Source organism: Vibrio penaeicida (assembly GCF_030689305.1).
In the GTDB taxonomy this organism is placed as follows: Bacteria; Pseudomonadota; Gammaproteobacteria; order Enterobacterales; family Vibrionaceae; genus Vibrio; species Vibrio penaeicida_B.
Genome location: NZ_JAUYVM010000019.1, coordinates 1 through 104,562 on the forward strand (window position 1 = coordinate 1; position 104,562 = coordinate 104,562).

91 protein-coding genes are annotated in these 104,562 nt (G+C 42.6%); 48 read left to right on the forward strand and 43 right to left on the reverse strand.

What is annotated here, in order from left to right; genetic code table 11:
- Positions 1 to 19 precede the first annotated feature (19 nt).
- On the forward strand, positions 20 to 2,566 hold the full coding sequence (locus tag Q8W40_RS22920; protein ID WP_305400502.1) for a tetratricopeptide repeat protein: 2,547 nt from the start codon (positions 20 to 22) through the stop codon (positions 2,564 to 2,566).
- On the opposite strand, the gene Q8W40_RS22925 is transcribed toward Q8W40_RS22920, so the two are convergent.
- Complete coding sequence (locus tag Q8W40_RS22925; protein WP_305400504.1) at positions 2,549 to 3,415, reverse strand: hypothetical protein; 867 nt, start codon at positions 3,413 to 3,415, stop codon at positions 2,549 to 2,551. The two genes, Q8W40_RS22920 and Q8W40_RS22925, sit on opposite strands and share 18 nt — an antisense overlap.
- A gap of 15 nt (positions 3,416 to 3,430) precedes the next feature.
- A complete protein-coding gene (locus Q8W40_RS22930; protein WP_305400505.1) occupies positions 3,431 to 4,393 on the reverse strand; it encodes a tyrosine-type recombinase/integrase in 963 nt (320 codons plus the stop codon).
- 520 nt (positions 4,394 to 4,913) lie between these two features.
- On the opposite strand from Q8W40_RS22930, the gene Q8W40_RS22935 reads away from it, so the two are divergent.
- The 3 genes from Q8W40_RS22935 to Q8W40_RS22945 all read left to right on the forward strand — a co-directional run bounded on the left by Q8W40_RS22935 (position 4,914) and on the right by Q8W40_RS22945 (position 8,482).
- On the forward strand, positions 4,914 to 6,605 hold the full coding sequence (locus Q8W40_RS22935) for an L-lactate permease (protein WP_305400507.1): 1,692 nt from the start codon (positions 4,914 to 4,916) through the stop codon (positions 6,603 to 6,605).
- A 141-nt stretch (positions 6,606 to 6,746) separates the two neighbouring features.
- Complete coding sequence (gene lldD / locus Q8W40_RS22940) at positions 6,747 to 7,898, forward strand: FMN-dependent L-lactate dehydrogenase LldD (RefSeq protein ID WP_305400509.1); 1,152 nt, start codon at positions 6,747 to 6,749, stop codon at positions 7,896 to 7,898.
- 107 nt (positions 7,899 to 8,005) lie between these two features.
- Positions 8,006 to 8,482, forward strand: a complete 477-nt coding sequence (locus Q8W40_RS22945; RefSeq protein ID WP_305400511.1) for an outer membrane beta-barrel protein — start codon at positions 8,006 to 8,008, stop codon at positions 8,480 to 8,482.
- Between the two features lie 118 nt (positions 8,483 to 8,600).
- Here Q8W40_RS22945 and Q8W40_RS22950 read toward each other — a convergent pair whose 3' ends face one another.
- The 5 genes from Q8W40_RS22950 to Q8W40_RS22970 form a co-directional block, all read right to left on the reverse strand.
- The gene (locus Q8W40_RS22950) at positions 8,601 to 8,957 is read right to left on the reverse strand and encodes a hypothetical protein (RefSeq protein ID WP_305400513.1); all 357 of its coding nucleotides are present in this window, start codon (positions 8,955 to 8,957) and stop codon (positions 8,601 to 8,603) included.
- 3 nt (positions 8,958 to 8,960) lie between these two features.
- Entirely contained in the window at positions 8,961 to 9,455 is a 495-nt protein-coding gene (locus Q8W40_RS22955) for a DUF805 domain-containing protein (protein WP_305400515.1), read from the reverse strand.
- 624 nt (positions 9,456 to 10,079) lie between these two features.
- The gene (locus Q8W40_RS22960) at positions 10,080 to 10,379 is read right to left on the reverse strand and encodes a DUF1330 domain-containing protein (RefSeq protein ID WP_305400517.1); all 300 of its coding nucleotides are present in this window, start codon (positions 10,377 to 10,379) and stop codon (positions 10,080 to 10,082) included.
- Between the two features lie 46 nt (positions 10,380 to 10,425).
- Positions 10,426 to 10,842, reverse strand: coding sequence for an NUDIX hydrolase (locus Q8W40_RS22965; protein WP_305400669.1), 417 nt, complete (start codon positions 10,840 to 10,842; stop codon positions 10,426 to 10,428).
- A gap of 32 nt (positions 10,843 to 10,874) precedes the next feature.
- A complete protein-coding gene (locus tag Q8W40_RS22970; RefSeq protein ID WP_305400519.1) occupies positions 10,875 to 11,369 on the reverse strand; it encodes a GNAT family N-acetyltransferase in 495 nt (164 codons plus the stop codon).
- A 225-nt stretch (positions 11,370 to 11,594) separates the two neighbouring features.
- Between Q8W40_RS22970 and Q8W40_RS22975 the strand changes: the two genes are divergently transcribed.
- The gene (locus Q8W40_RS22975) at positions 11,595 to 12,038 is read left to right on the forward strand and encodes a DoxX family protein (protein ID WP_305400520.1); all 444 of its coding nucleotides are present in this window, start codon (positions 11,595 to 11,597) and stop codon (positions 12,036 to 12,038) included.
- 46 nt (positions 12,039 to 12,084) lie between these two features.
- Here the strand turns inward: Q8W40_RS22975 and Q8W40_RS22980 are convergent, their stop codons facing one another.
- The 3 genes from Q8W40_RS22980 to Q8W40_RS22990 form a co-directional block, all read right to left on the reverse strand.
- Entirely contained in the window at positions 12,085 to 12,693 is a 609-nt protein-coding gene (locus Q8W40_RS22980) for a LysE family translocator (protein WP_305400522.1), read from the reverse strand.
- A 76-nt stretch (positions 12,694 to 12,769) separates the two neighbouring features.
- Positions 12,770 to 13,570, reverse strand: coding sequence for an AraC family transcriptional regulator (locus tag Q8W40_RS22985; RefSeq protein ID WP_305400524.1), 801 nt, complete (start codon positions 13,568 to 13,570; stop codon positions 12,770 to 12,772).
- A gap of 20 nt (positions 13,571 to 13,590) precedes the next feature.
- The gene (locus Q8W40_RS22990; RefSeq protein WP_305400525.1) at positions 13,591 to 14,076 is read right to left on the reverse strand and encodes an NUDIX domain-containing protein; all 486 of its coding nucleotides are present in this window, start codon (positions 14,074 to 14,076) and stop codon (positions 13,591 to 13,593) included.
- A 62-nt stretch (positions 14,077 to 14,138) separates the two neighbouring features.
- Here Q8W40_RS22990 and Q8W40_RS22995 point away from each other — a divergent pair, with 62 nt between their 5' ends.
- Complete coding sequence (locus tag Q8W40_RS22995) at positions 14,139 to 14,624, forward strand: GNAT family N-acetyltransferase (RefSeq protein ID WP_305400527.1); 486 nt, start codon at positions 14,139 to 14,141, stop codon at positions 14,622 to 14,624.
- Here Q8W40_RS22995 and Q8W40_RS23000 read toward each other — a convergent pair.
- The 7 genes from Q8W40_RS23000 to Q8W40_RS23030 all read right to left on the reverse strand — a co-directional run bounded on the left by Q8W40_RS23000 (position 14,611) and on the right by Q8W40_RS23030 (position 18,654).
- A complete protein-coding gene (locus Q8W40_RS23000) occupies positions 14,611 to 15,264 on the reverse strand; it encodes a glutathione S-transferase family protein (protein WP_305400529.1) in 654 nt (217 codons plus the stop codon). The two genes, Q8W40_RS22995 and Q8W40_RS23000, sit on opposite strands and share 14 nt — an antisense overlap.
- Positions 15,265 to 15,284: 20 nt before the next feature.
- Positions 15,285 to 15,656, reverse strand: coding sequence for a chromosome partitioning protein ParB (locus Q8W40_RS23005; protein WP_101111026.1), 372 nt, complete (start codon positions 15,654 to 15,656; stop codon positions 15,285 to 15,287).
- A gap of 255 nt (positions 15,657 to 15,911) precedes the next feature.
- On the reverse strand, positions 15,912 to 16,304 hold the full coding sequence (locus tag Q8W40_RS23010) for a hypothetical protein (protein ID WP_305400531.1): 393 nt from the start codon (positions 16,302 to 16,304) through the stop codon (positions 15,912 to 15,914).
- A 163-nt stretch (positions 16,305 to 16,467) separates the two neighbouring features.
- On the reverse strand, positions 16,468 to 17,082 hold the full coding sequence (locus Q8W40_RS23015; protein ID WP_101111023.1) for a DNA-3-methyladenine glycosylase I: 615 nt from the start codon (positions 17,080 to 17,082) through the stop codon (positions 16,468 to 16,470).
- Between the two features lies 1 nt (position 17,083).
- The gene (locus Q8W40_RS23020) at positions 17,084 to 17,374 is read right to left on the reverse strand and encodes a YciI family protein (protein WP_305400534.1); all 291 of its coding nucleotides are present in this window, start codon (positions 17,372 to 17,374) and stop codon (positions 17,084 to 17,086) included.
- A gap of 32 nt (positions 17,375 to 17,406) precedes the next feature.
- Positions 17,407 to 17,979 (reverse strand): TetR/AcrR family transcriptional regulator, encoded by a 573-nt coding sequence (locus tag Q8W40_RS23025; RefSeq protein WP_305400536.1) that lies wholly within the window; start codon positions 17,977 to 17,979, stop codon positions 17,407 to 17,409.
- Positions 17,980 to 18,093: 114 nt separating this feature from the next.
- On the reverse strand, positions 18,094 to 18,654 hold the full coding sequence (locus Q8W40_RS23030) for a hypothetical protein (RefSeq protein WP_305400538.1): 561 nt from the start codon (positions 18,652 to 18,654) through the stop codon (positions 18,094 to 18,096).
- Positions 18,655 to 18,864: 210 nt separating this feature from the next.
- Between Q8W40_RS23030 and Q8W40_RS23035 the strand changes: the two genes are divergently transcribed.
- On the forward strand, positions 18,865 to 20,028 hold the full coding sequence (locus tag Q8W40_RS23035; protein ID WP_305400539.1) for a DUF3541 domain-containing protein: 1,164 nt from the start codon (positions 18,865 to 18,867) through the stop codon (positions 20,026 to 20,028).
- A 23-nt stretch (positions 20,029 to 20,051) separates the two neighbouring features.
- On the opposite strand, the gene Q8W40_RS23040 is transcribed toward Q8W40_RS23035, so the two are convergent.
- Complete coding sequence (locus Q8W40_RS23040; protein WP_305400541.1) at positions 20,052 to 20,477, reverse strand: GNAT family acetyltransferase; 426 nt, start codon at positions 20,475 to 20,477, stop codon at positions 20,052 to 20,054.
- Positions 20,478 to 20,678: 201 nt separating this feature from the next.
- On the reverse strand, positions 20,679 to 21,887 hold the full coding sequence (locus Q8W40_RS23045; protein ID WP_305400543.1) for a NupC/NupG family nucleoside CNT transporter: 1,209 nt from the start codon (positions 21,885 to 21,887) through the stop codon (positions 20,679 to 20,681).
- 567 nt (positions 21,888 to 22,454) lie between these two features.
- On the opposite strand from Q8W40_RS23045, the gene Q8W40_RS23050 reads away from it, so the two are divergent.
- From Q8W40_RS23050 to Q8W40_RS23075, 6 genes are all read left to right on the forward strand, one after another.
- Positions 22,455 to 22,964, forward strand: a complete 510-nt coding sequence (locus Q8W40_RS23050; RefSeq protein WP_305400545.1) for an SRPBCC family protein — start codon at positions 22,455 to 22,457, stop codon at positions 22,962 to 22,964.
- Between the two features lie 46 nt (positions 22,965 to 23,010).
- Positions 23,011 to 23,364: a YciI family protein gene (locus Q8W40_RS23055; protein ID WP_104402637.1), complete on the forward strand. Its 354-nt coding sequence runs from the start codon at positions 23,011 to 23,013 to the stop codon at positions 23,362 to 23,364.
- A gap of 28 nt (positions 23,365 to 23,392) precedes the next feature.
- Positions 23,393 to 24,586 (forward strand): RNA polymerase sigma factor, encoded by a 1,194-nt coding sequence (locus Q8W40_RS23060; RefSeq protein WP_305400549.1) that lies wholly within the window; start codon positions 23,393 to 23,395, stop codon positions 24,584 to 24,586.
- Positions 24,587 to 24,729: 143 nt separating this feature from the next.
- Positions 24,730 to 25,437: a response regulator transcription factor gene (locus tag Q8W40_RS23065; protein WP_305400550.1), complete on the forward strand. Its 708-nt coding sequence runs from the start codon at positions 24,730 to 24,732 to the stop codon at positions 25,435 to 25,437.
- Positions 25,427 to 26,863 carry an ATP-binding protein gene (locus tag Q8W40_RS23070; RefSeq protein ID WP_305400555.1) on the forward strand — a complete coding sequence of 479 codons (1,437 nt, stop codon included), beginning with the start codon at positions 25,427 to 25,429 and terminating at the stop codon, positions 26,861 to 26,863. The genes Q8W40_RS23065 and Q8W40_RS23070 overlap by 11 nt, the downstream gene beginning before the upstream one ends.
- 4 nt (positions 26,864 to 26,867) lie before the next feature.
- Positions 26,868 to 28,112, forward strand: a complete 1,245-nt coding sequence (locus Q8W40_RS23075; RefSeq protein WP_305400557.1) for an ABC transporter substrate-binding protein — start codon at positions 26,868 to 26,870, stop codon at positions 28,110 to 28,112.
- 115 nt (positions 28,113 to 28,227) lie between these two features.
- Here the strand turns inward: Q8W40_RS23075 and Q8W40_RS23080 are convergent, their stop codons facing one another.
- The 9 genes from Q8W40_RS23080 to Q8W40_RS23120 form a co-directional block, all read right to left on the reverse strand.
- Positions 28,228 to 31,380 carry an efflux RND transporter permease subunit gene (locus Q8W40_RS23080; RefSeq protein ID WP_305400559.1) on the reverse strand — a complete coding sequence of 1,051 codons (3,153 nt, stop codon included), beginning with the start codon at positions 31,378 to 31,380 and terminating at the stop codon, positions 28,228 to 28,230.
- A gap of 2 nt (positions 31,381 to 31,382) precedes the next feature.
- Positions 31,383 to 32,516, reverse strand: coding sequence for an efflux RND transporter periplasmic adaptor subunit (locus Q8W40_RS23085; RefSeq protein ID WP_305400560.1), 1,134 nt, complete (start codon positions 32,514 to 32,516; stop codon positions 31,383 to 31,385).
- A 470-nt stretch (positions 32,517 to 32,986) separates the two neighbouring features.
- Positions 32,987 to 33,769: a LytR/AlgR family response regulator transcription factor gene (locus Q8W40_RS23090; RefSeq protein WP_305400561.1), complete on the reverse strand. Its 783-nt coding sequence runs from the start codon at positions 33,767 to 33,769 to the stop codon at positions 32,987 to 32,989.
- Between the two features lie 15 nt (positions 33,770 to 33,784).
- Complete coding sequence (locus tag Q8W40_RS23095) at positions 33,785 to 34,837, reverse strand: sensor histidine kinase (protein WP_305400562.1); 1,053 nt, start codon at positions 34,835 to 34,837, stop codon at positions 33,785 to 33,787.
- The gene (locus Q8W40_RS23100) at positions 34,837 to 36,108 is read right to left on the reverse strand and encodes a hypothetical protein (protein ID WP_305400564.1); all 1,272 of its coding nucleotides are present in this window, start codon (positions 36,106 to 36,108) and stop codon (positions 34,837 to 34,839) included. The genes Q8W40_RS23095 and Q8W40_RS23100 overlap by 1 nt, the downstream gene beginning before the upstream one ends.
- A gap of 1 nt (position 36,109) precedes the next feature.
- Complete coding sequence (locus Q8W40_RS23105; protein ID WP_305400566.1) at positions 36,110 to 36,904, reverse strand: outer membrane lipoprotein-sorting protein; 795 nt, start codon at positions 36,902 to 36,904, stop codon at positions 36,110 to 36,112.
- The gene (locus Q8W40_RS23110; protein ID WP_305400569.1) at positions 36,897 to 38,180 is read right to left on the reverse strand and encodes an ABC transporter permease; all 1,284 of its coding nucleotides are present in this window, start codon (positions 38,178 to 38,180) and stop codon (positions 36,897 to 36,899) included. The genes Q8W40_RS23105 and Q8W40_RS23110 overlap by 8 nt, the downstream gene beginning before the upstream one ends.
- Positions 38,168 to 38,851 carry an ABC transporter ATP-binding protein gene (locus Q8W40_RS23115; protein WP_305400572.1) on the reverse strand — a complete coding sequence of 228 codons (684 nt, stop codon included), beginning with the start codon at positions 38,849 to 38,851 and terminating at the stop codon, positions 38,168 to 38,170. The genes Q8W40_RS23110 and Q8W40_RS23115 overlap by 13 nt, the downstream gene beginning before the upstream one ends.
- 9 nt (positions 38,852 to 38,860) lie before the next feature.
- Complete coding sequence (locus Q8W40_RS23120; RefSeq protein ID WP_305400574.1) at positions 38,861 to 39,505, reverse strand: hypothetical protein; 645 nt, start codon at positions 39,503 to 39,505, stop codon at positions 38,861 to 38,863.
- Between the two features lie 252 nt (positions 39,506 to 39,757).
- Here Q8W40_RS23120 and Q8W40_RS23125 point away from each other — a divergent pair, with 252 nt between their 5' ends.
- The 8 genes from Q8W40_RS23125 (at position 39,758) to Q8W40_RS23160 (ending at position 47,408) form a co-directional block, all read left to right on the forward strand.
- Complete coding sequence (locus Q8W40_RS23125; protein ID WP_305400577.1) at positions 39,758 to 40,483, forward strand: MipA/OmpV family protein; 726 nt, start codon at positions 39,758 to 39,760, stop codon at positions 40,481 to 40,483.
- Between the two features lie 146 nt (positions 40,484 to 40,629).
- On the forward strand, positions 40,630 to 41,358 hold the full coding sequence (locus Q8W40_RS23130; protein ID WP_305400579.1) for a GIN domain-containing protein: 729 nt from the start codon (positions 40,630 to 40,632) through the stop codon (positions 41,356 to 41,358).
- Between the two features lie 498 nt (positions 41,359 to 41,856).
- Positions 41,857 to 43,014 carry a porin gene (locus Q8W40_RS23135; RefSeq protein ID WP_305400582.1) on the forward strand — a complete coding sequence of 386 codons (1,158 nt, stop codon included), beginning with the start codon at positions 41,857 to 41,859 and terminating at the stop codon, positions 43,012 to 43,014.
- A 78-nt stretch (positions 43,015 to 43,092) separates the two neighbouring features.
- Complete coding sequence (locus tag Q8W40_RS23140; protein WP_305400585.1) at positions 43,093 to 43,719, forward strand: YccT family protein; 627 nt, start codon at positions 43,093 to 43,095, stop codon at positions 43,717 to 43,719.
- A 265-nt stretch (positions 43,720 to 43,984) separates the two neighbouring features.
- The gene (locus Q8W40_RS23145; protein WP_305400588.1) at positions 43,985 to 45,379 is read left to right on the forward strand and encodes an O-antigen ligase family protein; all 1,395 of its coding nucleotides are present in this window, start codon (positions 43,985 to 43,987) and stop codon (positions 45,377 to 45,379) included.
- Positions 45,369 to 46,433 (forward strand): acyltransferase family protein, encoded by a 1,065-nt coding sequence (locus tag Q8W40_RS23150; RefSeq protein WP_305400590.1) that lies wholly within the window; start codon positions 45,369 to 45,371, stop codon positions 46,431 to 46,433. The genes Q8W40_RS23145 and Q8W40_RS23150 overlap by 11 nt, the downstream gene beginning before the upstream one ends.
- Positions 46,434 to 46,555: 122 nt before the next feature.
- Positions 46,556 to 46,927 carry a VOC family protein gene (locus Q8W40_RS23155; RefSeq protein WP_305400593.1) on the forward strand — a complete coding sequence of 124 codons (372 nt, stop codon included), beginning with the start codon at positions 46,556 to 46,558 and terminating at the stop codon, positions 46,925 to 46,927.
- 85 nt (positions 46,928 to 47,012) lie between these two features.
- Entirely contained in the window at positions 47,013 to 47,408 is a 396-nt protein-coding gene (locus tag Q8W40_RS23160; protein ID WP_305400595.1) for a hypothetical protein, read from the forward strand.
- A 20-nt stretch (positions 47,409 to 47,428) separates the two neighbouring features.
- Here Q8W40_RS23160 and Q8W40_RS23165 read toward each other — a convergent pair whose 3' ends face one another.
- Positions 47,429 to 48,316 carry a LysR family transcriptional regulator gene (locus Q8W40_RS23165; protein ID WP_305400597.1) on the reverse strand — a complete coding sequence of 296 codons (888 nt, stop codon included), beginning with the start codon at positions 48,314 to 48,316 and terminating at the stop codon, positions 47,429 to 47,431.
- A gap of 144 nt (positions 48,317 to 48,460) precedes the next feature.
- Between Q8W40_RS23165 and Q8W40_RS23170 the strand changes: the two genes are divergently transcribed.
- From Q8W40_RS23170 to Q8W40_RS23200, 7 genes are all read left to right on the forward strand, one after another.
- Positions 48,461 to 49,804, forward strand: coding sequence for an MATE family efflux transporter (locus Q8W40_RS23170; protein WP_305400599.1), 1,344 nt, complete (start codon positions 48,461 to 48,463; stop codon positions 49,802 to 49,804).
- A gap of 12 nt (positions 49,805 to 49,816) precedes the next feature.
- Positions 49,817 to 50,038 carry a hypothetical protein gene (locus Q8W40_RS23175; RefSeq protein ID WP_305400601.1) on the forward strand — a complete coding sequence of 74 codons (222 nt, stop codon included), beginning with the start codon at positions 49,817 to 49,819 and terminating at the stop codon, positions 50,036 to 50,038.
- Positions 50,039 to 50,355: 317 nt separating this feature from the next.
- Positions 50,356 to 50,577, forward strand: coding sequence for a hypothetical protein (locus Q8W40_RS23180; RefSeq protein ID WP_101110997.1), 222 nt, complete (start codon positions 50,356 to 50,358; stop codon positions 50,575 to 50,577).
- A gap of 585 nt (positions 50,578 to 51,162) precedes the next feature.
- Positions 51,163 to 52,650 (forward strand): NAD(P)H-hydrate dehydratase, encoded by a 1,488-nt coding sequence (locus tag Q8W40_RS23185; protein ID WP_305400603.1) that lies wholly within the window; start codon positions 51,163 to 51,165, stop codon positions 52,648 to 52,650.
- A 131-nt stretch (positions 52,651 to 52,781) separates the two neighbouring features.
- On the forward strand, positions 52,782 to 53,264 hold the full coding sequence (locus Q8W40_RS23190; RefSeq protein WP_305400604.1) for a L,D-transpeptidase family protein: 483 nt from the start codon (positions 52,782 to 52,784) through the stop codon (positions 53,262 to 53,264).
- Between the two features lie 281 nt (positions 53,265 to 53,545).
- Positions 53,546 to 54,754 carry a multidrug efflux MFS transporter EmrD gene (emrD, locus tag Q8W40_RS23195; RefSeq protein ID WP_305400606.1) on the forward strand — a complete coding sequence of 403 codons (1,209 nt, stop codon included), beginning with the start codon at positions 53,546 to 53,548 and terminating at the stop codon, positions 54,752 to 54,754.
- 186 nt (positions 54,755 to 54,940) lie between these two features.
- Complete coding sequence (locus Q8W40_RS23200; RefSeq protein ID WP_305400609.1) at positions 54,941 to 57,307, forward strand: putative bifunctional diguanylate cyclase/phosphodiesterase; 2,367 nt, start codon at positions 54,941 to 54,943, stop codon at positions 57,305 to 57,307.
- A 46-nt stretch (positions 57,308 to 57,353) separates the two neighbouring features.
- Here the strand turns inward: Q8W40_RS23200 and Q8W40_RS23205 are convergent, their stop codons facing one another.
- On the reverse strand, positions 57,354 to 58,328 hold the full coding sequence (locus Q8W40_RS23205) for a Gfo/Idh/MocA family protein (RefSeq protein WP_305400611.1): 975 nt from the start codon (positions 58,326 to 58,328) through the stop codon (positions 57,354 to 57,356).
- Positions 58,329 to 58,550: 222 nt separating this feature from the next.
- Here Q8W40_RS23205 and Q8W40_RS23210 point away from each other — a divergent pair, with 222 nt between their 5' ends.
- The 4 genes from Q8W40_RS23210 to Q8W40_RS23225 all read left to right on the forward strand — a co-directional run bounded on the left by Q8W40_RS23210 (position 58,551) and on the right by Q8W40_RS23225 (position 64,119).
- Positions 58,551 to 60,518, forward strand: a complete 1,968-nt coding sequence (locus tag Q8W40_RS23210) for an acetoacetate--CoA ligase (RefSeq protein WP_305400614.1) — start codon at positions 58,551 to 58,553, stop codon at positions 60,516 to 60,518.
- Between the two features lie 185 nt (positions 60,519 to 60,703).
- On the forward strand, positions 60,704 to 61,582 hold the full coding sequence (locus Q8W40_RS23215) for a LysR family transcriptional regulator (RefSeq protein WP_101110989.1): 879 nt from the start codon (positions 60,704 to 60,706) through the stop codon (positions 61,580 to 61,582).
- A gap of 170 nt (positions 61,583 to 61,752) precedes the next feature.
- Entirely contained in the window at positions 61,753 to 62,643 is an 891-nt protein-coding gene (locus Q8W40_RS23220; protein ID WP_305400618.1) for a cation diffusion facilitator family transporter, read from the forward strand.
- A gap of 291 nt (positions 62,644 to 62,934) precedes the next feature.
- Positions 62,935 to 64,119 carry an NnrS family protein gene (locus Q8W40_RS23225; protein ID WP_305400620.1) on the forward strand — a complete coding sequence of 395 codons (1,185 nt, stop codon included), beginning with the start codon at positions 62,935 to 62,937 and terminating at the stop codon, positions 64,117 to 64,119.
- Positions 64,120 to 64,178: 59 nt separating this feature from the next.
- Here the strand turns inward: Q8W40_RS23225 and elbB are convergent, their stop codons facing one another.
- A complete protein-coding gene (gene elbB, locus Q8W40_RS23230; RefSeq protein WP_305400623.1) occupies positions 64,179 to 64,829 on the reverse strand; it encodes an isoprenoid biosynthesis glyoxalase ElbB in 651 nt (216 codons plus the stop codon).
- A 209-nt stretch (positions 64,830 to 65,038) separates the two neighbouring features.
- Positions 65,039 to 66,667, reverse strand: coding sequence for a methyl-accepting chemotaxis protein (locus Q8W40_RS23235; RefSeq protein ID WP_305400626.1), 1,629 nt, complete (start codon positions 66,665 to 66,667; stop codon positions 65,039 to 65,041).
- A gap of 1,193 nt (positions 66,668 to 67,860) precedes the next feature.
- Here Q8W40_RS23235 and Q8W40_RS23240 point away from each other — a divergent pair.
- The 6 genes from Q8W40_RS23240 to Q8W40_RS23265 all read left to right on the forward strand — a co-directional run bounded on the left by Q8W40_RS23240 (position 67,861) and on the right by Q8W40_RS23265 (position 78,170).
- Positions 67,861 to 69,015 carry an efflux RND transporter periplasmic adaptor subunit gene (locus Q8W40_RS23240; RefSeq protein ID WP_305400628.1) on the forward strand — a complete coding sequence of 385 codons (1,155 nt, stop codon included), beginning with the start codon at positions 67,861 to 67,863 and terminating at the stop codon, positions 69,013 to 69,015.
- Positions 69,016 to 69,031: 16 nt separating this feature from the next.
- Positions 69,032 to 72,184 (forward strand): efflux RND transporter permease subunit, encoded by a 3,153-nt coding sequence (locus Q8W40_RS23245; protein ID WP_305400672.1) that lies wholly within the window; start codon positions 69,032 to 69,034, stop codon positions 72,182 to 72,184.
- Between the two features lie 347 nt (positions 72,185 to 72,531).
- Complete coding sequence (locus tag Q8W40_RS23250) at positions 72,532 to 74,346, forward strand: extracellular solute-binding protein (protein WP_305400630.1); 1,815 nt, start codon at positions 72,532 to 72,534, stop codon at positions 74,344 to 74,346.
- Positions 74,347 to 74,467: 121 nt separating this feature from the next.
- Complete coding sequence (locus Q8W40_RS23255) at positions 74,468 to 75,556, forward strand: microcin C ABC transporter permease YejB (protein ID WP_305400632.1); 1,089 nt, start codon at positions 74,468 to 74,470, stop codon at positions 75,554 to 75,556.
- 2 nt (positions 75,557 to 75,558) lie between these two features.
- Complete coding sequence (locus Q8W40_RS23260; RefSeq protein WP_126608632.1) at positions 75,559 to 76,575, forward strand: ABC transporter permease; 1,017 nt, start codon at positions 75,559 to 75,561, stop codon at positions 76,573 to 76,575.
- A 2-nt stretch (positions 76,576 to 76,577) separates the two neighbouring features.
- The gene (locus Q8W40_RS23265; protein WP_305400635.1) at positions 76,578 to 78,170 is read left to right on the forward strand and encodes an ABC transporter ATP-binding protein; all 1,593 of its coding nucleotides are present in this window, start codon (positions 76,578 to 76,580) and stop codon (positions 78,168 to 78,170) included.
- A 19-nt stretch (positions 78,171 to 78,189) separates the two neighbouring features.
- On the opposite strand, the gene Q8W40_RS23270 is transcribed toward Q8W40_RS23265, so the two are convergent.
- The gene (locus Q8W40_RS23270; protein WP_305400637.1) at positions 78,190 to 79,083 is read right to left on the reverse strand and encodes a LysR family transcriptional regulator; all 894 of its coding nucleotides are present in this window, start codon (positions 79,081 to 79,083) and stop codon (positions 78,190 to 78,192) included.
- 95 nt (positions 79,084 to 79,178) lie between these two features.
- Here Q8W40_RS23270 and Q8W40_RS23275 point away from each other — a divergent pair, with 95 nt between their 5' ends.
- Positions 79,179 to 80,156, forward strand: coding sequence for an NAD-dependent epimerase/dehydratase family protein (locus Q8W40_RS23275; protein WP_305400639.1), 978 nt, complete (start codon positions 79,179 to 79,181; stop codon positions 80,154 to 80,156).
- A 50-nt stretch (positions 80,157 to 80,206) separates the two neighbouring features.
- Here Q8W40_RS23275 and Q8W40_RS23280 read toward each other — a convergent pair whose 3' ends face one another.
- Entirely contained in the window at positions 80,207 to 80,587 is a 381-nt protein-coding gene (locus Q8W40_RS23280) for a PilZ domain-containing protein (protein ID WP_305400641.1), read from the reverse strand.
- A gap of 83 nt (positions 80,588 to 80,670) precedes the next feature.
- Entirely contained in the window at positions 80,671 to 81,252 is a 582-nt protein-coding gene (locus Q8W40_RS23285; protein ID WP_126608627.1) for a class I SAM-dependent DNA methyltransferase, read from the reverse strand.
- A 718-nt stretch (positions 81,253 to 81,970) separates the two neighbouring features.
- Between Q8W40_RS23285 and nhaD the strand changes: the two genes are divergently transcribed.
- The 8 genes from nhaD to Q8W40_RS23325 all read left to right on the forward strand — a co-directional run bounded on the left by nhaD (position 81,971) and on the right by Q8W40_RS23325 (position 93,042).
- Positions 81,971 to 83,398: a sodium:proton antiporter NhaD gene (nhaD, locus tag Q8W40_RS23290; protein WP_101110974.1), complete on the forward strand. Its 1,428-nt coding sequence runs from the start codon at positions 81,971 to 81,973 to the stop codon at positions 83,396 to 83,398.
- Positions 83,399 to 83,654: 256 nt separating this feature from the next.
- Entirely contained in the window at positions 83,655 to 84,659 is a 1,005-nt protein-coding gene (locus tag Q8W40_RS23295) for a substrate-binding domain-containing protein (protein ID WP_305400644.1), read from the forward strand.
- Between the two features lie 282 nt (positions 84,660 to 84,941).
- A complete protein-coding gene (locus tag Q8W40_RS23300) occupies positions 84,942 to 85,376 on the forward strand; it encodes a hypothetical protein (protein ID WP_305400645.1) in 435 nt (144 codons plus the stop codon).
- Complete coding sequence (locus tag Q8W40_RS23305; RefSeq protein WP_305400647.1) at positions 85,377 to 87,341, forward strand: OmpA family protein; 1,965 nt, start codon at positions 85,377 to 85,379, stop codon at positions 87,339 to 87,341.
- A 16-nt stretch (positions 87,342 to 87,357) separates the two neighbouring features.
- On the forward strand, positions 87,358 to 87,858 hold the full coding sequence (locus Q8W40_RS23310; protein WP_305400649.1) for a Rab family GTPase: 501 nt from the start codon (positions 87,358 to 87,360) through the stop codon (positions 87,856 to 87,858).
- A gap of 15 nt (positions 87,859 to 87,873) precedes the next feature.
- On the forward strand, positions 87,874 to 90,045 hold the full coding sequence (locus tag Q8W40_RS23315; protein ID WP_305400651.1) for a putative bifunctional diguanylate cyclase/phosphodiesterase: 2,172 nt from the start codon (positions 87,874 to 87,876) through the stop codon (positions 90,043 to 90,045).
- Positions 90,046 to 90,510: 465 nt separating this feature from the next.
- Positions 90,511 to 91,368 (forward strand): alpha/beta hydrolase, encoded by an 858-nt coding sequence (locus tag Q8W40_RS23320; protein ID WP_305400653.1) that lies wholly within the window; start codon positions 90,511 to 90,513, stop codon positions 91,366 to 91,368.
- A 288-nt stretch (positions 91,369 to 91,656) separates the two neighbouring features.
- Positions 91,657 to 93,042, forward strand: a complete 1,386-nt coding sequence (locus tag Q8W40_RS23325; RefSeq protein ID WP_305400655.1) for a serine hydrolase domain-containing protein — start codon at positions 91,657 to 91,659, stop codon at positions 93,040 to 93,042.
- A gap of 94 nt (positions 93,043 to 93,136) precedes the next feature.
- Here the strand turns inward: Q8W40_RS23325 and Q8W40_RS23330 are convergent, their stop codons facing one another.
- The 8 genes from Q8W40_RS23330 to Q8W40_RS23365 form a co-directional block, all read right to left on the reverse strand.
- On the reverse strand, positions 93,137 to 93,472 hold the full coding sequence (locus Q8W40_RS23330) for a hypothetical protein (RefSeq protein ID WP_224055490.1): 336 nt from the start codon (positions 93,470 to 93,472) through the stop codon (positions 93,137 to 93,139).
- Positions 93,473 to 93,498: 26 nt separating this feature from the next.
- Positions 93,499 to 93,813 (reverse strand): hypothetical protein, encoded by a 315-nt coding sequence (locus Q8W40_RS23335; RefSeq protein WP_305400658.1) that lies wholly within the window; start codon positions 93,811 to 93,813, stop codon positions 93,499 to 93,501.
- Positions 93,814 to 94,104: 291 nt separating this feature from the next.
- A complete protein-coding gene (locus Q8W40_RS23340; RefSeq protein WP_101110963.1) occupies positions 94,105 to 94,446 on the reverse strand; it encodes a hypothetical protein in 342 nt (113 codons plus the stop codon).
- Between the two features lie 14 nt (positions 94,447 to 94,460).
- Positions 94,461 to 94,796: a hypothetical protein gene (locus Q8W40_RS23345; protein WP_305400659.1), complete on the reverse strand. Its 336-nt coding sequence runs from the start codon at positions 94,794 to 94,796 to the stop codon at positions 94,461 to 94,463.
- Positions 94,797 to 94,866: 70 nt separating this feature from the next.
- Positions 94,867 to 95,208 carry a hypothetical protein gene (locus Q8W40_RS23350; protein WP_305400661.1) on the reverse strand — a complete coding sequence of 114 codons (342 nt, stop codon included), beginning with the start codon at positions 95,206 to 95,208 and terminating at the stop codon, positions 94,867 to 94,869.
- Between the two features lie 83 nt (positions 95,209 to 95,291).
- Positions 95,292 to 96,329, reverse strand: a complete 1,038-nt coding sequence (locus Q8W40_RS23355) for an Imm49 family immunity protein (protein ID WP_305400663.1) — start codon at positions 96,327 to 96,329, stop codon at positions 95,292 to 95,294.
- Positions 96,322 to 100,614 (reverse strand): DUF637 domain-containing protein, encoded by a 4,293-nt coding sequence (locus tag Q8W40_RS23360; RefSeq protein ID WP_305400664.1) that lies wholly within the window; start codon positions 100,612 to 100,614, stop codon positions 96,322 to 96,324. The genes Q8W40_RS23355 and Q8W40_RS23360 overlap by 8 nt, the downstream gene beginning before the upstream one ends.
- Positions 100,615 to 100,632: 18 nt before the next feature.
- The gene (locus tag Q8W40_RS23365; protein WP_305400665.1) at positions 100,633 to 103,386 is read right to left on the reverse strand and encodes a two-partner secretion domain-containing protein; all 2,754 of its coding nucleotides are present in this window, start codon (positions 103,384 to 103,386) and stop codon (positions 100,633 to 100,635) included.
- Between the two features lie 451 nt (positions 103,387 to 103,837).
- Here Q8W40_RS23365 and Q8W40_RS23370 point away from each other — a divergent pair, with 451 nt between their 5' ends.
- On the forward strand, positions 103,838 to 104,410 hold the full coding sequence (locus Q8W40_RS23370) for a hypothetical protein (protein ID WP_305400667.1): 573 nt from the start codon (positions 103,838 to 103,840) through the stop codon (positions 104,408 to 104,410).
- Positions 104,411 to 104,562: the final 152 nt, after the last annotated feature.

Below are 104,562 nucleotides of genomic sequence, written 5' to 3' on the forward strand. Positions count from 1 at the left end.
GTAAGGATAACTAACAATTATGAAAGGAATGTTAGATAGAAAAGTCGAGCGCGGTCATATTCATTCTTTTCTTAATAGTTCTCCCTCAAATAGCCAGCTATTTTGGATTAATGGTCCTATAGGTTCAGGAAAAACGACCCTACTGAGGTACATTGCAGAGCGTTACGCTAGTAATGTTCTATGCCTTAATGGAGAAAACAGGTTATTAAGATGCAATCAAAATGAACAAAATAAAGAATTTCATACTTTATCAACTTTGGTGACCCATATTTCACTAAGTAATCCAATGAAGTTCCAAAAGGCATTATCTATTTCAAATGATATACCTGCTCTACCGCCGCTATGGAAAATAGTTTTCAAAGTAACTAGCCTGATACCAGGGATGCAACAAGTTAATGGGCTATTTGATGGAGCAACACGGCAAGGAGAAGAACTAGAAACGAAACTTAGAAATATTGTAACTCCAAACCTTGTGAAGGAAGCAGTTTATGAACTTATCTTGGATTTCTTTACCGAAAAAGTAAAGCAGTCTAGCTTTACTGTTATTATCATTGACGACATTCAGTGGATAGACCAAAGATCATTAGAAATACTGCTACCAATTATTAACGAATTATTTAACAAGAATCATGGTATCTATGTTTTTATGTCTAGTCATGATCAATGCCCTTCTATTGTAAGAGATAAGTATATAAAGGATTTGGTTAGTGATTATTTCTATAATAGTACTCAAATGATTAGCCTAGATAACTTAACTAAAAGTAAAATGTCTGAGATTTTCGGTGAAGCAAACAAAGAGCTCCCAGTTGATTTAATAGATAAGATATATAGAGAAACAGAAGGTAATTTTGAGAAGTTAGGGAAGATTTTAAGAAAAAGTAAGGAAGAAATTCAAGAGATTTACGAAGAATTGGAAACCAAAAAATCAAAAGGAAGCTATTATGATAACTCTTTTCAAAATATCACTGCACAAAAACCTTATCTAATATATATTTTCTTTATTTTATCATCATTCAAAAACAAGTGCACTTCAACGACTTTAAATATCTTGTTAGATTCTTTATCTCTTAGGTTAAATTTTGATTATAATTCAAACCAATTGAAGCTAGATTTAAGTTATTTAGAATCATTATCTGAGTTAAAAATATCAAACGATTTAATCGAATGCCATACAGAAAGAAGCGAGCTAGCAATTAGAATGTTAAAAGTTCGAGGTAAGTATGAGAAATCTATAATAATTTTATCCCAAACCATTATAGAATACGCTATAGAAAATGATAGTGGATTATTAACAGTTGCATTTTCCAGCCTAAAGAAAGTAAATCCAAATCTAGTTATTTCTGAATTTGGAAAGTTGTTATTGAATAAATATGATTACCTATTTCAGCGAGAAATAGTCGTACCAATTGGTATGTCGGCACTTGAACTTAGCAACGACAAAGTGATAGAGAATTTTTCTCTTTTAACTAAACTAACGACATCCTTGGCAAGGAAAAATGAATTCCTATTAGCTTATAAATTAGGTCGGAAATTAATAAGAATAAATACAAATAAAAATTTATCGTATAGCTTTTTGTATGACTATATGAAGTCAATGAGAGAGTCTGGACAAATTAAAAACCACAATGAAGTAAAATCCATTTATCAAGTGATGGTAAAAATGTCTACAAATTTATCAGAAAACTTGAAAGCAAAAACCCTTTACTGTTCCATTCTTGAGCACTTAGGTAAATATGATTATATTAGAAAAATATATAAGGATATCGATAATAAAACGAAAAACCTAGATTTTAATAACAAAAATGACATTATAATCAATGCAATAGCAGTACGAAATAAAGGGTTATCTGAGTTTCATGGTGATATTATCAACACATATCATGACGCATACTCAATGCTAGAAAGTATTTCATCAAAGGATAGAGAAATTACACTGCTAAAAGCAGCATTAGCTAATCATTGTGGGCTTGCCAACTATTATCGAGGAAGTCAGAAAACAGCTATAGATTTTTTTGCCCAATCTCATAATCATCTAAAAAGTTTGTCTTTGTATCTGGAAACCCCTATAAACAACATCGCTTGTGCTCTTATATTGAGTAAAGATTACAATAAAGCTTTGGACTTTATTGAAAGGGCTGAAAAATACATCTGCAAGCCTATTTATCAAACGCACTCAATTGCAATTAACAAATCAATTATTTATTGGGAACTTAATGAGAGAAATCTTGCAATTAATCAAATAGAAAAAGTTATCAATAGTAATAACATTCCTGACCCAATGATTCTTGCTACTGCTAATGTAAACTATGGATACTTTCTATTTAAAGAAAACAAGTTTCATGAGGCGGCATTGAAATTTAAAGAGTCAAGAAAATTTAAATATAGATTTCTTAATAATGAGTATAATTTTGTTGAGTCAAAACTAGAGAAACTATGTTTGATCAAAGATGGTTTTCTTAGCTCAGAAGACTTAGGTGACGTATCTTTGATCGACTTTAAGGATGTGTTATCAATACCACACAGAAAAATATATAGACCCGACACTAATTCATTGTATGTTGACTAATCTTTTATATAACAATGATTTTAATATACTGCTATTTCGTGATTGCTTTTGTAAATCAGTTTTTAAAGTATTCTTAAGCGAGTGTTCAAATAAATTTATAACTGGTTTAGCATGTATTATATGAATGGATGATTTGATGTTGTTATACATATCTAAACTAAGTTTGAAGTATGGAGAGCTTCTTTCATAATCGACGATATCTTCGTCAAAAAATATAACATCAAATTTTTTCAATTCATTGCAGCTAAATAATTCATAATTATCGATGTAGAATGGTGACCTTACTTCAACTTTATTGCCTTTCCACTTTTTTAAACCTTCAACAAGTGAATTGACACACCTTTTGGGTTCAACTGCTACGACTAGTACATTTAAGTCATTTAGCTTTTTTGTATTTTTATATATACTAGACAAATAATTAATAGCTGTTGTTGGATGAGATTTTTGTCCATGTCCGGCAGATATCACTGGAACACTAGAACCTTGAATAAGGTCATCAAAGTAAGATTTAGAATCGCAACGTATAGCTATTAGGTCAACATATTGGCTAATATAACCAGTTATATCAGACAGTGGCTCATTGGACATATTTTTTTCTATTAACTTTTCATACATATCAAAACTCAAATGAGACCCTCCCAATCTTAAAAATGAGGAAACAAACCCAGCTCTAGTTCTTAAGCTGTCAGACACAAATAAAGTTGCTAGAATTTTAGAACGTAGTGAATACGCATTTTCATGATAATAATCTTTAATTGTTGCTTCATTTTTACAAATATCCAATAATTCAAAAACTGTAGATTCTATCAGATCTTTAGATATGTCTTTTATACTAACGAAATGATCCATAATTGTTAGTTATCCTTACTTTTTCATTATGGCACTCCTGAGGTTTGATTTTTGTAGTTTCTGTTGGAGTAAAGTGTCGGATACGTGAGTATAGATTTCGGTTGTTGAAATACTGCTGTGCCCCAACAGTTTTTGTACGTATCTCATGTCTACACCGGCTGCTAGAAACTCACACGCAGCACTATGACGAAACATATGAGGAGTGGCTTTAAGATTGGAATTGGTTTGATTGGAAACGTTTCGAACTAACTTTCTTATAAATTGTGTTGAAGCTGGTTTTCCACGGCTATTGACCAAGAAATTGTCGTGCTGAGGTTCAACTATGTGTCTTAGTTCAATGTAACGCCTAATTAAGGTGCACAACTCATTATCTAAAATATAAACAAAGCGTTCTCTTGAGCCCTTACCCATAATCTTAATCTTCTTCTCAGGCAAGCTGACATCGTCTAGTTGTATTCCTACTAGCTCTCCTACTCTGACCCCTGTCGTAACAAGTAACTCGACTACAACAAGCGCGGTGAAGTGATTTAAACCTTTCCCATTTTGAATATGTTTATCTATAAATGGCTGTTTTCTATCTTCACCCGTATTTGTCGAAGATCTTGCTTGGTTCAGAATAGATTTCAAATCGGACTTTGCAATGTTTCTGGGTAGATGCTTTGGTAGCTTTAAATTGAGTACAAACTTGTGGAAAGGGCTTGTATCGATGTGTTCTTCAATTTCTAGCCAAGAAAACATCGCCTTAGCGCATGCTAACTTTCTCTTTATCGAAGTAGGTTTAAGTTGATTTTGGGTCAGGTAATCAAGAAACTTTGAAATGGAATGCTTATCGATATCCTTCAGCAAAGCATTTATACCAAGGCATTCCATCAATTGACGCAAGTCGATGCGATACGCTTTAATCGTATACGACGATAGCCCTCTGATATCCTTGCAGTGCGACAAATATCTTTCGGTTGCTTCAATCAAAGTGTACATGGGCTCTCCAGTTTTATGTTCGTGCTGGTATCGAAAACGCCCTTTTAACAAATCTATCATTACAAATGCAATGATATGTACTCACTTCTACATTAAACAGATTACTTATTATCGAAATCGGAATCGACCAACTTCACACTATGAAAGATAGGTAACGGGTTGTTATCAGCTTGCTACACCTAGAATTTCAGCATACAAAGCAACAATCAAATCGATAAGTTTTTGTTCATTTTACGCATCAATCATCATTTTATATCATTGTTATATATGAAATTATTACAATATAACAATACGCCATTCTTAGTTTTCTGTCACATGTGGCTACTACTTCTTCTCGCGTAAATCGGAAGTATTATGTCACTTTTGGAATTAATTATTTTCATTTATTCCCTATATCAATAAAAACGAAAGCGCTACATTCACGCCGATTTAACATAAATAACACAAGTATAAAAATTACTTAGCTTTAGCTTTTTCCGCTAAACATCGGATGGCTTAAAGCCTTTTAGAGGTCCTACATATGAGTGAAACACTATTAGCCTTAATCGCATTCTCGCCCATTGTGGTGGCTGCGATTTTGCTGGTTGGTCTAAATTGGCCAGCAAAGAAAGCCATGCCCGTTGCCTTTGGGTTAACCGTCGTTATTGCCCTTTTGTTCTGGGATATGTCTACCAACCGAGTGCTTGCTTCGATATTCCAGGGGTTAGGGATTACCGTTTCTGTTCTGTGGATAGTGTTTGGTGCCATCTTCTTACTTAATACCTTAAAACATACCGGCGCTATTTCCGTTATTCGCAATGGGTTTACCAACATTTCCCCCGACCGACGTGTACAAGCGATCATCATTGCTTGGTGTTTTGGATCGTTTATCGAGGGCGCATCAGGGTTTGGTACACCTGCTGCCATTGCCGCCCCTCTTATGGTTGCCATTGGCTTTCCAGCGTTAGCCGCTGTCTTGATGGGGATGATGATCCAATCAACTCCTGTTTCATTTGGCGCTGTCGGTACACCTATTATCGTTGGCGTGAACAAAGGGTTGGATACACATAATATCAGCGAAGCGCTGGTTGCGAATGGTTCAACATGGGATGCGTACCTACAACAGATTACCTCCAGTGTCTCCTTAATTCATGCAGTTGTCGGCACATTAATGCCTGTATTAATGGCAATGATGTTAACTCGATTCTTCGGAAAAAATCGTAGCTGGACTGAAGGGTTGGATATTCTTCCTTTTGCGCTATTTGCTGGTCTCTCTTTTACCATTCCTTACGCATTAACAGGCGTGTTTCTAGGCGCTGAATTCCCGTCACTTATCGGTGGCTTGGTCGGCTTGTCTATCGTTGTACTCGCAGCAAAAAATGGCTTCCTCATTCCAAAGTCCAAGTGGGATTTTGAAAAAGAAGATAAATGGCAAGCTGAATGGCTTGGTACGTTAAAAATTGATCTAGAAGATAGCAAGAGTAAGCCAATGAGCCTTGCAATTGCGTGGCTTCCGTATGTGTTGCTTGCCGTTATTCTCGTTGCAAGCCGTGTAAGTGTTGATTTGAAAGATATGCTCAAGAGCGTCAGCCTATCATTCGGCAATATTCTGGGCGAAACAGGCATAAGCGCTGCTATTCAGCCTCTTTACCTGCCTGGCGGGATCTTGGTGTTTGTTGCACTACTTGCCACGCTCATTCAGGCTCGCAGCGCCACGCCTCTTGTGAAAGCGTTTGGCGAATCCAGTAAAACGTTGATTGGCGCAGGTTTTGTCTTGGTGTTTACCATTCCAATGGTTCGCATCTTTATCAATTCAGGTATTAATGGTGCCGACCTTGCGAGTATGCCAGTCACCACCGCAAACTTTGCTGCTGGGCTGGTTGGTGATGCTTTCCCAGCATTAAGCGCTACAGTTGGAGCGTTGGGTGCGTTCATTGCAGGGTCCAACACAGTTTCGAACATGATGTTCAGCCAATTCCAATATGAAGTGGCGCAAACACTTTCTATTTCTAGTGCGGTTGTAGTCGCGCTTCAAGCTGTGGGTGCCGCTGCCGGTAATATGATCGCCATCCACAACGTTGTCGCTGCTTCCGCTACGGTAGGCTTGCTCGGTCGTGAAGGTGCGACACTTCGCAAAACAGTTATCCCAACTTTCTACTACCTTGTTGTTACCGGAGTGATAGGCATGGTGGTGATTTACGGCCTCCAAGTTACGGATGCCCTAATGAAATAGTGAAATAAAATCGTTCTAAAAGTTAGATTAATGGGCGCAAAGACGCCCAATATTCGGCGCTAATGCCATTTGTTTTTTAACTCTTAACTTGCTCAACGCCCACGAACCTAAGAGTTAGATATAGAAATCAGGATAGAAATTATGATTATCTCCGCATCGACTGATTATCGCGCTGCAGCAAAAGCAAAACTGCCACCCTTTTTGTTTCATTACATTGATGGCGGCTCTTACAATGAGCATACCTTAAGACATAATACTGATGACCTTTCCGACGTCGCATTACGTCAACGCGTTCTAAGGGATATGTCCGATCTCAGTCTAGACACTGAATTGTTTGGCGAGAAAATGTCACTTCCTATCGGGCTTGCTCCTGTCGGTTTAACAGGCATGTATGCGCGCCGTGGTGAGGTTCAAGCCGCGAAAGCCGCTGATAAGAAAGGCATCCCTTTCACCATGTCTACCGTGTCGGTTTGCCCGATTGAAGAAGTCGCTCCAGCCATAGAGCGACCAATGTGGTTCCAGCTATATGTCTTGAAAGATCGTGGCTTTATGCAAAATGTACTTGAACGAGCCAAAGCGGCGGGCGTAACGACATTGGTCTTTACTGTGGACATGCCCGTTCCTGGCGCTCGATACCGCGACATGCATTCTGGAATGAGTGGTCCTAATGCTTCGATGCGCAGAGTATTCCAATCAATGCTTCACCCGAGTTGGGCGCTTGACGTGGGTGTTCTAGGAAAACCACACGATTTGGGTAACATTTCGACCTATCGTGGTGAGCCAACCAAGCTTGAAGATTACATTGGATGGTTAGGCGCTAACTTCGACCCATCAATCAGCTGGAAGGACTTAGAGTGGATCCGAGATTTCTGGGATGGTCCAATGGTTATCAAAGGCATTCTGGATGAAGATGATGCCAAAGATGCCGTTCGATTTGGTGCGGATGGCATAGTCGTCTCTAACCACGGCGGTCGACAATTGGACGGTGTTTTATCAACGGTTCGCGCCCTTCCTAATATTGCAGATGCAGTAAAAGGAGACTTAAAGATCATGGTCGATTCTGGCATCCGAACGGGCTTAGACGTTGTTCGCATGCTGGCACTCGGTGCTGATTTTACATTACTCGGTCGTTCTTTTGTGTATGCGTTGGCGGCACAAGGCGGTGCGGGCGTAGAAAACTTGCTCGATTTGTATGAAAAAGAAATGCGTGTTGCTATGACATTAACAGGCGCAAAAAGCATCTCCGATATTTCCTCTGACTTATTGGTCGACCTGAATAAGCAGGCATTTTAGATAGCCACTTAAAATAAAAAGTGCGAGGGATTTAACAAAATTGCTCGCCTTTTTGTTCATTCATCGCCAAAATACGCCCCTCCTGACCATCTAGATTATCAATACTCATGAAAAAATCCCTATTACCATTGGCTCTGCTGGCTATTTCTTGTGCCTCTCAAGCAGAAGAAGGTTACTACTTCGGCCTGGGCTACAACATTTCAACTTCAGATCAAAACGACAGTAAATCAGGGTTAAGTGCAAGCTTCGGTCATACATTTCCGCTTGGAAGCACCTTCATGATGTCTTCAGAATGGCTCTATACCGATTTAGGCAAACACAATGACTACGAACTTTCGAGTATTGCATGGAACTTAAAACCGTCATTACCGCTTAGCGAAACAATGCACATCGCAGGTGTTTTTGGCACTAACTACTATTTCCAAGAAAGCAGTACTGATAAAGACAACAAATTTGGTATTTCTTACGGAGCTGAAATTGGATTGCGACTCACGCAAAATATTGCCGTGAATACGGGTTACAAGATCTTTGATGCGAAATCAGAACTTTCATCAATGTACGCTGAGTTCCAACTAAGATTCTAAATACCTATAATTCTTGCTATGAACTGGGTATAGATTGCATTAAAAATGCCGACTTAGATCGGCATTTTTTCCTTCAACATCAATTTAACTGACGTTTATATTTCTAGAATCTGAGCCGCTAATACTTACCTTCTACAATAACGGTACGCTCTGTAAATTTTTCCGCATAGCGCCTTTTCATTAAACGAACATCTTTAAAAAATGGTGCGTAAAAGATTGGAAATAAGCAAACCATCACTATCACGTAGCTGATTTTTAATCGCCATGACATCTCTTGCTTCACGCCGTCGTCAAATACGGTGACGCCTGTACCAATGAAAAATCCCAACACATAAAGCGTAACTAGAGAACCCAACATTGCGTAGAGCTGCATAATTTGGCGAGTGATTTCACTGACTGCTTGTTGAACGCAAGGTTTCATGTCGTTCATAAATTCGCAATACTGCATGTACTCTTCACCAATGATCCATTCCATTAGTTACTCCTTCTTTGCACTTGGGTCGGTAAGTTTGCTCTCTGCCTTTGCTTCGTATTGCTGATACGTTTGCGTGAATTCTGGTAACGCGGACATAAGAGAAACAAACATGAGTAAGGCATAAACAATAGGTAGAAGCACAGACATCACTTTAATTACGGAGCTTGATGGAAATGGCGTGTCACCAAAGCGATTATCGACTGTGTCACCGGGTGCAAGACAGAGAGGGAAATTGAGCACCGGTATCCACGCGATCAATACCAACCAAGGGGAAAAGCCGATATCCCTTAACCTTTTTACAATGAAAAGAACATAGAAAAAGAAGGTGATGGGCATAGCAAGAAACCCAAACTCTCCCAACAAATTGGGTAATAGCAAACAAGCGGTAGCCCAGCAGGCAAACTCTGTTCGATTTAACCGACCTTTAAGCTGATAGAACTGAGGTTTGGTTTCTTTTAGGGGTATATCTGGGGAACGAAGTAACTCTGATTCCGTCATTTTTTATCCTGATTTTAGTTTTTATCTAGCCAACTTTTCTTGTACAGGTATGGGAAATTCGGTTTGAAATATAGAGAAAAAAGTAAATAGCGTTTTAACCAATATACTAAAGCCTTTAGCAGTTAAGACTCTCCTAATTTGAGCCGTGAATACGCATAACTATTCAACCTATAAACAAAGCAGCACCCAATAAAGAGTGTTAAAACACCCTGACCGACAAGGCTTCTTTTTATATACCCAAGTGACCTCAAGATGCAGGGTTCAGAGCCTCATATTCTGTTTCAATTCAAGGAAAAGAACGCAGTGGAATGACGAATCCTTTCCAAGTTCTTTGACGAGGAAGTGAGGCAGAATATGGGCTCCCAAGGGCGAGTTTAACTGGCTTTCATACTTCGTTATCGATTCTTGATTTAGAACCACTAGATCTTCAAATCGATGCCTTGCCTGAAAGCCAGTTCCCTATTCTTTGGTTGGGAAGCCGCTGAAACAAGCATTTTGAGGTTACTTGGGTATCGTGAACAACAATATAACGGCAATTCAAACATAGTCAGGGAAAATTGCATAAACACGCGATACTCTTAACAGTTTTTAAACCTTCTAGTTCGCGCTGCTAGTTAACCTGTATCAAGACGTAAATTCGGATATGCGCGTAACAGACGAGACGGAAGGTTTAAAATGGCGCTCTTTTACTTTGGCGTACTCAGCATCGGTGAAAAACGCCTCCTTTGTCTCCTCATCAGGAAAAATCAAAGTAAACACTCGGTTTATTGATTCTGGTGTTGGAGATTTTAGTACATCAGATACTACAAAGTCATAGCCAAATTTGCCCCCGTAGCTTTTTAAGATGGGCATCATCGCTTCCCTATATTGACGGTAACCTTGTTCGTCAGAGACCTCTATCCCTATTAACATTTCAAAAGCCATAGTGCGTTCCTTCTATTAAAATTAAGATATCGTATCAAGGGTTTATTTATGCGGTGTTAATTGGCAATAGACGTTTGATTTTTTCCATCGCCCTCAAAAAAACCGGATGACAATCTGCTAACGTTTTTCTTTCCAAATCCTGCCAGAAAAATTGAAAATCGTGTCCGCCGTCGTCTAAGGTGTGGAATGTCCATCGTTCTGGTTGCGGGTTAACCTCGCAATATACAAAGTGCCAAATATGGTCTCTGTAGCCAGATTCCCATCGCCCCAAATATTGAGTACCCAGAACATGGCGTAAACCAGATTCTTCCGACAGTTCTCGTATAGCCGCTTGTTCATAGGAGGTATCTTGGAGCTCAACGGTACCTTTAACAATCTGTATCCCAGCAAGGGGATGCTTGAACATTAGCAGCTCCCTTTTCCCTGCTTTTTGCCTAACCACCACTGGGCAAACTTTCAGAATGCGACTTTCCAGTTCGGCTTGTTCATCTAAAATCAATCTGTTAACTCCAGTTGCCAATAGCTCACATCGATCAGTTCACCAAATTTCAATCCAACCTTCTTAAACTCCCCCACTTTTTGAAATCCTAGAGATTGATGCAATGTGATGCTCGCGTCATTCGGCAAACTCACCACACCTAACACGTTACGGATACGGCGCTTTGCGAGAATAGAGATTAAGTGAGAATAGAGCGCTTTCCCGATGCCTTTTCCTAAAGCATTAGGAGAGACATAAACCGAAGCCTCAGTTGTATACCGGTAAGCACTTCGGTTGTTCCATGGCCCTGCATAGGCATACCCGAGCACCTTTTCACCCTCCACCATCACAATCCAAGGCAAAGAATAACTTTGGATTTTACCCACTCTTTGGTTCATTTCTTCAGTTGAAACTGGCTTTTCTTCAAACGTTGCGGTGCTGTTTACAACAAAGTCATTGTAGATGTTTGTTATTGCCTCAATATCTTGTGAATTTACATATCTGATTTCCATATCCACTCCTTCCTCCCTTTATACCCAAGTAGCCACAAGATACTTGAGTGTATAAATACCGATCCTTTATGCAGTAATGTGGATTTAACATATATTCAAATTTTTCGAACAAAATAGTCAATAAAGACGTATTTTTCATTCATCTGTTTCCCAATATGATCGCTTTCAACAGCTAATAAAAGAAGTTAGCCACTAAATAACTTATTCAAATATATTGAGGTAACCATGAAAATTATCCTAAAGAAGATCACCGCTAGCAACGCAGGTTTCGCAACTTTGGCATTACGTATCCCTATTGGAATCATTCTTATCGCTCATGGTGCGCAAAAACTGTTTGGATGGTTTGGCGGTTATGGATTAGAAGGAACTGGACAATGGATGGCTTCAATAGGCTTGGCACCCGGCGTTTTAATGGCATTTCTTGCTGGTAGTGCGGAGTTCTTCGGAGGGTTATTTTTAGTATTGGGTTTGCTTACACGCCCCGCCGCATTGGTTACCACGTTTACAATGGTGATAGCGATATTCTCGGTGCATTTTGAAAACGGCTTGTTCTTATCAAACAATGGTTATGAGTTTGGTTTAGCACTACTTGCTGCCTCTGTTTCTTTGACCATATCAGGATCAGGAAAACTAGCGCTAGACCAATCACTTAATAAAAAGATGGCTTAACGGTGGCTCACAAGAGGAAAAGCGCAGACTAATCTGCGCTTTTCTCTCACCAAATCGGGTTATCTACTATCAGCCATAACGAGACAAATAGTAAGCAAAGTGCATAGAACCAATTTAACCCTTTTGCATACCCACTGCTGCTGGATACCTTTGACAACCAATAGCCCATTTTCACCCATACCAAATGCATTGAAACATTCAGAACCGCTAACCAAATGACCAATACCCATATACCTTGGTCACCAAAAGCGGTCTGGGCTTGCTCACCAAACAGAGAAAACATGAGGAACACCATCAACCAGCCTTTACTGTTTAATAGCTGAACCAATAACCCATCCACGAAACCCAAAACTTTTTGCCCTTCTGTACTGGTGCTCCCGACATTCTTAATGAATGAGATCGCCAAGTAGATGAGATAGAACGCACCCAGCAATTGCACGACATTCATCACTGTGGGGTAGCTTTGAACTGCCTGCCCGAGCCCGAAACCAATCAGTATGGATTTAACAAAAAAGACCAAATCCACACCAATAAGAAGTGGCATCGACCGTTTAACGCCAACTTGAGCACCGGATGCAGCAAATATAATGTTCGCGGGACCAGGGCTAAACACCAATGGGAACATCACGCCTAACCAAATAATAAATAAACTCATTAAGATACCTCTGCTTTTCTTATCTTAATGAGGAGCATAATCAAGCTGTGAGGGCTTCTCTTGTACAAAATTGCAGTTAGCGGAAAAGGTAGTTTTTAGGCGAGATACCAAAGGCCCGCTTGAAATTACGATTAAAATGGCTTTGATCGTAAAACCCGCAAGCGAGGGATGTTTCTACGCAGCTGTTTCCTTCAAAAAGCAGCTTTTTCGCTTTATGTGCTTTAACCAACAATAAAAATTGATGAGGGGTAATACCGTAGGCTGCTTTAAAAGCGCGAATAAGTTGAAACTTCGAATTGCCCGTCGCTTCTTCTAACTCCTCTAGAGCAACATTCTGGAACCAATTATCCAGAAGGTACTCCCTAACTTTAAAGGCGACATTGTTATCATGACGCTTCCCTTCCGAAGCAGTGAAAGACCCATAGCGTTTGAACAGTTTTTCTAAGGTCGTCACCAACAGCGACTCACGCGTGAGCGCGAAACTGGTATGTTCAAGGGCAAGGTGTAACTGCCTAAGCTCTTGGAAAAGATCTGGATCATCAATCACGGGAAAATCGACTACTGGGTCGATAGGGAGTCCAGACTGTTCAAATTGTTGCTGAATGAGCGGGATATCGAAGTAAAACATTCGATATTGCCAACCTTGAGCACAACTCGCGTAGCCCGTATGAATTTCAGATGGGTTGATCGCAACAATATGGTTTTTGGGCACAACGATATTTTGCCCCCGATAAAGCAAGCCCTCTGCCCCATCTTCAATGAGCCCAATAGCCAATTCATCATGCCAATGCTTCGCAAACTCAAATGTACTGTAGTTAGCGGATAACAATTCAATTCCCGAAATGTCATCACTCTTCCAGATTTTAGCCGTTTCCAATCAAAGTCCTTTTAACCAGTTTACAACCAACATTCAGAAGCTGATTCAATATAAGGTTCGTCTAGTTCATCAAACAAGCAATCTTTAGGGTAAGGTAACGCCAAGTCGGGCATTTTGTCTTTACTAAAATATTGCAGTGCTTTTGTTTCTTCGTCCAACTCTTTGCTGGGTAACCCAGTTACATGACATCGAAACAGTATAACGGTGTAATCGACTCGGTCTCCATTAGGGTAGGTAAAAGAGAACCCTTCGCCACCGAATGCACCTAAGATTTTCATTGCCGAGACCGTATACCCTGTCTCTTCCAATACTTCACGCTTTATCGCTGCGCTTGGCGACTCTCCTAGCTCTATCATCCCTGCTGGCAAGCTCCAAGACCCATCTTGTTTCTGTTGAAGCAGTAGGCGTTTGTGCTCATCTAAAATGACAGCTGCGACACTAGGAATCAACAGCGGCTTGTTCCCTATAAGAGATCGAATTTCTTTAATATAATGACTCGCACTCATTGCTTTCCCTTAAAACTTACCCAATATAAGTAACTGAAATTTTATAGAATAACGGAACATTCATGCCCAACATCAGACCCGCAAAATCAGAAGACATAAAGAAAATCGCTGAAATCGAATCCCTTTGCTTTCCAGAAAGTGAAGCCGCTTCTCTCAAGAGCTTTACCGAACGATTCCAGGTTTTTCCTGAATGCTTTTTTGTATTAGAAGTTAATGGAGAAATCGTTGGGCACATCAATGGATGTCGTTACCACAAAGCCGAATTGCCCGACGAACTTTTTGAAAACGCCAATCTTCACAATCCAAATGGTATGTACCAAACCGTTTTTGGCTTGGCAGTCGCTCCTTCCCACCAGCGTAAGGGCTACGCGTCCAAACTCACAAAGCATTTAATAGAGGTTTGTAAACAGCGCAACCTCACTGGCATGGTTCTGACTTGTAAGGAGCACCTTATTCCTTTTTACCAAAGCCATGGATTAACTTCTCAAGGTCAGTCTGATTCCTCGCATGGTGGCGCACTGTGGTACGACATGACTATTGAGTTTTAACTAGATGGAAAGGCGTTAGGTCTATCTCTTCAATCTCACACACCGCTTTAATCGTAGCGTGGTGGCTTAATGCTTGAAGGTACGCTGCGAGATGAGGAAATGTCATCGGATTTTTCTCAACTGGCAGCGACCACTCAGCCAGCATAAACAAGAAGTAATCACAAACCGATATGTTCTCGCCAATCAGGTATTCGTGCTTCGATAATTGATCATTAATCACCGACAATGCATTCGCTATTTGAACTTCTTGCGCAGCACGTACATGTTTGATTGTGCTTTCATCATTTGTGTGGCGATGCGGGTAATAGTAAACCATGAGCTCTGCTTGCAACGTGTTGTTCAAGTAAGCAAGCCATTGAAGAAAAACAGGGCGGGATTTATCTCCGACCGGCGGAATTAACTGATGTTCTGGGTGACTCTCGGCTATATGCATGCAAATAGCTGGGCTTTCAAAAATCGGTTGTCCATCGTCAATTAGGGTTGGAATTCGCCCAGCAGGGTTTAGCTTTAAATAGTCCGCTGACTTTTGAGAATTGGATTTTTTATCAACCAAAACCAGCTCATAAGGCAATTGCATGTGATGCAGTAAAAAGTGCGGCGCTAAACTGGCATTGTTCGGGTAATAGTAAAGTGTGTACATCGTCATTCCTTTTGAAGGCGCTAAACAGCCGTCTTAACACCATTCACTTCGTCTGGTTCAGGGTTACTCAGAAAACGTCTGACCTTAATCGTATCCTTCCCTTCCATAATGCACTTGGCTATTCGATGCATCCCATCAAATACGCGAAAATCCTCAGTTAGAATCACAGGATAAGACAAATCTGCATTCAGGATTCTTTTGCAGTGTTCCGCCACATTTCGACAAGTTGGTAAGGGACCTTCTAGGCTAAACCATGTGACCTCATCAGGGCCACATATGTCGCTGATGGCGATTTCTTCTACCGGAAGAGACTCAGCCAAAGCCCAAATCCGATCAACATACCAAACTGAACTCACTCCATCATTAATTTCACCGTAGCGCTGTTTGCTCATTCTGAATCCTTTCTCTTATTAGCAAAGCTAGAAGGTAATAAGCAAGGAGCTAATCGTCAAACAATCAATAAGAATATGCCCGTACAATCAAATAATTAAATGAAATATTTGGCGAGTTTACAGGGTGCAATAGCGATAAGGTCAGCGGCAATTTAGTTCCATGTAAACCGAAGTTGGGTCATGTTTGTAGTCGCCGTACACTTCTCGGCTTTTAAAACCAAAAGTTTCATACAACTTTGTAGCCGCCTGACTTGGCTAAGGAATGGAAATACACTCGAAAGAGTCTGGTTTGATTTCACCAGTTATAGAAGTGTCGTATTTTAGAAAAGTCTGATCGCATTCGCTGCTTTCCCATGGTAAGCAGCTAGATAATGAAATAGTACAAGTTTGTTCAAAGCAGCCCGCATCTAAACGGTTTATATGATTTTGCATGTTGTTACCGACTAAACTGGCAATCACGTCTCCAACCGTATTGCTATCCAAATAACAACTGCGTTGATCTTGTCTTAATGGCACTTGAGCGAATTGGAGTACTTGCGATATTTGAGGGGTTGTGTTGGCGACATTTCTCACTGCGAGTTGGGAATACACATCGTTGCCATACCACCCTATTACTAACGTTAAAACCAATGCCACCAGTACTTTCATTCCATTGAATCCCTCTGCAATTTGAGGGACTCACTATACCTATAATGGTAACCCGTTATAGGCTCATAATTGAGAAACGCGTCGCGGCTCCGCTTAATTATGCACTGGTTTGATTAAGGCAAATCAATGCCTGAACCATCACCGCTCAACAGCGCTCTTTCTTTTATTTGCTTTGTGGAACTTGAAAGCTCGCTCGCGCTTTGTCGACTTCTAGACGTTTCGAACATTCTAAAGCGTGATCATTAATTAACCCCATCGCCTGCATAAAAGCGTAGGCAGTTGTTGGTCCTACAAACTTCCACCCTCGCTTTTTTAGTTCTTTCGATAGAGCGATCGACTCCGAAGACGTAGATGCTGTTTGCGGTTTAAAATCAGCGGACAGTTTTGCTTCATATCGCCACAAAAATGCTGCAAGTGATCCCTCTTCTGCAACCAACTCTTTTGCTCGTTTCGCGTTATTGATCACCGCTTCAATTTTTCCACGATGCCTTATAATGCCTGCATCTTGTAATAAGCGCTCAACGTCTTTTTCATCAAACTCTGCGACTTTGTAAAAATCGAATTGCGCAAAGGCTGCTCTCAAATTCTCTCTTTTAGATAATATGGTGCGCCAGCTTAAACCCGATTGAAAACTCTCTAAGCAAAGCTTTTCAAACAACCTTTTGTCGTCAGAAACCGGAAAGCCCCATTCTTTATCGTGATACTCAAAAAAATCCGGCGCTGCACTGCACCAACCGCAGCGAGGTAATCCATCTGGTCCCGTTACCGTATCTGCCATACTATTTCCCTTCCCAAAATTGCAAATTTTTGTCTGCGGTATGAATAACTGTTTCAGTAACTTCAACAGTCACAATTCCCTCAGAAACAAAGGGATCGGTTGCAATTCTTGCGTCCAGTGCTTCTCTATCAACGTCTACAGCGAAGAGACACCCACCTGGACCGGGCTTTAAATTACCAACTAAAACAAATACACCATCGTCAACGCCTTGCTTCACCCACGCATTATGACCTGCCATATGCGCCTTAGCTTTATCCATTTGCCCAGTCATTGTCATTGAAACAACAAACATGCCACTCTCCTTATTGGATTCTTTTTATCTGATTACTGTAGTTTTTCTATTTGATCTTCTAGCCAATCCTGCATTTGACTTATCTCATTCTGCAGAAAGTCATCGTCTTTAAACGCATTTAATAGCGTCGCTACGCCTTGACTGCGACCCAAAATGTGCATTGCCATTGGCTCGGACTGTTCTTCAAAACCTAGCGCTACAAACTGCTGCATCAACCAAGTTTTAAACAAAGAGAATAGACGGGTCGCGTCCTCTAAAGCAGGGTGTCGTAACTTACTTAACTCTGTCGTGAGCGTTCCTACAGGGCATCCATAGCGCTCAATTTTAGACTTGTTGCTTATGAGGATGTGAATAAAACTCATGATCCTCTCTTTAGGATTTTGGCTTTTGATATCCCAACCATTAAGCATGTCTTCCGTCATCACTAAACGGCGGTTTATAACGGCAGTTAGAATGTCGTCCTTCGTTTTAAAGTGATAATAAAAATTCCCTCTCGAAATACTTACTGAAGAAGCGATATCTGCAAAAGAGGTGAACTCGTACCCCTTTTGATAAAACAGTAAATCCGCGGCTTCTACTATTTTTTCTCGTTTACTGCGGTTCATATTTCACCTTAACTCGCTCTACCTTCCTCAAAATAGGACAGTTGACCTAATCACAAAGAAATAAAATAGGACAAACGTCCTATTTTTTCTCAGATCGTTGTCACAGAGTTAAGATCAAGCGCTCTGATTCAATCTCGCGTAATGGTTCACACCAAAGCTATACACCACTTTTAACATAAACAAAGCACTGACAATCTCCATCCAATTTGGTAGTTGAAGAAGTGGAAGTAACAATAGCCCCACACACATAACAGTGGCACCAATAAATGTTTGATATGAGCTTCCAGCATAGCGATTCACGACCGTGGCGAAACCGATAGTAAATGCCCAGACGATGCCTGCTTCTATAAGGGGACCTTCCAACAACCAAGCAATTAGTAGGATGTGAACGTGGCTAATAATAAAAACTATCCGCGCTTTGGGTTTACTCGCGTAGTAATTGTTTGTTCCTCGGCTAAAATTGGCAATACAGCCAGCTAGAACATCAGCAACGATGATGAAGCCAACAATAGTCGCAATGAGCCCCCTACCCTCGACAATATTCGGAAAATAGTACGACGTGTAAATTAGCCAAGTCCCCAACGTGGCAAACAAAGCGATACAAACCACTTCAAAGTAAGTTTGCTCCTCTCCCAATACTTCATGTAAAGACGGATGAACCTGAAAACTTGTCATAGAAAACTCCTTCCTAATCTCTCTGCTTTCAGGCTATCAAACCTTGCAATAGCACCAAGTTAATACCGCAATATCTTTTATGCCCAAAAGAGTAATTTCCAAGCCGCATAGAAATGAAATCTAATAGATAAAACTAACATTCACCGGACTTATATCAATCACAGCAGCGGTATATTCGCTCCAATATAAATAACACTATAAAAATGCGACATGAAATTACTTGCTCCCACCCTCTTGATAACATCGTTCATTTTCGCAACTCAGACTCACTCAGCAGATGCATTAGATTTGCTTAATCACACTGAAGCTAAAAGCGATATCGCAGAGCAAAGCGCTCTCGACGACCTAAGCTATTACGCATCAGCTGAATTAATTAAAACAACCTACCAGAAACAACTCTATACCTTGTCGCCATTCAAAGAAGGGCATTTTGGGTTACGAATGTACCGCCAAACATTGGACCCACAATACAAATATGCCATTTGGAGCGACCTCGCGCGCGTAGCAAGTAAACTCAATCGGTTTAGTGAAGAAGTACATACACCAGAGCAAATTCACAAGTACTCTATTCAGAGACTTTCTCGTTACCTCGACGATCGCGATGAACGCAGTTTACGTAGGTTTAACGCCACCAAGATGATGCCTGAATATATGTACCTTGGTGTGGGTCTTCTAGGTTCGATGGCACGGGCAAATGAATATGGGCTGCAACACAAAGCAGACGCCAAGCTTAGATCCGTTATTCGCCGTTTTGATTTTAAAAAATACGCGACCAATTCGACCATGATCGAAGCGTGGGCAGCACAACTTGCGAATCAAGTGTATTGGCTTCGCCAGTTGGGTGAACAGGACGTTGTCACAGAATTCATTGAGAGCTTCCGTGCCACCTATCCAGATGAAAAGGATGCCGAACTCACTCGGCAGCAATTTGGCAACAAGCTTTATGGAATGACCCATATTATCCTTGCAGACTCAGGCTATTACCAATATTCAGTTTCAGAAAAAGAACATCAGTGGATCTACGATTACTTTAGAAGCAATATCTCGCTTATCCTTGAAAGAGCAAAAGAGGATGTGATTGCCGAAGTGGGGATTTCATTCTTACTCGCAGGTTTGGATAATGATCCCGTTGTTGAAAAGACAAGGAAAGCCATCAAAGCTTCCATCAATTTGGAAGCCGGGTTAGTTCCATCGGTTTCAGGTAGCGTTTCACTTTCTGGTGGTGAACATCGAAATGTACTAGCCATTATGTTGCTAGACTGGAAAGGCACTAACGCTGCCCCCAAATATCAGCAACACAGTTCGGTTTTCTCTTCACTTCCCTATGGGCTTGAACCGAAAAGCCTTGCTAACACACCGCCTTCACCTCATTAACCTGAATTTAGGGTCTTCAGACCCTAATCTTTTAAAACGCCATCCAATCTTTTACCCATGCTCACTGACTCATCCACTGCATAACCCAAATGTTTGTAAAAGGCGATCACCTTCTCATTGGTGCTTCTGATTTGGAGGTTAATTTTAGGACAACCTTTCGCTAACAGCTTTTCTTCTAGCGCATCCATTAGCGCTTTTCCTGCCCCACTGCCCTGGAAATTTGGGTCCACCGCTAAGTAATTAGCCCAACCTCGATGCCCTTCATACCCGCCCATCACACTTGCGGTGATTTGGCCATCTTGCTCTAACACCAAAAACAACTCGCGGTCATGAGCAACTTTTATGTCTATGTCTTTACTGGGATCGTTCCAAGGTACAACCAATCCACAGGCGTTCCATAATTCGATGACTCGCGATTTATCTGAGTCCTTAAATGTCCGTATTTTCATATTCGTCCTTTATTCTGCTAACAATGCTATTCATGTACCCAAGTGACCTTAAGATGCAGGGTTCAAAGCCGCTGATCCAAGCATCTTAAGGTTACTTGGGTATAACTTCCAAAGGTACAAAAATAAAAGGGCTGAGAAAACCCCAGCCCTTTAAAAATCAACAAATTGAGTACTTAAGTACCCTTTATCCCTCTGGTTCTACTAAAGCAATATAAAGAGACCCGCTAAACACGCACTCATTAGGTTTGCCAACGTACCAGCCAATACCGCTTTAAAGCCCAAATTCGCCACTTCGGAACGTCTCTCTGGCGCAATAACACCAATAGAACCCAGCTGAATGGCAATTGAACCAATATTCGCAAAACCACACAAAGCAAAAGTGACAATCACTTGTGTATGTTCTGAAAGTGCATCTTTGTTTGCCACAAAGTCGATAAAGGCGACAAATTCATTCATGACCACCTTTTGACCAATGTATGAACCAGCGGCAAGCACTTCGCTTCCCGGAACACCTATTACCCATGCTAATGGCGCAAAGATATACCCAAAGATAGCTTGGAGTGTAATGCCTCCAAATCCGGCGAAATCCCCTAGCGATTCCAAACCTGTGTTCACCATAGCAATCACACTAACAAAAGCGATAAGCATGGTTCCAACCGCAACAGCGACTTTCATTCCGTTCATAGCGCCACTCGCCAATGCATCAATCACATTACTTTGCTCAGCTTTGTCCATTTCTACATCATGGTTCTGCGCAGGTGTTTCTTGTTCTGGCACCAAGATCTTTGCCATCAGTAAGCTGCCCGGTGCCGCCATGAAACTCGCCGCGATCAGGTATTTCAATTCCACACCCAAGCCTGCATAGCCACCTAAAACACTGCCCGCAACAGAAGCCATACCACCCGCCATTACGGCGAACAATTCTGATCGAGTCATCTTTGAAAGAAACGGACGGACTAGGAGTGGAGATTCCCCTTGAGACAAAAAGATATTACCAGTCGCAACGAGGGATTCTGCTTTGCTCGTTCCAAGAAACTTTTGGATCCCGCCACCTATAAATTCGATGACTTTTTGCATAATGTCAAGGTAATACAGCGCCGAGATTAACGCACTGAAGAAAATGATGATCGGCAGAACTCGAACCGCAAATATAAAACCCGTGTTGGCAAGATCACCGAACAGAAAGGCAATCCCCTCATCGGCAAAACCGAGCAAACTCGACACTCCACTACTCAAAGTTGTTAAGGCAGCTTGCCCCCATGGGAAATAAAGCACTAATGCAGCAAACCCAACTTGAAGCATCAAAGCACGCGACACGGTTTTCCAGTTTATGGCTTTACGATTTTCAGAAAAAAGAAACGCACAAAGTAACAGGGTAAAGACACCCAAAAGGCTAAATAGAATCGTCATCAGATTTCCTGTTATCGGCAGTAAAAAGTGGAAGCATTAAATTGCAGAGCGGAATACAGAAAACAAGTTTGACTGGGCATGGTATGAAACCAACCCACGGGAGAATAGGACATAAAAGTCATTGAATGTTCACCTTTACAAGCAGTTAAAAATAGCTGGTCCGGTCCTTGGGGTCATTCACCTGCCCTATCGAGCACTCCTTGTGACGGCTTGTATTGGTTATTTATGATTCATCGCTTTGAACGAAAAGCGATGAATTTATCAGCCTCGGCTTATAACCGAGTGAGAAGTATAGAGAATAAATTGAGATATTCATCACATTTTTATACGCAAACGTTCGCGCGAACAATACTTAAGCATTTTTAGGATTCACTATTAAATACAAACGTTTGCTTCAAATGATCCGCGCTTTAACGCGCGGAGGTTTCCATCATCGAGAAAAAATAAACGGCATGTTGAACATTTTTTATTTTGAAAATGTCCATTGAAGAAAAACTGGTTCGTCATGTGAGTGAAAGCAATATTGCTTTACCTAACGCACAGTTTGTTAATTAAAGGAGAAACAACATGACGTTTACTACTATTTTTATGTCGATTGTAGGCATTTTAATTTTGTTGTCTGTCGGCGCGCTTTTACTGCCAAGGCACATTAAAGTTGAAAGAAACACGCTTCTTCCTTCTGGTGCAAAAAAAGTACTGGAATTGGCGTCTTCCAATCGTGGCTATCAACAATTCAACCCTTATAAGTCAGAAGATCCCAATCTGAAAATCACGCATTTTGGACCTGAAACCGGTGTTGGTTCTGGTTTTCACTTTAACGGTAAAGACGGTAAGGGAAGCCAAACCGTGGCATCGATATCGGATACCTCTGTTCAGTACAACATTGACTTAGGAGCCATGGGACAACCTACACAAATGATTAAAGCAGAGCCAAACAAAAACGGCGTTTTGGTTACATGGCAAATGAACATGGATTTAGGGATGAACCCCATTTCACGAGTGTTCGGGTTATTTATGGACAAAATGGTAGGCAAAACCTTTGAAAAAGGGCTGACCAATTTAGCTCGGGTCGTTTAACTCAAAACCAGAATATATTCATTACAAAACATCTAAGGAGAACATTATGCGCTATACATTTTTACTCTACACCGATCCCGCTGATATTGCTCACATGACACCTGAAGACTGGGCGGCCGAAAAAGAGGTTTACGGTGCCTACATAGAATCGCTTCAAAAAGCAGGTGTATTTGTTGATACAGATTGGCTCCAACCTGTAGAGACAGCCACAACCTTGAGCGTGAAAGGTGGGAAGAAACATGTGCAAGATGGTCCATTTGCAGAAACAAAAGAGACATTAGGTGGATTTTTCGTTGTTGACGTGGCGGACCTAGATGCTGCGTTAGCTTGGGCAGAAAAATGCCCAGCCGCCAAAGTGGGTAAAGTCGAAATCCGTGCTTCTGCTATGGGCACCTATTAACGCTGTATTTTAAGAAGAATGAGGTGTTATGAATAACGAATACCGTGCCGTCGAAATGGCGGCACGTGAATCATACGGTAAGCTTTTGGCTTTTCTTTCCGCTAGAACGCAAGATATTGCCTTAGCAGAAAATGCATTGGCAGGCGCGCTTGAGAAAGCGCTCACTTATTGGGTGGAGAATGGCATTCCCAAAAGCCCTGAAGCGTGGCTAATGACCGTGGCAAAAAATCGCATTACCGATAGGCAACGTCAACTTGCTAAATTCCCTGAGGAATCGGAAATACAGGAGGAATGCGAAATGGATCAACATGAAAACACGTTACCCGACAAACGATTAGAGTTAATGATGGTGTGCGCGCATCCTGCGATCTCATCAGAGCTGCACACACCATTGATGCTGCAAACGGTACTTGGGATTGAGGCGAAGGTTATTGCCCGACTGTTTATGTATTCACCGGCTGCGTTAACCAAAAAGCTCGTACGCGCAAAAGCTAAAATCCGACATTCAGGCATACCTTTTGCGATCCCAGATCCCTCCCATTTGGAAGAGCGTCAAAACGCCATATTTGAAGCCATTTATGCACTTCACACCTATGATTGGCTGGATCCTAACGACAACTTTGGAGAAGAGGCTCTTTACCTCGCCTATATGTTAACTGGGCTAATGCCAGAGAACCCTGAAGCAAAGGGGTTAGCGGCGCTCATCGCATTAAGTCAATCGCGTTGCAAAGCCAGAATTGTAAACAACGTTCTCGTCCCTGTTGATCAGCAAGATATGGCGTTATGGGATGATACACTATCTCAATACGCCCATCGAAAGCTGAAAGATGCCTACCATCTGAATGAAGTTGGACGCTTCCAGATTGAAGCCGCTATTCAGTCCATTCATCAGGCAAGAAAACAGACCAATAAAACCGATTGGAAGGCATTAAGCCAGCTCTACCCTGCGTTACTGAAATACGCTCCATCAGCGGGTGCCATTGTTGCAAACATTGTGGTGCTAGCTCATGTATTAGGATTTAAAGAAGCCCTCGAACAACTGGACAAAGTTGAAGTACACATTGGGTCTGGCTTTCAACCATTATGGGCAGCCCGTGCAGAATTCCATGCTCAAACAGGTAATAAAGAAAAAGCCCTCGTGAGTTACGAAAAAGCGATGTCACTTGCAACCGATACACCCACTATTCGGTTCTTAGAATCCAAACGAAATGCACTGACTTAGCGGTGACGTTGCCCTCTAACCAAATAGCACTGGCGCATTGTAAGAGAACACTTACAAATACATGATATAAATGTGATTTCTACGAATTGTTTTGGCTCCGTTATCCATGCATCATATTCAACATGGAATGGAAGGAGCACAGCATGGATAGCAAACAAATTTTGGTCGTTGATGATAATTTGGAGCTCCGAGAGGCATTAACAGACTATTTAGGACGCTCTGGATTTACCGTTGTCAGTGCCGAGAATGGCACCCAGATGTGGCAATTCTTAGCTGATCACACACCAGACTTAATCATCCTAGATATCATGATGCCCGGCGAAGATGGGTTCACGCTGTGTCAAAAGCTAAGAAGAACCTCAGATATCCCCATCATTATGCTCACTGCAGTCGCAGAAGAAGCCGACAGAGTCGCTGGTTTGGAGATGGGCGCGGATGACTACATTACAAAATCATTTAGCCCGCGGGAATTGCTTGCAAGGATAAAAACCATTCTCCGTAGAAGCCAAATCTCCTCCGACAATGCGATTCCTAAATGCATACGCTTTGCTCAGTGGGAGCTCAACACGGTAACAAGGCAATTGATCCATTTATCGACTCAAGCCACTAAACAGATGTCTGGTGCGGATCTTTCTCTTCTCTCATTATTTATTAGAAACCCCGAATCTATCTTGACCAGAGACGACATTGCCCGGGAGATTTGGGGGAGAGATGCCGACCCACTAGAAAGAGGTATTGATGTTCAAATCAGCCGACTTCGCCACCATTTGGACGATAAAGATCGTTCACTTATTCTGACCGTCCGCAGCAAAGGTTATATGCTCACGTCAGGCGTAAATTATGAACATTAACCTCATTCCACGCTCCCTTGCTTCGCGGACTTCTCTGTTTCTTCTTATCGTTATTGTGCTCGCCCAATTGCTATCTGGTGCGATTTGGTATCAGCAATCTGCGAACAAGGACAAACAAGGGTTACTCAATACAATAAGAAGCTTAACGCTTAGTGCATCATCGACGGTGTCTTTCTTTCAAACACTTCCTTCGGAATATCGCCATCTCGTTCTCAACCAACTGCGTAATATGGGCGGCACACGCTTTTTTGTTTCACTCAATAATCATCAAATCCCGCTTACGCCGATTGCAGAAAGTGAAAGAAAATCTCTGGTTATTGATGAAGTCAAAACAGTACTCGGAAGCGAGCTGGATAACATTCGAAGTATGAGCATTGATTTCACTTTGCGAGAACACCTAAAAGTCTTTAACAACGAATTGCCTATTGATGAGCTTCCCTTATTGTGGGCACATTACACTCTGTCTTACGGAGACATTAATCCGCCTATATTAGTGATGCAAATTGAAGTAGCGCCGAGTGAATGGTTCTACCTCGCTGCTGTCTTACCTGCACCTTATGTCAATTTGGAAACGAGTTTTTTCGACATCAGAGAATGGCTCACCATGTTTTTATCGGCATTTTTATTGCTCGGTTGTACTTGGCTGGTTGTTCGAAAAGAATTACGTCCAATCCGAGCGCTGGCAAAGGCTGCTACCTTGATGTCTAGCAAGCTAAAGGTTCCAAATGTCAACGAAGAAGGCAGCTCTGAGTTTCGCGCCGCCATCCATGCCTTCAATAAGATGAACCGTAGAATTGATAGCCACATAAACGATCGTGAAATGCTATTCAGCGCTATTTCTCATGATTTAAAAACCCCTATTGCGTGTTTGAAGCTACGCTCAGAAATGCTCGACAACGCTGAAGACAGAGAGCGTTTTTCCAGAATCGCCAATGATCTGGACTTGATGGTAAAAGGCGCGCTGCAATGTATAAAAGCCACGGACATTCATGAAGAGATCGAACTCATCAATATCCCTGCTCTGCTAGAACACATCATTAGCACCACGCAAAACGGCACTTCAACGATCTTAGTTCACACTCACAATGCACAGCCCTACGCGGGCAAGCCTTTAGCCATGAAACGTTGCTTGCAAAATCTAATTGATAACGGCATTAAATACGGTCAGAAAGTTGAAATCGATATCAACGACTCAGAAGAATCACTGGTTATCAATATATGGGACCACGGAAAAGGAGTAGAACCCGCGCTCATTGACAAGATCTGTGAACCTTACTTTCGTATCGAAAATACCTCCGATAAAGAAGGAAATGGTCTTGGTCTCACTATCACGCAAAGCATCGTTAAAGCGCACGGCGGTCATCTTTCTTTTAAACCCGCAACAACCGGTGGCTTATGCGCAATACTGACATTCCCAAGAGGTTAACAAGATGATTCGTATGGTTTTAGCGGCAACGCTATCCTCATTTTCAGTCTCAGCCACGACCACAACCGCTACGGAAATGGAGTTCCTACATTGGTGGACATCACAAGGCGAAACAAAAGCACTCAATGTGCTCAATGAACAGCTGCATTCACATAATATTGAACTGCATAGTGCTTCCGTTGTTGGCGGCGGTGGAGACAGCGCGATGACGGTTCTGCAAGCAAGAGCATTAGCAGGAAACACACCTCACTTTGCGCAAATAGAAGGGCTTGCTATCCGTTCATGGGATGCCATTGGGATTTTGCATAACTTAAATACCACTGCCAAAGCTCAAGGGTGGGATCAACACTTGTACCCGCTGGCACAGTCTATTAACCACACCGATAACGGGTATGTCGCACTTCCTATTACATTACATAGAATGAACTGGCTTTGGGTTAATCATAAAAACCTTCGCGCATTAAACCTTGAAGTGCCCTCAAATTGGGATGAGGTATTCAATGCGATGGACAAAGCAAACCGTCAGGGCATTACCCCACTTGCTATTGGCATGCAGCCTTGGCAAGTCGTTCAGCTCTTTGAAAATTTGCTTTTGGCAAAAGGAGGCGTCGATTTTTACTACCAAACGCTCGTGCAGCTTGATTCCACCAATTTAAAGTCCGACACAATGCAAGCTATCTTGCGTGATTTTCGTAAGCTCAGTCAGTTTGTTCAAAAAACACAGCCCGATTCAAAATGGGATACCGCAACGCAATCTCTTGCCGAGAATCGCGCGCTCTTTCAATTAGGGGGAGACTGGATACTGGGTGATCTCATGGCACGTGGTGTAAACGTTCCAGAAGACATCGGGTGTTATGCCGCACCGCAGACCCAATCGGTGTTTTTGTACAATATGGATAGCTTCATTTTTATGTCGCGGAAATCTTTTGATCAGCAGCAAGCCAACAAACTCGCTAACGTAATGGCAAACAAAGACTTTCAGTCTTCCTTCAATCGGTTAAAGGGCTCGATTCCAGTTCGAAAAGACATTTCACTCAGCAATTTTAATCCTTGTCAGCAACAATCTCGGCACGATTTCATTCGCGCGACCGTCAATAACCTCGCAGTTCCCAGCATGACGGATTCCATGGCGGTCAATCCAATAGAGCAGCACGCCATCAATAGTGAACTATTCCGCTTCTTCAAAGACCCCAGTATCTCGGTAGACACTGTCATTACACGCATCGTTTCCATCGCCAGCAGCAATTAACCCATAACGAAACATCTCTACGTTAGTTGGGGATAGAGCTGGCAAAACAATGGGTAAAAAAATACCCCAGAGTACGTCTGGGGTATTAGATTTTATGAATCAGTAATTTTTCGTGCTACTCGTCTTTTAGCTCCACCAGCTTAGTGCTGCCACCGTGGAACTTCTCGCGTTTTCTCTGCACCATTGCGTAGAAGCTTGGGATCAAGAACGTACCCGCAAGAAGCACACAAAGTAGACCGCCCACCAAAGAGACACCCAGTGAGTTTTGACTGATGTAGCCCGCTCCGGATGCAAAAATCAGTGGTGTGATACCCAGTATGAACGACCAAGACGTCATGTTAACCGCGCGGAAACGCAGCTCACCGCCTTTAACGGCTGCTTTTTCAATCGCGACTTCTTTATTTTCCCGCTCTAATTTCGCGAACTCCACAATCAAAATGGCGTTCTTGGCGGCGAGCGCAATAAGCAGAACTAAACCTATCTGTGCGTATAAGTTAAGCGGTATACCCGTTAGATTCAGTGCAATGAAAGAACCTAAGGTTGCAACCGGAACCACTAAAATAATCGCCAGTGGGATCGTCCAACTTTCGTACTGAGCAACCATAAACAGGTAGATAAAAATCAGCGCAAGGGCGAAAGCATAAATCGCCTGATTACCCGCTAACTTTTCTTGATACGCCAAACCTGTCCATTCGTATTGGTAACCATGAGGCAACACCTCAGCCGCAACACGCTCCATTGCCGCAATCGCGTCACCGCTTGAATACCCTGGTGCCGCTTCCCCTTGGATAACCGCAGAACGGTACATGTTGTAACGCCATGCTACATCTGGCTCAAACACTTGCTCATAGGTGACTAAAGTGCTCAGTGGAATCATTTCGCCTTTTTGGCTGCGAACATGAAAACGACCGAGATCTTCCATGTCAGTACGGTGCTCCGCGTCGGCTTGCATGGTGACGCGGAAGTTTTTACCAAACATGGTGAAATCATTGACGTAGATCGAACCCAAGTTCCCTTGCAATGTTTGGAAAATCTCGCCTAAAGGGATTCCGAGTTGCTTCGCTTTTTGACGATCGATATCGAGATAGTAGTGCGGAACGTTTGCACGGAATGTACTGTAGGTATAAAGAATTTCAGGCTGCGCGTTGGCTTTTGCCATCACCTCACCCATAACCTGAGCCAAGTCACTGCGATCTCGACCTAGCGCATCTTCCAACACAAATTCGAAACCCGATCCTGCTCCCATACCCGGTACGGCAGGCGCACCCATAGCAAAGACGACAGCTTCAGGGATTTCTTGTGCGGCACGAGCATTAATACGCGCAGTCACAGCAAAGGAAGAATGATCACCTTCCATACTGTTTCTTTGGTTCCAATCTTTTAATTTAACGAACAACGATGCGCCGTTTGAAGCAGCAGCTCCCGTCAGGAATGCATAGCCATTTGCTACTGTTACCCCTTCAATACTTGGTTCTTGATTGATTAGGTCCATCAGTTTTTCTGTTGCCGCTTCGGTTCGCGATAATGAAGCAGAATCTGGGAGCTGAACGTTAACCAACATAATGCCTTTGTCTTCTTGGGGAACAAACGCAGTCGACGTTGTTTTCGCGAGGTAAGAAACCGCCCCCACCGCTACACCAAAGAACACCAACGCTAGAATCGCTTTTTTAACTAAAAAGCCCGCTGCTTTTCCGTATTGCTGGGTAATCTTGTCTAAGCCGCGGTTAAATGCTTCAAACCATTTTGCCGTATTACCGCCTCCCTGTTTCAATACCAGCGAACACACTGCTGGTGACAGCGTCAGTGCGTTAATAGACGAAATTACAACTGAAATACAGATCGTTAGAGCGAATTGACGATACATGATACCAGTGATACCAGGAAGCATCGCTACGGGGATAAATACAGCTAAAAGAACCAATGTTGATGTAACGATTGGACCTGTTACCTCTTTCATTGCTCTTAAGGTTGCTTGTTTCGGCGATAAGCTTGGATCGCGCTTCATGATTGTATCGACATTTTCGATAACCAAAATGGCGTCATCTACCACGATACCGATAGCCAAAATCAAACCGAATAACGTCACGGTATTAATCGTGAAGCCTGTCGCCAACATAATGGCAAATGTACCGATAAGTGATACTGGAATCGCAATAACCGGAATTAACGTCGCGCGTGCACTGCCAAGGAACAGATAGGTGACGGCAATAACCAGTAGAATGGCTTCGATTAAGGTTTTAACGACCCCTTTTATCGACTCTTCAACAAACAGCGTTGTGTCATAGCTGGTTTCATAAGCCATACCTTCTGGGAAGGTTCCTGATAACTCCCCTAAACGATCCATGACCAAACCGCCGCTTTCCAAGGCATTAGCGCCCGATTGCAAGCTTAGGACAACGATTGATGCATCGTGCCCGCGGAATAACCCCGTTCCATTGTAGAAGTTTTTGCCAAGTTCCACTCTTGCAACATCTTTCAAGTACACCGCGGAACCATCAGGATTCGCGCGAAGCATGACACTTTCAAACTCTTCTACCGTTTCCAACCGCCCTTTAGTAACCAAGTTAAACTGAACGTCTTGAGGGTTGGCGTATGGCGCAGCACCAATATTACCAGCAGCAACTTGTACGTTCTGTTCAGCTAAAGCGGCATGCACATCCGAAGTCGTCATACCTAAGCTTGCGAGTTTTTCTGGGTCGAGCCATACGCGCATCGCGTATTCACCGCCGCCAATTACGCTCACATTACTGATGCCTTTTACTCGAGCAAGCTGGTCTTTCACATTCAGGTTGATGTAGTTAATCAAAAATTGGTCGTCGTACTTATCGTCAGGAGAAAAGAAATTCAGCACCATGAGAAGATCAGGCGAATTTTTCTTCACCGTTACCCCAACCATTCGTACTTCTGGGGGTAATTTTGACTCGATTTGGGTCACTCGGTTTTGCACATTCACCTGTGCCATATCGGGGTCAGTACCAATATCGAAAGTCACGTTTAAAGAATACGAACCGTCGTTCGCACTTTTGGAAGACATGTAAATCATATCTTCCACACCATTGACCGACGTTTCTATTGGATCGGCGATAGCCTGCTCCACTACTTCAGCACTGGCACCTGTGTAATAAGCCGTGACATTCACAGATGGTGGGCTAATTTCAGGGTATTCCGAAACAGGCAGCACCAGAAGAGACATCGCCCCTGCCAGTGTCAGAATAATGGAAATAACCAGTGCAAACTTCGGGCGCTGGATAAAAAAGCGACTAAGCATAGTTAGGCTCCAGTGTTAGCGGTATCTGAGTTTGTTACATTGACAGGCATTCCATTTCTGACACGTTGTAAGCCTTGTGTTATCACACGCTCATCTTTCGATAAGCCTTTGGTAACAATGACTCCTTCAGCCGTCTGACGACCCATTTCAATATTTCGGCGTTCGGCAATGTTTCCTTCTGTGATAATCATAATGAAGTTACCTTCTAGATCCGTTTGCACAGATTTTCTCGGGATAACGATAACTTCTTCAGCACTTTGTTCTTGAATCGCAACCCGAACGTGTTGACCTGGTAACAAGGCGTGCTCTGGGTTATCGACACTCGCTCGGAGAGAAATAGTTCCCGTATTTAGGTTGATGCGGTTACCGATAAAATCGAGCTTCCCTTTGTGTTCGTAAACATCACCGTTCTCAAGTTCAATCACAACATCTAATGCATTGGCTGCGCCCGCCCCATCGCCGCTCACTTTATCCATTCCAAAATCTAAACGTTCGCGTTCACTGACGTTAAAGCTGGTATGAATAGGATCAAGGCTAACAATTGTGGTAAGGGGACCAGAAGATGGAGACACGAGGTCACCGATGCTAACGTTGCTGCTGCTGATTCTTCCCGAGAATGGCGCGACAATTTGGGAGTGAGATAAGTTCACGTTAGCCAATTTTAATTGTGCTTCTGCCGCCTCAACTTGCGCCTGAGCGCCAAGTTTTGAAGAGGTCAATGAATCGAATTCTGACTGTGAAATATTCCCTTTAGGGAGAAGGTTCTTGCCTCGCTTGAAGTCCAATTCTGCTTTTTTAAGCGCTGCGTTTGCCTGAGATAAAGAGGCTTTTGCTGTCGCAACCTGAGCTTCGAACGACAAAGGGTCAATTTGGTACAGCACGTCCCCTTTTTCGACAAACTGCCCTTCAATAAACAAACGTTCTTTTAGATAACCGGAGACTTGAGCGCTGATGCTCGCATCTTCTACTGCTTCAACTCTCCCTACATACGTCTTACTTTGCTGGTGCATTATTGTGGTTGATTCCACTGCGACGACATTTGGCGCAGCGGCTTGTTGATTTCCATTTTCTGCTTCACCACATCCAACCAAGATTAATGAGCTGACTATTGCCAAGCTAAGTAATTTCTTTTTCATGTATTTACCAATTTTTGAAATGCAGATTATTAGGGTCTGTTGACCTTTCAAGATGATTTTTAAAACGATACCCAAGTAAACTCAAGATGCTTGGGTATAAACAATTTGGCTCTATGATTCTCACTGCCCACCTTCAGGCACAAAAACACGTATTCTCACCCTATGATGACACCTTATTTTGTTAGATTGCTTCAAATATTTCACGTAATAGTGTGTCAAATTATTGCAAATTAAAAACACCACAAGCCAATGATTATTAATACAACAATGAAAATTGTATTACAAAAAACCATTTACGATATCTATGTATAACGAAGGAATGTTTACGCAGGGAATAACACGCAGGTTAAAGTGTTACTCCACTAATGCATTTGGAAAGAGATCGGATAGAGGGAACATTGCCGTGTTGACGCAATTTCTGTTTGCCTTAAAGTCTGCTACTACAGGCTCGGCTGTATATGGAGAAAAGTTTACATTCCCTTAAACAAGTGCTGAGATGCGCGACTTACAGGAAGTTCACAACAACCGATTTTGGCAAACATTCGCCCCGCCAGATCTTTCTTCACTTTATCTATCGCTGAGACTGAAATGATTGTGGAACGGTGTATTTGCCAAAACCGATTAGGATCCAGTTGATCGAGTAACTCCTTGAGCGACATCCGAATGACATATTCATCAAACGCATCATCTTCCTTCCTACAATATACAGAAACGTATTTATCTTCCGACTTAAAGTAAGCAACATCATCAATAGATACGAGGTGGATCTCATCTCCTAATGATGCTTTTATCCAATGAAGATAATTTTGTGTGGTATTGGTTTGCCCTTTTAGTTGTTCGAACAAGGATTGTAAATCAGGTTGTGAAGGCTGGCTTTCCTCAAGTTTTGCTTGCACTTTTTGGCAGGCTTTGAGCAATCGCTCTTCATTTAAGGGTTTTAACAAATAATCGGAAGCGCTTAAATCAAACGCCTTAACGGCATATTCATCGTACGCTGTGGTGAATACTATAAGAGGAGGTCGTTGCAGTTTATTCAGCTTGCTTGCTAGCGATATCCCATCAAGCTCGGGCATTCTAATATCCAAAAAGACGACATCTGGATCGTGTTTCAATATAGCGTCAAGTGCGCTTTTGCCATCCTGAACTTTCGCGATGACATCGAGCTCTAACCACACTTCGGACAACATTTTTTGCAGGTGATGAAGTAAAAGAGGTTCATCATCTGCAATTAGAGCTTTCACTTGTTTTACCATTCTATGTCCACCAAACTACGATTTAAGGAGCACTTCTAGTGCTAGTTTATTGATAGTGATTCGAGAAGTTACGCCGTGATTGTCGTTCTGTATGACGGCGAGTTTTGCATCATCACTAAACAACGTTTTCAAACGAGCCCGAATGTTTTGCAATCCAATCCCATGCCCGCCAGATGCGTTATTACTCACCAACCCCACTCCGTTATCACTGACTTCAAGAATAATATCAAACTGGCTTTGTGTAACACTCACATTAATATGCCCGCGGTTCATGCTGGGTTCCAACCCGTGCACAACGGCGTTCTCAACTAATGGCTGTAATAAAAATGGGGGCACCATCAACGCTTCAGCAGACTCGCCTTTTGTGACATTGTAACTCATAAGTTCACCCAGCCTAATCTGCTGAATGCCTAGATAAGCCGAAAGCAAATCCAGTTCATGTTCTAGCGGTACGAACTGCGTTCGATTCTTTCGCAATGTAGCACGAAGCAAATCAGTTAAACGAGAAAGCATTTCTCTTGCACGCTCAGGATCGCTCTCAATCAATACGTTGATGTTTGCTAGCGTGTTGAATAGGAAGTGTGGCTCAATTTGGCTTTGAAGCTGCTTGAGCTCTCCTAACACAAGTGCTTTCTCTTGATCAGCCTGAATTCTTCGAGATTTTTCAAGTTCATGTTTAGCTTGAATATTTTGCTCGTAGGAGTAGAAATAATAGAAACAAAATGCGCTGAAAATAAAACCCAATATCACAATGGGTTTCATGTCTTCATAAGTGGAAAAATTTGAGTATTCACTGACCCAATAGTGTGCATTGACACTACCACCAAGCACGGACAGTATTAACGACAAAACATTCACGATCCTAGGTGAGAGTTCTGGCGTGAGTAAAGTGATTATTCTTTCACCAAGTATAGCGCTGTAGCCATATCCAAAACTTATCAGTAAATGTTTGTAATAAGGTGCTTCCCAAACATAGGATGTTACGATCGCAATAATCACACAAAATAGCGATGTAAAAGTGATGCTCTTAACCCACTCATTTCGGAGCACACCGAATTCTGTAACCATTAAAATTTTCCCTTTAAATTTAATGAAATCATATGGCTAGTTTGTAAATTCTTATAGACTGAGCCTGATTTTCCGCCGTAAAAACGTGCAGCTAGTTCTGTTTCAAAACGGGCATTACCGTCGTCATACCACTCAATTCCAATTCTAGGTGTAGCTATTACTCCTCCGTCTTCCGGTGCAACAATAACGTCGACCGTAGGTGTGATTTTTTCAAACCACGAGGGCGCACTTTCCCAACTTGTGCCCTGCCAGCTTTGAGTATCCAATGCCCAGTGAAGCATCATGTTATGTTGGACCAAATTTGCACCCGAAAGCCCAAAAGCATAGGAATTGGCTAACCCATCTTGGTGATAGTCGTTTCGCAAAGAGGTGGCGCTTTCGAATGCATTTCTCCATTCACCATCACTCCATGCTCGGTTATCAAACCAGTATTCTGCAATCACGCTATGGCCTGAGTAACTACTCCAGGTAACCCCCGTTAACGCTTGATAAGCACTGTCTTCCTTTCCAATTTCTACGGGTGAAAAGTGTGTATCTGGCTGCACGTATGTCATGTGTTTGCGTTGAATAACTGCTGAAGAATGCCATTCCCATTCGTGTCCAAAAACCGTCACCCAACTGCCACCAACCAGACCTTGGCGCACATTGTCATAATAAGCGAGTAACTGATACTCGCTATCACCTTCCAAACCGTAATAGCGAACTCCTAGTCCATTTTGTTCAGACGCTTCTTGTAACTCACTCCCTTCTTGCTGAGTAATCGAGGAAGTCGTCGCAAGAAGTGTCCATTCTCCTTTCGCACCATAGTGAGAAAGACTAAATAGCCCAACACCTTCCTCAACCTGAATGCCAACAGGGTTTCGTCGGTAAGGATTAAATACATCTAATGGACGGTAGCCATAGGCCACACCGTAATCTTGGCGAATTTTTCCTACTGTAATATCCCAGTACTCACTGCCTAGCTCTAACTCTCCTTGCCAAAAAAGCTCACGCACAATGATTTGATTTTCATTGCTTGCAGCGTTTTTTGACTGATGTAGATCATTGGCTAGTAAAGCAAATGTCCCTGAAGCTGAAAAGCCACTTAACTCCAATTCTAGTAAGGCGTCTACACTTTGTTCTTTGACTGCGCCGCTTGAAAAAAGTGGAGAGTTTGATCTTGGTGAAATGGAGTCCGCACTCACTGTCCAATCCCAATTTGCACTAAGCTCGGACGCGTTCAAAGAACCGGATAGCAAAAAAGCGATCGAGACGAGATTAAAACGAGTCACGTTACAGCTCCGATACGCTATTTCGCACTAAATACGACGGGTTATAATATTTTTCCTCCAGCTCAAATGGTGAGATTTCTTTATATTCTATCTGGGTTTTTTTGTTCGGCTGAATCTTATCCAGTAACGTCATCGCAACAACAGCTCTCGACCCATTACGTTCACCTTTAGTAAACCAAGCCTCTTTTGCGAGCTTTCCAGATTTCAAAATCAAATTGGCTTTAATTGGAAAGTCTGTTTCGGGTGCAAGCCAAAGTTCAATGGTGTGGTAGCTCGCTCCTTTGGTTTTTGCGGTCAAAAGCAGTTTATTGCTTTCTATTTCGCTGCCATCAGGTTTGGTCACACTTTCGATTTGCTTAAACACCCCTTGATAGTCATCACTCCATGTTAGGGTTGATATATCACCAACAGACGCTTCTCCCAGTAGCTTTTGCATAGGCGTAATTCGAATAGGACGGCGACTCTTTGGCATCACCAGCCAATAGTTATCTTCCAGCATTAACATTTTTTGTCCTGCCTCTACCTTAGATTTAAAAATCACGAGAGACTGCCTTTGAGGGCGCGTATAAACGTGGTATTGGTGCGTTTTTTCCCTTTCATTGTTTTTGAAAAGATGAACAACAGACACGACTTTAGAGGACTCGTCTTCCATGCGATATTCATCCGCTTTTTTGAGCATTGCATTTACATCAAGCGTTGCCACGTCGGAAGTTGCATTTACTTGACCAGTCGTAAGCACCAATCCAGCCCCACTCAACATGCCAAGTAATACGATTCTGGAAATAAACTTAAACATATGCCAAAGCCTCTGTAATAGGTTTGTTTGCGCCCTTACGGGCAGAAAGATAAGCGGCAATGATGCAAATGATCATGACGCCAAGTGTCGAATACGCAGCGAGTTCTGGGGAGAAGTTTATTTGCAGCGGATAACCTTCACTGTGACCTGGAGGTGGCGGCATATCGATATCTACAACTAGCAGCAATAACCAAATACCAATACTGCCAATCACTCCTAAAATACTTCCAAAGAGCGCCAACAACCCTGCTTCTTTTATGAAGCCAGAGATAATTTCGCTGGAATACGTTCCAAGCGCGGATAACGTGCCGATTTCGCGAGTTCTTTCGGTCACCGACATCGTCATGGTGTTGAACAGAGAAACAAACACGACCAGCCCCATCACCAATCCCATGATGCCAAAAATACGATCGTACAGGTCTTTGACTTTCTTGTAGAAAAAAGCGCGTTCTTGCCAAGGAGTCAGTTGGTAAGCTTGTTCGGAAGACGTGTTATCTATCAAGGATTGCACTTGTGCTTGCACCGATGAGGTTTGCTCTGTTTCAAAAAGAAAAACCGATAAAGTGCTTATCTTTTCAGACACCAAAAGCTCTTGAGCAGAATTGATATGAAGATACAGCTGACGCTTGTCTAATTCTGGTATACCTGTTGAGTAAATACCGCGAACCATAAAGTCCAACGCGTTAAGCGCGCCATCACTTGTGGTAGCAAGAAGAGTCACCCAGTCCCCAACTTCTACTTTTAGGTTTCGTGCCAATTCATAGGCCAACATTATTTGAGGTTCTTCAGGGTTATAGCGACTCGATCGAGGGCTAGACAGTGTTCTCCCCTGTCGAACATCGAGAAAAGGTCCTTTTAGATCGAATTCTTTCTCATTAACACCATTGCCAACAAAGATGGTTGATTTGTTTCCATTAGAAATCAAACCAGTAAAGTAAATTCGGGGTTGCACCGAGCGCACGTCATCCAAGGACATTATTTTTCCAACAAGCGCCTGAGTATTGGATAGCCCATTAGAGAGCGGCATTTCTTCATCTTCTTCAAAGAAACCTGGCTGGCTTAGTGTTAAATGCCCAGTGTCCCTAGCGGTAGACTCTTTGAGTGACTGATAAGTAAAAAGACCGAACCCACCTGCGCTCACCATAGCGAAAACCGCGATAGCCACAATAAAAACGGACAGTGCACTTCGGCGACCATTTCGACGAAGATTTAAAACCGCATGGCGGAGCCCTTCGAATACACTCCATGCTGAAAGGGATGTGGTTAGCTTACCCATTTGAGCGCCTCCTCTTGGATATGCCCATCAAACAGAGCAATCGTTCTGTCACAACGTTCCGCCATTCTTTGATCGTGCGTCGCGATAACAAAAGTGGTACCAAATTCCTGACCTAAAGACTTCATGATATCAATCACCAACGTTGCGCTTTCGCTGTCTAAGCTGGCTGTCGGTTCGTCCGCAATAACGAGCTTGGGCTTGTTCACTAACGCGCGGGCGATAGCGACACGCTGTTGTTGTCCGCCCGACAAATGATCGGGTCTATGATGAATAAACTCTGCCAACCCAACTTTTTCTAATATGCCTTCCGCAAGTTCATGTTGTTCGCGTTTGGAATACCCCACCAGCCTTAGTGGGTACATGACGTTTTCTAGTGCGGTCATCACTGGCACCAAATTAAAGCGCTGAAATATAAACCCCATTTCAAAGCGGCGAATACGCGCCGCTTCTTGCATCTTTTTTGGCAGCGGTTCACCACCAAATTCAATATCACCGGAGTAATCGGTATCGAGCAATCCTAAAATATTGAGCAGTGTGCTTTTACCAGAACCAGAAGGACCACAAAGCGCGAGCATTTCACCTTTGCGAATATTACCCGTCGCGCCTTTCAACGCTGGAACATCGATCATTCCAAGTCGGTAGTTCTTCTTTATATGATTGAATCTAATCATGTTTCCCCCTTACGCTTTATCTAATAGAGCTTGGGCTTTTTGGGTTTCGGGGTGGGAAGCATTTTTCTTTTTCATCAGCGCCAACCATGCATTGGCGCGGTCGATATCTTCAGCGCGAATGGCGGTCTCAATGGCAAAGGTGTAGACCCAAGACGTGGCTTCAAAAGGGGCTTGCTGAAATTGCGATTCACCAAGTAAGTCAATAAACAAATCGTAGCCACGATCGAAGTGATTAAACATATCAGGGAGTTGGCTATAGGTTGCGGCAGACAATGCTCGTGCCAAATACGTGTCTGGCAGACCTTGTATAACCGGCTGGGATTCTAACGGGATAGATTGCGAAGCGATTAAACTTAATCCTTTGTCTATCGTAACCAGCCCTTGCTCCACATATTTCATTTTGTTCCAAGGCATCCAGGCATCACGCCCCTGCAAGGTTTGTGTACTGCCTAAGTAAACAAGACTTAGAGGTTTTGCACCTTCGCTTTGGATCAATTGGTTTAACTGCTTATAAACAAATTCGACTTTGTCCGTATCGCCTTGCGCGGCTTGATTGTATTCATTAATTAACTCGTTGGATGGGTTAGCGACAACTTGCGACATTCCAGCAAAAAGAAGTGACGAAATAACGAGTGCATTTTTTAAGACTTTCATAACCGATATCCATTCTGTAGTTGGTAAAGCTACTCTATTGCTCATGGACGCTCGGTTCTGTTGAATGCGACAAACGGTCGATATGCGGAGTGAACGGTTTTTTTACCTATACTCAATATTTATGTAAATTTTAGAAATCTAGGCATTTTTTTTGCTTAACGTTAACCGGACACACAATTTATTTGCCGCTTGTGAAAGAAAACGGGCAAAAAACGGTTCTATATGCCTGTTAAAAGGTCATGGATGTAAATTATGAAAAATATTGTCGCACTCTCATTAGCATTGGTATCTGGTTCAGCATTAGCAATGGAACCAGTTGAGGAATATGGAATTATTGGCGCAAGCGGAACGTTTGGGCAGTCGATCTATTCAACAGAAGATTCAGCGCAGTTTGGTGTAACACCCAATCTGTTTTATTACGGTAATCGCGGGTTTATTGATGGCAGCTTGGCAAATTATAACCTCTTGCCGTACGTAGGCATTTCAGGAAATTGGCGATTCGCGCAAGTATCCAATACATTCGACACAATTCCGAATGGAATCGATGAACGAGATGGTAACTTAGAACTGGGGATTACACTCGGCACACCGGGTGCCCGGATCACCTACTTGCAAGACGTGATGTCTGTGCACGGAGGAAAAGAGATTCAGGTTCACCTTGGTAAAACATTCGATACCCCGATGCGCCGCTTCACGTTAACACCCTATGTGGAATTGGATTGGAGAGACAGAAAATTGTCTCAGCACCTATATGGTGTAAGCGCGTCAGAATCAAGTGCTTCAAGCTTGATGAAGTACGACGCTTCAAGCAGCTATGTGTATCAGGCTGGTGTAATTGGCTTGTACGATTTTTCTAAAAAGCTGGTGATCATCAGTAAAGCTCGAATGGAAAGCCACGATGATGATAGCCCAATTGTTCAACGTAGCTTCGGCTGGTCTTTTGAACTGGGTCTGACGTACAAATTTGCTGGGAAATAATGGCGAATTTAACTATTAATGTTAGTTAATTTCACCTGACTGACCATGGCAGTCTATACAAATCAATAAGTTAAAACTGGCACGCATATTGAAATAGGTATATTCAATTATGTGTGCTTTTTAATTTGATTTGAATGGATTTGATTATGTCTTCAGTGTCTAAAAGGTTCTCTCTAAGCAAAGTACTTTCCTCTACTAATGTGTTCTCTCCTGTAAAAGGGATAAATGCACTACTGTTCACCATCGCAATCATTTCATTGATTGTCGCCGACTCTGCGCTAGCAGATGAAGAACGCGCCTTTCCAGTCAACGATTTTCATTCTCTCTCTGTCGCTAAAGATGTCAGCGTGTCTGTAATTTGTGGCTCTGATCCAATGGTTATCGCCAAAGGCCATAAAGATGTACTCGATGATCTGGACATTGACCAATCTAACGGAACACTGTCCATTTCTAATGATGGTGAAGATCCCGGTATATTTTCGAGTAAACATCTTGATATCAGTGTTATCACCAATAAGCCAATTCATGATATTCAGGCGATAATGGGTAGCCAACTTCAAGCTCATCCCTGCGCAATCTCAGATAAAAACCTTCATGTCGTCGCCAGCATGGGCGCAGATGTAAAAATAGAGGGCAAAGTCCAATACTTAAATGCAGAATTTTCAATGGGTGCGAATTTTAATGAAAAGGAATCGGATCTCCAAATAGAGCGAGCGAATGTGGATGCCGCAATGGGTGTAAACGCGTTTCTCTGTGGGGCTAAGTATGTATCCGGAGAACAAGCAGCAGGTACGCTACTCAACATAGGGCAAGATACACAACAAAATATATCAACCGCGATGGGGGCAGCTGTTTCCAAGGCAGGTTGCAGCTAATTTATACCCATTAATTAAGTTTGAATAATCCTAAATATACGTACACAATAGGTTTTACACCAAACCTATTGTGTACTAGAATCGACATGTAGAAAAGAAAAGTTCCGTCCATACGATGAAAGCAACGCGATGCACATCATGTTTTTTATATCAAATACCTCAAAACACGTAAATTTCTAAAAAATCCACAACAAACTCTCCCAATGTTTAGCCCCATCACAAGCAGGGGTTAGTTAACTTACGCTCAAACAATAATCACTTTTTTTCTTTTTATATTTCTTCCTAGAAACATCATATCTCTTTGTTAAATAAGAATTTATATTTATCTCAAAATCTAAATTTTGACGCTCTTCAAAACGATTTCCGCTAAAAATTCGCGACAATAAATTTCTCATTAAGCTTATTCACGTACTCAATCGAACCAAGATTTCGGTGTGCGAGTATCCAGCGGCCTATCAATGCTGGCACACCAAAAAGCTATGTATTTTAGGAGTTAACATGAATAAGATTTTTAAACCCAGCCTTATCGCAATGGCAGTTAGCAGTGTTGCATTTACCGCTTTTCCAACCATCGCTGAAGAAACCGATGCTAAGTACGATGTATACGGCATTATTGCTGTTCAAGCTCATTATCGTGACTACGAAAACTCCCCGAGCCTAACAGGTTTTCAAACCAATAATGAGAGCCGAATTGGGTTTAGGGGCTCTAAACAATTCCAAAATCTTGGACCAAAATTTATTTGGCAAATTGAAGGGGGTTATGTCGACCCTTCTTATTCTGATCACACATCAAACGGTGGCTTTGGTGAAAGGGATACCTTTGTCGGATTCGAAGATTTTGAGTCGTTTGGTCAAGTTCGAATTGGTCGTGTATTAACACCGCTTTACGAAGTGGTCGACTGGCCAGGTGCTAACCCAGGTTTGGGTGATGTTTGGGATTGGGGTGGCTTAATCGGCGGTGCAAAATTCCAAGACCGCTCATCGAATACCGTTCGTTGGGATTCACCAGAATGGGGAGGAATGACATTTGATGTTGCATACGGCAGAACCAAAGCCGCCGCAACTGGAAACGATGAAGGTTGGTGGCAAGGTGCAGCAGCGCATTACAAGGTCGGACCTTTCCAATTTGATGCTGCATATGAAGTAAACCGAAACACAGCGGAAAGCTTCCAAGATGGTACGTTAGACACTGGCGCACACGATCCAAGTACCAAACAAACCTTCAACCGAATTTGGGACAACAATACTTATTTAGTCGGCGTACAAGGCTGGTTTGAAAACGGTATTTCTTTCTTTGCACAATATCGAATTCAAGATGCTGAAGTCACCGAAGGCATTGATTCTGGTCGCGAAGAGAAACAAAACGCAATGACGTCGGGCCTAATGTACAACACGGGCGACTGGCAGTTTAAAGTCGGCTACACCAAAAATTTCGAACTTGAAGTCAATGGTGAAAAAGTGGAGGACAGCTCAGACGACGTTATCTCTGCTCAGGCAATGTACTTTGTTGACCCATCTGCCGTGCTTTATGTACGTGCGCGCGATGTCACCATGGGCGGTAATACCGTCGATTCTGGCAATACAGGTATGACATACGATCGCTGGAAGTCTGATTCTTTCAACGAGGTTTCCGTGGGAGTTGAATACTACTTTTAACTCATTTAAATCATAATTTCAGGGCGAGTTTATACTCGCCCTACTCCGTTTCTGTATATTATTTTTCCGGTGCTTCTTATGCGAATAACACATACATTCACCTTACTCTTGGCGCTTTTCTCTTTCTCAACAGTCGCCTCTACTCATCGTATAGAAATCAGCAAGGAGATGACTCCTAGAACCTTAAACGGGCAGAAAGTAGAGAGTAACTGGATAAAGTCAGACTCATCTGTCGAACTGGGTTCTGGCATTAACCAGCTTGTCGTAACAATTGGGCAGATTGTTGTGGAAGATGGACGACGAACTAAATATTACTCCCAACCCTATATCCTTTTATTCGAAACGAATGATTCACTTTCCCTTAGCTACGAAACATTCCGCACCATAGAAGATGCACGTCAATTTGAGAAAAACCCGCAATTTGAACTTACCAACTCTACGGGTAAGCAGGTCAACTTCAAAATAGACTCTGTTCATATTGGAGGACTTCAAACACGTCAAGACTTCGAATCTTCAATCAAAAAATACAACGAGAATGGGCGAGGAGAAGCAGTGCTTAGCCACTCCGAACCTATTGCCTCCTTAAGATCTTCCACAAGCTCAAAAGATACTCACACTATTTCAAGTGTAAAATCTGGTTTTTTGTCCCTTAATGAAATGGAGCAAAGACGCTTTATGGGCTGGGCGCTGGAAAACCTTAAGTAGCGAACATAGTAAAAATGCGGGCACCGCAAGCCCGCCAAGTTCTAGCTCCAAATGAGGCGTGGCAACTAAAATTACCAATATGCGAAAGCATCATCAGAACATTGAATGTAAAAGAAGACACACCGTATAAATTGATAACTAGTTTGATTCTCAAAATAGGAAATCAAAAAGCAATGACATAAACTTGTTTAAAAACAAAGTAATACGTTAGCAATATATTGGCATCACCTTTGCAATCTAAAGCATATAGCGCAAAGGAAACCATATGCCACCAATTAACCCGACATCTGAAATTGAAACACACAGAGGCTCAGCAATTGCACTGACGACCTTGTGTGCGGCTATTGGGGTGCTTTGGTACTTTGTCCCCCACCCCGCAATTCCAGTTGCTTTGGCGGTGGCACCGTTTGCTCTGCTTCTCACCATTCACTATCCGGTGTTACTGGCACTTTTATTTATCGTATTTTCGTATTTTCGTATTCACGAAGCGTTCCCATTTCTCATGCCTTTTAGAATCCCACTTCTACTTTCGCTTGGGACGTTGTTTACCTTTTTTTGGCACATTGCCATTTCAAGAAGCATTCAATTCAAACCGTGCAAAGAACTAATGTGGCTAGCACTCTTCTTCATGGTTGTCACAATGGGTATTGTATTCGCGAGTAATAAAACGGCGTCTATCAACTACTTCACCAGTACTTACGTAAAAATCGCCATTATGACGCCAGTATTAACGTGGATCCTGACCAACCCTAGCCACTTTAGGCTCGCCATCCGGCTGTTTTGTTTTGCTGGGTTGGCTGTTGCTTTCGTGGCAATTTCGAACAAGCTTGCAGGCATCGGAATTGTAGAGGGTAGCCGAGTCACAATAGGGCGGAGTTTTCAATCCGTACTGGGCGATCCGAATGACCTGTCGCTCGTACTTTTATTCCCATTCTCATTTGCGATAGCGCAAATCCTTGCCCCAGGAATGACGCGATTAGAAAGATTGCTAGGTATTGCATCAGCAATGTTCATTGTTTGGGCAATTATTGCCACACAAAGCCGAGGCGGTCTGCTGGGAATGGCCAGTGTTGTGGGCATCTTCGCTTACCGTAGAGTGAAATCCAAATCACTTCTGATAATGGGAGGCACCTTACTCATGATGGTGTTGTACCTAGCAGCTGGTATAAGTGGAAGGAAGTCTGGAGGCGCTGCTGAGGAAGGCATAGATGAATCCGCAATGGGCAGGCTTCATGCGTGGGAAGCGGCGTTTAAAATGGCGGTAGATAACCCGTTAACAGGCGTGGGAATCGATAATTACCTCTACAACTATTTTTTCTACAGCAGTTACTGGGATGGGATGAATCATGCCGTTCATAGCTCTTGGTTTGGCGTTCTTGCTGAATCTGGTTTTTTAGGTCTGGCACTGTTTATCGCCATGATCGTCACCATGTTTAAAACATCCATTTCTTCGGTCAGAACGGTCAGCGAAAACCCTGATAATTACCCACCAATCACCTACGTAATGAGTGAAGGGACACTCGCTGGGCTCATTGCATTTTGTGTTTCCGGCTCTTTCCTAACTCAAGGATACACCTGGCCTATATACATATTGCTTGCACTCACTGTCGCCAATTTCAATTACATAAATCAAAGTAAGGAGACACAAAATGGACAATAGAATACCGTCGCTCGACGGACTTAGAGCCGCGTCCATTGGGTTGGTATGCTTGGGTCACTTGGTTGGCACAGTTAACTTCCCTACTATTTTTGGTCCTTTGCAAAGCTTGGGAAACTTTGGGGTAAAAGTATTCTTTGTAATTTCAGGTTTTTTAATCACTACCTTACTTTTAAATGAGCTTAAAAAAACGAACAGAATTAACTTGTCTCAGTTCTTCATTAGACGTGTATTTCGCCTGTTCCCCGCTTTCTATTTCTATATTTTATGCATCGCAATAGCGGAGCATTTTGGCTGGCTTTCTCTCATGTCTGGTGACCTGTTCCATGCCGTGACGTATACGATGAACTACCACCATGAACGCGAATGGTGGCTCAATCACACATGGTCTCTCGCAGTAGAAGAACAATTTTATTTGCTGTGGCCATTGCTCCTTACGCTACTTGGTCGTCACCATGCCAAATACCTTCTTGTTGCCACGATTATTATCGTGCCATGCATAAGAGGTTGGATGCTTTTTGGTTTGGAAAGCTCACCTTCAGCCTTAACGCGTGAATTTCAAGCTATCGCTGACGCGCTGGCTATGGGGTGCGCATTAGCCTATCTAAAAGAAAGTGGATTTAAATTACCCAACTACTTTGCATCAGCGTGGTTTGTTGTCGTGCCCGTCTGCATGATTCTGATTCCAAGTGTGATGTACAAAATCCAGCCCAACTGGTTTTATATTGGTGGGCAAACGTTCATCAATGTATGTGCGGCATTGATGATTTTGCGCTACAGCCAGTTCAATCAAGGTCTGAGTTTCAAACTATTAAATAGCAAACCCGCAATTTGGCTTGGTGCACTCAGTTACTCACTTTACTTATGGCAAGAACCTTTCCTCAACAGTTGGACGCAAGCATGGTATGCCACTTGGCCAGTCAACCTTGTTCTCGCCTTCGGTTTTGCACTGATTTCTTACTACTTAATTGAAAGACCTGGATTGCAGTTGAGGAAAAAATGGCAATCATCCAGATCATCACATCGTGGTATTTCTATTGATAAGTCGAAAGCGTAGCAAAATTGAGGATAACCATAGAAATGTTAAACCCAGTTGGGATTAAAGCAGGAATAGCACTACGCTAGAGTGACGTAACAACAGATACTTCACGACGGCACTTATTCAATAAGGAGTTCACCATGGAATTGGGCGCTTTTTCTGTCAGCTTGAACGTAAAAGACCTTCAAGCATCAAAGCAATTTTACGAAGCACTTGGTTTTTCAGTTTTTGCGGGAAATGAATCTGAAAACTGGTTAATTCTATCTAATGGCGATCATAAAATCGGGCTATTTCAGGGGATGTTTGAGAAAAACATGCTCACATTCAACCCAGGATGGACGCAAGATTGCAGTACATTAAGTGAATTCTCTGACGTGAGAGACATTCAAAATCACTTAAAAAAAGCGGGGATTGAATTAACGATGACCGCCGATGAATCGACATCAGGACCCGCTAGTATCATGCTTGAAGATCCTGATGGTAATCCGATTCTTTTAGACCAACACGTGTAACGTCACGAAAACACTTACTTTTTCTTGAGAATAAGCAACGATAGGAATAGTTTGAATACCCTATTCACTCAAGGTAGAAGCGGCAATGATTTCTGTTCACTATTCATACCGAGAAGGCGATAGCAAAGAGCCTTCTCATTTTTCCTCTGAAAATGCGACCGTAGAGCATATCACATCAATCATTACTGAATACCCGTGGGATACGGAAAGTGAACTACCCAGTGAAGAACACGCTGGTGGAGCTGTTTTTATTGAGTTTACAAATAGTGACAAGCAAACTGCTCTTTTCCAATTAGTCCCCATTGGTGAAGGTCGCTGTATGTTGTTTGTCGATGTAATACTTAAAAAAGGGGTTCTCGGATTTTTTGGGAAGAAAGCAGTATCTCGAACGTTTGATGACCATTCCGTTGTAAAATTCAGCAAAAACATAAAGGCTTATTGTGAATCGAGCATCAGCGAACTTTATGGCAAATTCTCGTAACACTTAAGCTGCCAAATAATCTAATCGAGATACATTGAGGCGTATTCGCAAAACCAGCGGTTGACCGTAGAGTGTATAGGCAAGTTTTCATTCCCCACGCGACTAAAAACACTGAACGGTATTTTGTAGTCTTTGGCAAGCAATGCGCTTTCTTTTTTGATTAGTTCCCCCTTTTCAACCCAATATCGAGTTCTATGTTGTGGCAAATATGCCCAACCATTTGTGCGTAGAAAAGTAAGCAATAAGCTGAAATCATTAATTTTTCTTGTGTGGTTAGCAAATGATTTAATGATGCTATCGTTGCCTCGCTCTTCTAGCTGATACTGAATACTGTTGTGAATATCATCCATAGATATCAACTTTTTTGACGCCCAGTCGGAGTCTTTCCCCACATATAGCCCAAATGGGACATAACCTAAATGTGTAAACTGCACTGGCTTTTCTGCATAAGCCATTCCTTTGCTCGATAACAATGCAAAATCCATCTCACCAGCCATCAGAAAGTCCAAACATTCTTCGCGACTACTGGCGATCCAATGTACGCGAAGATTGGGGTAATGCAGTAAAGATAGCGCTTCTATTTTTTCGATAAAATCCACTGGAAAACAGGACTCATAGCCAATTTTCAGTTCATCAATGCCCTTTTCAAACAAAGAATGCCCGTACTGCACTAATGATTGGTTCTGAATCGTTACAATTCGAACCTGATTGATCAACTTTTCTGCATATTCAGTAGGAACCGCTTTCCGTCCAATGATTGAAAAGAGTTCCAGCCCTAAGCAATCTTCATAAGCTTTAACCAGCTCTCTTATTGTCGTCCTGTCTTTTTTAAGTCTTTTTGCGGCCGCACTGTACGAACCATTTTCATATACCTCAACAAAGGCATTCAACTGATCGAGAGTATGCATAGTCATCCTGCAATTTGAAGGGATTTCCCCATCAAGGTTGGTTATTAGATGGAGATGTTAACACGTTAATATTAAACCAAACACCCAACGAATACTTCTATGACCACTCGGAACTTAGCTCTCAAAAAAGGTAAATCTGGATATATGAATATCGCTTTGCTAAAAAGTGCCCTCATGATTGCCATACCTGTCACGCTTCAAACTTTATTCTTTTCGAGCAAAGGGTTAATAGATCTAATGATGATCGGTCAACTTTCAGAAGAGAATATAGCTGCAATGGGAGTGGGCAGCCGAGCACTCTTCGTTGCAACCATTTTACTTTCCGGTGTCACGGCCGGCGGAGCAATGCTAGTTGCGCAGTTTCATGGTGCGCGTAAGGGAAAACGAATAAGCCAAAGCACAGCACTCACTTGGCTTATGACCAGCCTTTTTGCAATCGCTCCTATACTACTTTTTGCTACTTATGGCGCTGATATCGTTGGGTTATCATCTGGTGATGATAATGTGCGCCATCTTGGTCATCAATATTTGACAATTACGGGAATAAGCCTACTTTTTATCGCTTATTCCACCAGTATAGCCGCGGCTCTCCGATCAACACATCAGGCAACATTAGGCACCCTATTTAGCATCGTTGGAATCACTGTTAATGTGTTTTTAAACTGGGTACTTATATTTGGTCACTTGGGTGCGCCAAGCATGGGTTTAAAAGGGGCTGCCATTGCAACATTAATTGCAGCTGGTTTTGAAGCGTTGTGTATCTTTGTGTATCTATATGCTTCTAAGCACCTTCTTGCTTTCAAAGCACGTGATTTATTTGCTTCTCTCCGCCCAAAATATATCCGTCAATTTTGGACGCTTTCTCTCCCAACTACGTTCAATTTCTTAGTTTGGGCAGGCGGACTATTCACCTATACCGCGATCATGGGTCAAGCAAGTGATATAGGGCTAGTCGCTCTAGCCGTTATGACTCCGATTGAATCCGTTGCTCTTGCGCTGCTCGTGGGAACAGCAAATGCATCGTCGGTTATCGTAGGCAATCAAATTGGGGCAAAAGACTATAATGCAGCTTATTACCAAGCAGTATTTTTCACCGTTGCAGCCATAGTCCTTACCTTGTGCGTTGCTGTCGCTTTGTACTTATTACGCACTCCAATTCTCAACACATTTACTTCCCTTTCAGCCGAAGCCCGACTGTTGGCAGAAACGTTTTATACAATTTTATGCTTCGGGATTGTGCTTAGGTCACTACCGACCAATATGGTTGTCGGCGTTCTTAGGGCTGGTGGAGACGTTAAATTCTGTTTGTATCAAGACATATTTACACAATGGTTTTTTGGTATACCTATCGCTGCTTTCTGCGCCTTATTCATCGGTCTACCACCAGAAGCAATTTACGCTACGTTCTTTTTGGAAACACTTTTCAAATGGGTAGCATGCCTGTATCGCTTTCGCAGCAAGAAATGGATCCATCAACTCGCCCACTAAGGAATATTGAATATGAATACCGTTTTGAACTGGTTACCTACAATAATGCTGTATTCCGCCGTTATCATGGTCAGCATATACATTCACTTCAACTACCTGAAAGATGAGAAAGGTCGAGAAGCATTTTTGAAGTCTCTGTGGGAGGGTATGAAGAACACATCGCACGCAGAAAACTTAAGAAACCTAGGTTACGATTTAGACAAAGACACGCCCAGTCAATCGAAGCGCAACTAGTTTTATTCTAATAACGTCGTTTTTATTAGGTGTACAGTAATCTACTAAAATCTCATTGAGACTATTTTTTACACATCGCTCTCAACTAAACATGATGTACTACCCAAAAATGTAATATGTAAAAATCTTTTTGCGCTTTAAAAATAAAGTTATGAGCTCAAATTGCAGAGAGTTATCTCACTGGAATATTGGTCACCCTAAATGTTCTAAAAACAAGTTTGACGCTCCGTAATGTGGCTCCTAAAGTTTGCTATACCCGTTGTTGTTCTGATTAACAATAATCGGTCCGTCAAACACTAAACATAGGAGCCATCATTATGAAAAGAGCCAGTTCAGCCTACCGCCTTCAAATGATCAAAGAAGTCGCTACACGGAACCAAGAGCAACCTAATGATGACCCTATGGCAAGTTACATACGGCAGATTCTAGAGGAAGAGCCACTGAAAGAACAACGCATGGAATCCCAACATCGATTTGTTGGCGCGCATTTTGACGAACAAGCTGGCGGTTGGATAGACGACCGCTGGAATATGAAGTAGCCGTTCAAAAACCAGCTCTGTTGATACAAAAAAGATTCAAAAGCCAGTAGTAATAAATGACTGGCTTTTGTATTTTTAACCGTTCGGTATTCTAAGAAAAAACCTCAAATACATTACCTTGGCTTCAGCAGAACTGGCTAATACAGACTATTCTAATGATAGTATTATACCCAAGTGACCTCAAGGTGCCTGGTTCAGCGACCTCTCTACCAAAGAATAGGGAACTGGCTTTCAGGCAAGGCGCCGATATGTAGATCTAGTCATTCTAAATCAAACATCGGCAACGAAGTATGAAAACCAGTTAAACTCGCCCTTGGGAGCCCATAGTCTTTCCCATTTCCTCGTCAAAGAGCTTGGAAAGGATTCATCATTCCGCTGCGCTCTTCTCCTTGAACTGGAACAGACTATGAGGCTCTGAATCCTGCATCTTGAGGTCACTTGGGTATAGAGTTCTTGATGGAATTTTAATCGCATACCTTAGGTGTCTCACTATAAAAGCAATTTTGCATAATAAGATACCAAGGAATTGCCTACACTCTGGCGACAAAGCAGGCAATATCCCTGCTATAAGTACAGGCTAGGACAATGAATAATAATCACATATCTATTTACTCCACCACTCAAATACGTGATGGGGAAAAGCTTGCTGCACAAAAACTTGGCATTCCAATGTACGAGTTAATGGAACGTGCGGGTAAAGCGGTATTTCGTTTAATAAACGACAAATTTACTTCAGCAAAAAGACTGCTGGTTGTATGTGGTACAGGGAATAATGGTGGCGATGGCTATGTTGTCGCAAAGTTAGCTAAGTTGTTCGGTCATGATGTGATGCTGTGGCACGTAGGTGATTCGGACAGATTGACGGGAGATGCACTCACCGCTCAGCAAGGTTGGCTAGGCGTCGGGGGAGAAATATTGTCACCGAGCTCATCGTTTCCCAAAGAACTCGATCTTATCGTAGATGGGATGCTTGGGACGGGCCTATCTGGCATAGTCCGACGCCAATACGCCGAAGTCATCGATAAAATAAATCATCACCCCGCACCTGTCATTTCTATCGATGTGCCTTCCGGGCTTTGTGCCGACTCTGGCGAAGCACTAGGGGCAGCCGTTGAAGCAGCATATACCGTCACGTTCGTTGGTTTGAAACAAGGGTTAATCACAGGAAAAGGGAAAAACTATACGGGTATCTTGTCTTACGACAGTTTAGGTACCGACGAATATTTTCAGCAAAACGTTTCTTCCCAATATAAAGTGATTGGCGGTCAGATCCTTAAAGACACATTGCCTCACCGTAAGCCTAATAGCCACAAAGGCAACTTTGGTCGGGTGCTTCTTGTTGGAGGCGCAAACGGCATGGGTGGCGCAATTACTCTAGCCAGTGCCGCTTGTGCTCGCACGGGAGCTGGGCTCACTAAAGTCATCACCTATAAAGAGAATGCCCCTTCTCTCTTAGCGGCTTATCCTGAAATAATGATCGACCCACATATGGGCAATAAGCACCTTGTTAATGAGTCGCTGCAATGGGCCGATACCTTGGTACTCGGTCCGGGTTTGGGTCAGCTAGTCTGGGGTAATGAGCTTTTCCACCTTTTCCACAATTTAGCGCTTCCCAAAGTACTCGATGCTGACGCATTAAATTTCTTGGCAACTCAACCCAACAAGGATCAGCAGCGAGTGATTACCCCTCATCCAGGTGAGGCAGCACGACTCTTAGACTGTTCTGTACAAGACATTGAAGATAATCGATTCCAAGCAGCTAGAGATCTTCATGAAAAATATGGCGGTGTGATTGTTTTAAAAGGGGCTGGAACCGTAGTTTATGGTGGTGATACTTTTTGGGTTTGCAACCAAGGAAACCCCGGAATGGCAACTGGCGGAATGGGAGACGTATTAAGCGGAATCATTGGAAGTTTGCTAGGGCAAAAACTGAGCATGATCGATGCAGCTTGTTTGGGAGTTTGGCTACACAGTAACGCTGCAGATAACTGCGCACAGAATGAGGGGCAAATCGGCATGCTCGCCAGCGACCTCTTCCCGTACATTCGGTCGCTCTTAAACGGACATGCTTAAGCACTCGCTCAGAAATTGATAATGTAATGTGAATTGAGTAGCACTCCAGCGAGGAATACAAAATACTCCTCGCTGACTTTATTAACTTGGAGTAAATTATCCTTTATATACAACAACTCACATTAGTAGTAATGATCAGAAGATACGCCCTAACCTGTCTTTCCTTATTGAGCCTAACGCTTCCTTTCATGGCTTTCTCTGCTGTAGACCTTGTTAAGGTTGTAAAATCGGAGCGTACGATGACACTGCTAAGTAAAGGGGAGATCGTCAAAGAATACCGAATAGCACTGGGAGGTTCGCCAAAAGGGCATAAACAGCAAGAAGGGGATCAAAAAACGCCTGAAGGACGATATATACTCGATTACAAAAAAGAAGATTCAGCCTTTCACCGTTCGATGCATATCAGCTATCCAAACGCAAAAGATAAAGCCAAAGCGAAAGCTCTCGGTGTCGATCCCGGAGGGTTCATCATGGTTCATGGAAACAACCCAAAAAATCGGCTTCTACAATTTGACTGGACAGAAGGTTGTATCGCGATAACAGACAATGAAATGGACGAGTTCATGGATCTTGTTCAAGTTGGCACTCCAATAGAAATTACGTGGGAAGAGTAGTTTATTAAATACTCAGCTCACTATAACTTTCCACACCCCTTGGAAGCCTACGACAATACCCCTCTTACAACCCATTAGATTTTCTAATCCAATTCATAGAAAAGTATCGTGTATTTGCCCTGCATTCCCCCTTGTTAACGACACGCTTTACTCTTAATATCTCGACAACTTCGGGATGTGTCTTTTTGTGATCCTGAGGGTTAAGTGGATAAGAAAAAATAAGACGCTTATTTTCCTGCTATATCCTGATTTTCTTCGCTTTCTCATTAGGAGTAGTAAAGATGTCTTCTTCGGTACCCTTGGTACGATTGACGTTTTTAATCGCCATTCTTGCTGCAGTGGGTCAAATGACTCAAACGATGTATGTTCCATCCATTGGGCATATGGCAGCAGAGTTCATTGTGAATCCTGCGGCATTACAAGCAGTAATGGCTTGCTTTCTTATTCCTTATGGTTTGTCCCAATTTGTCTACGGTCCCCTATCTGACCGATTAGGTAGAAAGCCTATTATTATATCGGGTCTCATCATTTATTTGTTGGGGACGCTCGTTACGTTGTTTGCCCAAGATTACTCGCTATTTTTACTCGGCTGCTTTATTCAAGGAGCGGGGATTGGGTGTGGCGGCACTATGGCTCGTACTCTAACCAGAGATTGCTTTGAAGGTACAGATCTGCACCGAGCAAATAGCCTAATCAGCATGTGTATAATATTTTGCCCTTTACTTGCACCATTGCTGGGTGGGTATTTAACCGAAACAACGGGCTGGCGAAATAGCTACTTATTTCTTGCCTTATTTGCAGCTGCTGTTTTGCTAACGATGATAACGAGTTTTAAAGAAACACTGCCTGTAGAGCGTAGAAATGCCGCACCAGTTTGGGAAAACTATCGATACGTATTGGTAAACCGTCGCTTTCAAGGTTACTTAGTGTGTCTTGTTGCGATGTTCTCTGGTGTTGCGGTATTTGAAGCGGCGGCAGGTGTATTGTTGGGTGGCACGTTAAAGCTGCCCGCTACCGTTGTGAGCTTGCTATTTATCGCCCCCATTCCAGGATACTTAGCAGGAGCAGGACTTTCGAGTGTTATTGCACGAAAAAGCTCTGAAAAACACGCCTTGATATACGGGATGGTTGCAGCGGTCATTGGCTCGGCAATCGTTTTGATTCCGGGGCTTAACGACAAAACCACTGCCGTTACACTAGTAGGTGGTGCAACGGTATACTTTTTGGGCGCTGGCATTTTGTTCCCTGCCGCGACAACAGGCGCATTAACCCCATTCTCTTCTCATGCTGGCACCGCGGGCGCGCTCCTTGGTGGAATGCAAAACTTTGGTGCTGGGATCGCTACGATGGCGGCATCTGTGCTTCCTGCAAGCAATCAATTACCTCTAGGCATCATCATGCTTATATGCGCAATTTTTGCGATGTTAGGGTTGATTTGGGTAGACAAGAACCCTGAAATACAAACCGATAGACAAGTAACTGCGATTTAGATCCAGCTTTGTAAACTCTCTTTTTAAACTGTAGTAAAAGTGTCACAAAGGATATTTAGCCTCACTATACTCACTCACCTTATAAATAAAGCGATAATGCTTTCATGGTGAGAACAAATATCATTTACAGTTACGATAATTATGACTAACATTATTTAGTCATTAAAAATCGCAGTAGAGTATAGATTGAAATATAAGTTAATTTCCCCTCGCATCACCTATATTTGGTTAACAGGCATTTTAGTTGCGCTACTTTGCTTTTATACAATTAATTTCTATGAAGGCAAGAGAGCACAATATAGCTTAGAGCTGAAAACAAATGAACAAATTGAAGCTCTAGAAAACGCCATAAGTGCTCTAAAAACTGTACTTCACTCTACTCGAGACTTTCTTCAAATCAGCAATGATCTAACATCTGAGCAATTCCATAAATTACTGCGCGATAGAACAGGGATTGGTTCAGGTATACATACTATTTTTTGGGCACCGCTCATTTCGACCAGGCATCCTGCTGAAAGCGATATATTAAAAATAAAAAGCAACCAACTTGGCTATGCAATACACCCCAATATTTCAACCAATTATGCATGTTCCAATTGGTTGGGGCTTCATGCATTCCCCGTGCTGTATGCATCCCCTCAGTTTGAAGGAAGTGAATTTTTAGGTAAAAGGTTGGAAAGCCACTGTCCAAATAATAAAGCGCTAAGACGAGCCATTGAAATTAATGAGGCAAAGGCGTCTACTTTTTACCATGAAGGAAAAAGAGGGCTGCAAATATATTTGCCCGTACAATCATCACAAGGACAAACACTGGGTGTCTTGGTGATGAACATCATTTTATTTGAGTTCCTTGAGCTGACTTGGCAAGATGAGTTTTTAGCCAAAAACATTGAAATCATTGTACAAGATGAGAATAAAAGAGAATTATTTCAAATGCGCCATCCAGACCAAAAAGACAATCTTTTTGGTCTTCTAGAATTTCCATCAGTAACTAGAAGTTTATATTTTCCTACATTAGATAAGTCTTTAGTTATCACAACAATTTATTTGGATACCGATTATCGCCCATTTATTTATGGTGCCGCTTCCTGCTTCTTAATCTTTATGTTAACTCTCTCGGTTTCCGTTAGCGTTAAAAGCTATGCTAGCCGTTTACAAGTGTCGAATAAACTTGTAGCTGAAAAAACACAACGGCTTAGAGTTCAAGCCACACACGACTCACTAACAGGGCTATTCAATCGGCAAGCGCTAGCAGAACAGTTAGAAGATTTTATCAGCCAAATAACCCCAACGGGTGGCAATGGCTTTGCCATTCTGTTTATCGATTTAAATCGATTCAAAATTGTAAATGATTCAATGGGTCACACGATCGGAGACCTGCTACTACAACAAGTTGCTCAGCGATTGATCAACAATGTTCGCAATGACGATATCTGTTATCGGTTTGGTGGAGATGAATTTATCGTTTGCCTCAGAAACAAGCTTAATCGATACGACGTAAGTAATGTTTGTCAGCGCTATCTAACCGCACTGACCGAACCCTACTACTGCGATGGCCTCTCATACAATATTGGTGCAAGTATCGGTGTTACAACGGTAAATTCGTCCACTCAAACGTTAACTAACATCCTACGCGAAGCTGATACCGCCATGTATCGAGCCAAAAATTCCTCGTCGGATCATGTTATTTTTTACGATGACACCATGTTTGATCAGGCCAAGCAACGCTTTACTGTTGAAAACGAATTGAGTGAAGCACACAGCAAAAAACAGTTACTTTTGTACTATCAACCTGTTTTCTCCGTAAGCTCTGATACGGTTACGGCGTTTGAAGCCTTATTGCGCTGGAATCACCCTGACAAAGGGTGGATCTCACCTGCGGTCTTTATCCCCGTAGCTGAAGAGACCGATCAGATTATCGAAATAGGTGATTGGATATTGGAAGAAGTCTGCGCCACTATTCAGCAGATTTGGGACAAGTCCGCTTCCGGCACATGCCCTCGAATCAACGTGAACGTTTCGGTGAAGCAGCTTAAATCGGGGCATATCGTCAAAACACTTCGTAGCGTTCTTAAGAAGTATCGATTCCCTAACTCCCTTCTGGGCATAGAGATCACTGAATCCACTCTACTCAACCACTCAACAGCCAGTAACACGCTTAAGCAGATAAAAACGCTAGGAGTATCACTGTATCTTGATGATTTTGGTACGGGCTACTCGTCTTTGGCAGTACTTAACGACTACCCGTTTGACGTATTGAAAATGGATAGAAGCTTCATCTGGAAGCTGAATAAGAAGGGAGATAAATCCTCACAGCTTTGTGAAGCCATTATCAAGATGTCTCATTCAATTAACCTAACGGTGGTCGCCGAGGGAGTCGAAACTCAGGCTCAATTTGATATGCTCAAAAGCTATCAATGCGACTATATCCAGGGTTTTTTGAAAGGAAAGCCTGTTGCCAAATGTGAAATGTCACGCTTTATTGTCTCTTCAAACGCAGCTAAGCAATTATCAAATATCGCGTCAAAACATAAGAAATCTGAAAACGCTTAGCCGACGCTAAGATGGTTACTTAACCTGTTCTTGGAATCAGAAGTTACTAATCCGCTGGATAAACAACACCTATCTGTTTTCTGACTTCTGTTAGTACTTTCGCCGTTAATTTTGAAAGCTTCTCGGCATTTGAATCCGTTACGTCACCGTTGACAAGTTTGGCAAAGTGTTGTGCTTCATACACCATGCTCATTTCATTTGAAGGCAGTGTTATGTTTTGTGTTACGCCGCCTCTCGGTCTGATCTCAATGTTCTGTGCTTCAGACAAATGGTGAATAACAATGTTGCCATTCTCACCTTGTACCTCACTTGGTATCGCTGAATCCGCTACTTTTGAATGTGTAATAACGGCATCTAAACCCTCAAATTCAAGTAGCACGCTACCCTGACCATCCACGCCCGATTCTAAAATCGTCGCTGTTGCGTGCACGCTCTTTGGCTCGCCAAACAGACTGATTGCACTGGCAATACAATAGTAACCAATGTCCATTGTCGAACCGTTCGAAAACTCGGGGTTAAATGTATTTGGGTTTTCACCATTCAGATATTTTTGGTAACGAGAAGAATACTGGCAGTAATTCAGTATGGCTTTGCGAACGGGTGAAATTTCGGAAAGCTTGTTTTTGATTAACTCAAAATTGGGCAGATAATTTGTTTTAAATGCTTCAAATAGAACGACATTGTGTTCGTGTGCCACTGCGAACATCCTTTCAACTTCTTCATAGTTGGATGCCAATGGTTTTTCACAGATAACGTGCTTTCCATGTCGCATCAATGCAATGGCTTGTTCACAGTGAAAGGAGTTCGGGCTTGCGAGGTATACGGCGTCAATATCTTTGTTTGCACATAATGCGTCAAAATCCGTAATAATCGTCTCACAACCGAAGTTTTCAGCAAATGCCACTCCTGTCTCGTGATTTCTGGAATAAACCGCAGCCAAAGAGTACTGCTGAAAGCTCAACGCGGCTTTTACAAAATGCTCTGTAATCCAATTTGTCCCTACTACTGCCAGCTTTATCATTTTTTTCCCTAATTCATTAATTCTCGATGACCCAAGTATTTTGAGGTTACTTGGGTCTATATCCTAACAATCATCTTCTTAAAAGGGGGTATTTTCAACACCATTTCAAGTAAGGATTTGTGACAGAAACAACCGAATGATCAACAAATTATTTACAATTCCGACCCAATGCTCTTCAATAAAAATATTGCTCGTACTCTGAGCTTACAATTTGGAGACGCTATGACTGGCAGTAAACCCATCTGGGTCCCGACCTCAGAAAGAATAGAAAACGCGTTAATTACAGACTTCATTCAACAACTGAATACTCGATATGCGTTATCTATTTCTACTTATGACGAGCTTCAACAGTGGTCGGTGGATGCCAGTTCCCAATTTTGGCAATTCTTGTGGGGTTACCTTGATGTTGTCGGGGTTAAAGGGGAAGTCATCAATGAACTTGGCCCTTCCAAATGGCAAGAAAGTGTCATTAGCAGAGATACGCTTTGGTTCCCGGAAGCGACACTAAATTATGCGGAAAACCTTTTAACTGGATCATCAGTGTCATCACAATCCGCTGCGATAGAGTTTTACAACGAACGAGGTGATTCGAGCACCTTATCTTGGAAGCAACTTGAAGAACAGGTCTCGACAGTTCAACAATGGCTTCAAGATTGTGGAGTCAAAAAAGGTGATGTGATTGCAGGCTATCTCCCCTACCTTACTGAAACGGTCGTCGCCATGCTTGCAACAACAAGCTTGGGGGCTATTTGGACCTCTACTTCACCCGACTTTGGTATAGACAGTGTTCTTGAACGTTTCGGACAGGTTAAACCTAAGGTGTTGTTTTGTTGCGATGGCTACTCCTTTGGAGGGAAGTACCATGATATGCGAAACAAAAACCAAGCACTCGGCGAGCATCTCGATTCTTTAAAACAGATATGCCAAATTGAATACCTCAATCTACCGCCCTTAATAGGCAGTATAAGCTGGACTGAGGTGAACATGCGCTTTTCCCCTAAAGAGGTTGAATATTGCCAAGTAGGTTTTAACGACCCTTTATTTATTCTTTACTCTTCTGGCACCACAGGAAAACCAAAATGCATCACCCACTCTGTTGGTGGCACGCTTCTTAACCACAAAAAAGAGCATCAACTTCATTGTGACATCAAGGCAGAAGATCGGGTATTTTACTACACCACATGCGGCTGGATGATGTGGAATTGGCACGTTTCTGCGCTTGCCAGTGGTGCAACTTTAGTGGTGTTTGATGGCAGCCCTGTGTACCCAAATGAGGGGGTTCTATGGGATATTGCACATCGTGCTGGCGTGTCACTGTTTGGCACTTCGGCAAAATATCTCGCAGCGTTAGAGAAGAACGCCTATTCACCAAAACAGAACTTTGACCTCAGTACAATTCGAACGCTTTGCTCGACAGGATCGGCGCTTTACCCCGAGCAATTTGACTACGTATATCAACATATCGGGCAAGATATTCATCTCGCCTCTATTTCTGGTGGCACCGATATATGCGGTTGTTTTGTGCTAGGAAATCCAATATCCCCCGTTTACAGGGGAGAGTGCCAAGGGCGCGGTCTCGGGCTCAATGTCGACGTCGTTGATGAAGGTGGATTGCCCCTTCGTTCAGAGCGAGGGGAACTCGTCTGCTTGAACAGTTTCCCTAATCAGCCAGTTGGTTTTTGGAATGACAGCGGTGAACGTTATCACAACGCTTACTGGGATAAACTCGAAAACGTGTGGCATCACGGAGACGACGTTGTACTAACAAGCAACAATGGCATGATCTTCTATGGTCGTAGTGATACCGTGCTCAATCCAGGTGGCGTGCGTATTGGTACTGCTGAGATATATCAGCAAGTCAATCAATTGGTCGGGGTGACCGATTCCATTGCTGTCGGACAACAATGGGATGGCGACGAGCGCATCATATTGTTTGTCCAGTTAGAAAAAACACACTCACTCTCCGATGATTTAATCGTCTTGATTAAAAATACGCTTAAAACTCGCTGCTCACCACGACATGTCCCTGCTGTAATCCTTGCGGTAAGTGACATTCCAAGGACGAAATCCGGCAAGCTCGTTGAAGTAGCGGTAAAGGAAGTCATACATGGCAATGAAGTCAAAAACATTGGCGCCATTGCCAATCCTGAAGTACTCGGAGAAATCGCCTCCGTCTTTGGCCGAATCTAACACCGAATAGAACAACCTTAGTTCTAGTAGTATCCAGGCCAGCTTTACGTGAAGCTGGTCTCTACTCGATCCGTTACGAAATGAACCCTATACTCAAGCTCCTTATTGAACTGTCGTAAATGCTTGCATTATTTGCTATTTTTTAATGACGTCTACCCATAAACCTATCTGGAATTACGCACTTTATGAACCTTTCTCAAGTTGAAGCCTTTTGCACCGTCGCTGACGTTGGTTCGGTTTCTGAAGCAGCTCGGCAACTCGAATGCAACAGAACCAAACTCAGTATGGCGATAAAAGCGTTAGAGAAGGAACTGAATACAGAATTGTTTGTGCGCTCAGGCAACCACCTTTCCCTCTCAGAAGCAGGTAAAGCAATTTATAAAGATTGCGAAAGTTTACTGGTGACACAAAAAAGGATCGTGCAAACTTGCCGCCAAGTATCCGGTGAATTTAATGCAGAAGTATGGATTGCGCGAGACGACTCACTTCCAGATGAACTATGGCAAAATCTAGCGCACCAGATAAACAAAAAATTTCCTGCCACCTCCTTTAACATGGTCCTCGCATCGAGCGGCGACCTCGCTAACCTGGTCGAAACGCAGCAAGTGGATTTCGCATTCGGTGTCGATTACGAGCGAACGGATGATCCACGTGTCACTTACCATCCGATAGGTAAAATTCGAATGATGTCCGTTTGTCGAACCGGACATCCTTTAACAAAAATGCGCCGTGTCGCAGATGAAGATTTACGAAATGCGATGCAAGCGTCCATCGCCTACCTGAACGAAAAAGATAACCCAGAACTTCAGCCTTTCTCACTTCGCTACATTGGCTTTTCAAGCTTTGATTACATGCTCAGTACCATTCTCGGAGAAGATGCTTGGGGCGTGTTACCTGAACCCTTGATTCGCCCTCTGCTTCGTCAAGAAAAAATCGCGGTAATTAAGCATACCTATGGTCTGACTCAAGAAGACTATTGCATGTTCACCGCAGCAGGAATGACAGAGGATGCCGCTATGGTTTGGCTGGCCGACAAACTCAGCGACTACCTTTTTGATTTCTAGCTCATCACTGACCGCCAATTATACTGGCACCATAATAAAACCTCAAAGTATTGATTTTAAATGATTAAATTTTCAATCGTAACTTAACCGGCTTTTACTCAGTCAGTTTTTGTTTGTAAAATGTCCATCTAGCACGAAGAATGAAAGTGTATTAATAACCGAGACATTTTATGTGTGCTAGGACAAGCAAAAACGAAAACAGCGTATTAACCTTTTCAGCCCTTTTAGCCTCTGGCTTTGCATTCGGTGGTTTGATTCTTGGATTATGGGTAGGTTCGCTGGTTATTGTTTTTGATGGTGTCTACTCCTTGATTAGTCTGCTGTTAACTTTATTGTCACTAGCCGCCGCGTGGTACATTCAAAAGCCGTCTGATGCACAATTCCCCTTCGGTCGCGCGGTTATCGAACCCATTGTCATTATTATCAAAGCAACATCCATTCTCGGTGTTGTGGTGTATGCCTTGTATTCAGCAATTGAAGCCCTATTGACGGGCGGACGTGAGGTCGATGCTTCTATTGCAACACTATTTGGTGTGGTGAATGTTTTAGGTTGCGGATACGCATGGTGGGTCATTGCTCGTAAAAGTAAGCAACATTCCTCTGGATTAATTGAAGCAGAAGCCAAACAATGGCAAATGGACACCTTACTGAGTATCGTCGTCACAGCAGGGTTTGTTGTTGCGTGGTTGGTTTCTATTTCCCCATATAGTGAATATGCTGTATACGCCGATCCAGCTATGATGGTGTGTATGTCTTTCTATTTTATTAAAGTACCGTTTGATATGTTGAAAGACGCACTTCGTGAATTGCTGATGATGTCACCCAATAAAGAACTGTGCCAGAAAGTAGATAAAGGCATATCAGCGGTAGAGCAAGAAATGCCACAAGACATTCATGTTACTGGTGTAACTAAAATAGGTCGTGAACTTAGAGTGGATGTTGATATTCATACCAATAAGAAATCCATCGAGATAGGTGATATAGAACGCACAAGAACCAAGATCACTCGCAGGCTTTCTGCCCTACCCTACGATCTGCAACTCAATTTGAACGTCTGTTAACCACAGCTCAAATGACCCACAAAACGCGCTAATTAAAGCGCGTTTTTTAATAGGTGATATAACCCAAGTAATAACACCAACCTCCAAGCCCTCTCCTACCTGAATGCCCATTGCTTCTCATATACGAAGACATCGCAACACTTAGAATTATGAACTTGCCAGCTCTATGATGTTACTTAGTTATAGAGCTATCAAATTCTCTAGATGAACTGAGATGAATCAAAGTTTTTATAGCGAAACAGCTTTAAAGTTGTATTATAAATACATCTTTAAAGTCTAAAGGTATGAGCAATGTTAAACATCACCGATATGAGAGTCGAAAACAAGATCCCCCCTATCTTACGTCTTGGTTTTAGGCCATTCTTTCTAGCGGGTCCGATCTACGCAATTATCGCTATTGTAGTTTGGGTATACGCCTTTCAGAGCGGTCAACCTAGCGACTTAAATGTCCCTGCATTATGGTGGCATGTACATGAGATGTTTTTTGGTTTCGCTATGGCGATTGTGGCTGGCTTTGTTCTCACCGCGGTACAAAACTGGACGGGTGTCAATGGAACGAAGGGATATCGGCTAGCGGCAATTTTCTTGCTGTGGTGCCTTCCTAGAGTATTGTTTTGGACACCCACTCCCCTCTGGCTCATCTCTATCATCGAAGCCATGTTTCTTCTCGCGACAGCTTATGAAATTGGTTATCGAGTATTTAGAACAAAAGGCTGGAAAAACTTATTCTTTGTGCCGATGTTTTTGCTAGCCATAGGCGCTAACTTCGCAAGCTACGCGGTCATTAAAGGTTTGCCCCCATTTCCTGCAAGTGCTGTATGGCAATCGATGATGTGGTGGTTTGTGTTGTTGCTCTCCATCATGGGAGGAAGAGTCATTCCGTTTTTTACCGCCAGACGATTTCAGTTCGAAAAACCGCAACCAATAGTTTGGCTAGAGTGGGTGGCAACACTACCTTTAGTACTTTTATTTATAACGAGCTTTTTCCCTCTTACAGATCAACAAGTTGGGCAGTGGCTAATGCTCATTGCCGCGGTAGGTCAATTTTATAGAGTGGCTCGTTGGAAAACATGGAAAACCTTCTCTGAACCTTTGGTTTGGTCTCTACACTTAGCGTACCTTTGCATTCCCATTACATTAACCGTTCGCGGGCTAACTTCTAATGGCTTTGTAAGCCATACTATGCTGCATCTCATCGCATTAGGTGCTCTCGGTGGTTTAATTCTCTCTATGATATCGAGAGTAACGATGGGGCATACTGGTCGAGAGATTTACAAAGGACCGAAGATGAGATTTGCCTTTGCGGCATTAATCTTAGCGGCTGTGCTGCGTAGTATTGGCGTTTCTGTAGCACCATCAGCCATGATGCCACTGATTCACACATCGGCATTGTTGTGGGTTGTCGCGTTCGCGCTATTTGTGTGGAAGTTTGCCCCTATGCTTTGGTCACCAAGAGTCGATGGCAGACCAGGCTAAGACCTTAGAATTCACCCAGCCCCTTTTATATGGGGCTGGTCGGTCAATAACCTTAATCATTACAACCTATCGAGTAGTGCTTTAACCAACTTATTAATCCCAGCAGACGCTTCAGAAATCGATTCAGCTAACATATAAGCTGGCGTGGTAATGAGCTTTCGTTCTTCATCAACAAGTATATCTGTCACATCGCAGTTAACGTGCTTTGCCCCCATAGACTCTAACGTCGACGCGGTTTCTGCATCTTTCCCGATCGTCAACTTAACTCCTTCCCCGTAAATTTTGGGCAATAGCGCTGGCGCAATACACATATACCCCGCAGGTTTGCCTTCATGAGCAAATGCCTTGCATACGTCAAGTACTGAACTGTGCACACGGCATTCCTTGCCATCAAACGCGAACGAAGACAAGTTTTTAGCTACCCCAAACCCGCCAGGTACAAGGAGTGCGTCAAACTCGCTTACCTTTAATTCGTCGATATCTTGAATATTCCCTCGTGCGATTCGTGCAGATTCAGAAAGAACATTTCGAGTTTCAGTCGTTACTTCCCCGTTTAGATGATTAACAACATGATGCTGTTCAATATTTGGAGCAAAACAATGCCAAGAAGCTCCATTTTGCTCTATCGCGAACATAGACAATACGGCTTCATGAATTTCTGCTCCGTCATATACACCACAACCACTTAAAATAACTGCCACTCTTTTCATTCTTTTTCCTTGCCTTATCTGACGTTCTCATCGACCAAATTCTCACTATACCCAAAGAAATTAAACAAAAGCGCGATCGGCGTCAGACAAAAACGGCCTGCTTGAAAGCAGGCCGTTGGATTTAATCATTATGGATAGAGTGTTGGTAATGGATAGAGAGTCGCGAACTAAGCCGACAAAACACTATTGCTTAAAGCCTCTATACAACTCTATAGCTTAAAGAAAGAAAGCTGATGTTTTTGCTGTTCTGCCAATTCAGATAACTCACCACTTGCTGTCGCACTTTGGCTAATACCCGTAACATTTTGGTTAACAAGCTCCGACATGTTGTTGATGTTACGGTTAATATCCTGTGTTACCTGAGATTGCTGTTCTGCTGCAGTCGCGACCTGAGCGTTCATATCATTGATATCCGCCACCGATTCAGTAATCCCTACAACGGAATCATTTGCTTGATTGCTCAGCGATTCGTTTAACTTCAGCATCTCCAAACTGGTTTGCATACTTTGGTTAGCTAAACCAGATTTAGCTTGTAGCTCTTCAATAATGGCTTGGATTTCTTGAGTTGAATCTTGCGTACGTGCCGCCAGCATTCTCACTTCATCTGCCACAACGGCGAAGCCTCTGCCCGACTCTCCAGCGCGTGCTGCTTCAATCGCTGCATTCAACGCTAATAAGTTGGTTTGCTCAGATACACCACGAATTACTTCAATGACATTGTTGATTTGCTCGGATTGCTCTTGAAGCTGAGTCACGACACTTGCCGCCTCATTCAATGATGAAGACATTTGCGCGTTCGCATCTTCAGCTTCTTTAAATACATCTAGGCTTGATTTTGCTAATTGGTCAGCTTGCTTGGCCGTAGAATCCGCCGCTGTCGCATTGTCGGATACGTTATCAGCAGTACTTGCGAGCTCAGTTACCGCGGATGCTACTTGCTCCAACTCATTTTGTTCTTGCTGGGCATTTCGTTCAGCTTGCGTCATTACCGCTGCCAACTCGGTTGATGCAGAGGCAACATCTTCACTAATGCGCGTTAGCGCTCCTACTGTTTCGTGCAACTGAGAAACCGTAGTGTTTACATCAGCACTTAGCTTAGCGATCTCGTTGTCACCGTCTTGATCGGCTCTTACCGTTAGATGACCAGCCGCCAGCTTGCGCATAACGTCTTGCAACTTAGTTATAGGTGTGACAATCAAGCCAGATAACCACCACGCCACTGTTAGTGAAATCGCAAATACCGCTAACAGTATGTAAGTTGCATTGGATTTAACTTGTTCGTTGCGTCTTAAGCTGTCGTCCAAGTGCTCCATTGCGTATTCATTGACTTGCTTCGATAGTGCGTTGATCTCTTGCACCATATCGTTACCAATCTTCCGGTATTCAGAGATAAACGCATCAAACTTAGCATCTGATAGTGTGCCGTTATCGTGCTTATTAAGAATTGGCACCGCTCGGTGCGAGTAATCTACGTACGCTGAAATAGATTGTTTCACCTTATCGACTTCGCGTTGGAAAACAGTTGTTTTTTCAAGCTGCGATAGTTGCTGGGTAAGAAACTGTCCTTTCTCACGCAGATGTAATTGAAAGTCGTCTCGGCGGCTAGGATCGTAAATGGCGTATACGGCACTGATTCTTAGCGGGTATATAGTATCGTCTAGCTTGGCAAGGGTATCTTTATAGAAAACTAATGAACTTACATTTTCTGCCATGTCTTTTTGTTCAGCTTCCAGATTCATTTTTGTTATCCAAAGTGAACCAAATAAAGCGATGACAAGAATAAGTACCGGGATTAGGACTTGAACTCGAATTGATATATTTTTCAAAGAAAATGGCATAGGTACCTCATACAGTTTGTTAACTGCATCCCTGCTGGTCATATATAGAAGGCAGGAATATAGAGCAGCACCTTATTTTTGTCCACAATAAAAACAAGCTTTACCCATTTTAATTGGTTAAATTTTAAGCCATTAAATTGACATGCAGTCAGTAATATGGCGTTTTTTTATTTGTTAGTGATATATATATCAAATAGAGGTCAAAAACATAAAATAAATAGAATTATTTAAATTTGTTACAGTTGGTTAATAAGTCGTACATTAGCTCTTTCACAATGAAAAAGGTTATCATTTACATAACAATGAGTTACAAGAACATCTAGCCATCCACACTTCCAAATGTCTTATAGTCGAGAAATGTTACATCGACGTTTCTTGTACTTATGTTTATTTTTATTGATGAATAAACACTCAAACTTATCGCTTTTAATAAAAAGACTTTATATAGAGAAAAATAGAAATCATAGATAAGGATATAACAGTTACAACCTAAGTATGACAAGTTATAAAAGCCTTTTTGTTTTGGAAAATATATCGTTATTTTGCTTATCCTTAATTTTAATGCTGTTACTAACGTTACACTTAAAATAACTTATATAATGTGTAAGTCACTTTGTGTATATACCCAAGTGACCTCAAAGTGCAGGTTTCAGGGCCTCATATTCTGTTTCAATTCAAGCCTCTCTACTTCAAAATCAGGAGCGCACACGAATACGACACAATCACCAAACCACTGTCACAAACTGTCACTCATCGAATCCATCATCTCTTTATAATACAGACATAGAAAATGTCTCTAACGTCGGCGGGTGAACTCATGCTAACGATTCAGGTCAATTAATCCTGCGTTAATGGTTGCCTGACATGATATCGGCAATCCGTAAGATTTGGTTGTACGTGCTGAACGGGTTCTTGCAAGTAATCTTCAACGTGGTGTTTTTTACTAACACTTAGCTAATCAAACCAATCGAATGGAACGATAAATACATAGCATTGTCATAACCGACTGTTATTACACAAGTTTAATATTGGCACTTAGTTTGCAAAAATCTCGAAAAACGTTGTACCCATAACTGAGTTGATTGAACATTCTAACGTGCGTCAATCTTTGAACTGTTCATTCAAAACACAACGAAACCGGATCTCATTTTTATCCGTATTAGAGATGAACTTAAAGAAGAAAAGGGAAGCAAATGTCTAAAAAATTATTACGTTGGTTGGCTCCAGTAGTAATTCTTGGTGGCGCTTATGGCGCTTTCAATGTAATCGCAGCAAACGGACCAGAAGCGGAGGAAAAGAAAGAGGTTGTCACCATTCCTTTGGTTCAAGCTGAAAACATATTCCCAAGTGACCACCAAGTCATCATTTCAAGCTTTGGCGAAATTTCTCCCGTAGAACAGACACGACTTTCCGCTCAAGTATCAGGGGAAGTGACAAGTTGGCACCCCAATTTTGTCGCTGGTGGGATAGTGAAACGCGGTGAGGTTTTATTTCAATTAGAGCGAGATAACTACGAAGCAGCGGTCTTACAAGCAGAAGCATCACTCGCTAGTGCAAAAGCCTCACTCATAGAAGAGCAAGCCAAAGCTAAGGTCGCTCAAAAACAAGCAAGAACGCTAAACAAAAAGCAAGTGACAGACTTGTACTTAAGAAAGCCTCAAGTATTGAGTGCTCAAGCACAAGTAAAATCGGCCCAAGCCGGCTTAAAGCGCGCAAGACGCGACCTAGAAAACTGTACAGTACTTGCACCGTATGATGCACTCGTTGTATCACGAAATATTGGTGTGGGTCAGTATGTTTCGGCAGGCTCTGAAGTCGCACAACTCAACAACATTGAAGCAGCGGAAGTCAGCATCCCTATCGCTGGGTTCGATAGTTCATTCCTTCCTGAAACTCTCAGAGGCATCAAAGCTACCGTTATTGAAAAAGGGGTTCGCGCAATAGAGCGTGAGGGCTTTATTTCTCGAGATCTCGGCATAGTCGACAGCAGCACGCGAATGGTTAACCTTGTGGTCCAAATTGAAGATCCTTATGGCGTAAACTCGGACAGACCTATCTTAAAGTTCGGCTCCTACGTGCAGGTGCGATTTGCGGGTAAAGAGCTCAAACACATCTACCGTCTTCCACAAGAACTTGTGAACAATCGAACTGTTTGGATCGTGAATGAAGAGAACCAACTAGAGCCAAGAACCGTTAATGTTTTACGTGAAGAAGGTGAGTTTTTCTTGATTGGTAGCGGGATTGAAGAGAAAGATCAGGTGGTTCTGACATTACCTGAATACCCACAAAAAGGCATGAATGTCGAAATCGCCCAATCAGGGTCTGAATCCGCTAGTGTTGCGAAATAAGGACTGATTCATGGACATGGATACAAACAAACCGACTCAACCAACGGAAAAAGGGTTGATTGCTTATTTCGCTAATAACTCAGTCGCTGCCAATTTAATGATGATTTTCATTATCATCATGGGCGCTGTGAGTTATTTCTTCATTCAAAGACAGATGTTCCCAAACATCGAAGTTAACTACGTTAACATCAGTGCTTCCTATCCCGGTGCTTCCCCTCAAGAGATTGAAGAAAGCATTTTGATAAAAATTGAAGAATCGCTGAAAGATGTAACAGACATTAAAAAAGCGGTTTCTACGGCTTCACGTGGTAGTGCACATCTGTCACTTGAAATTGACGTCGATGCTGAGCTCAGTGATGTATTGGATAAGGTGAAGCAAAAAGTCGATTCCATTGCCTCCTTCCCAGCGTCAATGGAACCCGTCAACGTATACCAAGTCGAATGGCAGCAAGATGTCATCGAAATGGCTCTGGTTGGCGACAAACCGCTAACAGAGCTAAAACCTTTAGCGAAAGTCATTGAAGACGAACTGCTTCAACTCAGCAATGTAGCACTCGTCGATTTAAGCGCACCAGAAGATGAAATCGCCATCGAGGTTCACCCTGATACGCTAAGAAAGTACGATCTAACATTGAACGACATCACCAATGCCATTCAGCGTTATTCAGCGAATTACTCAGCAGGAGAAGTCAGCACCAATACGGGTATGATTTCCGTTCGAATTGAAAATCAATACTACCGCGGTGAAGAGTTTCGCCACATTCCTGTAAAAATTGGCGCAAATGGTGCAAAAGTTCATCTTCAGGATATCGCCACGATTAAAGATGGGTTTGTCGAAGGTGAGCGCCACTTCAAATACACGGGACAAAACGCAATTTACCTTTCCGTGCAAGCAACCAAAGATCAGAATATGATTCCCGTCGCGGAGTCAGTAAAGGCGTATATCGAACACAAAAATAAGACGTTACCTGAAGGGATGAAAATCAAGACTTTAGTGGACATGACGTACTATTTGAATGCGCGCTTGGATATGATGCTTAAAAATCTACTCCAAGGTGCGGTACTTGTTGCCATCATGCTCAGTATTTTCCTGCGTGTAAAACTGGCGTTTTGGGTAATGGTTGGCCTTCCTGTCTGCTTCTTAGGCGCCATGATGCTCATGCCCGTTGTTGGCGTTAGCATTAATATTATTTCTTTGTTCGCCTTCATCATGGTGCTGGGTATCGTAGTTGATGATGCCATTGTTATGGGGGAAAGCGCCTACTCAGAAATTGAGAAGCATGGGGGCGGCGTTAACAATGTTGTCCGAGGCGTAAAAAAGGTGGCAACCCCTGCTACTTTTGGTGTTTTGACAACTATAGCCGTATTTGCCCCATTTATTATGTCTACAGGACCTGAGCGAGCGTTCTTTTTTGGAATCGCGTCGGTCGTTATTCTCTGTCTTATCTTTAGTTTGATTGAGTCAAAGCTCATTCTGCCTGCACACTTGGCACATACCAAGTTTACGCCAATTAAAGAAGGCAGTTGGCGAGACCGATTTAATAAGCGTTTTTTTGGCTTTGTTAATGGTCCATACCGCAATTTTGTCACGCGCTGTACGCAATGGCGCTGGACAGTCTTTGCTACCTTTATCGCGATATTAGCCATCAGTTACGCGATGATTGCTGCTAATCATGTTCGTGTCGTTCCTTCCCCTAAAGTTCCTCATGACTTCCCGGGCGTTAGGATAACAATGAACGACAATGTATCCGATGAGCAAACCATTGAAGCATTGCGTGTTATTGAAGATGTTATATGGGATGTTGAAAATGAAACCATTGATACTCATGGACAGGGAATGATTAAAGATCTGCTGTCGATGAATCGTGGCCGCACAAGCGGACGTATCGTTATTCCATTAGTCGATGAAGATCTTCGCCCATTCAACACGTTTGAACTTTCCCGCCGTTGGCGCGAGAGGATTCCCGTTATCCCCGGTCTTAAATCCATCACAATCATTGATGATGTTAACGGTGGAGACGGCGGTGATGAATTTGGTTATTTACTGTTTGGTCCAAACATTGAAACGTTGAACAATGCAGGTCGCGAGTTGATCGCGAAACTGCAAGAACAAAATGGTCTTTATGACATTTCATCTTCCATCGACACAGGCAGTAAAGAAGTCCTGCTTTCTCTTGCTCCAGTTGCCTACGACTTAGGCTTGGATCTCTCCGACATTGCTAAGCAAGTTGGTGGCAGTTTCTATGGAGGGGAAGCGCAACGAATCATACGCGATGGTGAAGAAGTGAAAGTAATGGTTCGCTACCCTAAGCTTACGCGTGAAGCATTTTCTTCATTACGATATGCGGTTATCACTACGCCATCTGGCAATAAAGTCATGTTGGGTGATGTGGTTGAAATAGACCAAAAACCGGGGATCAGCAGCATCCGTCGGGAAGAAGGTTATCGCACCGTCTATGTTTATGGTTCGATAGATGAAGAGGTGGTCGAGCCAAACGAAGTCGTCGAATTGGTTGACTCTACGTTGCTTCCAGAAATAACCGCGAAATACCCCGGTGTTAAAACTCAGCTGGGCGGATCAATCGAAGAGCAGCAAGCGCAACAAAATGAACAAATGGCTTTTTTCATTGCGGGGATGATCATTGTTTATATTCTGCTCGCTGTACCTTTGAAGAGTTACGCACAGCCGTTGATCATTATGTCTGTCATCCCGTTTAGTTTAACGGGTTCAATATGGGGGCATTACTGGTTTGGTTTAGATATGAGCATGATGTCCATGTTCGGTTTAATAGCCGCTGCGGGTGTTGTGATAAATGATTCGCTAGTGATGACCGACTACGTGAACCAAGCCAGAGCAAAAGGTCTATCGGTGAAAGATGCGGTTATTGAAGCGGGTTGTGCTCGCTTTAGGGCGATATTGCTGACCTCTATTACGACATTTGCTGGTGTTCTTCCTATTATGTTCGAAACCAGCCTTCAAGCGCGATTTGTTATCCCAATGGCGGTAGCGCTTGGCTTTGCCGTATTGTTTGCTACTTTACTCACGTTGGTTTTGGTTCCATGTCTCTATCTCATATTGCAAGACATTGGAAACCTATTTATCCGCGTGAAGGATTTCTTCTTAACCTTCGTTTCTAGACCGGAAAAAGAAGAAAGATCCATTAGCTAAAACGAATCAAAACGCAGCGCACCGACGCTGCGTTTTTTCTCTCACAATACTTTTATTCCCCCGCCCTACCTTTCAGCTTCTTTTCCCAGCTAGGTTTATCTGCGCTAGAAATTACGAGCGTTCTAGAGATTATTGCCCTAGCTGTAAATACTTATCCTTGAATATCAAGCCCAAAATGCCTTAGGGATAAGACCCCGACGAAATAAGAATCCATCACTTCACATTCAAGTAAAACGCTTCTTTCAAAATTCCAATATTGCTGCTAGAAATTTATATAGGACGATGGTTTTTTAATCAAAACAAAGACTAAAGCAACACAAAAACTCAGATTCACAGGGAGAGTGTACATGGTAAGAAAGACGGTAATGGCTTTAGGGTTGATACTTCAATGCGGCGTCGTGTTTGCTTCTAATGTTATCGAATCAGATAGGCTTGTTGGCTTTGGGGAAGCAAAGTACCCCGTAGGATTTAAACACTTTGACTTTGTTAACCCTAACGCTCCCAAAGGCGGAAAAGTCACCTACGCACAAATTGGCACTTACGACAGTTTTAACCGCTATGCCTCAAGGGGTGATTCCGCGGCAGCAAGTGGCGAGCTCTACGATTCCTTGTTTTACTCATCGACAGATGAGCTGGACACCTCCTACGCTCTGATTGCAGAAAAAGTTCGCTATACCCAAGACTACGACTGGATGGAAGTCGATATTCGCCCCTCTGCAAAGTTTCATGACGGAAAACCTATTACAGCTCATGATGTGGAATTTACCTTTCAAAAGTTCATGACACAGGGCGTTGTTCAATACAGAACGTATTACAAAGACGTCAAATCCGTGAAAGCTATCAGCGACACTACTGCGCGAGTAGAGCTGAATACTGGTAATAAAGAAATCCTTTTCTCACTGATTCGTAACATGTCTGTCCTACCTTCTCATTACTGGAAGGATAAAGACTTCTCAGAACCATTAGATACGCCACCGATAGGCAGCGGGCCATACAAAATAACCAGTTATAAGTCTGGGCAAAGTGTCACTTATAGCCGCGTAAAAGATTATTGGGGAGCGTCGCTCCCTGTCAACATAGGTAGAAACAACTTTGATACGGTTGTTTACGACTATTATCGCGATGACACCGTTATGCTGGAAGCATTTAAAGCTGGTGAATACGATTATCGAAGAGAGAACATATCTAAAAACTGGGCAACCGCTTACACTGGAACCAACTTCGACAAAGGCTACATTAAAAAAGAAGAAATTCCTCACTCCATTCCACAACCCATGCAAGGCTTTGTGTTTAACGTCCAACGACCTGTTTTTCAAGATATTCGAGTTCGAGAAGCTCTAACGTATGCGATGGATTTTGAGTGGATGAACAAGAACTTGTTCTACAATCAATACTCACGAACAAGCAGCTATTTTCAAAATACCGATTATCAAGCGAAGTCACTTCCCGACGAACAAGAACTGAAAATTCTAACTCCCTTTAAAGGTAAAGTACCCGACCGAATCTTTACTGATGTGTACGTGCCTCCTTCTACCGACGGAAGTGGTCGAATCCGCGCACAAATGCGTACCGCTTTCAAATTGCTCAAATCAGCAGGCTGGGAATTAAAGAACAAAGTCATGACAAATGTCGAAACGGGTGAAGCCATGACATTCGAACTGCTTATCTATAGCCCCAGTACAGAGCGACTCTCTATCCCTATTCAGAAAAACCTGAAACAAATGGGGATAGAAATGAAAATTCGTACCATCGACACCACGCAATATTTGAAGCGTTACCGCGACAGAGATTACGATATGGTGTTCGCACAAATCTCTTCTGGAAACTATCCAAGCCCTAATACTCAACTAGTCTGGCACAGTAAATTTCTAGACAGCACCTATAACCGCCCAGGCTTGATTGATTCCACTATTGATAGCCTGACTGAAGCTATTGCAGATAATCAAGACAACCCTACTAAGCTCATTTATTTGGGTCGAGCACTCGACCGAGTTTTGCAATGGAACTTTCTTGCCATTCCGACTTGGCATATTGGTATTTTCCGCGTGGCTTCTTGGGACAAATTTGACCGACCAGCAACACGACCCGCGTATGACTTAGGGCTGGATACTTGGTGGATCAATACCGATAAGGCTCAAAAGTTGCCAGAGAAACGTCGGTAATATTCTTGATGCCACCTCTAACGGGGTGGTACTTCACTTATCTAACGATATTCAACTCTGGTTCAACGCAAATAGCGAGAGCAAGAGAACGGCATAGAAAATAACAAGCTTAAAAGGATTTATGACAGCCTATATATTTCGAAGGTTATTGCTGGTAATCCCAACACTCTGGGCCATCATTACGATCAATTTCTTTGTAATTCAGATTGCGCCTGGTGGTCCTGTTGAACAAGCTCTGGCCCAAATCGAGGGGCTGGAATCTGGCGTAATGGAGCGTTTTACTGGCGGCGGCCAAGAAATAGCCCAAAGCACACCAGCGGATGACGCATCCGGAAATTATCGCGGTTCACGTGGGTTAGATCCTGAAGTGGTTGAAGAAATCCGAAAACAGTTTGGGTTCGATAAACCACTGCACGAACGCTATTTCACTATGCTTTACAACTACGCCACATTTAACTTTGGTGAGAGCCTTTTCAAAGGCGGCAATGTCATCGACCTTATTGTAGAACGGCTTCCCGTCTCCATTTCCCTTGGGTTATGGAGCACCATCATCATTTACTTTATCTCCATCCCATTAGGTATTCTAAAGGCCATTCATCACGGTTCACGCTTTGATATTTGGAGTAGCGCCCTAGTTATTGTCGGCTACGCCATCCCAGGATTTTTGTTCGCCATCATGCTCATCATTCTGTTCGCCAGTGGTAACTACTTCAGTTGGTTCCCACTCAGAGGTTTGGTTTCTTCGAATTTTGATCAACTGACGTGGTATCAACAAATCATAGATTATTTCTGGCATCTTGCTCTTCCGACACTTGCCATGGTAATTGGTGGATTCGCGACGCTCAGTATGCTCACCAAAAACTCGTTCTTAGACGAAATCAACAAACAGTATGTGGTTACCGCTCGGGCAAAAGGGCTGGATGAACAAAGCATTTTGTATAAACACGTTTTTCGCAATGCCATGCTGATCATAATCGCGGGCTTTCCTAGCGCCTTCATCAGCATCTTTTTTACAGGCTCAATGCTAATCGAAGTCATGTTTTCACTAGAAGGTGTTGGGCTGCTTGGCTTTGAATCGACCATTCAACGTGATTACCCTGTCGTATTCAGTACCTTGTACATCATGACGCTATTAGGGCTGATCTTAGCGATTATCTCCGACCTTACCTACTCTTGGGTCGATCCAAGAATCGATTTTGAAGGGAGGTAAACATGAGCCCACTATTCGAAATACGATGGCAGCGATTCAAGGCAAATAAACGAGGTTACGTGTCTCTATGGCTATTTAGTTTGCTGTTTTTCGTGAGTTTATTTGCCGAACTTATCGCCAATGACAAACCGCTGTTCATCAGTTTTGATAATCAATGGTACTACCCCGTCGCCATTCAGTACGCAGAAACCGACTTTGGTGGTGAGTTTGAAGCAGAAGCTGACTATACCGACCCTTATGTGACCGATCTCATCGAAGAAAAGGGTTACATCATTTGGCCACTGATACGCTTTCACTATGACACGATCAATTTTGACCTAACGCAGCCTGCACCTTCGCCACCAGACGACGTGAATTGGCTAGGCACTGATGATAAAGGCAGAGATGTGCTCTCCAGAATTATCTATGGCTTTCGGATCTCTGTTTTGTTCGGATTCGCTTTAACCATCGTCTCCAGCGTCATAGGAGTAGTGATTGGGGCATCTCAAGGTTATTACGGTGGAAAGTTAGACTTATTTGGTCAGCGATTCATTGAAGTTTGGTCTAATATGCCGACGCTCTTTCTGCTCATTATCTTATCAAGCTTTGTAGAACCCAATTTCTGGTGGCTACTCGGCATAATGGTGTTATTCAGTTGGATGGGTTTGGTCGGAGTGGTAAGAGCCGAATTCCTTCGTGGTCGAAATTTTGATTACGTTAAAGCGGCACACGCGCTTGGAGTCAGTGACCGCAGAATCATTCTTCGACATATGTTGCCTAACGCCATGGTTGCCACGCTTACCATGATGCCATTCATTCTATCAGGCTCTGTTACCACCCTTACCTCGCTGGATTTCTTGGGCTTTGGATTACCCGTTGGCTCCCCTTCCCTTGGTGAATTACTGGCGCAAGGAAAAGCAAACCTTCAAGCGCCTTGGCTAGGTTTTTCAGCGTTTGTCATATTGTCTATTATGTTGAGCTTACTCGTGTTTGTTGGGGAAGCTGTACGTGATGCATTCGATCCACATCAACAGAGGTAAACATGTCTGAGAGCGTATTGAAGATTCGTAATCTATCCGTTGGGTTCGGACGCAAAAATGATGTGGATGTCATCACGCACGGAGTGAACCTCTCTATTCAAGCAGGCGAAACGCTCGCTTTGGTCGGCGAAAGTGGTTCGGGGAAGTCGGTCACTGCTAACGCCATTTTGAGATTGCTACCAAAAGGAAGCACGCAATACCTATCTGGCAGTATCTTATTTGACGACAAAGATCTCCTTACCTGCAGCGAAAGGCATCTTCGCGGTATACGTGGCGGAAGAATTGGAATGATTTTTCAGGAACCCATGGTATCGCTCAACCCTCTTCACAAAGTCGGACGCCAATTGGTCGAGACGGTAGAAATTCATAGAGGGCTTAGAACAAATCAAGCGCGAGAACTCGCACTTAAATGGCTAAACAAAGTCGGCATACGTAACCCAGAAATTAAGATAGATGCCTATCCTCACGAGCTATCTGGCGGGGAACGTCAGCGTGTAATGATTGCATTAGCACTCATCAATGAACCTGAATTGCTAATAGCAGACGAGCCGACTACGGCACTGGATGTATCTGTTCAAGCCCAAATACTGGAATTGCTCAAATCTTTGCAAGACGAGCTAGGAATGGCAATGCTGTTCATCACTCACGATTTAAGTATCGTAAGGCAAATCGCCGATAACGTTGCTGTGATGCAACATGGCAACCTTGTAGAGGTGGGCGCAACCAAGGAGATATTTGTTCATCCTGAACATGTCTATACCCAGCAGCTCATCGAGTCCGATCCCAAAGGCTCTCCAGTAAGTGCTGACGTAAACGCCGAGGTGTTAGTCCACGCTGAAAATTTAAGAATTTGGTTTCCCATTACAGGAGGAATTCTCAAACGTGTCGTATCTCATATCAAAGCTGTCACAGACGTCAATTTCAGTTTGCGAAAAGGACAAACGATAGGGTTAGTCGGTGAAAGCGGCTCAGGAAAGTCCACCACAGGCATGGCGATACTTAGACTCTTAAACAGCGAAGGGATAATTCAATATGATGGTGAATCAATAGAAAGCTTCGGGCGAAAACAAATGCTTCCGCTGCGAAAAAAAATGCAGGTGGTATTTCAAGACCCATTTTCCGCACTCAACCCGAGAATGTCCGTCGCTCAAATCATTGGTGAAGGGCTGAAAGTTCATCAAGACCTATCTGAATCAGAGATGGATAAGCAAATCTGTGAAACGATGGAAGAAGTAGGATTAGATTCAGCAACTCGTCACCGTTACCCAAACGAGTTTTCAGGCGGGCAAAGGCAGCGTATCGCCATTGCGAGGGCAATCATTCTTAAACCTGAGTTTATTCTATTGGATGAACCGACGTCATCGCTAGACAGAACCGTTCAAGCACAAGTACTCGACCTCTTAAAATCACTTCAGCAAAAATACGAACTCACTTATCTTTTTATCAGCCACGACTTAAATGTCGTCAAATCACTTTGCCACTACACTTTGGTGCTTAAGGATGGTCAAGTGGTAGAGCAAGGTGTAACAGAAGACTTGTTCCATTCACCCCAGCAAGACTACACTCGCCAATTGGTAAGCTTGTCTGATTTATAGCGGTAAGGTAGCAGTCATTCTACAGGTCATACTGATACCCACGGCTTTCAAACCAGTCCCCTAGAAAATTAAGCAAGGTTCTTACTTTGGTGTTAATTTGAATATCTTGATGCACAACCAAGTGACAGGGTAACTCGGAGATGGGAAGCGCTTCCAATACTTGAACCAGTTCACTGGATGTTTTCGCCAACCCTTTATGCGTCGCGACAATTCCCGCCCCTTGATTCAACAACGCCCAGTGCTGTAATAAACTGTCCGTGCGATAGCAAAAATCGTTGAGTTTTAATTCCACACCATGCTGGCGAGCTTCATCAATAAAGCTTGTCATTCTATCGAAGCCAACCAAACGGTGCTTTGCAAGATCCACTATGCCCATTGGCAGACCATGCTGCTCAATGTAGGCGCTATGCGCATAGAATCCAAGTGGAATGGATGGGAGCCTTCTAGAAACCAAATCTTGTTGCCGATGGTTAAACATTCTCACCGCAATATCTGCGTCTCTTTTTGACAAGTTTGTCGCTTCATTGGATATCACGACTTCAAACTCTATCTCTGGATGCGATTCATGAAAAGCTACCAGCGCTTTGGGGAGTAGAAAGTGCCCAAAAAGCTCATTCACGCTGATACGAATCGCTCCCTTGAGTACACCACTATTCCCTTGTGCTGAGCGTAAAAACTGATCGGCAGATTCAGACATACGCTTCGCCGATGCCAAAAGCGCAACACCATTCTCGGTTAAATCGAGTCCTTGAGTAGAGCGTTCAAATAACGCATAACCGAGCTCCTTTTCAAGTCGCTGTATCTGACGAGTGAGCGTAGGCTGCGATAAAGACAAAGCTTCTGCTGCTTTTGATAGGCTCCCCTGCTCTGCAACGACCAAAAAATGGCGAACCCATTGCCAGTTGATATTCATTTATGAATACCACCTATAAGTTTTGTTCGATTCAAAATTCAAATAACTATAGCAATAATCGCTTCATTGATCAGAACTTCAATAAGGGAAACGGTATGGCTACGTCAAATATCAGCAAAAATTTGGCTCAAATGAAAAGGAAAAGTGATGAGAAAAGTGCACTTATTTTAGGAATTACCGGCGGATTTGGTCGCTATGTGGCGCTAGCGCTTAAAGAAAAAGGCTGGAAAGTTACAGGCGTGACTCGCTCTTTGTCTAAGCTGGATCCTGAACTAAGACAATTCGACATTTTAGAGGGTGATGCGACAAACGAACGCTACCTTTCCGAAATAGCCAAGAACCATCAGGTACTGGTATATGGCTTGAATCCGGAATACCACCTTTGGAAATCCTACGCAAAAACATGGCTTACAACCACTCTCAACGTTGCCAAGTCTAATGACATGGAAGTCATCTTCCCTGCAAACGTGTACAACTACAATCCGCAGCGTTTTGCGGAAATTTCTGAGCATACTCCTAGTGAGCCCGTATCGAGCAAGGGGAGAATCCGAGTCGATATGGAGAATCAAATCCAAGTATTTTGTCAATCAGGTGGCGCTGCACTCATTATTCGAGCAGGGGATTTTATTGGTCAGCATGCACAAAGCTCATGGTTCAATTATCTAGTCAACATGAAAACCAATAAAACTGTACTGCAACTGCCCACTGACAAGAAAATTAGGCATTCATGGGCTTATTTACCTGATTTAGGCGGGGTGGTGAGTGATTTATTAGAGCACCGACTCTGTGGAGAAGAAATCTATCACTACGCAGGACTGGATATCAGCTTTGAGGACATTGAAAACAGCCTTTTGAGAATACGCGGATTACCCGTTTCGACAAGGTCTTTCCCTTGGTGGTCTCTGGCTATTATTGGTCTGTTTTCAACTAAAATGAAGGCGGTAAGGGAAATGAGATACTTATGGCGACACCCTCTAAAACTCAACGACACAAAGCTTCAACTCGCACTGAATAATCAAGTAAAATACCGCTCTCTTGATGAAGTGATCAATGAAATGGCTAATGATGGCTGATCTTTCGAAAAGCGATTCAAAGAATTGGTATTAAAAGCAAAAAGGCAAACCTATTTGGTTTGCCTGTTTGATTCATTCTGAGCTTTTATGGAGTCGAAAAAGCCTGGGAATTTTTTTCGGATTCTAATTTGCTCTGCCGCCATATGCTTTAAGCTAGGGCCTTCGTTTAGTTTAATCACGAGCTCGGCCCCGTCTAAACGCAAAACTTCTCCAATGACGTCAAAAGACTCGCCGCCACTCAATATCAAGGTTCCCTTTATTTCCATCCTCTTTTTCACATCAACTTCGGATGAAAATAGTAACCGCAGCCCCTTTTCAGATATCTCGGTTACTGGGAACTGTTTATTCCAAGCTTTGATTCTTGGTCGTTCCGACTTCGGATACCTTAAGCGGTAATATTGTCTGGATTGTTTAGAAATACTGTGTCCCATCTGTGCTTTTTCTGTATTTTAAATACTTACAGTAAGTAGCTTAACAGATTCCTAAATCGAGTTCTTCTTTATCACTCAGCTCATTATTTCTGAGCGACACCCATCAATACTGGCAACGATCCTTTGTCAGAATCTACGTGGAAAGGTGTATCAATAGTAACGCTACTGAACTTCGCTTTCGTCAACGCTTTCTTAGCTTGACTCTGCGTTAGGCCATAGCTTTCACTGTCGCTATCCACTAACCAATCCCAATGAATAAACAAACCACCGTCATTGAGCAACGAATGAATTATCTTTGCAGATTCTTCGAAGTCATCCAAAAAACCACATACAGAAGAAGCCACAACGATATCAAACTGACCACGGAACGCTGGGTGATAAGCCACTAAACCACGTGTAAGCTCATCAACGACAGGTTCTACGTTCAACAATTCTTTCGCATCCAATTGCTCTATCATCTTCTCAGACGAATCCAAAGCGACAATTTCTTTAGCCAAAGGTGAAAGCTTTTGAGTGAGCAACCCTGTGCCACAACCAAAATCCAGTACTTTCAGTCCTTCTAGGCTTACTCTTTCTTCGAGCTGTTCGAATGCTTTTTGCGCATAATTCGCAGTTGCCGCATCTTGCTCCCAGTTCTCTGCGTATTCATCCCATTCGTTGGACATGGTATTTTCCCCAAAATGTTTACAAGCTTATACCCAAAAATCCTGTTTAAAGACGCCACTGCCAATGTATCTAGCAAGATACTTGGGTATAAGGGACGTATAGACTAAACCAAAGCTAGCCTAGATACACACTCACCGATACAAAAGTTCATCAAATCGGGCGTTAAGTCTAATTTGTATCAACAAGCAGTTGAGATTATTTTTCTACTTCGTTTCGAATTCGGTTAAAAAGAAGACTTAATTGCAATATTTTAACCGAAATGTCATCTACAAAGACGCCAATCAGAATCCTTTGGTGGAACTTAGGGGAAAGCCTTGATCATATGAAGTCTGTTAAATTTCATAAAAATGCATATAACTACAGATGGAACGATAAGAAATAACAAAATTCTCAGAACAAATAACGGCAACAAAAACATCAAATGACGGACTTTATTGGAATCAGCACGTGATACCCAAGCTACATCACTTTTCTCAAACTTTAAGTTGTATAAAATATCCACAATTGTGCATTGTTTAAATCCTTAATTGATTGTCGGAGTTACCTAACTTTTTCTTTCCTTTCCTGATTTCGACCAATTGTTTCTCGATTTAAACACCTGTGACAAAAACGACATAAAATAACCATAAGATGTGCTTTATCAGACCAATCCAACGCCTTCGGTCTAGGGTTGGTTGCAAACAAGCCATCTTTGAGTCTCAAGGAGTCGAGTAAGTGATGAGTGTTTTTTTACGCCTGTTGATTGTTTTTTTTGCTTTATTTTCTTTTCCAAGTTTTGCCGCCGAATCTTCCACCAGCTATACCTCTTCTGGTGTGGGCTATGCTGCATTGATTATTTTTGGGTTTGCTTATTGCCTTGTCATGGCAGAAGAGTACCTGCAGCTTCGTAAGTCTAAGCCTGTACTTCTAGCGGCAGGTTTAATATGGATTATTATTGGGTTTGCGTTTCAAGCAGACGGTCAGATAGAAACCGCTAAACATGCCCTCGAACATAACTTGCTGGAATACGCGCAATTACTGCTTTTCCTACTGGTTGCGATGACCTACATCAGTGCGATGGAAGAACGAAGACTGTTTGATGCGCTGCAAGCATGGATGGTGAACAAAGGGTTCAATTTACGAACGCTTTTCTGGATCACCGGTATACTCTCATTCTTTATCTCCCCTATTGCTGATAACTTAACCACCGCGCTTCTGATGTGTGCTGTTGTCATGAAAGTTGGCGGGAATAATACGCGCTTTATCAATCTCGCTTGTATTAACATCGTTGTTGCCGCAAATGCGGGGGGCGCATTCAGCCCATTTGGCGACATCACAACCTTGATGGTTTGGCAGGCTGGGCTCGTTTCTTTCAGCCAATTCCTAACCTTGTTTATTCCTTCGGTCGCTAACTATGTTGTTCCTGCGGTTATTATGGCTTTCTTTATTCCGAAAGAGCAGCCTGACGCCATTAAAGAAGTGGTGGAACTTAAACGCGGAGCAAGGCGCATTGTTGTGTTGTTTTTGCTTACCATTGCTACGGCTGTCGCATTCCACGGTTTCTTACACTTCCCTCCCGTCATTGGGATGATGATGGGTTTAGCCTATTTGCAGTTCTTTGGATTTTTCCTTCGAAAAACATTGCCGATGTCCTTGGCGAAAAAACGAGCCAAAGCTCAAGCCTCACACGATGAAGAAGCACTGCGCCGGTTAGGTTCTGTTGTGCCGTTTGACGTGTTCCGACGTGTATCGCATGCCGAGTGGGATACCCTTCTATTCTTCTACGGTGTTGTTATGTGTGTAGGTGGTTTAAGCCTAATCGGTTACCTTGGCATGGTCTCTGAAATTATGTACACACAATGGGATCCTGTATGGGCAAACATTATGGTAGGCATACTTTCTGCCATTGTAGATAACATTCCTGTCATGTTCGCTGTACTCACAATGCAACCAGAAATGACACTCGGCAACTGGCTGCTTGTTACATTAACTGCGGGTGTCGGCGGAAGCTTGCTTTCTATCGGTAGTGCAGCTGGCGTGGCGTTAATGGGCGCAGCACACGGAAAATACACCTTCTTTGGGCACCTAAAATGGGCGCCAGTCATCAGCTTGGGCTACATGGTGAGTATTGTTCTGCATCTCATGATCAACGGTTCGTTGTTTTAGTCTGGCTAAAATGTTTTCGTTGAGTACTTTGGTTCATCGATTTAGAACCGTTGAATGATCGAGTATCACGGAACGTATTGGATAGGTGGTAGCCTGTTTGCCACCTTTCTATAAAAATAATGTAAACGATTTACATTGTTTTTTTATTTCTATTTTAATGAATTACATTTTCAGCAATGAAAAATGGTGTGAAAAAATGTCTTTTGTTTCCATGATTAGTTACATTACCCACTCTCTTTCTATTCGGGCTCAGTAAATGGCAACCATCAAAGACGTCGCGAAAACAGCTGGTGTATCCGTCGCCACCGTATCACGGGTGATCAATCGCTCACCGAAGGCGAGTAGCAAGGCGATTGAATCGGTCAATGCCGCCATGGCTCAGTTGGGGTATCGACCAAACGCAAATGCCCGAGCTTTGGTTAGCCAGTCCACTAATACCATGGGTGTATTAGTAAGTGACGTCTCTGATCCTTTCTTTGGCACACTCATTAAAGCGGTAGATGATGTCGCTCATACACAAGGAAAGCATTTGCTCATTGGTAATGGTTACCATAATGCTGATGAAGAACGGGAAGCCATCGAATTGCTGGTAAACAGCCGCTGCGAAAGCCTTGTGATTCACTCGAAAGGTTTAACCGACAAAGAATTGTTAAGCTACACCCAAGAAGTTCGTGGAATGGTTCTGATCAACCGACAAATCCCTGAAATATCGCACCGTTGCATTGCCTTAGATAATTACAAAGGTGCTTATCTCGCTACTGAATATTTGATTCGACACGGGCACACCAACATTGCTTGTATTTCATCTTCTCACCACATTGAAGATGTCGATGCACGAATTTCAGGCTATCTTGCCGCTTTAAACGATCACAATATCGAACTTTCCGATAAATACATTGTGCATTGCAACCCCGATAGTGAAGGAGGTGAAGAAGCGATGACGCACCTGCTCACTCAATCCTTACCCATTACAGCCGTGTTTGCCTATAACGATTATATGGCGGCTGGCGCTATGTCTATTTTGGATGAAAATGGACTTGATGTACCTGAAAATGTATCGGTGATCGGGTTTGATGACGGCCCCATTGCTCGTTACTTAACGCCGAAGTTAACCACTATTCGCTACCCTATCCAGATGATGGCAGAACAAGCCGCACGATTGTCGCTTGATTTGGCTAACGGCGAAGCCGTACATACCGAACCCGTCATGTTATCCCCCACTTTAGTGAGAAGAAACTCTGTCGACAAAGTTCGCAGTTGATAACGTTCGCGGCTAAAAAATCGTAGTCAACAAAGCTCGTCGTTGGTCAGCTCACTTGCACTCGAAATCAACGCATTTCATTGCACTCTAACGCATTGAGCTAACAGAAAAACGTCCGCTCCAATAACGCTTTTACGCCAGCATCCCGTTCATATTCACATTTCTATCTATAAAATGGCACTCGTTGCCTCACTTATTTGATTAAATCTTAATCAGCACATACGCTTAAAAATGATGTTTTTTCCAGATTAAGAGTAAGGTTAATCTAAATAGGGAGATTGTATGACCAAGCAATCAAAGAGCTCAAATGTAGAGGTTGAGCCTAAGAAAAATGATTCCGAGCAATTAGCGCAAATTCAACACCTTCTATTTGGTGAACGAGCCGAATCCATTGAAACCGCTATTGAGGATCTTTCTGAGCGAACAAATCAAACCTTTGTACAGATAGAAAAAAAATTGGATGCCATTAATCTGCAAATCTCTAAGCTGGCAGACTCTTTAGAAGGGCTCGCGCAAACAAGCCAGCAAAGTAACAGCAGCCTCGAGATGCACTTTACACAGGAAGTGGGAGAACTATCTCAACAGCTTCATGACAAACATGAAGAAGCCCTCAACAAAATTGACAGTGTTTCGGAAGACCTGAAAAACAACAAAGCGGATAGAAAAACATTGGCGACATTGCTTTCTACCATGGCCGAAGATCTCGATGGGAATTAAATGATCAATCGAGACAATTCGAAAATTGAGGAACTTCGTTCCTTAGTGCTTGGAGAGCAATACGAAAACGCTCTTAATGAATACATAGATAAAAATGACGAAACCAGCCGTGTGGCGGACGTCATCGTAGAAGCTATTAAGCAAAGAAATCAAAAAGATAACAAGGTCACCGAAGAACTTTCGCCCATCATCGACAGTGCCATCGAAGTATCCATCAATAACAACACGCAACGCTTTGCGGATATTCTTTATCCTGTCATCGGTGCCGCTGTGCGGAAATCGGTCAGCGCCACTTTCAACCAATTGGTCAACTCTCTCAATCAAGTTCTAACTCAAAACTTCAGTTTAAAATCCATCAAATGGCGCTATCAAGCATGGCGACAAGGCATCAGTTACGCCCAATTCCTCTTAATGAAAACGTCTGTCTTTCAGGTGGAACAGGTGCTCCTGATCCACAGAGAAACAGGGCTTCTTCTGAATTCCGTAGCCAATGAAGGAACGGAAACCAGCGATCCCGAACTCGTTTCCAGTATGCTCACGGCCATTACTGATTTTGTATCCGACTCCTTTAGTAGCGACAGTAATGACACATTAGAAGGCGTTAGGCTTGGCGACTTGCTGCTCAAGATTGAGGTCGCCCCTCATGTCATATTGGCCTCTGCGGTTAGAGGGATCCCAAATCAACTGGTCGACACCACTATTTCCGCCACTGTCGAAAAAATCGAGCAAGATTTCTCTGACACGCTAGTGCATTTCAGTGGCGATAATGAAGAATTTGTCTCTTCGGCTCCTCTATTGGAAAGCTGCTTACTAAAAAACACGCTCGAAGATAACGCAAAAGAACGCTTTCCATGGCGGCTATTTGCAGTGTTGCTGGTATTCATTGTGGTCGGGTTATACAAATTATTTGTTCATATTAACGTCAGTAACGAACATGAAATCACTCGTCAGGTCTTTGAATATGAACCGAATTATTTAATTGTCGAATCCGTCGTTCAGGACGAAAACATCGCCCTTTCTGTACTTCGTAAACCAGGTTCACGAGCGCCTAATGAAATCTTAGAAAACATTAACTACCTTCACACAACCCAAGTGGTTGACGACAAAGTCGTTGATTTCAGTGAATCGGGTGAGTTGCCTCAATACAATCTCACTGTTATAGATGTGGTTAGGCATAACCTCATTTCCTCTTTAAGCGAGGGAGAATCTGCTCGAATTTGGCTATCTGATCGCACCGTTAATGTTTCTGGTGAGTTAAAGCCGAACACATTGGAACAACTCAAACGCTACATAACAAAAATAGACGACAGCCTTACGCTGTCTGTCCAAGGTGTAACCCTACTTCCTTCAGAGCCTACTACTTCAGAGCAAATGGAAAGGGAATTTCTCCGACAGCAACTCACAAGTTTGATTGGTGATGGCGAAACCATCGCTTTCGCTTTTGAGCAGGATAAGGTTTCGCTATCAGGTGAAGTGTACCCAGAGACACTAGACAACATTCGTCGCTATTTAAGCCGCAAGGAGTTAAGCCTTGGTGTAGAAATGTCGGCTCTAACGACGCTTACAAAGTCACCCGATTTCCAAAAACAATATGACCAACTCTCTCTATTACTGAATCAAGTTCGGTTCCAATACGAGCTCAACGTGGTTACCCCAAAAAATGACAAATCAGAGATGGTGAGGTTTGTGAGCCAAGCGAAATCACTTATACAGCTCGGGGAAACACTTAATCCACCACTTACGCCTATATTTATAGTGACGGGGTATTCCGACGATATTGGTTCAAAAGAAAGAAACATTCAGCTAAGCAAACAAAGGGCGTCCAATGTTAAACAAATCATGGTGGATAATGGCATCAATGAAAACCACATTATTACCCTAAATATCAGCAATATAGAGTCAACGGAAAGTATCTCATCTGCATTAAGAAGAGTCACCATAGATGTGATAAACAAGGATTTGTGAGCATAAGAGGCCACACATGAAAGCAAAGAAGATCTGCATGATTGGCGCATTTGCCGTAGGGAAAACCAGTTTAGTTCGGCGTTTTGTCGAAAGTATTTTCACTGAAAAGTATCACACGACAATTGGTGTAAAAATTTCGAAGAAATTTATCGATTCAACGCCCGAGCCGGTGCAACTGCTGGTTTGGGATATCGAAGGAAAAGACGTGTATACCAACATCAATGTTTCCTATCTGAGGGGAGCATCTGGCGCAATGTTGGTTGTCGATGGAACCCGCCCAGACAGCCTAGAAGTAGCCAACGAGCTAAGAACACTGATCAGTGACAACTGCAATGATATTCCCGTTGTATTGATGCTGAACAAATGCGACTTGGAGGACGATTGGGTTATCGGACCAGACAAAATAGCCACACTAGAACAAAAAGTCTCTACCTTGTTTAAATCCAGCGCAAAAGATGGAAAAAACGTTGATGAAGCGTTCCAAACATTAGCCGAATTGATGCTGGAACGAGATTAAGCCGAGGACAACACCATGAACCACTTAGAAGCAGTATTGACGTCTTTAAATTATGTTGTCCTATTGCGAAACCAAGACAAGACCTTTACGTTATTGAACCCTTGCGCTAATTGGTTTAGTGAACTCTACTATGATCAAACCGAAACTAAGTTTGATGCTAACCTCATTGACCTGTGCCTTGCTTTTCCCTTCATCGAAAATTTTATCATTGATGCCGATTCCGTTTGGTGTAAGCCCAAATCAAAAGAATCCATCAGCTCTGGAGTCTGGACAGAATCCAATGCAGAAGGAGAAGAGATTCAACTGACTGCCATTGCTTCGAACAATAACAGTTGCAATCTACTCATTATCGAGAATCGAACCGAGCACTTCAAAGTAGAGCAAGACATGATGCAAAAGGCTCGGGACATTGCATTACTTAATGAAAAACTGGTCACGGAACTCAACCATAGACAGCGAAATCTTCAATCGGACATTGCCCAATTATTTGATGAAAATGCCAGTATGAAAATCATCGGCGATGCGATCAAATCTGAACCCGCGGCGGTGATCATTTTCAACTCCAAGAGCAAAGTGCTTAACATCAATAATGAGTTTAAAAAGCTTTTTCAAATAGAGGATATCGCCAGCTCTCAGCCTTTGGCACTGCTTGAAAGATGGTGTGGAGAGGCAGAGCCCATTTATCCAGAAATGAATCGTGTTTTAACCGCGGGCTCCTATTGGGAAGGCGAGTTCTCCACACGAACCATTAGAGAACAAAAACACTTTGTTCGGCTGAACATTGCACCGATTAAAAACGAACGTCAGCAAGTGACACACTTTGTTTGTATCATCCACGATATTTCAAATCTCCGCCTAGATGAAAAACACGACAGCACAAATTACACTGGGTTTGAATACACTACCCAGCTGCCCAATCGGCGGTATTTTTGGCGGAAGATCCAAGAAAGGGACAAGGCATCTCGGAAAAACAAAACAACCTACTCCGTTTTGTATATCGATTTAGATTACTTTAAACGCATCAACGACAAATTTGGGTTTGAACAAGGAGACAATGTTCTAAAGCTCATTGGTTCGCGTATTTCGAGATGTGTAAAACAAAAAGACTTTGTTTCTCACCTTGGTGGTGATGAATTTACCATCATCGCGTTTGGTGCTGCCGAACAGCTTAAACCCATGTCGGACAGGCTCCGTAGGTCGATCAGCGAACCCGTATTGATCGACGAAACCTCCGTCAGTATTACAGCCAGTATCGGTATTGCCACCATCGAGGATTCAATCAGCCTTGTGGAAGTGGTAAAACATTCTGATTTAGCCATGTCGTCGGCGAAAGAGCTAGGAAGAAACCAATGCCGTATTTACACCGAGCAGTTGGACCTTACGTTTTCTCTGAGGCTACAACGTGAACATGATATTCATGATGCGATTAAAAACGATGACTTTCATTTGCTATACCAACCTAAAACGAATGTTAATGCGAGTGATGAATTTAACGTTGAAGCACTCGTGCGCTGGGAACACAATACCGAAGGCACGATTTACCCTAATGACTTCATACCCATTGCCGAAGATTCAGGTCAAATCATTCCTTTAGGTCGTTGGGTTCTAGAACAAGCCTGCAATGATGCCAAAACGCTGCTTGATAAAGGCATAAACATTCGAATGGCAGTGAATGTATCAACGAAACAGCTCAAGCACCCCGACTTCTTTAATCACGTAGTCAAGGCGTTGGAGAAGAGTGGATTACCATCAGAGCATCTTGAGCTAGAAATAACAGAGAGTGGTTTGCTTGCAGATATAGACTCCATCCTTGATGTGCTGCATCAAATCCGACAACTCGGGGTTACCGTCGCGCTTGATGATTTCGGCACTGGCTTTTCTTCGCTCAACTACTTACGCCAAATGCCCGTTGATTTTATTAAGATAGACAAAGAATTTGTTGATGAATTGCCAGCCAATAATCAAAGCATGCTGATCACTACGTCTCTTATAGAACTCGCGCACAGCTTAAATCTTAAGGTGATTGCAGAAGGCGTTGAAACGCTAAAGCAACTCAAATGCCTCACCAATGTGAATTGCGACTACATTCAGGGTTACTACTTCTACAAGCCCCTACCGTTTAAGCAACTGGAACTGGCTTACAAAACCGAAATGGATGAGAAGCGGATAGTAAAATCAAGCCCTTAGATTGTTAAGGGCGTATACTCAAACCCGAACAAACATTGGTTAATTGTTTGGGTTATCTTTGTATACCCAAGTAACCTCAAGATGCTTAGTTCAGCGAGAATTAACTGGCTTTCAGACAAGGCACTGATATGAAGATCTAGCCATTCTAAATCAAGAATCAGTAACGCAGTGTGAAAGCCAGTTAAACTCGCCCATGGGAGCCCATATTCCGTCCCATTTCGTCGTCAAAGAACTTGGAAAGGACTCATCATTCCACTGCGTTCTTTTCCTTGAACTGGAACAGAATATGAGGCTCTGAATCCTGCATCTTGAGGTAACTTGGGTATATCTCTTTATTCGATCGCTCGTCGCATTTTTTCTATCTAATATGTAAACCATCAAGACAAACGCTTATATACCCAAATAATCTCATATTATTTATCGATAATTCCTATCGATACTCCTTCTAACATAAGAGGCGTAAATATGAATAAGTGGGTAAGTTTTCTTCTATTGTTTTGGGTATCCGCTGCCCAATCATCAGACATGCTGCAATGGCCTGAAATAAAACCTTTTACATTGACCTCGTCAGTATTGGGTGAAGAGCGAAACGTATGGGTTTCACTTCCAAGCAGCTACAGTGAAAACCCTAACAAACACTACCCTGTGATCTATACGACCGATGGCAAATACTTACTAAAGAATCTACAGGGAGCCATGTGGGCGCTAACAACTCGTGCAGATGTACCCGACGCAATTTTAGTTGGCGTTGAAAACCCTGACCTCACGCGCGCTAGAGACTTAACACCTACCGTTGTGACCGGAGGCTACGTCCCTCCAGGTATTGTTACAGGGCAAAGTCAGCAATTTGAACGATTTATTGTCGAAGAACTTGTTCCTTGGGTTAATCAAGAATATCGCACCGATGGATTTGATGTGCTGGCTGGTCATTCTCTTGGTGGGCTTTTCGCACTTTCAAGCTTACTTTCTCCTGATGCACGAGCGATTTTTGAAGGCTACGTAGCAATAGATCCATCTTTATGGTGGGATGACCAAGTCATGGTAGAGCAGTTTACAGATGCCGCTGCAAATTTCCCTTCTAACCAACATATGGTCTACATTTCTGCTGCTTGGGAAGAGGACATTCCAGCCGACATTATGGAGCTGTACATACAACATATTGGTGGTATCGATTTGGTTTCTAAGATTATTTCTAACCAATTCACTATCAATTCCACCTACCAAATCGAAACCACTGAAACTCATCCGTCGGTAGTATACGACAGCTTGTTCCATGGTATTCGAGCTGTGTATAAATGTTACCCTTCTGTGTGTGCAAAATAGCTGCTCAGACCTTGGGGAACTCTGGCTAAACTGAATGGCTGTTTTGTGCCATTGAACCCCAATTAAAAATCAATCTAAACCCTAAGCCCCTATACCCAAGTAACCTCAAAATGCTTGGGTATAGATACAAGGGGCTAGCAAAGTAAAAACGAACGACGTAACTCTTCAATCTTCAATAATTGACTAACTTTCAATAACCTATCAAATTTTGTAGTTTATAATTTCTCATCACCTTTGTAATATCCCTTCCGAAACACCCCTAGTGTTGTGGGGTACAAAGGATATTACATGCATTTATCAAAACGTCATTTTGCTCTATTTTCTACAATAGCGATTACCGCAGGCTGTTCATCGACTCTCAATTTAGAAAACCAACATTCAAAATTGGCTATGGAGAGCTACATTTCCAGCTACGGATCCAAGCTCGGAAAAGCGTGGGCTTTTAAAGGGGAAGCCTATGTTCTGAAAGAGGGTCGACCTTTATTTCATGTAAATACCGAATCAAACAAGCCAGAAAATTATCTTATTGGATCAATAACTAAATCACTGACTGCCGTGACCATTTTGAAGCTTGCGGACGAATATCAAATTGATGTTGATGCGCCCATTGGTGAGTACTGGACGACGTTACCGGAAAAATTCAAACCCTTAACGGTGACTCAGTTGCTCAGCCACACTTCAGGGCTGGGTGATATCCCAAGCCTATATGAAGAAAACGCAAGCAGTGAACCACAAGAAGTGTTCAAATCAATTGCCGCTTCACCTATTTATTTCGAACCAGGCAGTTATTACCAGTATTCTAATGCTGCTTACTATTTACTTGGTCTGTTCATTGAGGAAGTATCGGGTAAACCTTGGTTGGAATATATAGCTGAAAGCGTCCTAACCCCTGCTGGTTTGGATTCTATCGGCTTCTCTTCACCTTCTGTTATGGGCTGGACTCGCTTCGACAACCACTTGAAGCCCGCGAGTGAACCCTCTGTCGATATAGGTCAAGCAGCAGGCGCATTACGCTCATCCAGTTCAGACCTTACGAAATTTGCATACCAATTGACTCAATCGGATATTGTTACGCCTCAACAGTTCGAGTACCTGACGATGGACCACGTCAGTATTACTGAAGTTCAGCACGGCGCTGGGTTCAGCATTCAAGACATTGCAGGAATCAAAACTGTAGGGCATGGCGGAAAAATCCAAGGATTTACAAGCCGATTACAGTTTGACTTAGGCGGAAAGTGCATTGCGGTTGTTCTTTCAAACAACGAGCGTTTTAGTGCATCTAAAGTAGCAAAAGACTTGACCGAAATCTGTTTAACGGGCGAAAGCGTACCACCCGCGCAAGAACCGACTATTGTCGCCCCGAGCGACGCTCTAGTTAAAAGCATTGAGGGGAGTTATACCCTATCACCTTTGCCACAAGAAATTGTCGACCTACTTGGTGAAGAGTTGGTGAACCAAATATCCAAAATCTCACTCGCGCCGAAAGAAAAAGGGATTGAGTTGTCTAACGATGCCGGCGCACAACCGCCAGCGCTACTATTGGTAACAGACAAGAATGAACTTATCGAGTTCGACCATGGTATATCGATCAAAAGCCAAGATAATTTTGAAAACTTTATTCTTTCACAAGATGGATTGGCAGTAGAGTATAAGAAAAATGAGAACCTTAAATAGCAGGCTAAGCTAAGTAGACTGAGTCGTCTTGTTAGAATGAAAATACAAAAATAAAAAGAGAGGCTATTTTCACCAGCCTCTCTTTCAAAGGTTTCTAAGGACAACCACTTAGTGGACAGATTTCAATCCAGCGTAAGTCTTCAGAGTTACCCCATAGATGACAGGTTCCTAGCCCTCTTACGTTCGCCAGCGTTTTATCGGCTGCAAACGCAGTTAGAACAAGAGAGGCGTGCACGCTATCTTTGTGAACAGAAAAGCGGCCAGTCGTCGCGCAAGCAGGGCGATTAGATTCTGAGTTACCGGCGATATTAAACAAGATTGCATCATTAACCGACGCAATATGAACAATCTTTCCACCTTGGCTGTTTCCAACCGCGAACACTGAAGAACTAAACAATAAACCAAACAAGACTAATAAATATTTATTCATTTCCATTTTCCCAATTGACGTAAATTTTAACCGGCTGGATCAAACTGAGTAACTATGCAGTACCCTGTCCCATTTTCCCGACCTGCTACATAAACGGTTCCTGATGTTTTACCTGCTGCCCATGCTGTTAACACAACAGAAGTAATTGCCGTATGTTCCTGCTTTATCTTCATCCAGCCATAGGGGGAACCCGCGCATTTCGAAGGTAACCCTGAATCCATCATAATCATAATGCCTGAAGTCACAGCGGTAAGGTTACTGATTTTTCCCGACTTGTAATGACCGGAAGCAAATACGCCAAACGGTAGAATCAATAGAACGAGCCAAGCCAACTTTTTCATAAATACCCTTATTAATTTGTAATACATACTCAAACCACCTCAAGGTGCAGGATTCAGAGCTCTATCTTCTGTGTCAGTTCAAGGAGAAGAATGCAGTGGAATGATGAGTCCTTTCCAAGTTCTTTGACGATGAAATGGGACAGAAGATGAGCTCCCAAGGGCGAGTTTGCTTGGTTTTCATACTGCGTTACCAATTCTTGATTTAGAACCACTAGACCTGCAAATTGGTGTCTTGCCTGAAAACCAAGCAACTCTCGCTGAACCTAGCATCTTGAGGTGGTTTGAGTATATTTAACCAACTCTATGAACACGAATATACCCATGAGCACAATCTCCCCTCGCATCAAACCCTATATTCACGTTCTCTTTTGATGCATAAGCCGTTAATAATCGAGAAAGTAACATTTGCCTTCTATCACTCGGTACCGTATCCGGAATAACAAAATAGTTAGGTTTACAAGTTGGGTGAGATTTAGGTTGATTCTCTAACGTTAAATATATGTAGTCGCCATCCGTATATACAAAAACACCTTTAAGAACACCAGTCATATTCGAGTTATAATGCGCAAAAGCTGTTCCGCTCGCAAATATCAATAATACCGATTGCAATACAATGAATATCCATTTCTTCATAATTTACCTACTATTTAAAAATACGTTTGTTGAAGAGCAATAAATGCCCCTTCGCAACTGCCATCTTCAGAGTGAATTCGGACCTTTTTACCCGAAATCTGCGCAGCCATAGCAACACTTAACACTTTATCGATAAACTCAGGGCTATGGCGGCTGAATGTGAAGCGGGCAATGCCATTGCAATCTTTGTTTAGGTGGGTAGCGCTATCATTGAAATAAATACGAAGAGATTTGTCTGTTTTAAAATCGTAAACCTTGACCCCTTTTAACGTACCAAAACCGATATCTTTTGCATTAACAACAGGCGCTAGAAAACTTAACGCCAATAAAATTATTGGAATTATTTTCATAATTATCACTCTTTAAATTTAAGAAAGTTAATTAATTCTAATCATTAGTTTGTATTGAGAGAAATGTTTATTACTTTGGATAAACAAATATCCCTTCAATTGAACAACTCCACCACCCTGTATGGTTTGTATTTTCATAGCGGATGACTCCTTTAAAGCTTTTCGTAGTCATCATGGTCAATAATAAGGAGTAATACTCTTTGTAATTTGGGTTACTTTTACTGAGCCGACCGCCCTTGCCCCCGTGACAACCTGGCATTGCACCCGCTTGAAATTCAATATACAACCCATCACCTTTGTCGTGATGAAACCCAACTGGATATAGAGTTTCAATTTCAGGCCCAGTTTTTACTTGTGCTTGAGCCGTAAAAGCACACGCAACCAAAGCCGTTGCGAGTAACATCTTATTCATTGTCTATCCATAAATTAAAGAGGCTTGCTTTTACAAGCCTCTTTTCCTTTTATTGATTTTTAGATTTAAAATTTAGATGTTGGTTAATAGTCGTCACCAAACACTTCGGCTTTACTTTTGTAACCTTTGGAAATTTCTCCCTTTACCATCCACTCAGGAACATAAAAGGTATCTACACTTGGTTCCAACCCCCAGCGGTGATAAGCCAAAGAAGCAAGACCTGTAATCAACCACGCTATCCACTGTTCGCTGTTGTAAGCGTTACTGCCATCTATATCATTATCGGTAATCTCATCGGGTCTGGTGTAACGTCCCCAAAACGCCTTATGGTCTTCCACTGCCGATCTGAGCTTTTCGGGGTACAGCGTTTCTCTTTGAGAACAGAACATAGCGTGGATCAGCGAGATGATAGGCAGATATCGGTATTGCACTTCATCTACGCGCTGATCATTGTTTCTTCTGGTTCTGCCTATTGCTTCAGGCTGGAATACCTTTTCTGCCGCATCTTTTAATAGGCTGTCCATATCTGCGTCGGGGTACATCACTCCCTTTAACAGCCGTAACATGGCTTTATCGAATTGCTTGTCGTTGCTATTCGCTGTGTGAACATCTTTATCAATAAAGTATTCATCCATTTGGCACAGCTCAAGCACCCCATTGTAGTCTTGTAATATCAATGCTACTGAAAATATCCGCACCCAGTCATCCAAGCCTAAGTAGGCATCAAATTCCTTACCTACCGCTGGGTAAGAGTGCTGGTTGACGTTAATCGGCACAGATTGCCCCGCATTAAAGTTCAAACGGTAAAACGTTTGACCGAAGTGGTAAATCAGCTTCAAATGCCACTCTAAGTAAGCCTTAGGGTCTCCCCGCATTGCACGTTCACACAACAATTCGAAATGTGGCTTAACTTGCGAGATAGCTCTCATTTGATAGGATTTCATCTCTACCCCTTCTAAGTCCTCTCTCACGTAAGGCTTGGATTGATCTATTATTCTCGTCAACCATTCGTGTTCTGACGGTGGTTTGCGATCTTCAGCCAAATCAAGCCGCGCCATTTCTTCATCAATTTTTTTCCTTATTTCATCATTGTGATGAGGGATGACAACTTTATTATTCATCAGCTTCAAATGCCTTCTCTTTATATTGAATGGTGGTTCCGTTGGGTTTTAACGAACCATCTGTACTGAGCAACGTTTTGATTTTTATGAATGACGCCGTCTCTTTATGTTCTTCCAATTTACGTAAGGTTTCATTGTGTGCGCTCAATTCGTCTGAGTCAAAAACTCCCAGCATACGGTTTGCTTTTTTATTCCATTCTTTCATGGTATTGAACGTGTCTTCACTATGCATATGGTGACCTTGCGCATAACGCTGACCATTTATTACCCGTGTGCTATCGGAAGGGTTCACCCCACCTTTGTATTCAGGAATAATCAACTTTTCGCTACCATCAGCATAAGAAATTAAGAAAACGTCATCAAACTGGTCATTTGTTTTCCTTAAACCGGGGTAATCGGCTTTAAGCTTACGAACCTCAGTGACTCCGTTTTCACCCACCTTAAATAAGGTGTTTCTAATAACACCTTCACCGGTAAGTTTACCTATTTCATGACTGAGCGCACCCACACGATTACTCGCTTCAAGATAGGCTTTTTCTTCTGTCGCTGTTCGTTGCTGGGCGTTGGCATCCTTTATGGTTTTTGCCTCTCTACGGAGAGATTCTAGATCTGTAATACTGGCTTTTATCGTCTCACCATCAAGAGTGATATCTGCCTTTATCTCGTTACTACATTGATAACCACATGCATTAAGAGGGTCTATTTTATCTTGAGTAGATACGCCATTTATCACGGCATCTTTATATTGAGGTCGCTCTACGTAACCAACCAGCTCGGGCTTATGCCACTTTCTGCCGCTTTCATAATCGTAGTCCCAGTCACCCTTTATGTATCGCTCAAAGTCAGCAGGTGAGATGCTAGGATTACCTACTTTTTCCATGTGGTCAGCGTACATTGTGGCAATATCTTCATCTGTTAGTTCGTGGGTTGGTTTTCTTTGTCCACCAGAACCTTTATAACTAGGCGGCTTACCATCATTATTCATGACTGAGTAAGCGGCATTATTGCCCTTTACTTTTACAACAAGTTCTGCAACTGACTCTACACCTTCAGCAAACTCAACACCGGCATACTCACCATCCAAATATTCTAAAAGCTGTATGGACGTCATCGATGCTATGGCTGTTTTCCATTTCCTAAGCTCAAGAGCTTTATCAATAACGGAATCTTCCATGCCTTCTTTAGCAACATCCAAAGCAAACTGCTCTAACGCAGCTCTAGCTTCCTTCCGCTTTTTCGGGTCATCAGATGTAAACGCAGTAATAATGGCATCAGCAGATTGGATTAATTCTGGAAGTTCAGATAAGAACAAGTAACCTAATGTAGCTTGCGCTACGTAATACAGCCCCTGACCTAGGTAGTAAAACCAAATACCATTATTTTCTACCGCATTTTCAGCTGCATTAGCGGCATAATCAACATTCCCACCAAAGGCAAATACAGTAACTCCAGCGATCAATGCACTGGTCGAAACACCCTGATCTTTGAGTTTATCGATATACGCTTTGGTTTCACTAGACAACTGTATTTTTTGCGAACATGTAGTGCCTTCTGAGGATGCCGCTAACTGACACTGCTTAAGTTTGCCCACATCAGAAATCATTGAAAGTACGGCATCTTCAGCGTCTCGAATCGCTTTATTGACATCTTCAAGATGATATCTGGCAATATACTCGCCAACTACAGCCCCGCCAGCACCAGAACTACAAGCAGCAGCATTGTCTTGACTATTTCCACCATTCGTTGCCGATACAGCTCCTTGGAGTACACAGCCGACTGCCGCATGAGCGATATACCCAGCCGCATCAGAAATCGGGTCATTCATGATGAGATTTCCATCAGAATCATAATCGACTCGGATGCTCCCATCAGAATTAAGAGGCATCTCGCTTTTGGCTATATGGATCTGATTAGCAAGCTCCTTACCCACAATATTGATGGCAGACATTGCCATGGACTTGAGCGCAACTTTTTCAAAATCTAAGCTTGCGAAACCTTCGCCATTCAATAAGCTTTGAGCATTTGCAGAGACTGTTGCATGCATAACAGACTGGATCGATTGCTGTGCAAAGTCGGCAATCACATCACTTTCGATTACTTGGTCAAGGTAGCTATTTAGTCCGCTTTCTCCTGCTAAGAATTCCACTTTCAGGTTTTGCATTACACCAGCGGTTACCATGGCAGTAACCAAGTTTTGAATAGACTCTTGGCTTGCCACTTCCGTCAGAGTTTTGCCCACATCGAAGCCGTTGGCGAGAAGTGAACCACTTGCTTGAGTGACAATCGCCGAGTAGCCTGCATTAATCGCAGCAGCAAAAGCACCATTGCCTTGCAATAAGACAAGTCCATTACCACCTGTTGCCGCTGTAATTGCTAAACCAAGAATTGCCATACCAGCAGGTGTCAGGCCGCTGTTGTCGTAATCCCAGCGTTCAATTTCTAGCTGAATAGTATTCCAATGAACATCAACTTCTGGGTTATTCCGAAGCTCTGCTAGCCACTCCATTCCAGGTCTGGAGGATAAGTCATTTAAGGCTTTTTCAATGCTGGCAGAATCTTTACCCGAGACAATATCGACGTATACGCCATTACGGGCATCGACAAGTAAACCACCTTGGGCTCGGAATTTATTGTAATGCGCGTATTGCTCGGAGAAACCGCTACCTTGGTGCCTAAAGCTCAATGAACCTGTGTAAGACTCCTGCGAGTTTTCCATTGCCTGAGTAATAAAGGCTTCAAAATGCACATCATCCGCGAGAATTTTCGCCACGCCACCGGACTCTACGTTAACGGCAGACATGCGAACGGGACCCATATCTGTGCTTATGACAAGATCTTGACCCGCTTTAAGCAGCGTTTGTACGATGTCTTCATGGTATTCACTGAACGATGAAGACTCCTTAGTTCCAAACAGCCCACCCGTTTGAACCTCGAAAGACTCGCTAGAGCTAAAGTTATCGATAGCTGCTGTTAAGTAAATACCTTCACTTGCAAGTATTTCGAGTACGCCTTCACTCTCTAAAATTGCGCCAGTAACAAAGATTTCGTTACCAACAATTGACAGTAAATCAATGGCTTTCAATTCAGATTGGATATTAACGAGCGATTTGGTCGCAGTTTGCCAGTGTTCCCCCTGTTGAGCGTGATCTTGCCTAACCTTTTGAGGAACAATCGTAACTTTTCCACCCGCATTGACTTTCAATTCACCGTTGGATTTTAAAGCGCTACCAGCAATCATGATGTCGCCAGCACTGTAGATGTTAAGAGTGTCGATTCCGGTTATCGTCGCCAGTTTTCCAGCAAGCTCCGAGAAACCATGCTCGTAGTTGTGGCGGTATACGAGTGTTTTGTTGGTGATTTGGTTAGCAAGTAGTTGAACTTTTCGGCCGCTGATGTCACCGGATAGATTCTCTATTTCGTTTGCTTTAATAAAGATTTGATCTGAAGAGACAGAGCCATTGACGAGCTTAAATTTATCCGATGCCTTTATATGAAGCTGGCGGTCAGAAATAACATTACCGCCATTGATATAGAAGTTATGTGTTTTGATCACACCACTTCCAATATCTAATGTTGTATCGGTTACCGTTTCTTTGGCTAACGTAGCTTGAGTAAGGTAAACAAACGGGATCACTATTTCTTGCCCCGTCGCCAGTTCCCTTATTTCTGGCCAAATCATATCTTTGGATAGAGCGTTTATTTGTGCCTGCGTTAAGTTTTGCCCAAATTTTACCGTTGGATTTTTCTTAAACCACTCCAAGCCATTCTTGTACAACAAGCGGATCATGCCGTTGTAACCTTGCTCCGAGTGTTCTGCACTTAATCCGTTGCTTGATATATAGCTTCGGTTGAGCATTTGGTTTAACTGCAAGCGAACAATGTCTCGCTCCACATAAGGCGTACCAATAAACTTGGGCTTATTCGGCGCTTTGGGTATAAACGTGGTGATGTCGCCTACACTGATCGGGATCCACTTCACTCCATGGAACTGAGCGGCATTGTTTTGAGATGCATTAGTATAGAAGTAGTCAAACCCATCAAAGATATCGGGAACTGGATACGGGAATATTTCTTTGTAGGTGTAGTTATTATTGTGAGGCGCGAGATCCAAACGTGCAGCAGCATTTAACGAGTCTTCCAACGCTTTCACATCTTTAGCATATCGAACACCCGCGTATATTGGCATACTCCATTGAGCCGCCAAGGTAACCAACAACACATTGGCAGTGAACTTTTTCGGGTTGCACTTCATTCTATGAAGAGCATTCTTGATTAGTTTTTTCATATTGATGCCCTCGAATTGTTAGTTTGCCGGGTGAATACCGTAAGTAATATCACCAGAAAGAATGGTTCCTTCATTATCTTTTTGGGGGCTCTCTATGCCAGTAACACTGAAATCGCCATCACCTAGGTAAAACAGTGCTGGTAATTTCCCTATTTCACTAATTGAAATGAGACTTTTTGACGTTGTAGTCCACCTTTCCGTTTTTCTTTTTAAGCAAATACTTAGAATACGCTTGGAGCAATATGTCTCTTCATGATCAATAGTATTTCTTTCAATTTTTGATTTTTGAAGTTTCAACCCTAAATTTTCAAAACTAGTAAGCTTTCCGGTTATATTTCCCAATATCTCTAGATTCCCAGCGAGATTACTAAAACTATTAGCTTTTTCACTGTTAATATGTAAATCCCCACCAACCAAGGTTCGTGGGACCGGCGTATTAGCCGCTATCCAGTTTTCTTTGATTTCGACATACGTTTGCCCCTTAGGCTTAAGGTATTTGTCACATCCTGATACGATATTTATTAGCTCTTGAACCCGAGAATTTTTCTGAGCGTCGCTTTGGAAATGCCTAACCAACTCATACTCCCAAACAGTCTCCCACTCACTAGGATGCCAAATTGATACACTCTTATACTTAGAAACCCACTCACAAGTAGTCACCGAACCTGCTTCGAGAGTCCATTCAGTTTTGCATTCATATTCAGGTACATATTCATACTTAAATTCTAGCCACCCAGGTTTGTAGACACTTTTTTGCACTCGATCATTAGAATAGTAATATGTTGAAGCATTTCGAATTTTGTCAATATTATCTTTGAAATTGATAAAGTTAAGTCTACTTATAGGTATATGATCCTTTATATTTCCCCATTTGTGGTATTCAGAAAAATCTTCTTGCTTAAGCTTATTTTCTTTTGCAATACATTGAGAAGATATAGGGCTGGGCTGAGACCATGGAACATCATATTTATGTGTTCGCCCTTCAACATAATATCGATGATTTTGAAATTTCTCTGTATCCAATACTAAATTGCCATTTAATACCTCCAAACTCCCCGAACCGTTTTTTAATTCTTTTTTTGCTTTTATATGAAGTGTATTTTCAGCAGAAATAGATACTTGATGAGAGTGGGTAATCTTTGCCAAATTATCTTCTGGATTACCGTTGCCCTCTCTATTACCTCTAGACTTAAACTGATTAATATCGTGAAACACATCTAAGCGTGGGTTAGAGTTGACGATGGTTGGTGCATCCATCGCGATATTAAAACCAAAGATATACGCTTCACGTTCTTCAGTAAGCCAGTTTTGCCTGCGATTATCGGGACATGAATCAGCTTTAATGAGTTCAGCCCCGATACCCAGTTGAATTTCATTTTGATCATAATGCACGTTGTTAGAGTTATCAGAATAACTCGTTGCCGTTGCCACCTCTAAAGCGCTAGGAGCACATCGCCATGGCTGACCATGACCATTGTGAATATCAGCACCAGCGGCTAAATACACATTATTCCCGACGACCATACCTCTGTTAACATTTATTAGCGATTGTTCTGCTTGAATCAAAATGTCACGGCTAGCGAAAATTTCGCCACCTGCACGCATGTTACTTTCTTGTTCGCCAGGCTTCCCTGCGTTGTAGAAATTTTTCGCACTTATACGCGCATCACCCGTGGTGACTAAGCCACCGTTGTAAATATTGTCGCCCACCGCAAACGATACAGAATCAGCATCAATGCTCGCTTTTTGAAAACTATCGCTGGATGACGGTGAAATATAGAGGTTGTCGCTGCTCAAGCTGACCTGTGAGGGAGAAACAATGGTTGAATCTAGTAATGTGATTGCCCCATACGAGGTAAGTTTGATCGAACCAAATGGGATCACGGACTTATCTTTATGTGAGCCCACAATAGAAATATCGGCTTTGGTATTCAAAATAGGCAAAGCTGAATTGGCAAGGGTGATATCGCCTGGTGCATGAATGTAAAGGCTGCCAGCATTTATGTTACGGTTAATCGTTAACGTGTTGTTTTTGCTTCCACCATTCCATGTCGACTCCAATGTGTCGTAGTCAACAATGTAATCCCCTACGTTGATTCTAAGATGGGTTTGGGCGGCAACGTGGCTTCCATTTGAATCCAGCGTATAACCACCACCGCTAAGCTTCTTCGCTTTTACAAACGTATCAATGGGCGCATGTTGAACAAACCCCTCACTGACCAAATCAATGATGTCGGCATCGGAAGTGGTTAGCCCATTGCCTTGAATGGTAATGGTGCCATTCTTTGTTGTGATTTCTTGATAGTTATTGCTTAAAGATCCTGCGGCAAGCGTGACTCTCCCAGCGTTTTTGAAGTTGCATGAATCACACACAATGCCAGCAGGGCTGACAAACAAGATGTCGCTTCGTTTACCTAACACCTCGATGTTACCAATCACCATCGGCTGGCTAGACAGGTTTTCAATGACAGTTATGTTAGAAGGCTCAATGAGCTTTGGGTTGATTTTGGGGTTGTTGTTGATGTACAGCGTGTTATCGCGGTTATCAAAACGAGAAAACTTGGTTCGACTGCTTGTTACACCGGCTGACGTTTCTGGGTATACGTAAAACACGCTCACGCCGTCGGATGTTTTTTTTGCGTTCACACTTTCAGGTTTTACCCCTGTCACGCTATCAGCGTAGGTAAAGCTGGTAGGTAGCATTAAGGATGCAGCAATCACGAAGGAAATTCGCCTGCTTTTAAGCCCAACTGACTTGGTTATTTTCTTCATTATTTTCCACTACTTAAGTTATTTAATGATTTATTTTTGATAATTCTAACTATAAAAGGCAGTGAATTTATAAGCTCTGGTTATGGTTGTAAATGATGTTCATAACATTTCTTAAAAAAGAGACATGCTTTCCATTTAAGCTGTGACTCTGGAGCAGCCGATTTGGCGCTGTTAAATAAGAATCAAACCTATCAGCCTCTTCCTAGTTTCCAAGAAAAAATTTGCAATTCTCAACACCGCATTTCACCTCAAACTCCGACTCGTTTTATTGTTAAAAAAATGTTGGCAATGATAATTTTGTCGATGTATTTATCGCTTATTTTAATTCAGTGACATTTACCAAGTTCATATAATATTCTCTACATATATGTAACTAATAAAAACCATTAAAAATAAATTATTTTAATTATCTTTTTCAATATAAGATTAAATAAAAAGGAGAAACAAAATAATGAAAAAACTGAATGGCTTGTTATGCTGTATTCTTTCTTCCTCAGTTTATGCAGGAAGCGACAACATCATCATTGATAATATGAGTAACTTACCTATTTATGGTGCTTTTCAATCAGCGATTATGGATAATATATCCGCTGACTCTCAAAATGGCACTATATACTCAGGGGAAAACCACCATTATCTCCCAGAGGATGATTTTTTCTCTTCAACCACAGTAAATATAAAACCTGGGGACACCATTAATAAAGTGGGTGTGTTCGATCATGTCACGCAGAGCTATATCCTATGCGATGAAAACGTGATCTATTCTGGAGAAACGCAATACGTTTACAATGGCACCGATTGCGTTAAGCAAGAAAACAAAATCGTTTGGATTGAGCATGTTCCAGGAGAAATCAACCAACTTGTTCGCGCTAATACAGATGGAACGAATACCCAAGTCTTTGCAAAGCGCGAAGGCTTAACCACCGTTACCTATAACGATGGCAAAATCTATACTCGCATATCGGGCTTTAATGAGAATGGTATCGGTGTTTATGACTTGGATGGAACGTATCTTGGTATGTAGTGGCATAGTGAATTTGGTCACCTGATTAGAGGTGTTAAGATGCGCCTCGTACACAACAGGTGGAACTATGACAAAGCGTACGAGAAGAACTTTCAGTCCGGAATTCAAACTTGAAGCAGCCCAGCTAGTTGTTGACCAAGGTTACTCTGTGG

Excerpts from the sequence above, each read along its gene's own strand:
- Q8W40_RS23035 (WP_305400539.1), top strand. The coding sequence starts at position 18,865 with ATGAAATTACTTGCTCCCACCCTCTTGATAACATCGTTCATTTTCGCA.
- Q8W40_RS23040 (WP_305400541.1), bottom strand. The coding sequence starts at position 20,477 with ATGAAAATACGGACATTTAAGGACTCAGATAAATCGCGAGTCATCGAA.
- Q8W40_RS23350 (WP_305400661.1), bottom strand. The coding sequence starts at position 95,208 with ATGAATAAGATGTTACTCGCAACGGCTTTGGTTGCGTGTGCTTTTACG.
- Q8W40_RS23320 (WP_305400653.1), top strand. The coding sequence starts at position 90,511 with ATGAATAAGTGGGTAAGTTTTCTTCTATTGTTTTGGGTATCCGCTGCC.
- Q8W40_RS23025 (WP_305400536.1), bottom strand. The coding sequence starts at position 17,979 with ATGAACCGCAGTAAACGAGAAAAAATAGTAGAAGCCGCGGATTTACTG.
- Q8W40_RS23170 (WP_305400599.1), top strand. The coding sequence starts at position 48,461 with ATGAATATCGCTTTGCTAAAAAGTGCCCTCATGATTGCCATACCTGTC.
- Q8W40_RS22955 (WP_305400515.1), bottom strand. The coding sequence starts at position 9,455 with ATGACGGAATCAGAGTTACTTCGTTCCCCAGATATACCCCTAAAAGAA.
- Q8W40_RS23150 (WP_305400590.1), top strand. The coding sequence starts at position 45,369 with ATGGACAATAGAATACCGTCGCTCGACGGACTTAGAGCCGCGTCCATT.
- Q8W40_RS23110 (WP_305400569.1), bottom strand. The coding sequence starts at position 38,180 with ATGGGTAAGCTAACCACATCCCTTTCAGCATGGAGTGTATTCGAAGGG.
- Q8W40_RS23045 (WP_305400543.1), bottom strand. The coding sequence starts at position 21,887 with ATGACGATTCTATTTAGCCTTTTGGGTGTCTTTACCCTGTTACTTTGT.
- Q8W40_RS23305 (WP_305400647.1), top strand. The coding sequence starts at position 85,377 with ATGATCAATCGAGACAATTCGAAAATTGAGGAACTTCGTTCCTTAGTG.
- Q8W40_RS23090 (WP_305400561.1), bottom strand. The coding sequence starts at position 33,769 with ATGGTAAAACAAGTGAAAGCTCTAATTGCAGATGATGAACCTCTTTTA.
- Q8W40_RS23300 (WP_305400645.1), top strand. The coding sequence starts at position 84,942 with ATGACCAAGCAATCAAAGAGCTCAAATGTAGAGGTTGAGCCTAAGAAA.
- Q8W40_RS23205 (WP_305400611.1), bottom strand. The coding sequence starts at position 58,328 with ATGATAAAGCTGGCAGTAGTAGGGACAAATTGGATTACAGAGCATTTT.
- Q8W40_RS23345 (WP_305400659.1), bottom strand. The coding sequence starts at position 94,796 with ATGAAAATAATTCCAATAATTTTATTGGCGTTAAGTTTTCTAGCGCCT.
- Q8W40_RS22970 (WP_305400519.1), bottom strand. The coding sequence starts at position 11,369 with ATGGAAATCAGATATGTAAATTCACAAGATATTGAGGCAATAACAAAC.
- Q8W40_RS23225 (WP_305400620.1), top strand. The coding sequence starts at position 62,935 with ATGTTAAACATCACCGATATGAGAGTCGAAAACAAGATCCCCCCTATC.
- lldD (WP_305400509.1), top strand. The coding sequence starts at position 6,747 with ATGATTATCTCCGCATCGACTGATTATCGCGCTGCAGCAAAAGCAAAA.
- Q8W40_RS23250 (WP_305400630.1), top strand. The coding sequence starts at position 72,532 with ATGGTAAGAAAGACGGTAATGGCTTTAGGGTTGATACTTCAATGCGGC.
- Q8W40_RS22980 (WP_305400522.1), bottom strand. The coding sequence starts at position 12,693 with ATGAGTTTATTTATTATTTGGTTAGGCGTGATGTTCCCATTGGTGTTT.
- Q8W40_RS23310 (WP_305400649.1), top strand. The coding sequence starts at position 87,358 with ATGAAAGCAAAGAAGATCTGCATGATTGGCGCATTTGCCGTAGGGAAA.
- Q8W40_RS23260 (WP_126608632.1), top strand. The coding sequence starts at position 75,559 with ATGAGCCCACTATTCGAAATACGATGGCAGCGATTCAAGGCAAATAAA.
- Q8W40_RS23030 (WP_305400538.1), bottom strand. The coding sequence starts at position 18,654 with ATGACAAGTTTTCAGGTTCATCCGTCTTTACATGAAGTATTGGGAGAG.
- Q8W40_RS23075 (WP_305400557.1), top strand. The coding sequence starts at position 26,868 with ATGATTCGTATGGTTTTAGCGGCAACGCTATCCTCATTTTCAGTCTCA.
- Q8W40_RS23130 (WP_305400579.1), top strand. The coding sequence starts at position 40,630 with ATGTCTTCAGTGTCTAAAAGGTTCTCTCTAAGCAAAGTACTTTCCTCT.
- Q8W40_RS23125 (WP_305400577.1), top strand. The coding sequence starts at position 39,758 with ATGAAAAATATTGTCGCACTCTCATTAGCATTGGTATCTGGTTCAGCA.
- nhaD (WP_101110974.1), top strand. The coding sequence starts at position 81,971 with ATGAGTGTTTTTTTACGCCTGTTGATTGTTTTTTTTGCTTTATTTTCT.
- Q8W40_RS23185 (WP_305400603.1), top strand. The coding sequence starts at position 51,163 with ATGAATAATAATCACATATCTATTTACTCCACCACTCAAATACGTGAT.
- Q8W40_RS23020 (WP_305400534.1), bottom strand. The coding sequence starts at position 17,374 with ATGTTTGTTGTTTCAATGACAATGACTGGGCAAATGGATAAAGCTAAG.
- Q8W40_RS22945 (WP_305400511.1), top strand. The coding sequence starts at position 8,006 with ATGAAAAAATCCCTATTACCATTGGCTCTGCTGGCTATTTCTTGTGCC.
- Q8W40_RS23270 (WP_305400637.1), bottom strand. The coding sequence starts at position 79,083 with ATGAATATCAACTGGCAATGGGTTCGCCATTTTTTGGTCGTTGCAGAG.
- Q8W40_RS23355 (WP_305400663.1), bottom strand. The coding sequence starts at position 96,329 with ATGAATAATAAAGTTGTCATCCCTCATCACAATGATGAAATAAGGAAA.
- Q8W40_RS22930 (WP_305400505.1), bottom strand. The coding sequence starts at position 4,393 with ATGTACACTTTGATTGAAGCAACCGAAAGATATTTGTCGCACTGCAAG.
- Q8W40_RS23370 (WP_305400667.1), top strand. The coding sequence starts at position 103,838 with ATGAAAAAACTGAATGGCTTGTTATGCTGTATTCTTTCTTCCTCAGTT.
- Q8W40_RS23070 (WP_305400555.1), top strand. The coding sequence starts at position 25,427 with ATGAACATTAACCTCATTCCACGCTCCCTTGCTTCGCGGACTTCTCTG.
- Q8W40_RS23115 (WP_305400572.1), bottom strand. The coding sequence starts at position 38,851 with ATGATTAGATTCAATCATATAAAGAAGAACTACCGACTTGGAATGATC.
- Q8W40_RS23105 (WP_305400566.1), bottom strand. The coding sequence starts at position 36,904 with ATGTTTAAGTTTATTTCCAGAATCGTATTACTTGGCATGTTGAGTGGG.
- Q8W40_RS23360 (WP_305400664.1), bottom strand. The coding sequence starts at position 100,614 with ATGAAAAAACTAATCAAGAATGCTCTTCATAGAATGAAGTGCAACCCG.
- Q8W40_RS23000 (WP_305400529.1), bottom strand. The coding sequence starts at position 15,264 with ATGTACACACTTTACTATTACCCGAACAATGCCAGTTTAGCGCCGCAC.
- Q8W40_RS23010 (WP_305400531.1), bottom strand. The coding sequence starts at position 16,304 with ATGAAAGTACTGGTGGCATTGGTTTTAACGTTAGTAATAGGGTGGTAT.
- Q8W40_RS23140 (WP_305400585.1), top strand. The coding sequence starts at position 43,093 with ATGCGAATAACACATACATTCACCTTACTCTTGGCGCTTTTCTCTTTC.
- Q8W40_RS23340 (WP_101110963.1), bottom strand. The coding sequence starts at position 94,446 with ATGAAGAAATGGATATTCATTGTATTGCAATCGGTATTATTGATATTT.
- Q8W40_RS23005 (WP_101111026.1), bottom strand. The coding sequence starts at position 15,656 with ATGAGCAAACAGCGCTACGGTGAAATTAATGATGGAGTGAGTTCAGTT.
- Q8W40_RS23050 (WP_305400545.1), top strand. The coding sequence starts at position 22,455 with ATGACGTTTACTACTATTTTTATGTCGATTGTAGGCATTTTAATTTTG.
- Q8W40_RS23215 (WP_101110989.1), top strand. The coding sequence starts at position 60,704 with ATGAACCTTTCTCAAGTTGAAGCCTTTTGCACCGTCGCTGACGTTGGT.
- Q8W40_RS23095 (WP_305400562.1), bottom strand. The coding sequence starts at position 34,837 with ATGGTTACAGAATTCGGTGTGCTCCGAAATGAGTGGGTTAAGAGCATC.
- Q8W40_RS23240 (WP_305400628.1), top strand. The coding sequence starts at position 67,861 with ATGTCTAAAAAATTATTACGTTGGTTGGCTCCAGTAGTAATTCTTGGT.
- Q8W40_RS22925 (WP_305400504.1), bottom strand. The coding sequence starts at position 3,415 with ATGGATCATTTCGTTAGTATAAAAGACATATCTAAAGATCTGATAGAA.
- Q8W40_RS23060 (WP_305400549.1), top strand. The coding sequence starts at position 23,393 with ATGAATAACGAATACCGTGCCGTCGAAATGGCGGCACGTGAATCATAC.
- Q8W40_RS22935 (WP_305400507.1), top strand. The coding sequence starts at position 4,914 with ATGAGTGAAACACTATTAGCCTTAATCGCATTCTCGCCCATTGTGGTG.
- Q8W40_RS23220 (WP_305400618.1), top strand. The coding sequence starts at position 61,753 with ATGTGTGCTAGGACAAGCAAAAACGAAAACAGCGTATTAACCTTTTCA.
- Q8W40_RS23080 (WP_305400559.1), bottom strand. The coding sequence starts at position 31,380 with ATGCTTAGTCGCTTTTTTATCCAGCGCCCGAAGTTTGCACTGGTTATT.
- Q8W40_RS23255 (WP_305400632.1), top strand. The coding sequence starts at position 74,468 with ATGACAGCCTATATATTTCGAAGGTTATTGCTGGTAATCCCAACACTC.
- Q8W40_RS22975 (WP_305400520.1), top strand. The coding sequence starts at position 11,595 with ATGAAAATTATCCTAAAGAAGATCACCGCTAGCAACGCAGGTTTCGCA.
- Q8W40_RS22920 (WP_305400502.1), top strand. The coding sequence starts at position 20 with ATGAAAGGAATGTTAGATAGAAAAGTCGAGCGCGGTCATATTCATTCT.
- Q8W40_RS23135 (WP_305400582.1), top strand. The coding sequence starts at position 41,857 with ATGAATAAGATTTTTAAACCCAGCCTTATCGCAATGGCAGTTAGCAGT.
- Q8W40_RS23055 (WP_104402637.1), top strand. The coding sequence starts at position 23,011 with ATGCGCTATACATTTTTACTCTACACCGATCCCGCTGATATTGCTCAC.
- Q8W40_RS23190 (WP_305400604.1), top strand. The coding sequence starts at position 52,782 with ATGATCAGAAGATACGCCCTAACCTGTCTTTCCTTATTGAGCCTAACG.
- elbB (WP_305400623.1), bottom strand. The coding sequence starts at position 64,829 with ATGAAAAGAGTGGCAGTTATTTTAAGTGGTTGTGGTGTATATGACGGA.
- Q8W40_RS23295 (WP_305400644.1), top strand. The coding sequence starts at position 83,655 with ATGGCAACCATCAAAGACGTCGCGAAAACAGCTGGTGTATCCGTCGCC.
- Q8W40_RS23365 (WP_305400665.1), bottom strand. The coding sequence starts at position 103,386 with ATGAAGAAAATAACCAAGTCAGTTGGGCTTAAAAGCAGGCGAATTTCC.
- Q8W40_RS23120 (WP_305400574.1), bottom strand. The coding sequence starts at position 39,505 with ATGAAAGTCTTAAAAAATGCACTCGTTATTTCGTCACTTCTTTTTGCT.
- Q8W40_RS22995 (WP_305400527.1), top strand. The coding sequence starts at position 14,139 with ATGCCCAACATCAGACCCGCAAAATCAGAAGACATAAAGAAAATCGCT.
- Q8W40_RS23285 (WP_126608627.1), bottom strand. The coding sequence starts at position 81,252 with ATGTCCAACGAATGGGATGAATACGCAGAGAACTGGGAGCAAGATGCG.
- Q8W40_RS22950 (WP_305400513.1), bottom strand. The coding sequence starts at position 8,957 with ATGGAATGGATCATTGGTGAAGAGTACATGCAGTATTGCGAATTTATG.
- Q8W40_RS23325 (WP_305400655.1), top strand. The coding sequence starts at position 91,657 with ATGCATTTATCAAAACGTCATTTTGCTCTATTTTCTACAATAGCGATT.
- Q8W40_RS23065 (WP_305400550.1), top strand. The coding sequence starts at position 24,730 with ATGGATAGCAAACAAATTTTGGTCGTTGATGATAATTTGGAGCTCCGA.
- Q8W40_RS23145 (WP_305400588.1), top strand. The coding sequence starts at position 43,985 with ATGCCACCAATTAACCCGACATCTGAAATTGAAACACACAGAGGCTCA.
- Q8W40_RS23210 (WP_305400614.1), top strand. The coding sequence starts at position 58,551 with ATGACTGGCAGTAAACCCATCTGGGTCCCGACCTCAGAAAGAATAGAA.
- emrD (WP_305400606.1), top strand. The coding sequence starts at position 53,546 with ATGTCTTCTTCGGTACCCTTGGTACGATTGACGTTTTTAATCGCCATT.
- Q8W40_RS23265 (WP_305400635.1), top strand. The coding sequence starts at position 76,578 with ATGTCTGAGAGCGTATTGAAGATTCGTAATCTATCCGTTGGGTTCGGA.
- Q8W40_RS22990 (WP_305400525.1), bottom strand. The coding sequence starts at position 14,076 with ATGAGTGCGAGTCATTATATTAAAGAAATTCGATCTCTTATAGGGAAC.
- Q8W40_RS23155 (WP_305400593.1), top strand. The coding sequence starts at position 46,556 with ATGGAATTGGGCGCTTTTTCTGTCAGCTTGAACGTAAAAGACCTTCAA.
- Q8W40_RS23180 (WP_101110997.1), top strand. The coding sequence starts at position 50,356 with ATGAAAAGAGCCAGTTCAGCCTACCGCCTTCAAATGATCAAAGAAGTC.
- Q8W40_RS23175 (WP_305400601.1), top strand. The coding sequence starts at position 49,817 with ATGAATACCGTTTTGAACTGGTTACCTACAATAATGCTGTATTCCGCC.
- Q8W40_RS23315 (WP_305400651.1), top strand. The coding sequence starts at position 87,874 with ATGAACCACTTAGAAGCAGTATTGACGTCTTTAAATTATGTTGTCCTA.
- Q8W40_RS22960 (WP_305400517.1), bottom strand. The coding sequence starts at position 10,379 with ATGGCTTTTGAAATGTTAATAGGGATAGAGGTCTCTGACGAACAAGGT.
- Q8W40_RS23085 (WP_305400560.1), bottom strand. The coding sequence starts at position 32,516 with ATGAAAAAGAAATTACTTAGCTTGGCAATAGTCAGCTCATTAATCTTG.
- Q8W40_RS23165 (WP_305400597.1), bottom strand. The coding sequence starts at position 48,316 with ATGCATACTCTCGATCAGTTGAATGCCTTTGTTGAGGTATATGAAAAT.
- Q8W40_RS23245 (WP_305400672.1), top strand. The coding sequence starts at position 69,032 with ATGGATACAAACAAACCGACTCAACCAACGGAAAAAGGGTTGATTGCT.
- Q8W40_RS23275 (WP_305400639.1), top strand. The coding sequence starts at position 79,179 with ATGGCTACGTCAAATATCAGCAAAAATTTGGCTCAAATGAAAAGGAAA.
- Q8W40_RS23015 (WP_101111023.1), bottom strand. The coding sequence starts at position 17,082 with ATGGCAGATACGGTAACGGGACCAGATGGATTACCTCGCTGCGGTTGG.
- Q8W40_RS23235 (WP_305400626.1), bottom strand. The coding sequence starts at position 66,667 with ATGCCATTTTCTTTGAAAAATATATCAATTCGAGTTCAAGTCCTAATC.
- Q8W40_RS23335 (WP_305400658.1), bottom strand. The coding sequence starts at position 93,813 with ATGAAAAAGTTGGCTTGGCTCGTTCTATTGATTCTACCGTTTGGCGTA.
- Q8W40_RS23330 (WP_224055490.1), bottom strand. The coding sequence starts at position 93,472 with ATGAATAAATATTTATTAGTCTTGTTTGGTTTATTGTTTAGTTCTTCA.
- Q8W40_RS23160 (WP_305400595.1), top strand. The coding sequence starts at position 47,013 with ATGATTTCTGTTCACTATTCATACCGAGAAGGCGATAGCAAAGAGCCT.
- Q8W40_RS23280 (WP_305400641.1), bottom strand. The coding sequence starts at position 80,587 with ATGGGACACAGTATTTCTAAACAATCCAGACAATATTACCGCTTAAGG.